Below are 114,237 nucleotides of genomic sequence, written 5' to 3' on the forward strand. Positions count from 1 at the left end.
TCGCTATCTGCTGACACGACGGATAGAACGTGCCAAGACGTTATTGCGCGACACGGACCTGCCGATCACCACGATCGCCTTTCAAACCGGCTGGCGCAGCCTGGGTACGTTCGGACGGATCTTTCGCGAGATCACCGGCGATACGCCGAGCGCCGTTCGCCTACGCGAGCGAGAAGCGGCCAGCGGGCTCGGCCACGTGCCGCTGTGCATCCTGAGCGCCGCACATCGCCCCGATCTGAGGATCGCAGTTTTGGAGAAGCGACGACGTCGCACGACCGATACAAAGAGCGCCCCAACCTAAGGAGTTCTCATGAGCCAGGGAGTTCAGGTCAGTGGTTTGTATGTGCGCGATCAGGATGAAGCGCTTTCGTTCTACGTCGACAAGCTCGGTTTTCGCGTGCACACGGATGTGCGCAACGGCGATTTTCGCTGGTTGACCGTCCAGCATCCGGAGCAGCCGTCGTTCCAGCTCGGCTTGTTCAGGCCAGGGCCGCCGATGCTCGATGCGGACACCGCAAAAGCCCTGTCGGCAATGGTCGCCAAAGGCGCGATGCCGCCGCTGGTGTTGGGGGTCGACAATTGCCGCGCGGCCTATGAGCGCATGCGCGGTCTCGGTGTCGAATTCACGCAGGAACCGGTGGAGCGCTACGGCAGCGTCGACGCCGGCTTCCGCGATCCGTCAGGCAATGGCTGGAAGCTGATCGAAGAGCGACGCTGAGCGGCTTACGCCGTCACGACCAGCGGCGCGGAAGGCGGGATGAATCCCGCCCTACCGTCGGGCGGGGTTCACCCCGTCTTCCGCGCGACGCAATTACGGCTGGCGCTGATCCGCCGTTGCCTCGCGTGTCTTCTTGAACGCGACGCCGGCATTCCACGTCGGCCATTCGCGCGAGTTCGCGAGCTGTTGGCCGATGGCGTAGAACACGTCGATGTCCTGCGCGGCGCCGCGCAGATCCCAGTCCGGCGTCATCGCGTCGCAGGTCTGGTGGTAGCACTTCATGTAGCCGTCCAGCCACTTCTGTCCGTCCGCCTTGCCGCCGCTCACGAGGTCCGGCGCGCCGCCCAGGCCCATGATCAGCAGCGACGGCACACCGCGCATCGCCAGCGACAGATGGTCGGCGCGATAGAACAGGCCTTGTTCGACATAGGTTTCCGGCTCGACCGTGCGGTTCTGTGCGGCGGCGGCCTGCTGCATCAGCGCGTCGAGCGACGAGTTGCCCATGCCGACTTCGACCAGGTTCTTCGCCGGACCGGCGGTCTGCATGATGTCGATGTTGAGATCGGCGACGGTCTTGGCGATCGGGTAGATCGGATGCGTGGCGTAGTACTCGGAACCGAGCAGGCCGCTTTCCTCGGCGGTCCACAGCGCGAACACCACGCTGCGGTCCGGCTGCCGGTGCGTCTGCGTGAACAGCCGCGCCAGTTCGAGCACGGCGGCGGTGCCGAGACCATCGTCGTTGGCGCCGGGGCGCAGCGTGCGGCCCTGGGCGTCCGGCGTGCCGCGGCCGAGCGTGTCCCAGTGCGCGCCGTAGATGACGGTTTCGTCGGGGTGCGTCTTGCCCGGCAGCCTGGCCAGCACGTTCTGGCTCTGCACGGTGCTGGACGTCACCGGCAGATCGGCGCTGAGGCTCAGGCCCTTGAGCACGACCGGATGGAAGGCCGTGGAGCGCGCTTCGACGCGCAGGTGGTCGAGGTCCAGGCCGGCGGCCTTGAACAGCGCATTGGCTTCGTCGTGCTGCAGCCAGCCTTCGACCGGCAGGCCTTCTTCGCCCGGCGCGCGGACGATGTCCGAGCTTTTGCCCTGATGCGCGGACGCCACATTCCAGCCGTAGCCGGCGGCTTTGGGGTCGTGAATGATCAGCGCGGCCGCCGCGCCACGGCGCGCCGCTTCGGCGAACTTGTAGGTCCAGCGGCCGTAGTAGGTCATGCGCTTGCCGCCGAATTTGCCGACCGCGTCGTCGCCGGGCTGCGCCGCGTAGTCGGGATCGTTGACGAGCAGGATCACCACCTTGCCGTGCAGGTCGACACCCTTGAAGTCGTCCCAGCCGATGTCCGGCGCGTCGACGCCGTAGCCGACGAACACCAGCGGCGCGTGGTCGATCTTGATCCTGGGATCGGGGCGGCCGGTGGTCAGCGCGACGGTCTGGCCTTCGGTCAGCGGCAGCGTGGCGCCGGCAGCGGTGGAGACGAACATCGTGCCCTTGCCGATCTGCGTGTTGAGCAGCGGCACCTGCTGCGTGTACTGGCCGTTGGCACCGCCCGGCTGCAGACCCATGGCCTTGAACTGCTGGATCAGGTAGTCGACCGTCACCTTCTCGCCGTCGGTGCCGGGGAAGCGGCCTTCGAAGGCCTCGGACGACAGGGTCTTCACCGTGTCCATCATGCGCTGCGGATCGGCCTTGGCGGCTGCGGCGGTCGGCGCGGTCGGCGCCGGCGCGGCGGCGTGTTGGGCCGGATGCGAACAGCCGGCGGCGAGAATCAGCAGCGGCAGTGCGCCGGAGACGGCGAGCTTCTTGATCATGTTTTCCCTGTCTGCGTGACGTCCGTGCGCAGCGCACGACGGCGAGCGGCATCCGCGCCGCGGATGCTCGACACTAGCCAAGCGTCGTTGACATCCACACCCCGCATCGTTGCGGTGTGCGCAGCATGGGCGACAAAGCGCCGCTGCCAGCACGCGGAAGGCGGGGTGAACCCCGCCCTACTGCAGGCCTGGATTCATCCCGCCGTGCTCCGCGAAACCCGCGACTACTGACGCTGGTCCGCCGTCGCTTCGCGCGTCTTCTTGAACGCGACGCCGTCGTTCCAGGTCGGCCACTCGCGCGAGTTCGCGAGCTTCTTGCCGATGTCGTAGAACACGTCGACGTCCTGCGCGGCGCCGCGCAGATCCCAGTCCTTGCTCCAGGTGTCGCAGGTCTGGTGGTAGCACTTCATGTACGCGTCCAGCCACTTCTGACCGGCCTGCTTGCCGCCGTCGACGAGGTCCGGCGCGCCGCCCAGCGCCATCAGCAGCAGCGACGGTACGCCCTGCTTGGCCAGCGAGAAGTGGTCGGCGCGATAGAACAGACCGCGCTCGACGAAGGTTTCCGGCTCGACGGTGCGGCCCTGCGCTTCGGCGGCCTGCTTCATGTAGCCGTCGAGCGACGAATTGCCCATGCCGACTTCGACGACGTTCTTCGCCGGGCCGGCGGTCTGCAGGATGTCCATCGTCATGTCGGCGACGGTCTTGGCAATCGGGTAGACCGGATGCGTGGCGTAGTACTCGGAACCGAGCAGGCCGCGTTCCTCGGCGGTCCAGATCGCGAAGACCACGGTGCGATCCGGCTGCGGCGCGGCCTTGAACAGGCGCGCCAGCTCGAGCACGCCGGCATCGCCGAGGCCGTCGTCGTTGGCACCGGCGCGGATCGTGCGGCCCTGCGCGTCCGCGGCGCCGACGCCATAGGCATCCCAGTGCGCGCCGTAGAGGATGGTTTCGTCGGGGTGGGTCTTGCCCGGCAGCTTGGCGATGACGTTCTGGCTCTGCACGGTCGTCGACGTCACCGGCAGGTCGGCGGTCAGCGTCATGCCCTTGAGCGCCACCGGCTGGAATTTGGCGGACCGCGCTTCGACGCGCAGCTTGTCGAGGTCCAGACCAGCGGCCTTGAACAGCGCATCCGACTGCTCGTGGCTGAGCCAGCCCTGCAGCGGAATGCCCTCGTCGCCCTTGGCGCGGACGATGTCGGAATTGGCGCCCTGATTGGCGGCGACGGTCTGCCACGGATAACCGGCGGCATCGGTGTCATGCACGATCAGCGCGGCCACCGCGCCGCGGCGCGCGGCCTCGGCGAACTTGTAGGTCCAGCGGCCGTAGTAGGTCATGCGCTTGCCGCCGAACTTGCCGTCCGCGTCGTCGCTCGGCTGCGCCTTGAAGTCCGGGTCGTTGACCAGATAGACAGCGACCTTGCCGTGCAGGTCGACGTTCTTGTAGTCGTTCCAGCCGACGTCCGGCGCGTCGACGCCGTAGCCGACGAACACCATCGGCGCGTTCTTGATGTCGATGTGACTGTCCGGGCGCACGGTGGTGACGCTGACGTTGTCGCCCTGCGTCAACGTGATCGGCTTGGCGCCCCGGTCGTCGATGACCAGCGTGCCCTTGCCGATCTGCGTGTTGATCAGCGGCACTTTCTGCGTGTACTGGCCGTCCGGACCGCCCGGCTCCAGCCCCATGGCCTTGAAGCGCTGAACCAGATAGTCGACCGTCTTGGTCTCGCCCGGCGTGCCCGGCGCGCGGCCTTCGAACGGGTCGGACGCGAGCGTCTTGACCGTGTCCGACATCTGCTGCGGGTCAGCCTGCGTCTTCACGTCGGCCTGGGTGTCCGCCGCTTTTGCCGCGGCGCCGTTGTCGGTCTTGTGCGAGCAGCCGGCGCTGAGCAGCAACAGCGACGCGGCACCGAGAGCAGTGAGGGTTCTGATCATGTTCTGGCCTGCCTGGGATCTGTCCGCGGCCCCGGCGCGAGGCGGGAGCCGGACGTGAATGAATGCGCCGTCGCGGGCCAGCCTGCCGGCGCCGCGCGGTGCGATGGCCGTTACTCTAACGGAGCGCGCCCGCGCATTCGAACCACCACGGCCGTCGCATCACGATGAACGGCCGGCTGCATGCCAACGAAAACATGAACAAACAGGCGATTCTGCGCGACTTCATCGAAACGGTCTGGAATCAAGGAAAGATCGACGCCATCCCCGACTTCATCGCCGCGCAGTACCACATCGAACACGACCCCGGCGATCCCTGGGACGGCCAGCGGCTCGACGTCGCCGGTTTCCAGAACCGCGTGGCGCAATCGCGCGCGCCGGTGCCCGACCAGTGCTTCGACATTCAGGCGCTTTTCGACAGCGACGACAGCGTCTGCATGACCTGGCTGTGGCACGGCACGCACCTCGGCGAGATCGCCGGCATCCCGCCGTCCGGCAAGACCCTGCGCATGTCCGGCGCCACCGTCTACCGCTTCGACGGCCAGCGCATCAGCGGCCACTGGCAGGTCGCCGACCGCCTTGGCGTGTTCCAGCAGCTGCAGGCGAATCGCTGAATCAGGCGGCGAAGCTTTCGCGTGCCACCCACGCACCGTTGGTGCGATCCGGCAGCACGCGGGGCGCAGGGCCGCTGTCCTGGATGCGACGGACCACGCGAGCGGGGTTGCCGGCGACGACGCTCATCGCCGGCACCGAGCGCGTGACGACGCTGCCGGCGGCGACGACGCTGCCGTAGCCGATGCGGACGCCGCGCAGGACGATGGCCTGAGCGCCGATCCAGACGTCGTCCTCGATCTGCACCGGGCGCGGCGTCGGCCGCTCGTGCCGGCGTGACGGCTCCAGGCGGTGCAGATCGCTGTCGAGAATCATGGCGCGATAACCGATGCGGCAGCGTCGGCCGATGCTGATGCGCTTGCTGGCGTTGATGATGACGCCGTGGTTGATCATGCTCGATTCGCCCAGCGTCACTTCGCCGCCCTTGTGGACGTGAATCTCACTGACGCCACTGCCGTGGTGAAAGCAGACCCGCGGCTCGATCTGCAGCACGCCCGGCCCGCGGAACCAGACATTGCCGTAGAGCCGCACACCGGCGCCGACGCGGGCGTGTCGCAAATACAGCTTGGCTCTGAGGATGGCCAGCACCTCGACGGTGACGCGGGCCGCGTGCCTGAGCTTGTTCATGGCGCTTCTCCTGAAGCTGAGGACAAATCCCTGTCCGGTCCCGGAGATCGATTGTGTCGGCAACGCGGCGACGCGCGCACCGGCCATTGGTCGGGCATCGTGCCGATCGCCGGCGCGGATTCAGGACTTTGGTCGCAACTGGCGGTGCAGCACGGCCTTGTCGACCGCCAGTTGCGCGATCAATCGGGTACAGCGCGCCAACGATTGCTGCAACTGGCGGTTCTGGACCTCGAGCTGCCGAAGACGATGCACGCCTTGCGTATCCAGGCCGGCGAATTTTCGACGCCAGGCGCGCAGTGTCGATCTGGAGATGCTCATCTCCCAGCAGACTTCCTTGTCCGGCCGGCCCAGCAGCAGCCGTCCCATCGCGCTCGCGATCTTTTCGTTCGTGTACCGTGCCTTCGTGTTCATCAGCCGTTCCCCGCCACTAGAAACTGTGCGCGATGCCCAGAATCACCTGCGCATAGCCGTGGGTATTGGCATCGAGCAACGGGCTGTCCTGTACATCACCCGGCAACGCCCGATATTCGACGCTGGCAATCAGATTCCAGTTGGACCAGAAGCGGGTTCTGGCGGTGATGCCGATATGCGGCACCAGCGCCGCGCCCGGCCGATATTGCGGAACGCCACGCGCCACTTCCTTGTCGAGCGTGCCGTAGTAGTAGTTGGCGGTTTGCTTCGACAGCGCCGTCACGCCGAGTTCGGGCTCGATTACCCAACGACCGATCGGCAACGGGTACTCATAACTGAGATCGCTTTCGTAGCCGTCGCTGGTACCGGTGATGTCGGCCTTGAAACTCAGTTTCAGGCGACCGAGGTCGGTCAACCACGTGACGGCGGCACCGGCGTCGGCGCTGTCGCGCCGCTTCGACAGCAGCGCGCGATCGATGCCGTGCGCGGCCAGTTCGTCGACGCCGAAATCCTTGGGGTCGACACCGTCGAGCCGCGCCGAGACAAAGCCGTCGACACGAAAGTGCGCGCGCTTGAGCAGGTGATAGCCGAGCGACGTCCCACGCAGATAGACATGCTGGCCCTCGTAGTTGAGCAGCGGAATGACGCGATAGTGATCGCTCTCGCCGGCATAGATGCCGGTGCGTACCGAGCCGCCGACTCCGAGTCCCCATTGCGCGCCGGGACTATCCTGCGACTGTGCGAAGACCGTTGCGGGCAGCAACGCGGTAGACAGCGTGACGCCGACGGCGGCAGCGGGAAACAGGCGCATGGACAGTCCATCGTTTCGGGGGATCACCGCACTCTAGGAACGTGCTTTTAAGACGGTTTTAATGACGTCTCGATAACGTGACCGCATGCACATGAACGGTGGCCAGTGGTGAGCCGGATTCTGCTGATCGAAGACGATCCGATGCTGGGCGACGCCCTCAGCACGGCGCTGACCCAGGACGGCTGGGACATCACGCGCGCCGACGACGCCGACAGCGGTCGCCTGCAACTGCTGGCCGGCGGCTACGCGGCGGTCTTGCTTGATCTCGGCCTGCCGCGCGGCTCCGGGCTGGACCTGCTGCGCGAGATGCGCCGTGCGTCCGATGCGACGCCCGTGCTGATCGTGACCGCGCGCGACCGACTGAGCGATCGCATCCGCGGCCTCGACTTCGGCGCCGACGACTACATCACCAAGCCGTTCGAGGTCGACGAGCTGTGCGCGCGCCTGCGTGCCGCGGTGCGCCGCGGCCAGGGCCGCGTGACGCCGACATTGTCGTTTCTCGACGTGGTACTGGAACCCGATACACGCGCCGTGACGCGGGCGGGCCGTCCGGTGCGGCTCAGCCTGCACGAGTTCCGCACGCTGTTGGCGCTGATGGAACGTCAGGGCCGCATCGTCACGCGAGAAACGCTGGAATCCTGCGTCTACGACGGCGACAGCGCCGTCGAGAGCAACACCATCGCCGTCTACATCCACGCGTTGCGGCGCAAACTCGGCGAGCGCTTCGTCACCACCGTGCACGGCTTCGGCTACCGCGTCGGCGGCGACGAGTGATGACGTTTCCGCCGTCGCTGCGCGCCAAGCTGATCGCGCTGCTGATCAGCACGTTGGTGGTCGGCTGGCTGATCTGGTTCGGCTGGCAGTATCACGAGATGGCCGACCAGCGCAGTGGCGAATGGGATCAATCGCTGCGCGCCACGGCGCAATACATCCTCAAGTCGATGCCGAGCGACGTCGACAGTGTGCTGTCGACGTCGCGGCTGCGCCTGCCGGACGATGCCGGCAAGCCGCCGGTCGGCCGCCCGGCGGTGCACATCGTGTTCCAGGTATGGAGTCTGCCGCGCAACGAGATCTTGATCGCCTCGCCGACGGCGCCGCGGACGCCGCTGGCGGCCGGGTTGAGCCGGGACGGCGCCAGCGACAGCGTGATCGACGGCGAACCGTGGCGCGTCTATTCGGTGACCGACGCCGAAGGCCGCGTCGAGGTGCAAGTCGGCGCGCGCGTCTTGCAACTGCGTGAGGATCTGACCGATGGGGTGCGGCGCAGCCTGACGGCGGCCGCGCTGTTTCTGGTGGGCCTGTCGCTCGCCATCTGGTGGGGCGTCAGCTGGGCACTGCGCCCGATGCACCGCCTCAGCGGCGAGCTGGCGCGCCGTGACGCGCTGAACCTGACGCCGCTGCCGCTGACCGGCGTGCCGCGCGAGGTCCGGCCGTTCGTGGCGTCGTTCAATCAGCTGCTCGCGCGGCTGCAGCAGGCCGTCGACAACGAACGTCAGTTCAACGCCGACGTCGCGCATGAGCTGCGCACGCCGTTGGCGGCGCTGCTGACGCAGGTGCGCGTGGCGAGAACCACGACGCCGCAAGGTCCGATGCAGACGTCGCTGGAAAACATGACGCACGGCATGGAACGCCTGTCGCGCCTCGTGCAGCAGCTGCTCGACTCCGCGCGCGTCAGTGCGTCGCGCGACAGCCCCGAGTATCGGCAGATCGATCTGGCCGACATCGCGGCGATGGTGCCGCATGAATTCGGCACCACAGCCGCGCGCCGTGGGCAGGTAATTGCGGTATCGGCCGAAGCCGGCGCGATCATCCTCGGCAGCCTCGACGATGTCGATATCCTGCTGCGCAATCTGATCGACAACGCGCTGCGTTACGGACGCGATGGCGGCCGGGTTGAGATCTCCTGCAGCGTTGTTCGCGACACCGTCGCGCTGCGTGTCGCCGACGACGGCCCCAGCGTGCCGGAGGCCGAGCGCGAGGACATCTTTCGCCGCTTCTATCGCGGCAGCGGCACGAAGCGCGCACACGGAAGCGGCATCGGCTTGTCGCTGGTGGCGCGCATCACCCAGTCGCATGGCGCGACGATCACGGTCGGACCGGGGTTGGGCGGCACCGGTCTCGGCATCTCCGTCACCTTCCCCGCCGCGGTCGAGATGCGGCTCTGAACGATACGCCGCGCTCAGGCGGCCGCGGCGCGGGTGATGCGATTGCGGCCTTCCGCTTTGCTTCGGTACAGCGCGGCATCGGCCTGCGCAATCAGTTCGTCGACGCCTCGCGAGCCGCCGCCGACGGCGAGGCCGACACTGGTCGTAATGGAGATCATCTGCGACTCGAAGCGTGCCGGGGTGGCCGCCAGCGTCGTCCGCAGGGTCTCGGCCAGCTGCATGGCGTCTTCGGCCGTCGCGCCCGGCAGCGCCAGCACGAATTCTTCGCCGCCATGCCGGCCGAGCAGATGCGGCCGGCCCTCGACGCCGGCACGCATGACGGCCGCGAAGTGGCGCAGCACCGCATCGCCGGCGAGATGGCCGTAGCTGTCGTTGACGTTCTTGAAGTGGTCGAGATCGAAGATCATCAGCGCAAACGGCCGGCGCTGTTCGCGACAACCGGCCAACGCCTGCTGGCACTCGCCGAGCATCGCCACCCGTGTCAGCAGACCGGTCAGGCCGTCGATGCGCGCCATGCGCCGCAGGTCGACCATCAGGCGTTCGACGATCAGCAACAGCAGCGCGAAGCACTGCACCAGCGACAGCAACACACTGATGGTGTGGCTGACGGCGAGCGGCATGCCCAACTGCAGCAGCTGCTGACCGGCCTCGTGCATCGGCAGCACCAGGCGCACGACGTAGTTCAATCCATCGAGCGCAAAGGCCGCGGCGGCGAAGCGACAGCTGAAACGCACGTCGGACGGGCCGTGGCGCAGCAGCGTCCCGACGATCCAGACGTCCCAGACGATGGCGGAAATGGCGTACAGCACGACGCGCGTACTGATGCTCGGCCAGAACACCGTAAAGACGAACAGGCCCAGCAACACCGCGGCCACCAGCAACAGCGGCATCCAGACCGGCCGCGGGCGGCCAACGTGAACGGCGACGCCCTGCAGCAGGAACAACATCGACAGCGTGAAACAACCATTGCCGATGAGGATGGCCGGCAGCTCCGGCAGGTGCCCGCGCAGCGAGAGGATGGCCGCGCCGGCCGGCACCAGCCACAGCGCGTACGACCACAGCCGCGCCACGTCGCGGCGGCGCAGCACCAGCAGAATCAACGAAAATCCCGCCGCGATGCACAGGCTCTGAACGAAGCCGATGAAGACGACAGTGAAGGTATCCAGGTACATCAACGAATCCATGTTCGCGGTACCGGCACGGACCGCGTGCGTGCCCTGAGCGCAAGGCCTCAGTCGCCGCGGCAAGCAGCATCGAGGCCGCGCTCAGGGTAACGGTCCGCGCCGGTGGTGGCGTTCAGGCGCTGCCGTACGGGCATTTCCGGACTACGAACGGCGGGCTTTCCTGAAATGACGGCTGAGCGCGCGCTAGCGCAGCACCGCACTCGCAGCCCACTGCGTCAGGCGCCGGAACAAAGTGCCACGCGTCGCGAACAGGAAGTGACTGTGGCCGGTTTCCGGCAACACCAGCAAGGTGATGTCCGACGCGCCGGTGAACGCGGTCGGCACTTGATGCACGGGGCCGACCATGTCGCGACCGCCGACGCCGAGGAACACCGGCACCGCGATCGACGCCGCTTCCGGCGCGACGTTGCCGGGCACCATCGACAGCGACGCCGGAATCGGCAGCAGGCAGTCGGTGGCGGCTTTCAATGCCGCGACGCCGCGCGGATCAGCGCGCGTGCTGCCGAACAGTTCGCGGTTGCCGGCGCGCGCGGCGTGAATGACCGGATAGGCCTGGCCGCCGTACATCGACTTGGCGACGTCGAGCAGCAAGGGCCGTGCGGCGAGCGGATCGGTGAGGCCCTGCAGTTGCGGCGGCAGGTACTCGGGCAGACCGCGTGTCGAGAAGCCGAGCAGCACGATGCCGGCATGCGGTGCGTGCGCGGCCTGCTGCAGGATCGTCATCATCGCGCCCATCGAATGACCGACGCCGATGCTGACCAGGCCCGGCAGGCCTCTGAGCTGCGGGTGCGCCGTGCCGTCGCGCAACCGCGCCATCAGCGTTTCGTGGACGTGGCGATTGATCGCCGTCAGCGTGTCCGGCGTGCATTGCCAGCCGTCGGTCGGGCGGCTGCTGTCGCCGAGGCCGAGATAGTCGACGGCGGCGACGACATAGCCGTGCGAGGCCATGGTCCGCGCGAAGCTGAATGAGGTGTCGGATTCGATGTGCGCGCTGTCCGCCGCGAGCGCAGAGGTCGCGGCTTGCGCCGCTCCTACAACTGCAGGCGCTCGGGTGACTTCACGTGTCGAATCCGCCGGGGCGTTCCTGTAGGAGCGGCGCAAGCCGCGACCCTCGTCGCCCGCCCCGCCGCTCTCGGCCGGCGGCATCAGATCGTAGTAGCGCCGATTCATGTTGCCGCCCGGCAAACACCACAGCAACGCACGCGGCGTGACGCCGGCCGGCGGCGCGAACAGGTCGACGGCGATCTGCAGCGCGCCCTCGCCGGCCAACGCCACGCCAGCATCGAAGCGCAGCGTGACGGGCGCCATCGGCTGCGGCGCGTTCAAGGCTTCAGGCCTTTTCGAGCACCGCGCCGGCCATGCCGGACGAGATCAGCACGTGCTCGACCGCCTTCTTCTTGATCTGGTTGTACGAGGTGCCGCGGATCTGCCGCACGCCCTCGATCATGCTGTTCATGCCGTGGATGTAGGCCTCGCCGGTGAGGCCGCCGTTGGTGTTGACCGGCAGCTCGCCGTCGAGCGCCATGCCGCCGCCCTTGACGAAATCCTTGCCTTCGCCCGGCTTGCAGAAGCCGAAGGCTTCGAGCTGCAACAACACATGCGGCGTGAACGCGTCGTACAGCGCCGCCATCTGCATGTCGGACGGCTTCAGGCCGGTCATCGCCCACAGGCGCTTGGCGACGCCCTTGGCTTCCGGCATTTCGGTCAGGTCTTCGTGGTAGTAGTTGGAGATCACTTCCACGTTGTACGGAATCGACTGCGTGGCGCCAACGATCTTCACCGGCGGCTGCTTGAGATCGCGCGCGCGTTCGAGGCTGGTGACGAGCACGGCGACGCCGCCATCGCTCTCCTGGCAGCAATCGAGCAGGCGCAGCCACGGCTCCTGGATCCACTTCGAGTTCTGGTGATCTTCGAGCGTGATCGGCTTTTGATAGAACCAGGCGTTGGGATTGTTCGCGGCATACGCGCGCTGCTGCACGCTGATGTAGCCGAGATCGCGATTGGTCACGCCGTACTGGTGCATGTAGCGCGCGGCCTGCAGCGCGCCCCAACTGGCCGGCGTCATCGCGCCATAGGGCACACACCACAGCAACGAGCCGGTGCCGTTGCCCGACTGGTACTGCATCTGCTGCTGTTGCGGATTCTGCCCGAAGCGGTACTGGCTGCGTTCGTTCATCGCGCGCCAGATCAGCACGTTGTTGCACAGGCCGGCATTGACCATGCCCATCGCCTGATAGATGGTCGCCGCCGCCGCGGCACCGCCGCCGGGAATGCGCGTGGTGTAGGCCAGGTCCTTGACGCCGAGACAGCGCGCGAGATTGACCTCGTCGCTGTTGTCGATCGTGAAGGTGATCATGCCGTCGATGTCGTGCGGGCTGATGCCGGCGTCGTCGCAGGCGGCCTTCGCGCATTCGGCGGCGAGCTGCAGCTCGCTGCGGCCGGAGGCCTTGGAGAATTCGGTCTGTCCGATGCCGGCGATCGCCGCATCCGTGAATTTGCGTGCCATTTGGAGTCTTCGTCTTATTTGCTGCGCGGGCGGAACACCGGGACCTTGTGGTCCTTCATCGTCGGCTCGAACGTCACTTCGACCGGCAGGTCCTGTTCCATCGCGTCGGGTGCGATGCCGACCACGTTCGACACCATGCGGATGCCTTCTTCGAGTTCGACGATGGCAACGATCGGCGCTTCCTTGAAGCCGAACGGCGGCGGATGGCGCGGAATCGTCCAGCCGCGGACCACGCCGCGCCCGGACAGCGGCACATGCTGACGCTTGAGACTGAAGCACTGCGGGCACATCGGCCGCGGCGGAAACACGAACAGACCGCAGTCGCCGCATTTCTCGCCGAGCAACTGCTCCTGGTCGGCACCGTCCCAGAAGAACTTGGCGTCGAGCGTGACGATCGGGGGAATACGCGTCGGCTTGTCGGCGGCCGGCGCGGCTTGCGGTTGGTCGGTCATGTCGCCTGCAGAGTCTGAAATGTCGCAGACGACGATAGCCGGCGGCCCCGGCCGCCAGCATGATTCAAACGGGTGACTCGACGTCCGCGGCCCGATGCCGCGACTTTTGCGCTGCGCGGACTTAGGCCGCCACAGCGACGCTATTCGCGTTCACAGGCCCTAGAGACGGGCCGTCAGCTTGAACAGCACGCTCGCGTCGCTGGCGTCGCGCACGTCGGACGGCACGTTGCGGTGCGCGATCGGCGCCGCAGCGGTGACACTGGCGGAGAACATGCGCCATGCCGCGCGCAGCTCGACACCGGCATCGCTGAGCATCGACGAGTGATTGACGCCATCGTCCAGACTTCGCGCGTAGCGCGACAGTCCGTATTCGGCGAACACCCGCGGCGTCAGCTGGACACCCAACGGCGACCAGCCGCCGTACTGCAGGTCGATGGCGCTATAGACGCCGTCGTCGCCAACCGCGACGCCCGGCCGGTATGCGGCGATGTTGTCGACGCCGCCCAGAACCCACTGGCTTTCGATCGGCAGCGTGCCGTCGGCGAGCTGCGCAGCGAGCAGCAAGCCGGTGTTCCAGCGATGGCCGAGTCCGAAGTTCAGGCTGATCGACGGCTGCCACGACAGATAGTCGAGCTTGGCGCCGGTGTCGGCATCCTTGCTGCGCAGGCCCTTACGGAAGGTGCTGCTGAGGTCGACATCCGCGGCGCCGAGCGGCGTGGTGTCGCTGTACGAGTAATGCGCCCCGATCTGCACGCTCGGATATTCCTCGCGCACGCCCAGATCGCCGAGATCGAATTCGCGATTGATGTAGTCGGCACGCACTTCGATCAGCAAACGGCTGCGCAGCGTTGCGGTCAGCGGATACAGCCACGACAGTTGGGCTTCGCGCAGCTGGCCGTCCTGTCCGGCGTCGTTTGCCGAGTAATCGAGCGCCTGCCCGGTCACACCCAGCACGCCGAACGGCGTGGCCCGACTCCAGGTCAGCGCCTCGCTGTTGTAGCGGTCGGTATCGCCGTCGTTGAGCCCGGTCAGCGCGGTCTGCCAGAACAGTTTGAACTGATCGCCAGCGAGATCGCTGTGGCGCAGGTCCAGATCAAAGAAGTGGCTACCGACGAAGCGGTTGCCGGGATTGCCGAAGTCGGCTTGCGCGCTGCTGCGCGCACCGTCTTCATGGTCCGGCGTGACGACATAGGCCACGCCGCCGTCGACCGGCTGCAACGCGCTGTGCGCGCTAAGGCCGGCGCGATCGGCGCGCACATTGGCCAGTGCGCGCTGCGGCTCGAAATCCTCGTCGTTCAACGCTTGGTTCAGCAGCGGTTTGAAGTACGGCACCATCGAGGCCGGCGCGGTGACACGCTTCAGACGCAGGGGCTCGGCCATCACATAAATATCGTCGCCGTCGACGGCATAACGCAGCTGTGTCGACAGCGCGCCGTCGGCGTGCCAGGCCCGCGTCAATGCCTGCATGGCCTCGCCGATGGTGCTGGCGCCGGCCGCCGCGCGACGCGCCGCTTTGGCGTCGATGCGCGAATCCTGTGGCAGATGGACGTGGAAGTTGCCGAGCGTGATGACGCTGGCGCCCGCATGCGCACGCACCTCATTCAGCGGTGCGAGCTGCGGCGACAACGGCGGCGGTAGATCAACGGCCACGGCGATCGCCCCAGACGCTGATGCGCGCGCGGTCGCGACGCTCCCGATCCCTGATCTGATTCATGACACTCCCATGCGTAAGCCGCGGCCCGATCGGACCGCGGCTTACGGTGCCACCGCAATGCTGGAGCGAAGCTTACTGACCGGCGCCGGTGCTGCCGTTCAGCGCGACGTCGGCCGACAGCGAGGCGTTGCCGAACGACGCATTCAGCGACGTGCTGGCAATGGTGTTGTCGCTGCTGTCGGACGACGAGCCGCCGCCGCTGGCGTCGACCGAGACCGATCCGTTGCTGCCGTCAGCGGCGACCGTCGTGCTCTGATCGCTGCTGACGCTGGTATCGGTGCTGGAGTCGCCATCGGTCAGGCTGGTGTCGCTGTCGTCATTCGAGGCGGTGACGGTCTCGATGGCGTCCTGGCGGTTGGCGCGCGCATCTTCGCGGGTCGCCTTGTTGTCGTCACGAATCGACTGGCGATTGTCGACGCTGGCCTGATGCGTGTCCTGCAGAGTCTGCTGAGTCGCCGCCGCATTGTCCTTGGCCAGCTGCGCGCGATCCTGCGCATACGTCTGCGCGGCGTCACGCATATCGCTGCTGTTGTCGGCACTCTTCAGCGCCGCGACGTAGTCTTGCCGCATCTGCTGCGTGGCGCTGCGGTTGGCCATCGCCGTGTCCTGAATCTCGCTCAGGTTGCTCTGTGCCGTGTCTTTACGGCTCTGGCGATTTTCCTGAATCTGCTCGCGGCGGGCTTGCATGTTGTCCTGCCGTGCCTGCTGCAATGCCGCCCGATCGCTGCTCAGCTTGCTCAACAGCGTGCCGTCGGCGGCGTTGGCGACGGACAGGCCCGCGGCAAAGAGGCTCGCGGCAAGAGCGGTACGCGTCAATGTTTTCATTGTGAGGACTCCTTTCCTGAAAAAAGAAAGCAGGCGTCCTGCCTGCAGGAAAAGAGTCTGCTCAGCGAGCCTGAATCCCCGCTCAACCACGCGCGTTTGTACAGACGGCAGTCAGGCTGCGACGCGTGGCGGCTGCGATTCAAGCAAAAAAGACAGGGCCTCAGCCACCGGCAGCGCACATTTGAGGCTCAACAGATCATCGGCGCGCGTGCGACCGAGATTGACGGCGGCCATCGGCTTGCCGGCCTGCGCCGCGGCATTGGCGAAGCGAAAGCCCGACCACACCATCAGCGACGAACCGACGATCAACATCGCGTCGGCCTCGCGCAGCGCCGCGAACGCGGCGTCGACGCGCTCGCGCGGCACGCTTTCGCCGAAGAACACCACGTCGGGCTTGAGCATGCCGCCGCAGGCCGGGCACGGCGGCACGACGAACGAAGCGAAGTCGTCGTGTTCGAGATCGGCGTCGCCGTCCGGCGCCATTTGCGCGTCGAGCGCCGCCCAGGCCGGATTGGCGTCGAGCAGCACGCGCTGGAACTCCTCGCGCGCATAGCGGCGTTCGCAGTCGAGACAGCGCACCAGATCGAGCCGACCGTGCAGATCGATGACGCGTTCGCTGCCGGCCGCCTGATGCAGGCGGTCGACGTTCTGCGTCAGCAGCAGCTCGACGCGTCCGGCGCGCTCGAGCGCCGCCAGCGCCTGATGCGCGTCGTTGGGCCGTGCCAGACCGAAGCCGCGCCAGCCGACCAGGCTGCGCGCCCAATAGCGGCGGCGCGTCGCGTCGCTACCGGTAAAGGCCTGATAGGTGACCGGCTGCGGCCGCTTCCACGCGCCCTCGCCATCCCGGTAATCCGGGATGCCGGAATCGGTGCTGACGCCGGCACCGGTCAGCACGAACAAACGCGGATGCGCGTCAGATGAAGGCCCGCAGGGCTGCGATATCCGTCATGGCGCCAGTATCGCCGATGTGGATCACGAAACGGTGACGTCGCTCCAGCTCAGACCGAAGCGCGCCAGATATTTGCGCAAACGGTCCGAATCATTGGTCGAGCGACGCGTCTGCCGCGACGCCGCGAACAGCGTGCGCCCGGCCTCGGACAGATTGCGGCTGCGCCGGCAGACGGCGACGACATCGCCGAGCTGTGCGCGATCGAAGCGATCCAGTTCGGCGACGCGCTCGCCGAGCAAGGCCTCGAAGTCGACGTCCGCCGCCATCGCCGGCGCATCGGCCGAGCGCCAGAGCCGACGCAGGCGCGCGATCTCCGCGTCGACGCCATCGACCTGGATGCGGCCGGCCACGGCCAGGGTCGCCATGCGCGAGACCGACGCACCGAGATCGCGGAAATTGCCCGGCCACTGCGCGTCCGCCGACATCGCGAAGCGCAGGTAGCGCTCGCGCGCCTCGACATTGAAGCGCACGCGTTGATGCGTGCTGCGTTCGTAGCGCTCCAGTTCGTAGTCGAGATTGGGCTCGATGTCCTCGCGACGCGCCGCGAGGCCCGGCAGCTCGAAGGTCCACAGATTGAGGCGTGCGTACAGATCGTCGCGAAAACCGCCGCTGGCGATTTCGCGGCCCAGATCGCGGTTGGTGCCGGCGATCAGCTGGAAGTCGCTGCACACTTCGCGGTCGCTGCCGACCGGCAGGAAGCGCTTGTCCTCGATCGCGCGCAGCAGCATCGCCTGTTCGTCGGCGCCCAGCTCGCCGATCTCGTCGAGAAACAGCACGCCGCGATCGGCGCTGCGCAGCAGACCGGCACGCTCGGATACCGCGCCGGTGAACGCGCCCTTGCGATGGCCGAACAGCGCACTCATTGCGCCGTCGCCGCGCAGCGTCGCACAGTTGATCTCGACGAACGCGCCGGACACCGTGCCGCGCTGACGCTTCAGCTCGTAGACGCGGCGCGCCAGCTGGCTCTTGCCGGCGCCGGTCGGCCCCATCAGCAGCATCGGCGCCGGCGAGCGGATCGCCACCGTTTCAATCTGCTCGATCATCGTGTTGAACGCGGCGTTGCGCGTGGCGATGCCGCTCTTGAGGAAAGAACGGTCTTCCTGCTGCTGCTGTTCGAAGCGCTGCGCGATGCGATCGTACTTCGACAAGTCGAGGTCGATGATCGAGTACGCGCCGGCCACGTCCTGCCGCGCGCGCGGCGGCGAGGTCTGCAGCAGCCGCCCCGGCAGGTGACGGCTCTCGGTCAGCAGGAACAGGCAGATCTGCGCGACATGCGTGCCGGTGGTGATGTGCGCGTAATAGTCCTCGTGCTCGGGGTCGAAGGACTGCCGCGCGCAGAAGTCGTGCAGCGCGCCGTACATCGATTCGAAATCCCAGGGGTTGGCGATATAGGTGTCGTGCAGGCACACCTCGGTTTCCGGCGACACCTGCGCCAGGTCGGCCGCGATCTGCTTCGCCAGCCGCGCGCCGCGACGCATGTCGATCAGCAACTCCATGCGGTGCACGACGAAGTCCTCATGCATGCCGAGCGCCACCGTCGGCCGCCAGCGCTCCCAGCGTTCGGCGCCGAAACGCGCATCGAGCTGCGTGCCGATGAAGCCGATGACGACGTTCTTTTTCATGACGATCTGATCATATCGTTTACGATAAAAATTTATCTATTTCCTTGACATTCAAATTTCCAAAATTTCGAAAATCATCAATAATTCATTTAAATTCATAGCCATAAAAGAATCACTCGCGATTGGCATCGGCATTGCTCTATAGCCCCGTGGCGACGATCTGCGGAATCCGGGCGTCGTCCAGCGGCCCCCGGCGGGGAGTGAACCCGCCGGGGTGGTGGCGGCCTTCAACGGCACCATCACCCGATCGTCGAGGCCGAGATCAAAAGGGGCCGGTCACGAAGCCCACCCTGAGGCAACACAATGCGCAACATGAACTACGAGGTCATTCACGAAGCCGGCGGCGTGCCGATCAAGATGTGGACGCGCGGCGTGCCGCTCGAAGACGAGGCGCGCACGCAGCTGATCAATATGTCGAAGCTGCCGTTCGTCCACCGCTGGATCGCGGTGATGCCGGACGTGCATCTCGGCAAGGGCGCCACTGTCGGCTCGGTGATTCCGACCGTCGGCGCCATCGTGCCGGCCGCGGTCGGCGTCGATATCGGCTGCGGCATGATCGCCGCGCGCACCACGCTCAAGGCCCGCGACCTGCCCGACAATCTGGCGCCGCTGCGCTCGGCGATCGAGCGTGCGGTACCGCACGGCCGCAGCACGACGCGCGGCGGCCGCGACAAGGGCGCCTGGGCGAATCCGCCACAGGCGACGATCGACGGCTGGTCGACGCTGGCCGAGTCGTTCGGCGCGATCACCGCCAAGTACCCGAAGCTCGCCAAGACCAACAACCTGTCGCATCTCGGCACGCTGGGAACCGGCAACCACTTCGTCGAGGTCTGCCTCGACGAGGCGGATGGCGTGTGGTTCATGCTGCACTCGGGCTCGCGCGGCGTTGGCAATGCGATCGGCTCGCTGTTCATCGAGCTGGCCAAGCAGGACATGCGACGCTGGATGATCAATCTGCCGGATCGCGATCTTGCCTATCTGCCGGAAGGCAGCGAGCACTACGCCGACTACGTGCAGGCCGTCGACTGGGCGCAGCGCTACGCGCGCACCAATCGCGCGATCATGATGCAGCACGTGGTCGATGCCGCACGGCGCGTGATCGACAAGCCGTTCGACGCGACCGGCGAAGCGGTCAACTGCCATCACAACTACGTGAGCCGCGAGCGCCACTACGGCGAGGACGTGCTGGTCACGCGCAAGGGCGCGGTCAGCGCCAGAAAGGGCGAGCTCGGCATCATTCCCGGCAGCATGGGGGCGAAGAGCTTCATCGTTCGCGGCCTCGGCAACGACGAGAGCTTTCACAGCTGCAGCCACGGCGCCGGACGCGTGATGAGCCGCACCGAGGCGCGCAAGCGCATCACGCTCGACGCGCACCGCGACGCGACCGCGCACGTCGAATGCCGCAAGGACGCGGCGGTGGTCGACGAGTCGCCGGCCGCCTACAAGCCGATCGAGGCGGTGATGGCGGCGCAGAACGATCTCGTCGAGATCGTCCACACGCTGCGTCAGGTGGTCTGCGTGAAGGGTTGAACGGCGGGGCGCCCAGCCCCGCCACTTTTTGATTTTCCAGATTCGGGAGGCCGTCGTGCTGGAACTCGACGGCGCCGCCGGCGGTGGCCAACTGCTGCGCAGCGCGCTGACCCTGGCCATGTGTACGGGCCAGGCGTTTCATATTCGCCGCATCCGTAGCGGCCGCTCGAAGCCGGGCTTGATGCGTCAGCATCTGACGGCGGTCGATGCCGCCGCCGCGATCTGCAGCGCGGACGTCGACGGCGCGGCGCCCGGCGCCACTGCGTTGCGCTTCACGCCCGGCACGATCCGCGGCGGCGACTATGCGTTTGCGATCGGCACCGCCGGCTCGACCACGCTGGTGCTGCAGACGGTGCTGCCGGCGCTGCTGTGCGCGAACACGCCATCGACGATCGATCTGCAGGGCGGCACCCACAATCCGCTGGCGCCGCCGGCGGAATTCCTGCGTGACGCCTATCTGCCGCTGTTACAGCGCATGGGCGCCGACGTCGAGCTGGAACTGCAACGCCCCGGTTTCTATCCGGCCGGTGGCGGCGCACTGCGCGCCAGCATTCACCCCTGTCCGCTGCAGCCACTGACGCTGCGCGAGCGCGGCGCGCTGAGCGGACTGCAGGCGCTGGCCTGGACGTCCGGCATCGCACCCAGCGTCGGCGAACGCGAGCTGGCGATCGTGCAGCGCCGGCTCGGTCTCGATGCCGCCGATCTGCAACGGCGCACCGTGCAGCCGCCGAGCGGTCCGGGCAATGCCCTGCTGCTGTTCGCGCGCCACGAGGCGGTTTGCGAGGTGTTCTGCGGCTTCGGCGCGCGGGGCGTCTCCGCCGAAGCCGTCGCCGAACGCACCTGCGAAGCGGTGCGCGACTATCTGTGCGGAAGCGCGGCGGTCGGCGCCTGCCTGGCCGACCAACTGCTGCTGCCGCTGGCGCTGGCCGGCGGCGGCACGTTCACGACCGCCCGCATCACCGATCACCTGCAGAGCAACGCGCGGCTGATCGAAAAGTTTCTGCCGGTCGAAATCGACTGGCACGAAAGCGACGGGTGCTGGCAGGTCGACGTCAGGCGCTGAGCGCTGCGCTGCGGCGCAGCCAGGCGACGAAGTCGTCGCGCACCGCGGCGTCGATGCCGTGGCCGATCGGATAGCGATGGGCTTCGTGCGGCACGCCCAGCTCGGTCAGCCACTGCCGGGCGCGTTCGGCCCAGAAGATCGGCAACTTGTCGTCGACCTCGCCGTGCGCGATATAGCCCTGCAGTTGCGCGAGCGCGGCCGGCGCCGCGAGCTGCGCGCGCAACTCCGGCAGGATGCGGCCGGACAGGACCGCGAAGCCGGCGACGATCTGCGGCGCGGTCAGCGCGACGCTGGCGCTGATGATGCCACCCTGACTGAAGCCGGCGACCACGGTTTGCGCCGGGCGCCGATCATGACGCTGCTGCAGATACTCGACGAAACCGATCAGCGTGCGGCGCGCGGCATCGGCCTGTGCGGCGTCGATCTGCGGCCCCTGCGCGGTGAACGCGACACGGAACCAGCCGTAGTGGCCGGGCGCCAGCGTCAACGGGCCGCGCGCGAGCACGACGAGCGTGTCGGCGTCGACCGCGGCGGCGACAGCGGCGAGGCTCATCTCGTCGGCGCCGACGCCATGGCACAGCACCAGCAACTGCCGGGGCTGCGCCGGCAACGGCAGGCGGTAGCGCCAGCTCAACCCGGCTTCGGCCGCGGTTTCGAGGGCGCCGATGCCGAAACCGGTGTCGAGCGCGGCGCTCATGCGGCCGGCCGCCAGACGTACGAATCCATCGACAGGATGCCGTAGGTGACGCCGCCGTCGACCGGCTGCACGACGTCGTTGGCGGCCGCGGCCCCGGCGGCGACCAGCAGCGGCAGGAAGTGCTCCTCGGTCGGGTGCGCACGTTCGGCCTGTGGCGCGAGCTGGCGATAGTCGGCCAGCGACGCGTCGTCACGGGCGGTCACCGCCTCACGCACCCAGCGCACGAAGTCGAGCACATAAGGCGCCGGCTGCGGATTGCCGCGGAACTCGTAGAGGTTGTGCGTCATGCTGCCGGACGCGACGATCAGCACGCCTTCGTCGCGCAGCGACGACAAGGCCCGGCCGAGCGCGTACGCGCTGCGCGTGTCGAGCTGACGCGGCATCGACACCTGAAACACCGGCAGCCTGGCCTCGGGCAGCAGATACATCATCGGCACCCAGGCACCGTGGTCGCGGCCGCGCTGTGCGTCGATCGACACCGGAAAACCGGCATCGGTCAGGCGCTGAGCGACGGTCTGCGCCAGCTCCGGCGCGCCCGGCGCCGTGTACTGCAAGCGATAAAGCGCATCCGGGAAGCCGCCGAAGTCGTGAATGGTCTCCGGTTGGGCGGCCGCCATCACACGCAGATCGGGCGTCTGCCAATGCGGCGAAACGACCAGCACCGCCCGCACACCGTCCAGCTCGCGGCCGAGCTTCTCGATCTGCGGGCCCAGCTGGCCGGGTTCGATCGCCCAGGTCGGCGCGCCGTGGGAAATGAAGAAGACAGGCGTTCTGCTCATGACGAATCTCCGATTCGTGAATGACGAAAAGCGGGCGCCGATGGCGCCCGCCGTCGTTCAAGGCTTCAGGCCGAGCGCGTCAGCGCGTAGCGACCGCCGCCCAGCAGCGCGGCCAGCACCGCCGCCGCCACCAGGAACAGCGGGTATTCCCAGCCGCCGTTGGCGTTCGAGAACGTGTAGCCGTTGTGGATGTGCACACTCATCGCGCCCAGCAGGATCGGCAAGGTGGCGATGGCGACCCAGCGCGTCTGGAAGCCGACGATCAGCGCCAGACCGCCGAGCGCTTCGGCCGGCGCGACGATGTACGCGGTCCAGCCCGGGAAGCCGACCGACGAAAAGAATGCGGCGGTACCCGGCAGCGTGAAGACGAACAGCTTGATCAAGCCGTGCGTGAGCAAGGTGGCGCCGAGCGTGACGCGCAGCAGCAGCGCGGCGTAGCTGACGAGATCGTGTGCGCCGGCGCGCGATGCGGTGGCGGGGGTGGCGGTGATGGTGTTCATGTGAATGGCCCTGATGTTCGCTAAGCAGAGGATTTCTGCGATGGGTCCACTTTATTGCCAACACGAACTACGATAAATCGCCTATAAGGAGATTTATCGTTCCGATTTTCGAGACAATCTCATGGACAAGGCCCAGCAGATGAGCAGCTTCGCGGCGGTGGTCGACGCCGGCAGCTTCGTCGCCGCGGCCGAGGCGCTGGGCGTTTCGAAGGCGGCGGTCTCGCGCCATGTCGCCGAGCTGGAGCAACGGCTCGGCGTGCGCCTGCTGCACCGGACCACGCGCAAGCTGTCGCTGACCGACGAGGGGCGCCGCTTCTATGCGCGCAGCAAGGAGTTGCTGGCGGCAATCGACGAAGCCGAATCGGAACTGGTGCCGCAGCGCGGCGAGCCGCGCGGACTGGTGCGCGTCAACGCGCCGCTGACCTTCGGCATGCTGCACCTGGCACCGCTCTGGGGCGCGTTCATGGCGCGCCACCCACAGGTCACGCTCGACGTGACGCTGGCCGACCGCACCGTCGATCTGATCGAGGACGGTTACGACCTCGCAGTGCGCATCACGGCGCGCGAGCGGCTCGCCAACGCAATGCTGGTGGCGCGGCCGCTGGCGACGTCGCGCATCGTCGCCTGCGCGTCGCCCGGCTATCTGCGCCAATTCGGCACACCGCAAACGCCGGCCGATCTGGCCGCACATCGCATCATCGCCTACAGCTATTGGGCGAGCGGCGACGAATGGGTGTACCGCGGCCCCGACGGCGACGGCCGCGTCCGCCTGCGGCCGTGCATGCACACCAATAACGGCGACACCTGCCGGCTGGTCGCACTGCAGGATCAGGGCCTGATCCTGCAGCCGGACTTTCTGGTCGGCGACGACCTCAAGCGCGGCCTGCTGGTCGAGGTGCTGGCCGACTACCGCACGCCGGACATCGAAGTCTTCGCGCTGTATCCGACGCGTAAGCACCTGCCGCTGAAAGTGCGGGCGCTGATCGACTTTCTCGCCGAAGCATTCGTGGCACCGACATGGCGTTGAACCGGCGCCGTTCGGTGTGATCACCGCGCGACGACAACATTCAGCGCGAACTCCAGCCCCCACCTCCCCCAACCCCTCCCCCCGCAAGCGGGCGGAGGGGAGTTGCCGCGGTGCGCGCCGGAGGCGGATGCGGCAAACCGGCGCTCGGTGCGCGCTGCACGAAAAAGCCCTCTCCACCGGCGGGGTGGAGAGGGTTGGGTGAGGCGGGGTGCGCGACGCGCAGATAGGCTCGGACGCAGCTGCTGCGGATTCAAAGAAAGCCTCGCAAGTCCGCCGTGGATGCTTCGCGGGCGGCGTGCAAATCATACGTCGGCGCGAACCGCAGCCCCCACCTCCCCCAGCCCCTCCCCCCGCAAGCGGGCGGAGGGGAGTTGCAGCGGTGCGCGCCGGAGGCGGATGCGGCAAACCGGCGCTCGGTGCGCGCTGCACGAAAAAGCCCTCTCCACCGGCGGGGTGGAGCGGGTTGGGTGAGGCGGGGACTCGACGCACAGATACGCTCGGACGCAGCTGCTGCGGATTCAAAGAAAGCCTGGCAGGTCCGCCGTGGATGCTTCGCGGGCGGCGTGCAAATCATGCGTCGGCGCGCGCCGCGGCTCCCACCTCCCCCAGCCCCTCCCCCCGCGGGCGGGCGGAGGGGAGTTGCCGCGGTGCGCGCCGTAGGCGGATGCGGCAAATCCACGCTCGGCGCGCGCTGCACGAAACAGCCCTCTCCACCGGCGGGGTGGAGAGGGTTTGGGTGAGGCGGGGTGCGCGACGCACAGAGACGCTCGGACGTAGCTACTGCGGATTCAGAGAAAGCCTGGCAGGTCCACCGTGGATGCTTCGCGGGCGGCGTGCAAATCATGTGTCGGCGCGCGCCGCGGCTCCCACCTCCCCCATCCCCTCCCCCCGCGGGCGGGCGGAGGGGAGTTGCCGCGGTGCGCGCCGGAGGCGGATGCGGCAAACCCACGCTCGGCGCGCGCTGCACGAAAAAGCCCTCTCCACCGGCGGGGTGGAGAGGGTTGGGTGAGGCGGGGAAACGCGGCAACGGCCGTTGCCGGGAAATGAGGACCGCGCGCGGACGCCTTACTGCTTGGCTTCCTTTTCGAGCAGGCTGGCCATGCCCGGCTTCGGCGCCTGAGCCTGCGTGGCCGCCGGACGCGGCGGCATGCGCGGCATGCCGGCGAAGCCGATCGCGAACTGTTCTTCCATGGTCTTGATCTCGGCCTCGCTGTAACCCATGCCGGCGAGAATGCTCTGCGTGTGCTCACCGACGATCAGCGGCCGTCCCTGAATCACGCCCGGCGTATCCGACAGCGAGAACAGCAGGCCGATCTGGTCGAGCTTGCCAACGTGCGGATGCGGATAGCTCACGACCATCTGCTGCTTCTGGAATTCCGGCACATCGTGCAGCTTGCGCGAGAATTCCGGATCGACGATCTCGACTGGCACGCCGGCACCATCGAGGCTGGCGAATGCGTCCTTGCCGCTCAGGGCCTTGAGCTTGGCGCCGATCGCGGCGGCCAGCGTCGCATCGTCCTGGCTGTCGGCGACGCCCAGTGTCTTCAGTAGTGCGGCGCGTGCCGCAGCGGCCGTGGCGACAACACAGATCCAGCCGTCACTGGTTTCGTAGAGGCGGTGCAGCGCCGAGTAGCCGAGCTGCTGCGCGCCGATGCGCGGACGCGCAAAGCCGCTGCCGTCCGGCTTGGCCACCGCATAGCTGGTGTTGAGCAGCGCGGCGTTGATGATGGACGTGTCGACGAACTGGCCTTCGCCGGTGCGGTCGCGGTGGTAGATGGCGTTGCAGATCGCAATCGCCGACAAAAAGCCGTTGCCGGTGTCGCCGAAGCTGGTGAAGCTCCACAGCGGATGGCCGGTGGCGCCGCCTTCGTCGTGGCTCATGCCGCCGTCCTCGAACTGGATGCCGGACAGGCAGGCACCGGTCTGGTCATTGCCCGGCAGCTTGGCGCGCGCGCCGCGCTCGAAGCCACGCGTGTGGCAGTAGATCAGGTCGGGCTTGATCGCCTTCAGCGATTCGTAATCGATCTTCAAACGCTCGGCGGCGTCGTAGCGCATGTTGTGCTGGATCACGTCGGCCTTCCTGACCAGCTCCAGCAGGATCTTCATCGCCCGCGGGTCTTTCAGGTTCAGCGTGATCGACTGCTTGCCGCGGTTGGCCATGTAGGCGATGTGCACACGGTGCCAGAACAGATCGAACAGACCGTTGATCTTGATGACGGTGGCACCCAGATCGGACAGCAGCTGCGTACCGAACGGACCGGCGATCGCCAGACCGAGATCGAGCACGACGATGCCGTCCAGCGGCGCCTTGCCCGCCTTTCCGGCAGCCGGCTTGCCGCTGGCGACGGCCTGCTGCGCGTCGGCGATGATCTTCGCCGCCTCGGCTTTCACCTCGTCGGTATTCGCGCCCGGTGCCACCGCCGGCGCGCCCGGCTTGCCCGGCGTGGCGCTCATGTTGAAGGCATTGCCGACGGTGCGGATCGTGCCGAGGCCGGGATCGTTCATCTCGGTCACGCAGCCGTCGGCGAGGAACGCCGGATCGGCCAGCGATGCCTCGATGCTGCGCACCGGCTGCATCGTCATCTCCGCCGTCGCCGCCGCCTCGATCCAGTCCTGAACCGGGAACTTGGCAACCGCCTCGGCAAGGATGGGCTGGTAGTGCGACATCACCAGGATTTCTTCCGGGCCGGTGCCGAAGCGGTCCGGGTCGTTCTGCACCGTCAGGTCCGGCGATGCGTTGAGCGTATCGCCCTGCGCCGCCTGCAGGATGAAGCGCGGGTTCGGCACCCAGTTGTGCAGCCAGTGTCCGTCCTTGGCCTGGAAATGGCCCTTCGACGACTTGGAATTGAGAATCCAGGTATCGAAGCCCGGCACGTCGATCTTCTCGGCGCGCTGCCAGACGCCGGCGGCGCCGGCCAGCGCGCCCTGCAGCAAGGAGGTTTCGACCCATTGGCCGCGACCGGTGATTTCGCGCGCGCGCAGCGCCGCGGCGATGCCGAGGCTGGCGTTGAAAAACGCGCCGAGGCTGGGCCATTGCGAGGCGACGAACAACGGGCCTTCGCGCGCCGCGCCCTGCACCCACTCCGGCGGAATCTCCAGATCCGGAAACGGGTCCGGCTCGCCGTTCATGTGATTGAGCGCGCCTTCCGGCCAGCCGCGCTGCTCGAACATCAGGCCGGTGCGCGCCTGCACCAGCGCGTCGATCGCCGGGCGGCCGCTGTGCGGATTGTCGCGACCGTAGCCGGTGATCGAGCAGACGATCAGGCGCGGATTGAGCTTGGACAGGCTCGCGTAGTCGAGGCCGAGCTTGGCCGCCTCGCCGGGCGCACAGGACTCGACGAGGATGTCGGCGCTGCGCGCCAGCGCCAGCAGCACGTCACGATCGTCGGCCTTCGTCAGATCGAGGCAGGCGCTGCGCTTGCCGCGCTGCCAGACCGTATAGCCGAGCTGCTGCGGCCCCGGTTCATGCCGCGCCGGATCGCCGCCGGGCGGTTCGATCTTGATCACGTCGGCGCCGTTGTCACCGAGCAGCATCGTCGTCATCGGCCCGGCCACGCCGGACGTGAGATCGAGAACCTTGAGCTTGTCGAGAACGCCAGCCATCTTGCACCTTTGCATCGTCGATTTCGCTGGCAGGGTATCGCCCGAATCCGCCGCTGCGATCAGCCGGTTGGACGAGGTTTGGCGAATCGGCGCGATGCGCGCGAGCCGTGAGGCGTGTCTCGAGACGGCCCTGCGGGCCGACTCGACATGAACGGTTTTTGGGGGCTGCGAGAGGTCGCGGCTGGCGCCACTCCTACAAAAGCTCGTCCGTTGGAGCTTCGGACTGCGGGGTTGAACGGTCGCGGTTGGCGCGGCGCCTGCAAACGCCCTCCCCCTGCAGGAACGGTGCCAGCCGCGACCGCGCGCGCTCAGCCCAGCCCGAAGGTCTTCAGCGCGTTGCCCGACGTGATCTTGATGCGGTCGGCCTCGGGAATGCCCGCTTCCTTGAACTGGCTGACCACCTGCTGACGCGAGTTCGGCCAGCAGGTCGCCGGATGCGGGAAGTCCGTGGACCAGTACAGGCAGTCCGGACCGAAGTAGCGATAGCAGTCGGCGAGGCCGCGCGGCTCGTACATGAACGTCGCGCCGCACTGCTGGCGGAAGGTTTCCGACGGCGGCCGCTTCACGCCGGGGAATTCGTAGTGCTGATGCATACGCGGATCGAGCAGCGCCTCGAAGAACCACGGCAACCAGCCCAGGCCCGGCTCGACGAACAGCACCTTCATCTTCGGATACTTCTCCAGCGTGCCGGTGAGGATCCACATGCAGATCGTCTCTGCCAGCGGCGCCCACGGCAGCGCGGTGAAGATGCCCTTCTGCGGCGTCGGATCGCGACGGAACACGTCCCACAGCGACGCGCGCAGATCGAGATGATTGAGGATGGTCAGGCCGGTCTCCTCGATCAGCGACCACAGCGGTGCGTAGCGCTCGTGATAGAAGTCCGGCAGGCCGAGATCGGACGGAAACGGCGTCAGCTGCACGCAGCGCGCCTTGCGCTCGCGCGCCAGCCGCTCGACTTCTTTGCATGCGAAGTCGATGTCGTAGAGCGGCAGCTGATAGGCCGTCATCAGGCGCACCGGATCGTGCGCGGCAAAATCGGCCATCGCGTTGTTGTAGCCCTGGAAGACGTCCTTCCAGTCGTCGCCCATCAGCTGCGGATTGATGATCTTGCCGCCGGCCAGTTCCGGGAAGATCACCTCGGCATAAACGCCGTCGCGATCCATGGCCTTGAGCTTGCCTTCGGGATTGAAGTGACCGGGGTCCTTGGACGCCTCGGGGTCGACGAAGTCTTCCAGCTCCAGATTCCTCTGTCCGCCGCGCAGCACCTTGCCGGCGTAGTCCTCGGCCTTGCGGTTGGCGTCGTCCCAGACCGTGTGCAAGGCCTTGGGCAGGCGCGCCTTGACCCACTCGTCCGTGAAGTGGACATGCGAGTCCACCGACACCAGTTTTTCGTTTGCCAGTTCGGTCATCGTGCGCTCCTTCCCCTCGTCGTTTGATCTGCCGTCCGCCGGACGGTCGCGGCAGGCTCGCGCCGCACTGCGGGCCGCGCCTGCTGCAAACGGACGAGCGGCCGACGGACGGTCGCGCATGCGACGGGCGACGATCGGGCATGGCCGCGCACGCGCCAAGCGCCTACGATGGCGGCCATGAACCTGCCCGTGCCCACGTCCGCTACCAGCGACATCGACGCCGTGCTCGAATCGGTGCTCAGCTCGTATCAGCTGCGCGTCGAGATCACCGCCAACGTGCGCTATTGCGGCACCTGGTTCGAGCGCGAGCCGTCGACGCGCTACGGGCAGTTCCACCTGGTCACCGAAGGCGAGTGCTGGGTCGGCGGCGACGCGCTGCACGCACCGGAGCATCTGGTCCGTGGCGACCTCATCGTGTTCCCGACCGGTATTCGTCACTCGCTGTCGTCCGGCCCCGACGCCAGCGCGCCCCGGCCGGAAACCGACGCCGATACGGCGATGCTGTGCGGCGAGCTGGAATTCGTGATGGGCACGCACAACCCGATCTTCAGCGCGCTGCCGTCATGGTTCATCGTCCGCGGCGCCGACAGCAGCGATGCGTTCCGTCAGCTCGCGCAAATGCTGATCGACACCAGCACCGACCAGCGCTGGGGCCGGCAGATGGTGCAGAACAAGCTCGCCGATTCGCTGTTCACGATGGCGATCTGCGAATACGTGCGCAGCGCCGGCGAACCGCGCGGCCTGCTCGCGGCATTGACCGACGTGCGTCTATCGAAGGCGCTGGCGGCGATGCACGAACGGCCCGGCGAGGAATGGACGATCCAGTCGCTGGCGCAGATCGCCGGCATGTCGCGCACGGCGTTCGCCGAGCTGTTCGCGCAAACGGTCGGCCTGCCGCCGATCCAGTACCTCGCGCACTGGCGCGCCACCGAGGCGCGACGGCTGCTGAAGAACCGCCGCTTTTCGGTGGCGGCGATCGCCGAGATGCTCGGCTACCGCAGCGAAGCGGCGTTCCGCCGCTTCTTCAAGCGCGTCGAAGGCGTCGGTCCGGGCAAGGTCCGCGCCGGGCACGAACACGACGACTGACGCCCGCGTGTGAACCCTCGCTAGTCGCGATCCGGCACCGGCAACGGAAAATAGCTTCGGAACGGTCGCGCCTCGTCGACCGCGCGTGCGACCGACGGGCGTGCCAGCAGGCGCTGACGATAGCCGCGCAGCCGTGCGTACTGCGGGGCGATCTCGTAGACCCAATCGGCATAGAACAACGACGGCGCCGCCGCGCAATCGGCCAGTCCAAAAACGTCGCCGCACGCCCACTGGCGACCGCCCAGGGTCCGATCGAGCCAGGCGTAACTGGCCTCCAGCATCTCGCACGCCTTGGCGACGCCGTAGGGGTCGCGCTGATCGGCCGGGCGCAGCGCATTGGCGACCACGGCCTGCATCGGCGTCATCACATAGTTGTCGAAGATGCGATCCAGGGTCCGCACGTCCAGCGCCGCCAGCGGATCGTCCGGAATCATCGGCCGCGGTCCGCCGTGAAAGCGCTGCAGGTGCTCGATGATGACCGTCGCTTCGACGACCGTGCGTCCGGCATCGACCAGTACCGGGAAGCGCCGCAGCGGCCACAGCGCCGCCAGTTCGGCGCCGGCCTGCGGATCGTCGAGCGAGCGGTACTCGAAGGCCGTGTCGTTCTCCCACAACGCGATCAGGGCTTTCTGGCAGTACGACGAAAACGGGTGGGCATAGAGCTTGAGCGTCATCTTGTGTTCCTTTACCGGCCGTCGTAGGCACGTTGCAGCGCTGCCAGATCGAGCTTTTTCATCGGCATCAGCGCTGCCATCACGCGTTCGGCGGCGGCCGCATCGCCGCCGCACAACCACTGCACCATCGCCGACGGCACCACCTGCCAGGTGACGCCATAGCGATCGCGCAGCCAGCCGCAGGACTGCGGCGCACCGCCGGCACCGAGCGCGTCCCAATAGTGGTCGATCTCGGCCTGCGTATCGCAGTCGATCTGCAGCGACACCGCCTCGTTGAACTGAAACTGCGGGCCACCGTTGAGCGCGGTAAAGCGCAGTCCGTCGAGCTCGAACTCGACGGTCAGCACCGTGCCCGGCGCATGGCCGTGAACCTCGCGCCCGGCTTCGCCGTAACGCGCGGTGCCGAGCAGCTTCGAGTTCGGAAAAATGCCGACATAGAACGCGGCGGCGGCCTCGGCCTGGCCGTCGAACCACAGGCAGGGATAGATCCGGGTCTTCCACATGGCGCTGGCTCCTGATTCGCGTGACGGCGTCGCGCCGTCTCGCTGATACGACGAACGAGCGCGGTTCCAATCGACATCCTGCCGGCGAGGCCGACCGCTGGCAGGTCCGCCGGCTCAGTGCCCGCTGCGCACTGCCGCTTCCGGCGTGAACTCGATCGGCGACATGCGCGTGTTCAGCGCCCACCACTGGCGGCTTTCGTTGACCAGATATCCGGCCTCGTAAGTTCCTGCCGTCAGGTCGTGATAGAGCGACACGCCGCGATGCCAGGCCTGCGCCTGCTGCGAGTAGTGGTAGGTGATCATCGCCACCCGCCACAGCTGACCGCGCGCATCGTCGTTGTCGGCCAGAACGGCCAGCCAGGTGTCCTCGTCGGCGTAGATCACGCGCTTGCTGTAGATGTGGCGCAGACCGGGCTTGAGCGTGCCTTCGATAACCCAGACGCGATGCAGCTCATAACGCATGTCGTCCGGATTGACGCTGTGCTTGCCGATCAGGTCGGCGTATTTGATCGACGGATCGTTGATGCGGAAGTTGTCGTAGGGCACGTACAGCTCGCGCTTGCCGACCAGCTTCCAGTCGTAGCGCTCCGGCGAGCCGTTGAAGCCGTAATCGTCGTCGGCGGTGCGGAAACCGGCCGGCGGCACCGGATAGTCGAAACCGACCTCCGGCGCCTGACGCATGCGCCGCGTACCCGGCAGGTACTGCCACGAGCGCGTCGCATCGTCGGCGTAGTCGTTGGGTTGATAGCCGACCGCGACGAAGCCGCGGTCTCGCTCGGGCAGCAGATACTTCACGTAGAAATGCGCGGCGATGCGGTCGCGGTAAGAACGGTCGGCGTGCGGATCGTTGTTCAGCGCCAGCGTCCGGTAATGCTGCCGCCCCCACGCCACCTGACCGCCGGCATAGACGTCGGCGATATCGCAGATCGCATCCTCGGTCCAGACGCGACCGGCATTGGCAACATTCCAGATCGCCTCCAGTCCGTTGTTCGGAATCGGAAACGGCACCGCGCCGGCCTTGCCGCTGACGCCGCGCCCGTCATCGACGAGCTTGGCCGTCAGCGCATTCTGTCTGGCCAGCTTGCAGGTGCGATCCAGCTCGCCGAAGTCGCGATGGCTGGGGTAGACGTTCATGCGAAACGTCTGCGGATAGCGCTTGAGCATCGCCAGCTCGCCGGCGCTGAGTCTGGCGGCATATTGCGCGGCGTTCTGCGCGGTAATCGTGAACAGCGGCGTTTCGTCGGCGTACGGGCCCGGCACATAGCCGGCGTCCTTCTTGACGCCGGGCCAGCTGCCGCGGAAACGGTTGCTGTAGGCCGGAATGCCGTCTTGCGTGCCGGCCACTTCGGCACCGTTACAGGTCAGCGCCGGCCCGCCAAGGCGCGCTGCGGTGTCGGCCGGGACGGCCGCCGCCGCGGAAACCGCGACCATGGCCAAGCCGATGGCCGCGAACACGGTGGCCGCGCCTGACACGGCCGCACGGTTGATCACCATGCGTTTCTCCTTCCGGTCTGCGTGACACGGCGTCGCGTCGCCGGCGACGGACGCGGTCCGTTCGCGTGATCGATCCCGCATATCGCGCGCGCCGCGATTCCGCGCCGCTTCAGCGCTTGAACAGGCCCACGGTCCGCACCACCCGGTCGATGACGCGAACCATGCCGTCCGGCACCGGCTTGCCGTCGAGCAACTGCGTCAGCTGCTTCTTGTACTTGTCGGTCAGCGGCGGAAACATCGTGCGCGGATCGACCACCGGCGGGCCTTCCTCGAACACGGTGCGGGCGTTCGAGCACTCCGCGAAGGTGTTGAAACCGACCAGCCGACCGATGCCGCTGTGATTGACGCCGCCGAACGGCAGGTACGGATTGGTGCCGGACTGTACGACGTTGTGATTGAGCACCATCGAGCCGGACGTGGTGTTGGCCAGAAAATACTCCCAGGCGCTGCGATCCTTGGCGAACACGTAAGCCGCCAGCGGTTTGTCGCGGCGGCGGATGTAGTCGACCACTTCCTCGCGCGTGCGATACGGCTTGATGACGATCGCCGGGCCGAAGATTTCTTCCTGCATGATCTTCATGTCGTCGCTGACGTCGGTGACGATGGTCGGCGCGATGTAGCGATCGGTCGCGTCGTACTCGCCGCCCATGACGAGGGTCGCGCCCTTGCCGCGCGCATCCTCGATCAGGCCCTTGATGCGCTCGAAGTGGCGGGCATTGATGACGCGCGGATATTCCGGATTCTTCGCGAAGCCCTCGCCCTTGGGGTCGTACATCGCGGTGATTTCGCGCTGCAGCGCCTCGGTGTAGCGCTGCGCCACCGACTCGTGCACGAGGACGTAGTCCGGCGCGATGCAGGCCTGGCCGGCGTTGCACATGCGCCCCCACGCGGTCTTCAGCGCTGCGTCCTCGACGTCGGCGCTGGCATCGACGATGGACGGATTCTTGCCGCCCATCTCCAGCGTCACCGACGCGAAGTGCTCGGCAGCGGCGCGCATGATGATGCGGCCGACGGTGTTGTTGCCAATGTAGAAGATGTGGTTGAACGGACACTCGAGCAGGCCCTGCGCCGCTTCGACGCCGCCCTCGACGATCACGACTTCGCCGTTCGGGAAGGCCTCGGCGACGATGTCCGCCATCACTTTCGACGACTGCGGTGCCAGTTCCGACGGCTTGATGATGACGGCATTGCCGGCGGCGATCGCACCGAGCAACGGCAGAAAGCCGATCACGTACGGCGCGTTCCAGCTCGGCAGCACCAGCACCATGCCCTTGGCTTCGTAGTGCAGGTAACACTTCTTGCCGAGCGTCATCAGCGACGGCGGCGCCGGCTTGTCGCTCATCCAGTCGGCGAGGTTCTTCGCGATGTGGTCGGCCTCGAACTTGAGCATCACCAGCTCGCCGTCGACGTCCGGCGGCGTCAAGCCGCGCTCGATCTTGACCGCCTCATAGATCCGCGGCCGCGCCGCCAGCATCACCTCCATCAGCCGGCGGATTCTGGCGATGCGCGTTTCGGCGCTGGTCGCCGCGCAGGCTGGCACGTGCCGCGCCACGCGATCGAAGACGGCGCGCGCGGCGCTGCCGGAAGGAAGATTGATGACCGTGCTCATGGGCGTGCTCGCTGGTGTCCGAAGAATGTCCCGCAATCCAGACGACGATGGTCCGCATTCGGCTTGCCGGGACATCACCCAAAGCGATGAGATCGCAGCGAAACCTCATCTTGCACGGCAGGATGCTTCACTCGCTGCAAAAAGCACGGTCTGCAATAAATTGGCTAATTCGTTGAGGCTGTCTCAAAACGCCGACATATCATTTTCAATTATTTGATTTAACTTGATAAATTATTTTCCCATTAACATTTAATTCAGCATAAATCTTTGATTTCCTACAAGGAAAACCTGATTCAAACAGGCCTCATTTTAAAGCGAGGAGATATAGCCCCTATCTATCGATAAATTGCTTGTCGAAGCGCGCATTCAAGGACGAATGCACGTCGCACTATCCAAAGGAACAGGGAGCGATATGAAACTGCGCATGTCGTCAAACGTTGGCAGCGAAGCCACGGTCGTGGTCACGGGCGGAGCTGGCTTCATCGGCTCGCACACGGTTGAGCTTCTGCTGCAACGCGGCTATCGCGTTCGCGTCCTGGACAATTTTTCGACGGGGCATCGGCACAACCTGCCAAATAGCGAGAACCTCGAGATATTCGCCGACGACATCCGCGATCACGAAGCTTTGCGCACAGCCTTGCGCGGTGCCACCGCCTGCCTGCATCTGGCGGCGCAAGTTTCGGTGCAATGCTCGATCGAAGCGCCGGCCGAATCCGCGACGCATAACGTGGTCGGCCTGATCAATGTGCTCGACGCCGCCGCCGACCAGAAAGTGCCGCGCGTGGTGTACGCCTCGTCGGCCGCCGTCTACGGCGACCCGCAGCAGCTGCCGCTGACCGAGACCGCGGCCACCGTACCGATCTCGCCTTACGGCCTCGACAAGCTTGTCGACGAACAGTACGCGCGGCTGTTCATGCGCCTGCATCCGCTATCGACGATGGGACTGCGCTACTTCAACGTCTACGGACCGCGCCAGGATCCGCGCTCACCGTATTCCGGTGTGATTTCCAAGTTCCTCGACGTCGTCGCACGCGGCGAGTCGCCGAAGATCTATGGCGACGGCCTGCAGACACGCGACTTCGTCTACGTCCAGGACATTGCCGCCGCCAACGTCGCTGCGCTCGAGTCGCGCGAAACGGGCGTGCTCAATGTCGCCAGCGGCAACGCCGTCGACCTGCTGTCGGTGGTCGACACGCTGGCCGCGCTGACCGGCCGGCCGATCACGCCGCGCCACTACCCGCCGCGCGACGGCGATATCCGCGATTCGCGCGCCGACATCACGCAGCTGCGGACGCGACTCGGCATGTGCCCTCAGTGGGCGCTGGCCGACGGGCTGCGACAGCTCCTGCCGCAACCGCTGATCGCCGCGGCATGACGCGCGCACGCCTGCTGGCGTGCTGCTGGCTCCTGCTGCTGATCGTTCCCCTGCCAGGACGGGCGCTCGAGCGCGCCCCCAGCACCGCCTTTTACTACGGGAGCACGCCCCCGACCGCGCTGCTGTCGCAGTTCGATCAGGTCGTGGTCGAGCCGGCGCACATCGATGCAGCCCAACGCGCGGCGCTGACCGCGAGCGGCGCCACCCTGTTCGCCTATCTGAGCGTCGGCGAGATCGACCGTCACGACCAGGCGGCGATGCAGCTCGCGCCGCAGGTGGCACGCGGCCGCAATGCGGCATGGGATTCCTCGGTGGTCGACCTGACGTCGCCGATCTGGCGGCAGTTCATCGTCGATCGTGCCGATCGGCTCTGGCAGCAGGGTTTCCACGCACTGTTTCTCGACACCCTGGACAGCTACCAGCTGATCGCACACGACCCCGCGGCGCGGCAGCAACAGCAAGCGGCGCTGATCGACATCATTCGTGCGATTCACGCCGCGCATCCCGACATCAAGCTGATGCTCAATCGCGGTTTCGAGATCGTGCCGGCCGTACGCGCGCTAATCTGCGGCGTCGCTGCCGAGTCCTTGTTCAGCGAATGGGCCCCGACCCGCAAGCGCTACCAGCCAGTCGCTGACGACGACCGCAAGGCGCTGCTCGAACAACTGCGTCACATCCGAGACGACGATCATCTGCCGGTGGTCGTGATCGACTACGTGGCGCCGAAGGACCGCGACCGGGCCCGCGCGCTGGCCCGCCGCATCGACGCACTCGGCTTCACGCCCTGGGTCAGCAACGGCGACCTCGACGGCATGGGCGTTGGCGCCATCGAGGTGATGCCGCGCAAGGTGCTGATGCTCTACGCCCTGAACGGCAGCGACGACGATCTGGCGTATTCAGCCGTGCACAACTACGCGGCCATGCCACTCGAGTATCTCGGCTACGCCGCGGACTATCGAGACGTTGACGGCCCCTTGCCGGAAGGCGAGCTGCGCGGCCGTTACGCCGGCATCGTCATCTGGCTCAACCGCGCAGTGCCGTCGGCGGGCGTGCGCCAGTGGCTGGCGCGGCAGATCGACGACGGCGTACCGATCGCGGTGCTCGGCGATCCCGGTGTCGCCATCGACAGCCGTCAGCTACAGAAGATGGGACTACGCACGGTCGCCGACATCGATTCGCGTCACGAAACCGTGATCCGTCACGACGCCATGCTCGGCTTCGAGACCTTCCCGGACGTGCCGCCGGCCAGCGACAACGGCTTTCGCGCCACGCGCGACGACGTAAGCGAGCACTTGCTGCTCGAAGACGCACGACACCAGCGCTATTCACCGGTCGTCACCGGCCCCTGGGGCGGTTTCGCGCTGGCGCCGTGGGTCATCGAGGAGGCGCGCAACATCGATCCGCAAAGCGGCGACGACGGCGAATCCAGCGAATGGCGGCAGCGCTGGATCATCGATCCGTTCGCGTTCTTCAAGACAGCGCTGCACCTGCCGACGATGCCGGTGCCGGACGCGACGACCGAGAACGGCAACCGCTACCTGACCGTGCACATCGACGGCGACGGTTTCGCCAATCGTGCGTCGATGCCCGGCACGCCGTACGTCAGCGACGTGATCATGCGCCACGAGCTGCAGCGCCGGCCGCTGCCGACCACGGTGTCGGTGATCGAAGGCGAAGTCGGCCCGTCCGGCCTGTATCCGGATCAGTCGCCGGCGCTGGAAAAGATCGCCCGGCAGATATTCCGGCTGCCGAATGTCGAGATCGCCACGCACACCTTCAGCCATCCTTTCGACTGGCAGCTGCTGCACGATGGCCAGTCGCCCGGCGACAACATGATGCCGATCCCCGGTTATCACTTCTCGATGCAGCGCGAGATCGCCGGCAGCGCCGACTACATCGCCGACCGGCTGGCGCCGCCCGGCAAGCCGGTGAAGATGGTGCTGTGGAGCGGCAACGCCCTGCCCAAGCAGAACGCGCTGGCCGACGCGGCGCAACGCGGCCTGCTCAACATGAATGGCGGCAACACCGACATCAGCCGCGACAACGACACGCTGACGGCGGTCTCGCCGATGACGCGGCCGGTCGGCCCTTACACACAGGTCTACGCGCCCGTCATCAACGAAAACGTCTACACCAACGGCTACAAGGCGCCGCTGTGGGGCTTCCGCCACGCCATCGAAACCTTTGAGCTGACCGACCGGCCGCGACGCCTGAAGCCGATCGGCATCTACTACCACTTCTTCTCCGCCACGCACCTGTCGAGCCTGCACGCGCTGGACGCGGTCTACGACTACGCCGAGTCGCAGCGCACGCTGCCGCTGTACGGCTCGCAGTACGTGAAGGTCGCGCTCGACTTCGCCGATGTCGGCATTGCCCGCCGCCTCGACGGCGACTGGCAGATCAGCGGCGCCACCGATGTCCGCACCCTGCGTCTGCCGGACGACCTCGGCACGCCGGATCTGGCGCGCTCGCCGGGCGTCGCCGGCCTGACAACGCTGCCGCAGGCACGTTATCTGTCACTGAGCGGCGCCGCGCGCATCGATCTTGCCCTGCAGCGCGGCCGGTCGTCGTCCGGCGTGTCGCTACTGCACGCCAACGGCCGCATCGTCGACTGGCTGCGTCATGGTCGCGGCGCCGATCTGCAGCTGCGCGGCAACGTTCCCCTTCATCTCGAACTTGGCGGGCTCGCGCCCGGCTGCCGGATCGACGCGCCACGCGCGACGGTCGATCGTCACGGCGCTACCGCGACGCTGCGCTACACCGGAAAGGATTCTGGTCATGTCTCGGTCGACTGCGACTAGACCGCAACGCCTGGTCGGCATCGGCGCGCTGTTGGCGCTGGCGCTGGCGTTCGCCCTCGCATTCTGGTGGCTGTTTCCCGGCCGCGGCGCGGCCCCGCGCCCGCGCTCGGACGGCGATCAGCAGACCGGTCGACTGGAAGCACTGCACGTGCTGTTGCAGGCCAATCCGGCCGACCGCGGCGCCCGCATCGCGCTGATCCGCCAGCAGATCGCCAGCGGCAATCTCACCGAAGCCGAACGCACCCTCGCGCCGCTGCTCGACGGCCGGCCGCCGCGCGACGTGCTGTGGCTGAAGTTCGACCTCGATCGCGCGAAGCTCGCCGCGGCACCGGCCGGCTCGGCGCCACACCGCCAGCTCGCCGCGCTACCGCCTGCCGACCTCGATCGCCTGCAGTCCGGCACGGTCGCCGACAACGAACTCGAGAAGCTGGCGAAGTACCGGCTCGAGTACAACCAGCCCGGCCAGGCCGCGGCACTATACGAAACGCTGGCGCAGCACCGTCCGGCCGACGCCTACCGCGCCGAGGCCGAAGCGGGCCGCTGGTGGCTGGCGTCGAACCAGCCGGATCGGGCACGGGCGGCCTGGCTGCGCGCGCTCGATGCCGCCGGCTCGCCCGAGCAGGCCGAAACGGCCGCACGCAATAGTCTGCGTGCGGCGCAGATGGCCGGCCCGAACGTCGCCCTCGCCGATGCCAAGGCACTGGTCGCCAAGCGCGGCGACGATGCCCCGACCTTGAACGAGGCGATCGGCATGGCGATGGCCGCCGGCCAGCCAGCCCTGACGCTCGACTGGTCGACGCGTTACCTGAAACTGCGCCCGGACGACGATCAGGCGCTGCGGCGCCACGCCGAAATCGCGCTGGCGATGCGCAAGACCGGCGTCGCCCGCAACGCCTATGCGCGCTATGTCGCGGCGCACCCCGACGATGTCGCGGCACGCCGCCGCCTCGCGCAACTGGCCGAATGGGACGGTCAGCCGCAGCAGGCGCTGGCACAGTACGAAGCATTGGCGAAGGCCCAGGCGTCGCCCGACGACGATCGTCAGATCGTGCGCCTGGCCGGCGCGCTCGACGACACCCCGGCGCTGGCCGCCGCGCTGGACCGGCAAGCCCGGCGACGGCGCCTGAGCGCCGACGAGATGCAGCGCTACGTCGATACGCTCGACGACGAACTCGGCCAAGCGCAGCGCGCCATTGCTGTCCTCCAGCACTGGCTGCGCGATACGCCGGAAGACGAACCCTTGTGGCGCGAGCTGGCCAAGCTGCAGGACGAACTCGGCCAGCACGACGCAGCGCTGCGCACCTGGGACCACATCGCCGCGTATTACGGGCACAGCCTGTCGGAAACCAAGGCGCGCGCGCAGATCGAAATCGAGCAATGGCATCTCGGCGCGGCGCTGCGCACGCTGCTATCGCTGGACTCAGCGCCGGACGACGACGCCGACTACTGGTCGCATGTCGGTGAGCTGGCCTGGCAGCGCAACGACAATCCGACCGTGGCGCGTGCCTACGGCATGATCTTCGACCATCGTCGCGACGCGCTCGACGGCGAAGGCGCCGAACGTCTGGTCCTGAGCAATGTGCATCTCGGCCAACTCGACCGCGCCACCACCGTGGCACTCGACAGCTGGCAGCGCGACGGCGATCCGCAGGTGCTGATCGATGCGCTCAGCGGCGCCGAAGATGCGCGACGCGACGATCTGATCGCGCGCCTGATGAGCGCCGCCGAACAACGCCTCAGCGCCTTCGCCGACGATCCCGGCTTCTGGACGCTGCGCGGCGACATCCTGCTCGATCGCGGCGACACCGATGGCGCCATCGCCGCGCTGCGCCAGGCGCTGACGCTGCAGCCCGACGACGCCGGCACGCGCGCCGCTTATCTGTATGCGCTGATCGCACAAGGTCGCTCGCCGGCGCTGCAAAGCGCGCTGGCCAGCTGGCGCGACGGCGCTGCCGCCAACGACCAGCTCTGGGAGCCGTATGCGATCGGCTACGCGACGCTGGGCCGCCCCGATCTGGCGCTGCCCTGGTTCTCGCATTACGCGGTGCGCCATCCGCAGGACTATCTGTGGCTGCTCAGCTATGCCGACGCGCTCGACGGCGCGCGCCGCTTCGAGAGTGCGCGGCGTCTGCGCATCTACGCGCTGACCCGACTGCGTCCGCGCCTGCTGGCGCAGCTGCACGGCACACAGCTCGATCGCGAAACCCTGCTCGAAACGCTCAGTGCCCAGCATGCGCTGATCGGCAGCGACGACGACCTGGCCTGGCTGCGTCGCGTATTGCTCGCCGAGCGCGGGCACGCGCTGAACAGCGCCGACATGGAGCTGCGCATGGACTGGCACGCGTCGCGCGAGCAACCCGCCTGTGCGCGCTGGTGGCTGCTGCGCGCGCAGATGCAGCGCCTGCGCAGCGCGCCCTACCTGCGCCTGACCCTGGCGCTGGACGCCGACGACCGCCCGGCCATCGCGCACGTACTGGCCGACAGCACGCAGGAAGGCATCACCGACCGCGTCGAGGCGCTGCGCCGCCTGCACCGCGACGACGAAGCCCTGGAGCTGGCGCTCGACCATCTCAACACGCGCGAGCCCTGGTCGCCCGGCCTGGAACCGCTGAAGCGTGACGCCGCCGAGCTGTATCGCGAAATGCCGCGAAATGCCGGCGTCGGCGTCGAGACGCGCAAGACCGGCGGCCTGCACCTGACGTCGATCCTCGGCAGCTACAAGCATTCGGTGCGCGACTGGACCCTCATCGTCAACGCCGGCACCGTGCATCTGCACGACGGACGCTCGGACATCGTGCTCGATGGCCTGCACGACGAGCGCAGGATCGGCGGCCAGCTGATCCGCCGCGAGCGCCGCGGCACCACGACCCTCGAAGCCGCGCGCATCGACACGTCCGACGTCGGCTTCACGCAGCTCGGCATTCACCAGACGCTGCAGATCAGCGAGCGTCTCACCGTCAATGCCTTCGCCCGCCGTCACGAGCAGGTCAGCGACACCGCGGCGCTACGCGCACTCGGCACGCGCAGCACCTTCGGCTTCGGGCTCGACTACATCCTGTCGCCGCGCGACAGCCTGAGCCTGCTCGCGCAGCACTTGCACTACGACACGCGCCGCGGCCACGACCTGGGCCACGGCTATCAGCTCGACGCCGATTTCAGTCACGACCTGATGGTCGGCCGCAACGACGAGCTGCAGGCACATATGCAGTTCAACTACCTGCGCAACGATCCCGTCGGCACCCTGCCGTCGGACCTCATCGGCCGCCTGCCGCTTGGCGCCACGCCGGATGATCTGGTGCCGTCCGAGTTCGGCAGCGTCGGCGCCGGCCTGTCGTTCCGCCATGGCCTGCCGGGCAGCGACTATCCGCTGGTCGCCGGCCTGCACTACATCGCCAATGCCGATCTGGCCTACGTCTGGCCGGAGCGCAGATGGGGCTTGTCGTTCTCGCTCGGCGCCGGCATGCCGCTGTTCGGCAGCGACGAGCTGAGCCTGTCGCTGATGTTCGACCAGACCGGCCAGAACGCCTTGGCTCGCGACCGCAGCGTCGGCCTGCAGTACCGCTGGTTCTTCGGCAAGTGAGGCCGCCATGCACCCTTCGCACCGTTCCTTCCGCTTCCCTCGTTTCATCGACCGGCGAGCCCGCGCTCGCCTGCATCAATGGAGTCCCGCCATGAAAGCAAGACTGTTGTTGCCGGCGCTCGTCGGCCTCGCCACGCTCGCGTTGTCGGCCTGCGCCGTCACCGACGTCCACAAGACCACGCAACTGCCACGCGATGCGACGTGGACGCTGCTGCCGATGGTCAACTACGCCGAAGCGCCGCAGGCCGGCCAGCGCGCCGAGGCGATCGTCGACACGCTGCTGCGCCAGCGCGGCATCAACGATCTCGTCGACTACCCGAGTCAGGACGGCGGCGACGGCCTGCCGGATCTCGACGATCGCCACCGTCTCGACAGCGCGATGCAATGGGCGCGCGGCACGCAGCGCCGTTACGGCGTGCGCGGCGCGGTCTCCGAGTGGGGCTACAAAACCGGACTCGATGGCGAACCGGCGGTCGGCCTGTCGGTCGAGGTAGTCGACCTGAGCACCGGGCAGGTCGTCTGGGCCGCATCGGGTGCCGACTCCGGCTGGGGCTATGACTCGGTCAGCGGCGTCGCGCAGTCGCTGCTGAGCAAGCTGATCGCACGCATGCCGCTGCAGTAAACGGAGCCCCGTCATGCCTCGCAATCTCGCGATCGACGACATCCGCTACGAGCCACCGTCACCCCGCTTGGCCTGGCTGGAAACGGCGGGTCTGACGCTGCTGATTCCGGTCATCGGCCTGCTCTTTCATCGCGCCGACCCGATGTTCGTGCAGGGCCCGTTTCCGTGGCTGATCCTGGCACCGCTCGCGGTCGGCATGCGCTACGGCTTTCTACAGGGTTTCGTCAGCGGCATTGCGACCGTGTTGCTGCTCGCCGCTGGCTGGCGCTTCAGTGCTGTGCATACGCTGCACGACTTCCCGGTCGAATACGCGCTGGCGGCGCTGATCACCGGCGCCATCGCCGGGGAGTTCGCCGACGGCTGGCTGCGACGGCTCGGACGCATGCAGATCCTGCTCGACTATCGCAGTTCGCGGCAGAGCGAATTCACGCGCAGCTATCACCTGCTGAAGGTCTCGCACGATCAGCTCGAGGAGCGCCTTGCCGGCCGCCAGTACAGCTTGCGCAACGCACTGATGGATTTGCGCAGCAGTCTGGTCGCCAGCGACCAACGCAGCCTGCTCGAACACAACGCCCTGCGCATTCTCGAATTCCTCGAAATCCATGGTGACCTGCATCAGGCGGCGCTGTATCCAGTCGACGAGCAGGGCCGCATGCAGACCGGTGCGCTGGCGCGCATCGGCGGCACGATGCCGACGGTGATCCCCAGTCATCCGATGATCGTCGCGGCACTCGACAGCGGCCGCATCGTCAGTGTCCGCGAGCAAAGCTTTCGCCAGGCCGAGGCGCACGAGCAGGACGACATCCTCGCGGTGATTCCGCTGATCGACATCGACGGCCGCATCCGCGCGCTGGTGATTGCCACCGAGATGCCGTTCCTGTCCTATAACGGCGACAACCTCGATCTGCTCGGCGCCCTTGGCGGCAGCATCGGCGACTTCCTCGCCACCGGCGTGCAACGGCTCGAATACGCCGGGCGCGAGGACGACGCCGCATTCGTCAGCCGCTTGCAGCGCTGGAGCGTCTACGCCGATCGCTATCAGCTGCCGTCCAACATCGCCGCCTTCGACTTCGCCGCCGGTCTGTCGAGTCTGCACGGGGGGCTGGGCCTCGAAAACCTGCTGTTCGAACAGCTGCGCGGCCTCGACGAGCCGCTGCTGGTACCGGGCGCCGCCAGCGACACCGTGCTGATCCTGATGCCACTGTCGGACGACCAGGGCGCCGAAGGCTATCGCCGCCGCATGTTCGCGCAGTTCGCCGAACGCCTGGAACGCGAGCTGCAGCCCAGCGACGTCAGCTTCACGTTCGTACCAGTCCTGCCCGGTCGCGATCCGAACACCGTGGTTGCCGACCTGCTCACCGAGGCCCGAAATGCGCGCGCCTAGCGCCCTGAGTCCTTTCGGTCTGCTGTTCATCGCGCTCGGCGCGGTGCTGGAGCTCGCTGCGTGGCTCGCGTGGTTCGGACTCGGCGGCGTGCCGGGCACCGCGGTCTTCCTGGTCCTGCATGCCGCTGCCGCGCTCGGCATCGCCGTCGGCGCCTGGCTGCTGTTGCCGCTGCGGCTGCGCGGCGGCCGCGGCTCGGCCATCGCCTTTTTCTTCAGCGCCGCGTTCTTCACGTCATGGCTCGGCATGGCCGGCATCGTCCTGGCGCTGCTCCCCGGCTTCTATCGCTACGGACTGCGCCGCGAACCGGGTTGGGAGCAGCGCCGCGAACCGGACCTGCCGTTCAAGCCGGTGCAGGTCAATCCCAACGGGGTGTTCATGCGCGTCGGCTTGGCCGCCGTCGTCAAATACTTTCGGGATACCGACCTGCGCCGTCGCGCGGTGATGGCAACCCGGCACCTGAGCGGGCGGCGTGCAGTGCCGATCCTGCGTCAGGCGCTGCGCGACCCCGCAGACGAAGTCCGCCTGCTCGCGTATTCCATGCTGTCCGGCAAGGAGCGCGTCTTCGAGCTGGAAATCCGCCGACTGCAGGCCGAGCTGCGCGAACACGACGGGCGCAGCGGTGACTGGCTCCGCGAACAGATTGCGTCGCTGTACTGGGAGCAATCGTCGCTCGGCCTGGTCGAAGGCGAAGTACAAGCCTTCGTGCTGCAGGAAGCGCTGCTCAACATCGATGCTGCGCTGAGTGGCCGTCCCACCGCCGGCCGCCACTATCTGCGCGGCAAGCTCTGCATGCGGCTCGGCCGCTACAACGACGCCGAGCGCGCCTTGTCCGAAGCGCGGCGCCTCGGCCTCGACGACAACCGCACCGCGCCGTACTTCGCGGAACTGGCGTTCCTGCGCCGCGATTACGCGACCTGCCGCGCCGAGCTGGCACGCGTCGGTCATGAGATACGCAAGCTTCCCCGTCTCGAACCCGTCGTTCAGTACTGGATCTGAACCATGAGCTTTCTCAAAGCCCCCGAAGGCAACGAAGCCATCGACGTCATGCTGCTGCTGGAAGGCACCTACCCCTACGTCCATGGCGGCGTATCGAGCTGGGTGCAGCAGCTGATCCGCGGTCTGCCGTCACTGCGCTTCGGCGTCGTCTTTCTCGGTTCGCGGCGCGCCGACTATCACGACGTGCGTTATGAATTTCCGGCCAATCTGGTCTGTGTCGAAGAACACTTCCTGATGGAGCAATGGCAACACGAACGCGTGCAGCCGGGCCGCGGCAATGCCGAAGCCTTTCAGCAGAGCGACCGTCTGCATCAGGCACTGCGCGAGCCGGACACCGTCGACTTCAAGGCATCGCTGGCCGACTTCGCCAAACTGCTGCGCGACGACGGCGCCGGTTTGTCGCGCGAGGATTTCCTCTACGGCGAGCGCTCGTGGCAACAGATCGGCGACTACTACACGCGCTACTGCAGCGATCCGTCGTTCGTCGATTACTTCTGGACCGTGCGCACCATGCACGCGCCGCTGTTCGATCTGATCGAGATCGCGCGGCACCTGCCGAAGGCGCGCATGCTGCATGCCATCTCGACCGGTTACGCCGGCTTTCTGGGTGCGCTGGCGCATCAGATGCACGGCACGCCGCTGGCGATCACCGAGCACGGCATCTACACCAAGGAGCGTCGCATCGACCTCGCGCAGGCCGAGTGGATACGCGATGCGCGCAATGCACTGGAAAGCAGTCTGCGCCAGGACATCAGCTACGTCCGTCAGCTGTGGATTCGCTTCTTTGAAGGGCTGGGCCGCATGAGCTACCGCTCGGCCACGCAAATCACCGCGCTGTACGACGGCAACCGCGAGCGGCAGATTGCCGACGGCGCACCGGCCGATCGCACGCGTGTCATCCCCAATGGCATCGAGCTGGCACGTTACCGGCCGCTGCGCGCGCAGCGGCCGCCGGAGATTCCGCAGGTCATCGGCCTGATCGGTCGCGTCACGCCGATCAAGGACATCAAGACCTTCATCCGCTCGATGCGCACCGTGCATGCGAACCTGCCGCAGGCTGAAGCCTGGATCGTCGGCCCGACCGACGAGGACGAGCTTTACTACCAGGACTGCGCGTCGCTGGTCGATGATCTTGGCCTTGGCGATTGCGTGAAATTTCTCGGCTATCAGGATGTGCGCGACATCCTGCCAAAGCTGGGCCTGCTGGTCCTGAGTTCGATCAGCGAGGCACAACCGCTGGTCGTGCTCGAAGCCTTTGCCGCCGGCGTGCCGGTGGTCACCACCGACGTCGGCAGCTGTGCGGCGCTGGTGCATGGCGCGGATGACGATGACCGCGCGTCCGGCAGCGCCGGCGCGACGGTGTCGATCGCCAATCCGCAGGCGCTGGCCGACGCGATGATCGGCCTGCTGATCGACGCGCCGCGCTGGCAGGCGGCGCAGGCGGCGGCCATCGCCCGCGTCGAGATGATGTACGGCGAAGACCTGATGCTCGAACGCTATCAGGCGCTGTATGGCGACCTGGTCGCCACCGAAGAGGTGCACTGACATGGCCGGCATTGGCATCGAACTGCGCAAGCTGCTGCGCACGCAGACCTACACCGGGCTGATGCGCGCTTACCTGGACGCCAGCCTGATCAGCTCCGGCCCCTGGGTGCTGTCGATGCTGGTGGTGGCGTTCATCGGCTTCTTCGTCGCCGCCGGCGCGCACGCCAGCGCCGACGTGCAGGCCTTTACCGTGTCGGTCACCCATCTGGTCGCAACATCGCTGATTCTCACCGGGCTGGTGCAGTTGCTGTACACGCGCTTCGTTGCCGACCGTCTGTTCGAGCGCAAGCCGCAACTGGTCCTGTCGAACCTGTTCGGGGTGCTGACCGTGACCAACCTGGTCGGCGGCGTACTGGCGTCGTTGATCGTCATCGCGCTGTTCGGCGACACGCCGCATTTGTACCGGCTGGAGATGATCGTCGGCTTCGTGCTGCTCAGCGATGTCTGGTGCCTGACGGTCTTTCTCACCGGCCTCAAGCAATACCGCATGGTGCTGCGCTGCTTCGCACTGGCGTATGGGTTGATCGTGCTGCTGTCGATGCTGCTGCATCCACATGGCGTCAATGGCCTGCTCGGCGCTTTCGTCGTCGGCCAGGCGGTACTGGTGTTCTCGTTGCTGCTGGTCGTGCTCAAGCACTATCCGAGCGACACCCTGGTGTCCTGGGAGTGGACGCAGCGCAAGCTCACGCATCGGCCGCTGATGCTGATCGGCCTGCTGTTCAACATCGCCATCTTCGTCGACAAATTCCTGTTCTGGTACAACCCGTCGACGTCGATCGCCGTCATCGGGCCGCTGCGCAGTGCGCCGACTTACGACTTCCCGCTGTTTCTCGCCTATCTGTCGATGGTGCCGGGCCTGGCCGTGTTTCTGGTCCGCATGGAAACCGATTTTGCCGAACGCTACGACGTCTATTACGACGCGGTGCGCGGCGGCGACACGCTGCAGCACATCGAGCGCTTGCGCGACAGCCTGATCGAGACCGCACGGCACGGCATCTACGAAATTCTCAAGGTGCAGATCACCACCATCGTGCTGTTGCTGCTGTTCGCGCCGGCCCTGCTGCGCTGGCTGCATATTCCGGCGCCGTATCTGCCGCTGTTCAACATCGACCTGGTCGCTGTCGGCACGCAGGTGCTGCTGGTGGCGGTGCTCAACACGCTGTTCTATCTGGACAAGCTCGGCACCGCGTTGGCGCTTTGCGCGCTGTTCGCGGCCGGCAATGCACTGCTGACCGTCGCCACCCAGCGACTCGGCGTGGCGTTCTACGGCTACGGTTATGCGGCGTCACTGGCACTGGCGACGCTGGTCGGCCTGGCGCTGCTGGCGCGCAAGATGGACAGGCTCAGCTACGAAACCTTCATGTTCCAGCCGGGGCCTGGCGGAGCGGGTGCCCGCGCCAGGCGTCGCCGCCGTCAGTCGGTACGCGACGTGGAAGCGCCGGCCGAATCGTAATGGCCGTTACGCGCAGCGCCGTCGGCATCGGCGCTCGACACACCCGGCATCAGCTGCCCGGTGGCGATGGCACGGACGATGGCCTGCTCGCGTGACGTCACACCGAGCTTTTCGATGCAGCGGTTGAGCAGGTATCGCACCGTGGTCGGCTCGATACCGAGTTCGATGGCGATGCGCTTGACGGTCAGGCCCTGTGCGATGCCGCCGAGCACGCTGCGCTGGCGGTCGGTCAGCACCTCACGGCCAAACGCGTTGGCCGCTGGCCCTGCGGTATCGAGCACGTCCTGAAAGACGTGCGTGGCGGCGAATTGCAGACGTCCCAATTGCGAAGCATCGGTGAACGTTTGCGGCAGGCGCAGCAACGCACGCGCACCCAGCGGTCCGTGCAGCGGAATCTCATCGGGCCCGCGATCACCGTTGCGTGCGGCAGGACCGCGCAGCGGCACCACCGCGGTCTGCGTGCGGGCCGCCCAGCCCGGCTCGGTTGCCGGCGCCAGGCTTGCGGCCCCGGCGTCCTGACGCACGAAAGCGAACTCCAGACCATCGCGCACATCCAGCGACGGCAGCAGGAACAAAAAGGTGAACTGCCGGCAGCCGAGTGCGACCAGGCGGTCCTCACAGTTTTGCGCCGACATCTGCAAAGGGGCTGTCAGCGGGGCCGGCAGGGGCGTACCCCAAGTTTCGACGCTTGTCTCAGCGCGGAACGAATTCATCAATGAATCCTGTGACTTAACTCAAATGGGTCAACGGCCGAGTCGGACCGTTCCTGACTTTAGGGTGACGGGACAAGCTTGCAGATAACTTAATCAAGGACGCTCAAATCGATACAAATCATGAAAATTCAGCGAACATGACGCCAGCGTCGCGAATTATTCTTGTACAGAACTTGCATTGTGCAGAATTGAGTCCGCCTTCGTATCCAGGAGTTCCCCCAGCGCGATGACTGCCACCGACCACTACCGCATTGCCACCGTCGCCACCCTCACCGGTCTGCCGGCGGCGACCATCCGCATGTGGGAGCGGCGTTATGCCGCCGTGGCGCCGCTGCGCTCCAGTGGCGGCTCACGGCTTTATCGCGACAACGATATCGAGCGCCTGCGTCTGCTGGGCGAGTTGGTCCGCCATGGGCATGCCATCGGCACGATCGCGCGCTTGGGCGACGATGAACTGCGTCAGCGACTCAACCGCGCCGGGCTGACGCCGCCCAGCACGGCCGCGGCGCGCCGCCATCGCGTGCTCCTGATCGGCGACGGCATCAACGCACGCGCGGCGTCGGCGTTCGCCGCGCAAGGCTCGGTCGAACTGCGTGCGACGGCGCCGACGCTGGAAGCCGCGTTGCAGACCAGCGGCCCGGTCGACTTCGTCATCGTCGAAGCGCCCACACTGCTGCCCGATCTGGTGGCCGGGCTGCAGCAGCTGCGAGAACAGCTGACCCCGCGTCTGTTGCTCGTCGAATACGCGTTCTCGACGCGCGCCACGCTGCGCCAGCTGCAGCGCCCGGACATCCTGTGTCTGCGCGGCCCCTGTGAAGGCGAGGCGCTCGCACGCATCTGTCTGTTCGCGGCGACCGCGCCGACCGGCACGCCAAGCAAGGGCGATCTGCTGCAGCAGGCCTTGAGCCAGCCGACTCCGCCACCGCGCTACACAAGTGCCGAGCTGCTGGCGCTCGACACCGCGCCGAGCGCGCTGCGCTGCGAGTGCCCACGTCAGCTCGCCGAGCTGATCGGACGTCTGTCGGCTTTCGAGCGCTACAGTGCCGAGTGCCGCAACGCCTCGCCGCGCGACGCGCGCCTGCACGAAATGCTGCGCCTCGCCAGCGGTCATGCGCGCGGCATGATCGAGGACGCGCTGCAGCTGCTGCTCGAAGCCGAGGACGCCATCGCCAGCGGCCGCTGATCCGGGGGATCGCGACGCGGCTGCAACGCCGCTGCAACGAACGGCCGCTACGGTTCGGCGATTTACCGCCGACCGAAGACCGCCCATGAACGATCTCCGCCCCTTGTGGCCCGCCCTCCTGCTGTCCAGCGCCGCACTGCTGCTCGCCGCCTGCGACGACAATCATCACGACGGCAGCGAAAACGGCATCGAGCCGATCCCGGCCACCGCCACCCTGTCGTTCAGCGCGCCGGGCGCCACCTTCGACCTCAACAACTACACGCGCGTCGGCCAGTACGCGCTGCCGGTCGGCACCGATTCGAGCAATCTGCTCGCCGCCGAAGCGTCGGCCGTGACCTACGACAAGGACACCGACTCGCTGTACGTCGTCGGTGACGGCGCCACCTCCGTCGTGCAAGTCAGCAAGCTCGACGGCTCGCTGATCGACTCGATGCCGCTGGCCGCCGGCGACAGCCCGCAGGGCACGGCGTTCTACGACACCGAAGGCATCACCTACGTCGGCGGCGGCCAGTTCGTGCTGGTCGAGGAACGCTATCGTCAAGCCAATCTGTTCACTTACGCCGCCGGCACCACGCTCTACACCAGTGGCGTGCAGACCGTCAAGCTGGGCACGACGATCGGCAACATCGGCCTCGAAGGCGCGTCCTACGATCCGTCGACCAGCGGCTACGTGTTCGTCAAGGAAAAAGACCCCGAAGGCGTGTTCCAGACCACGATCGACTTTGGTGCCGGCAGCGCGTCGAACGGCTCGGCAACCACCGAGAACTCCGACAACCTGTTCGATCCGTCGTTGCTCGCCGTTGCCGATCTCGCCGACGTGTTCGCGGTGTCCAACGTCGTCGACAGCAGCGATGCCGAATACAACGACCTGCTGCTGCTCAGCCAGGAATCCGGTCAGCTGCTGCAGGCCGACCGCAGCGGCAACGTCAAGGCTCGCCTCGACATCGACCTCAATGCCCAGAACGAAGGCGTGACGATGGACGGCGATCACACGCTGTATCTGGTCAACGAACTCGGCGGCGGCGACGGCCATCCGCAACTATGGATCTACAAGGCAGCGGCGACCAGCGACGCGGTCGGCGTCGGCAGCAACCTGTACCTGACCTTCACGCAGGACGTCAGCGCCGGCAGCGGCTACATCGTGCTCGACGACGGCCAGGGCGACACGCGCGCGATCTCGGTCACCGACACCGATCAGGTGACGGTCGACGGCGATACCGTGACGATCAACCCGGAAGACGATCTGGTCTCCGGCCACACCTACACCATGACCGTGCCGGACGGCGCATTCACCACCGCCGACGGCAGCGACATCACCGACATCGGCGACATGGGTTTCACCACCGTCGGCGACATCCTGCCGCCGCTGCTGCTGACCAGCTCGCCGGTCGACGATTCGGTCGCCGTCACCAGCAGCACCATCACGCTGACGTTCAACGAAACCGTGCAGGCCGGCGCCGGCAGCATCGTCATCACCGGCAGCGACGGCGACTCGCGCACGATCGACATCAGCGACAGCTCGCAGGTCACGATCGCCGGCGACACCGTCACGATCACGCCGAGCGAAGACCTGCATACCTCCACTGACTACAACGTGCAGATCGCCAGCGGCGTCATCACCGACAGCGCTGGCAACGCCTACGCCGGCCTGACCACCGACACGGCGCTGAACTTCACGATGGCCGCCGCCAGCGGCCCGACCACGCTCGCCGCCGGCGACCTGCTGTTCGTCGGCGCCAACGCCGACTCGCCGGACGCCATCGCCTTCATCCTGCTCAAGGACATCAACGCCGGCACGCAGATCGGCTTCACCGACAAGGATTACGACGGCACGGCCACTTGGCCGACCAACGAAGCCGCCTACATGTGGACCGCCGATCAGGACTACACGGCCGGCACCATCGTCACCATCCAACCGGACGAAGACCCGATCGTCGTCGACAAGGGCACCGTCAGCGGCTCCGGCGGCGGCATTGGCGCCAGCGGCGAAACCTACTACGCGTTCCAGGGCACCATCACCGACGCCGACACCGGCGACATCACCGTCGACCACTTCCTGGCGACGATCAACGTCGGCGGCAGCGACGCCGGCACCATCCCGCAGGACGTCATCGACGCCGGCGCCGATCTCACCTTCGCCGACGACGACGTCAAGTACACCGCCTCGACCGACGCCTCCGACATCACGACGCTGGCCGCCAACATCAAGGACACGTCGAACTGGAGCACCAGCAACGATACCCCGTTCGAGATCACCGACGGCTCGATGTTCCCGGAAGACACAACGACGCCGACCACGCTGTCGGCCGGTGACGTGCTGTTCGTCGGCGCCAATTCCGACTCGCCGGACGCGCTCGCCTTCATCCTGCTCAAGGACATCAACGCCGGCACGCAGATCGGCTTCACCGACAAGGACTACGACGGCACGGCCACCTGGCCGACCAACGAAGCCGCCTACATGTGGACCGCTGACCAGGCCTACAGCGCCGGCACCATCGTCACCATCCAGCCGGGCACACCGGTCGCCGACAAGGGCACCGTCGAAGGCGAAGGCGGCGGCCTGAGCAACGACGGCGAAACCGTCTACGCCTTCCAGGGCACCATCACCGACGCCAACAACGGCCAGATCACCGTCGACCGCTTCCTGTCGACGATCAACGTCGGCGGCGCCGCGGCCGGCACCATCCCGCAGGAAGTGATCGACGCCAACGCCGACCTCACCTTCAGCGAAGACAACGCCCTCTACGCCGGCTCCACCGACGCCAGCAACGTCTCGACCCTCGCCGCGGACATCGAAAACACCGCAAATTGGGCAACCAGCGACGACACCCCGTACACGCTGACCGACGGCTCGCTGTTCCCGTAAGCCCCCTCGCTGCTGCACAAAAAAGCCCGCCGGCCGATAAGGTCGGCGGGCTTTTTTTGTGCGCCGAGCCGCGAAGTTTCATGCGACATTCGGTGTGCCGTCTCCCTGACGGCCATCAGCACAGTCAATCACTTGCAGCGTCTGTGACGGAGTTATCACACACCCCCACTTTTTTATTGGACACTCTCGTGTCTTCTAAACGGCGTCAGGCATCAGGGATAGACAATGGAAACTCTCCGCATCATTTGGCTTACAACCATTGCTCTGTGCATCGGAGTACAAGTCGTCATGCTGTCCCTTCAAGCTGGCGCTCTGCGTCGTTTTGGACACCGGAGTTTCTGGCTGCTTGGCGCCGGCAGTGCATGTTTCCTTATCTATGGGGTCATCGGCGCCGTTCCTTACTTCCGCCACCTCAGCGCGCGTTCGCTTACCACTCTTCTGAGCATAGGGCTCGCTTTTGCGGTGGCAGGTGCTGTGCTTGGGGTGTGGGGAACCGCAGCGTTGTTCCATCGGTTCGGGCAACTTCAGCGCTTATCGACTGGTGCATCCAGCGAAGCTGCCTAGCCACTCGTTCAAGCTCGGTAGGGCGGGATTCATCCCGCCTGTCGCGAACGGCGCGACCCCATATGCGGGAGGAATCCCGCCCTATTGCATGACATCAGATCGCCGATCAACCAATACTTCAGAAGGGCAGCCGATACTGAACCACCGTCAACACTGCGACCGCGTTGCAAGAAATTCCGCCACCAAGAATTTGAACACTTCAGGTAGAAGAGATGACGGACAAATGGGACTTCTACTTTTGCCGCGTCGACGACCAGCCGGCCTCGATCTTCGTCGATCTTGGCATTGCCGGAGACGCCCCCATGCGCACACTTCCGGTCATGGCCTACGTGCGCGTCTTCATGCGGCGGCCAAGACCTGACGGATTGTCGAGCAACGAAGACTTCGAAGAGTTGAAATCGATCGAGGATTGTCTCGATCAGCAACTGAGTTCGAGCACGAGCGTTTACGTCGGCCGTAATACCTCGAATGCTTGTCGTGACTTCTACTTCTACACGACCGCTACGACGTCCTGGAAAGAAGATGTGTCACTAGCGCTCGCTGCGTTTGCAGATCTTCGGTTCGAGAGCGGCACTCGCGACGATCCGGAGTGGAAAGCGTACCTCGGCTTCCTTCATCCGTCGGAGGAGGAAATGGAGCGCATACAGAACCGGCGCGCTTGTGAAGCCCTGGAAAACGCCGGAGACAAGCTAGCCGCGGAGCGCCCGATCGAGCATTGGGCATATTTCAACCAAAGCACCGATCGCACCGCCTTCATCGAGAAGGCCGAGGCGCTCGGCTATAAGGTCCTGGATACGTGGCCACCGGATGCTGAAAGCGAACGCTTTGGTGTAAATGTCGGCGCATCGGGTATCCCATCCTTACAAAACATCGATGACCTGACGATTCCCCTGTGGAGAGCCGCACGAGAATGCAATGGTGAATACGACGGATGGGAAACGGAGGTTGTGCGGGGATGAGCCTGCGTGGGGAGGAATTTATTCCGCCTGTCGCGATTTAAGTAGCTCCGTAGGGCGGCATTCATCCCGCCTGTCGCGAATGGCGTAGAGCCCTCATCGGCCGTGCGAATCCCCATAGGCGGCGCGAAGACAGCGTTCCAATCGACACCACCCGGATTCATATCTGGGCTATTGTCGGAAAATGGCCTTTTTCAAAGATTTCCCCATCCACCAGACAGCCGTGACGCTGCCGCTGTACCGCATGAGGACGGATATTGATGCGTTGGATCAAATGCTTTGGGCTGGCGACCGCGTGCGTGAGTGCGATGGCTGCGGCAGCGCCGCCTTCTGACACCACGCTCTACAGCGACGCCACCCTCATCGATGGAACCGGCGCGCCGGCACGGACGCATCAGGACATCCTCGTGCGCGGGCAGCGCATCGTCGAAGTCGCTCCGCACGGCACGATCCACGATGCCGAAGGCGCGCGCCGCGTCGATGTTTCCGGACGCTACATCATTCCCGGCCTGATCGACAGCCACGTCCATCTCGAGACGCCGCCGAACAACGCTCGCGCCCGCGCCATCCTGCGTCGCGATCTTTATGGCGGCGTCACGGCGGTGCGCGACATGGCGGACGACCTGCGCCCGGTGGGCGAGCTGACCCGCGAGGCGCTGGTCGGTGAAATCCCCGCGCCGGATATCTATTACGCCGCGCTGATGGCGGGCGATCCCTTCTTCAAGGATCCGCGCGTGCAGTCGGTCAGCGTCGGCGTCACGCCCGGCACCGCGCCGTGGATGCAGGCAATCAACGACCGGACCGATTTGCGCACCGCCGTCACCCTGGCGCGCGGCACCTCGGCGACGGGCATCAAGATTTACGCGGACCTGCCGGCGCATCTGGTCAAGGCGATCACGGCGGAAGCGCACCGCCAGCACTTGCGGGTCTGGACGCACAGCGCGGTGTTTCCGGCACGCCCGGCGGACGTCATCGCCGCCGGTGTCGATACCGTCAGCCATGTCTGCTATCTGGCGTACGAGGTCCAGAAGACGATCCCCGCCGCCTATGAAGATCACACGCCGATCGACGAAACGCTGCTGGCCCCGCACGGCGACGATCCGGTCATGGCGCGGCTCTACCGCGAGATGATCGAGCGCAACATCATCCTCGATGCCACCGGCAGTCTGTTCGTGCGCTACGACGCCGAGCGCAAGACGCATCCCGAGCGCAAGCCGCTGCGCTGCACCGGCCCGACCGTGATCCGGCTGACGCAACAGGCCTGGCGCGCGGGCGTGGCGATCTCCACCGGCACCGATCATGTCATGCGCTACGACCACGCGTGGCCGGAAGTCGATGACGAGCTGTTCTTCCTCGCCCGCGATGTCGGCATGCCACCGCTGGCGGTGATCCATTCGGCGACGATGGTCAGCGCCGCAGCGGCCGGGCAGTCGCGCGACATGGGTTCGGTGGAAGCGGGCAAGCTCGCCAACTTCGTCGTCCTGACCGCCGATCCGCTGGCTGATATCGGCAACATCCGCGCGATCGAGATGACGGTGAAGCGCGGCCGCGCCTATCTGCGCGCCGATTATCAGCCGACGACTCAAGCGGAAATGGGAGACGGCGATGATGATTGATCGACGCGAGCTGTTGACGCTCTCGGCGGCGGCGCTCACCACCGTCGCCGCCGGACCGGCGCGCGCACGAACCAGCAGCGACAATCCGATGGACAACTGGATCATTGTCAACGCACTGGGCGGACTGGGTGATCCCAATCTCCCCGGCGACAGCCTGGTCCCCGATCTCAGCCCGCGCGTGCTGGCCGAAGCGCATGCCTCGGGCCTGACCATGGTCAACATCACGCTTGGCTATGTCTCCGGGCCGGAGGAACCGTTCGAAGCCAGCGTTCGCGACATCGCCGCAACCGATCGCCTGATCCGCGAGCACGCGGCCGAGGTGACCAAGATCCTGAGCGTCGCCGACATCCGCAAGGCCAAGACGGATGGCAAGATCGGCCTGCTCTACGGCTTCCAGAACGGCGCGATGATGGGCAACGACGCGAGCCGCGTCGATGTTTTCGCCAACCTCGGCGTGCGCGTGTTCCAGCTCACCTACAACCCCGCCAACCAGATCGGCGACGGCTCGATGGCGTCGCAGAACCGTGGCCTCACGCCATTCGGGCGCGAGGTCGTGGCGCGCCTGAACGAACAGCGTGTGATGGTCGATCTGTCGCACAGCGGCGAGCAGACCTGCCTCGAAGCAGCGCGGATTTCACGCGCGCCGATCTCGATCAACCACACCGGCTGCCGCGCGCTGGTCGATCTGCCGCGCAACAAGACGGATGCGGAACTGCGGCTGGTTGCCGAGCGCGGCGGCTTCGTCGGCATTTATTTCATGCCGTTCGTCAACAAGACCGGCCACGCCCGCGCCGAAGACGTGGTGGCGCACATCGACCATGCGGTGAAGGTCTGCGGCGAGGATCATGTCGGCATCGGCACCGACGGCGACGTGAGCCAGATCGACGATCTGGATGCCTACCAGGCGGCGCTCGCCAAAGAAGTGGCAGAACGCCGCGCCGCCGGCATCAGCGCCGCCGGTGAGCGGCCCGACACCTATCCCTTCGTCATCGACCTGCGCGGCCCGGACCAGTTCCAAAAGCTCATTCGCCTGCTCCAAGCGAAAGGCTATTCCCAGAACCGGATCGAAAAAATCATGGGCCTCAACTTCCTGCGCTACGCGCAGGACGTCTGGGGCGCATGACCGACGACCCGGCGCCATGCCGCAGAAGGTGATCAACGCCGACGCAGACCGTGGGACTGGCGCGCCCTTTCCATGTGCCAAGCCGCAAAATTTTATGCGGCATTCGGCGTACCGTTTTCCTAACGGCCATCGGCACATTCAATCATTTGCAGCCTCTGTGACGGAGTTATCGGACATGCCGACTTTTTCATCGGACAATCCCGTGTGCTCTAAATGGCATTGGACGTATTCGCATGGCTAGCAAGAAACGACTGCGCAGCGTGTGTCACAGCATTGCTCACCATGCTGTGAGCGGCCTGTCGTACATCCATCCGCATCTGCTTCGTGCTTGTCGCAGCGGAGGTCACGCCAGCATGGAGGTTAGCCTGCTGGAGACGGAGCCATGCCCCGAGCAGTTTCGAGGCATTGACCCATTGCGCGTATCACTAAATAGCGTGAAGGAGAAGTTCGAGAGCATCCTTTCTTCTGAGGGATTTAGCAGCTCCGATATCATCATCGCGACTTTGCGCTTCTCAGCCGATCCTTCCACGCCAGATGATCATTGCAGTGTTTGCCATGCTACCGTTCAAGGTAGAGAAGGTGATCCTGTGGAGTGCACCGTAGATTACCTGGGTAACAAATACGTCCAACAATCAGCTCCAGCGCGACGGACGATTCCTACGGTTTAGTGGACACCCTGAACTAACCCTTCAGGAGTCCTCAAATGCCGATGCCAAGCCCAAGAACAACGTATCGATTTAGTCCGGAATTCAAAGCACAGTAGGGCGGGATTTATCCCGTCAGTCGCGAGCATTCCACAACGCAGGCTGAATCCCGCGCCATAACCGATATAGAGAGGCGGCACGGAAATGGAACCCGAAGATGAACCCGTGATCGATGGCCTTGAAGGCGGTTGCCGCTGCGGCGCAGTTCGTTACACGCTCGCGCTCGAACGCCTGCCTCGAAGCTATGCCTGTCATTGCCATCAGTGCCAGCGTTGGAGCGGAAGCGCGTTCAGTCAGCAGGTCATCGTTCCGGAGCCGGCGTTGAGTGTCCGCGGCAACTTAACGGTCTTCGAACTCACGACCGCGGAGCGGACCAGCATTCAGCGTTATTGCGCGGCTTGTCATGGGCGCATCTACAACACCAACACACGCCGTCCGGGCATGGCGGTCGTACGCGCTGGCACTCTCGATCGCTCCGAGGAACTGGAATGCGTGCTGCACATTTTCGTGGCTTACAAACAGCGCTGGCTCACCCTGCCCGAAGGCGTTCCCGCATATCCTGAAATGGCGCCGCCGGAGGCCATGATGGCGGCGTTGCGCGGCTAATGGCCGTCGTTGCAAATTTCAGCCGCTCGCGACAGGCGGGATGAATCCCGCCCTACGACTGATGAAGATCGGGACACCGGGATTTATTCCGGCAGTCGCAGCCATTTCACAAGGCCAGCCAAGTCCTGTCCGGCGGACTGACAACATGAAGCGCATGAACAAAACCACTTCTACGCGAATCACCACGCTGTGGCTCGCTCTGAACGCTGCCGGAGCCGGGCTGTTTCTCCTTTTTGCCTCCGCGGCGTGGGTTGAACCCGAAATACGTCAGTATCCTGGTGCGGCTGGCGGAGGTGCGGTCATTGCGGTTCTTGGAGGCGCGCCGCTACTGGCGCTGTACACGCTTGCGAACGCTGGTCTCTTTATTTGGGCCGTCGTCGTCCGCATGAGGCGAAGCTATTGGCCTATCAGCGCGTGGTGCTGGGCGTCCCTTCCGATGTGGGTAGGCGTCGTCATTTTCAGTCGATCGCACATGTAGGCGTCGTCGCGACGGGCGGGATGAATCCCGCCCTACGACGTCTCGGGTGATCAATGAGGTCGCGGCTTGCGCCGCTCCTACGGGGGCTTCTGTAGGAGAGTGGCGCGAGCCGCGACCTTGTCTCAGGTCAGGCTTCTGCGACGCGGTGTGGTGCGGGTTTGGGCTGCGGCGCTGCGCGTTCGCGGAACAGCCAGGCGCCGAGGGCGGGAAGCAGGCAGATGGCGCCGAGCATGTTGACGAGGAACATGAAGCTCAGCAGCAGGCCCATGTCGGCCTGGAACTTCAGGGCCGAGAATGTCCAGGTGCCGACGCCGATGGCCATGGTGATGGCGGTGAAGACGGCGGCGGTGCCGCGTTCGAGCATTGCTTCGCGGAAGGCTTCGCCGAACGGCTGGCCGTCGCGCAGGTAGTGCTGGATGCGCTCGAACAAATAGATGCCGTAGTCGACGCCGACGCCGACGCCGAGCGCGACGACCGGGAGCGTGGCGACCTTGAGGCCGATGTCCATGGTCGCCATCAGCGCGTTGCAGAAGATCGAGACCATGGTCAGCGGCACCAGCACGCACAGCGTCGCGCGCCACGATCGGAAGGTCAGCAGACACAGCAGCGCGAGGGCACCGAAGATCGCCAGCAGCATCTTCGCCTCGGCCGATTCGACGGCTTCATTGGTGGCGGCCATGACGCCGACGTTGCCGCTGGCCAGCCGCATGCGCACACCATCCACCGGATGCGCCTTGATGAAGTCCTTCACCTGGTCGACGGCGTGGGCGATGGTCGCGCCCTCGTGGTTCTTCATGAACACCAGCACCTGAATGGCGCGGCAGCTTTCGGTGTTGAGACCCAGCGCCGGGTCGAAGGCCTTGGAGCCGGTCGACAGGCCCACTTCCGAACGCGGTAGCGCACGCCAGCGCGGATTGCCTTCGTTGAACGCGCCGATCACCAGCTTGCCGATGCCGGCGACGCTGGTCACCGAACGCACGCCCTGCACGCCGCGCATGTACAGCTCGAACTGGTCGATCAGGTTCATGACCGGATAGTGCAGGCAGGAGTCGCCGGCAAAGTCCGGCGCTTCGACGATGACGCTGAGCACGTCGGTGCCGATGTTGTAGTGGTTGGCGATCTCGCCGTTGTCGTGGTTGTAGCGCGAGGTCGGGCGCAGCTCAGGCGCACCGGTGCCGGTATCGCCGATCACCAGGCCGCGCGAGGCATGCGTGGTGACGAACAACAGCACCAGGCAGACGGCGAATACGCCTAGCGCGAAGCGTGGCTGTGCGCAGCGGGCCATCTGCTTCCAGATCGCCATCTGCCGTGTCGACGGCGGTTTCAGCGAGTTTTCGCGGCTGCGCTGTTCGAGGCGGATGTGCGTGAGGATGATCGGCAGGATCATCTTGTTGGTGACGATCATCAGCAGCACGCCGAGGCAGGCGGTGATGCCGAGTTCATGGACGATGGGAATGTCGATGAACATGATGACGGCGAAGCCCAGCGCATTGGTCAGCAGCGCGACGGCGCCGGGAATGAACAGTTTGCGGAACGCCGCGCGCGATGCGTCGACGGCCGTCGCGCCGCGCACCACCTCGTGACGCCAGGCATTGGTCATCTGCACGGCATGACTGACGCCGATCGAGAAGATCAGGAACGGCACGAGGATGGACATCGGGTCGATGCCGAAGCCGATCATCGGCAGGATGCCGAGCAGCCACAGCACCGGCAGCAGCGCGACGATCAGCGCCACCAGCGTCAGGCGCAGCGAGCGCGAGTACAGGAACAGCAAGACCATGGTGATGACGAAGGCGACCGCGAAGAACGCGAACACGCCGACCAGACCGTTGATGACATCCCCGAGCAACTGCGCGAAGCCGATGATGTTGACCTCGACATCGGGGTTGTAGTCGGGGTTGGCGACCGCCTTCACGTCAAGCTCGCTGCCCTTGATCTTGATCGGCTCGCCGCCGCCCGGCGGACGCTCGTAGAACGCCTGCATGCCCAGCGACCAGCCGTAGTCGACGTAACCGTGATCGATTTCCTGGCCGGCCTTGAACGGCGGGTGGTCCTGCTTGAGCGTGTAGACGTATTCGTGCGGGCTTTCGAACTGGCCGCGGATGTCGGCCAGGTTGCGGATCACGCGGCGGTAGAAGATTTCCGCCTCGGCGGGATTGCCGGTGTCGACTTCCTGCAGGTCGGCACGAATCAATGCGCTCTTGTAGTCGTTGGAGACCAGCAGGCCGACCTGCCCGGACAGTGACACGTTGTGCCGTACGCGCGCCAGCTGTTCCGGCGTGGCCGAGAAGCGCGCCGGCACCACCGGCTCGCCCTTGAAGCCGTCTTCGGTGATTTCGATGTAGTAGGTGTTGGGCGTGAAGATCGACGACACGCGCGTGCGGTCGACGCCGGGAATCAGGAACACGTCGTCCGTGGCCTTGCGCATGGCCTCGAAGAACGGCTTGTTGTAGATGTCGCCCTTGCCCTTCCAGCGCAAATTGACGAGCAGCGAGTTGGCGCCGGAGAAGTGCTTGATGTGATCCATCATCGTCTGCATGTACGGATGATGGATAGGGATCTGCTTCATGAAGCCGGGGTCGAGCTGGACGCGCGTGGCGCTCCAACCGAACACGACGGTCATCGCCAGGAACAGCACGGCGAGCGCATGACGCCAGCCGATCAAAAAGTCGGAAATGCCGTCGACGCAGGCGCGCAAGGTGGTCTTCATGGCGCGTCTCCGTCGGTTTCGCCGGCACTGACCAGCTGCAGGCCGGCGTCGCCGGCAACCAGCCAGCGGTCGGTCGTGACCGGCAGCACCGCGGCGTAGTCATGCGCAGCGCCGCTGTGTTCGGCACGGAAGGTCTGGCCGTCGTCATCGGACACCATCACCGTGCTACCGGCGCCGACCAGCACTACCTGACCCTTGCGCGTCACCGTGCCGCCGAACAGCGAGGCGTTGCCCGGCACGGTGCTGGCCTGCCAGGTCTGGCCTTTGTCGGTGCTGCGGAAGACATGACCGCGCATGCCGAACACCAGCAGCGTCTTCGACGGCAGCGCCAGCGCACCGAAGAACGATCCGTCGTAGACCTGCGGCAGCACCGTCCAGCTCTGGCCGCTGTCAGTCGAGCGCGCCAGCAGGCCGCGTTCGCCGGCGATCAGCAGCGAACCGTCGGCCGCGCGCAGCATGGCATTGAGATGGTGGTCGCCGATCGTGTCGCTGACGACGTGATGCCAGGTCTTGCCGTCGTCGTCGGAGCGCAGCATCAGGCCGAAGCCGCCGATCGCGAACAGGTGGCCGTCGAACGGCCCGGCGATGCCGAGCAAAGGGTCCGGCAACAGCGGCTGCGCCGCATCGTCGGCAGTGCCACTGTCGTCGGTCGACGGCGGCTCGGGATTCCAGGCCGACGCGCTGCTGCTGTCCGGCGGTTCGGCGCTGGTCGAGGCGTCCGGCGGCGGTTCGGCGGCGGTGCTGTCGGGCGGCTCGGCACTGGTCGACGCGCCGGGCGGCGGTGCGATCAGGCCGCCCGGACCTGCCGGCGCGTCGTCGGCTTGCGGCTTGGTCTTGATGAAGAACGCTTCCTTCCAGGTTTCGCCGCCGTCCGTGCTGCGCAGCACCCAGCCGTCGTGGCCGACGGCGATCGCCACACCGGGACCGACGAAGCGCACCTGTGTCAGCGTCGAGCCGCGCTGCGGTTCGACACTGGCCTGACGCCACGGCCCTTGCAGATCGTCGGCCAGCAGAATTTCGCCCTGCTCGCCGACCGCGATGACGCGCTTGCCCTGCTGCGCGAGGCCGTTGGCGAGAAAGCCGTCGGGGTGAACGAAGGTCGGCGCGAATGGCGGCATCGGCCGCGGCGAGAACGCCCAGGCCGCCGCCGCCGCGACGATCACCGTGAACAGCAGCGCCGGCCAGCTGCCGGTCGCGCGCCGTTGCGCCGCTGCCGGCGCCACGAAAATCGGCTCTGCCTTCATCAACACTTCTCCTCTCTCGTCCGCGGGTGCACAGCCCCGCGCGGATCGCGGCAAGGTGACCACGACACCGGCCTGCGAAGACGCTTGTATGCGGCCGTTCAGTTCGGAATCTCGAACAGGCCGGCGGCGCCCATGCCGCCGCCGATGCACATGGTCACGACGACATAGCGCACGCCGCGCCGCCGCCCCTCGATCAGCGCATGCATGACCATGCGCGCGCCGCTCATGCCGAACGGATGGCCGATCGCGATCGCGCCGCCGTTGACGTTGAGCCGCTCGTTGTCGATGCCGAGCGTGTCGCGGCAGTACAACACCTGGCACGCAAACGCTTCGTTGAGTTCCCACAGGCCGATGTCGCCGACCTTCAGGCCATGACGCGCGAGCAGCTTCGGCACCGCGAACACCGGGCCGATGCCCATCTCGTCCGGCTTGCAGCCGGCGACCGCGAAGCCGCGATAGATACCGAGCGGCGCCAGGCCGCGCGCCCTGGCGTGCTCGCCGCTCATCAGCACCGTGACGGCGGCGCCGTCGGACAGCTGCGAGGCGTTGCCGGCGGTGATGTGCTCACCCTGCGCCACCCACTGGCCGTTCTTCCATACCGGTTTGAGGCCGGAGAGGCTTTCGAGCGTAGTCTGCGGACGGTTGCCCTCGTCCTTGCTCAGTGTCACGCGCTGCTTGCCGGTCGGCTGGCCTTCCTTGTCGAACAACTGCTGGTCGACGTCGATCGGCACGATCTCGTCGTCGAACGCGCCGGCCTGCTGCGCGGCGGCGGTGCGCTGCTGGCTCTGCAGCGCGTAGGCGTCCTGCTGCGCGCGCGTCACGCCGTAGCGCGACGCGACCCGCTCGGCGGTCTCGATCATCGGGATGTAGGCGGTCGGCTCGGCCGCGACCACCGCTTCGGACACGAAGCGATAGGTGTTCTTGTGCTTGTTTTGCACCAGCGAGATCGATTCGAGGCCACCGGCGACGACGATGTCCTGCTCGCCGGCGATGATGTTCTTAGCACCGATGGCAATCGCCTGCAGGCCCGACGAGCACTGCCGGTCCAGCGTCATGCCCGGCACCGTGTCAGGCAAGCCGGCGGTATACGCGCACAGACGGCCGAGGTTGTAGGCCTGCGTGCCCTGCTGCGCGGCACAGCCGACGATGACGTCGTCGATGTCCTTGGCGTCGAGCCCGGCACGGGCGATGGCGGCCTTGATGACATGGCCGCCGAGCACCGGCGCCTCGGTGTCGTTGAACGCGCCGCGATAGGCCTTGCCGATGCCGGTGCGGGCGACGGAAACGATGACGGCTTCGCGGCTCATGTCGTACCCCCGGAGAGGGCGAGGCTCGGCGCCGGCTGCACGCGGTCGCGGCTTGCGCCGCTCCTACGAACGTCTCTCCCCTGTCGCTGCGCGGGGTCACGGCTCGCGCCGCTCCTACAGAAGCGGTCCGTTTGTAGGAGCGGCGCGAGCCGCGACCGCCGTGAATCGATTGCCGTATTCAGTGTCATGTTCGAATCTTGATCGTCGCGACGTCGGTGCCGGCTGGCAGACGCCTCAAAAGTAGTAACGGGAAATGGTGTCGGCGATGCAGGCCGGCTTGGCCTCACCGTCGATCTCGACGGTGACGCGGATCGTTGCCTGCACGGCGCCATCCTTGGTGCGCTCGGCGGCCACCAGCTCGCCCTTGCCGCGAATGCGGCTGCCGACCTTGACCGGCATAGGGAAGCGCACCTTGTCGAGGCCGTAGTTGACGCCCATCTTCATGCGCACATCGACGATGTCCGGCAGGAAGCGCGATGCCAAAGACAAGGTCAGATAGCCATGCGCGATCGGCGCGCCGAACGGACCGGCCCTGGCCTTGTCGACGTCGACGTGAATCCATTGATGGTCGTCGGTGGCGTCGGCGAAAAGATTGACGCGCTCCTGCGTGATCGGCACCCAGTCGCTGCTGCCGAGCGGCTGGCCGATCGCACCGAGCACGTCTTCGGCGGAACTGAAAACCGGCTTGCTCATCGTCTGGCTCCCGCTCACGCGCGCTGGCTGGACGCCGAAATCGTCTCACCGACGAGATACGACGAATAATCGGAGGCGAGGAACACCATGACGTTGGCCACTTCCCAGGCTTCGGCACCGCGGCCGAAGGCCTCGCGGCTGGCCAGCTCGTTGAGCAGTGATTCCGGCGCGCTCTTGCGCAGGTGCTCGTGAAAGACGATGGACGGCGCGACGGCATTGATGCGCACGCCGAATTCGGCGGCTTCCAGCGCGCTGCAGCGCGTCAGCGCCATGACGCCGGCCTTGGCCGCGGCGTAATGCGCCTGTTCCTTCTGCGCGCGCCAGCCGAGCACCGAGGCGTTGTTGACGATGACGCCACGTCCGCGCGGCTGCATGCGGCGCAACATCGCGCGCGTCATGCGGAACGTTCCGTTCAGCGTCACATCGAGCACCTTGTGCCACTCCTCGTCGCTCATGTCGACGACGCGACGGCTGCCGCCGAGTCCGGCGTTGTTGATCAGCACGTCGACGTCACCGAGCTTTTCTTCGGCGTCGGCGATCAGCGCCTGGACGTCGTCTTCCACGGCGACGTTGGCCAGCCGACCGTGGATCTCGCAGTCTGGATGCTGCGCTTTCAGCGCGGCGATTGCCTCGTCCAGACGGCGGGGGTGGATGTCGGAGAGGTACAGCCCGCGCGCGCCTTCTTCAGCGCAGCGCGTGGCGGCGGCAAAGCCGATGCCGCCGCCGGCCGCGGCGGTGATCAGCACGCGCTTGTCGCGCAGCAGGCCGTGGGCGGGAACATAGGGCGGTGCGGGGACGGTGATCATTTGCTCTCGGTTGCCGGTCTGAGCTCGCGCGGCATGCCGAGACCGCGCTCGGCGATGAGGTTGAGCTGGATTTCATTGGCGCCGGCGTAGATGGTGTCGGCGCGCGAAAAGAAGAACAGTTGCTGCAGCGGGCGGATCGCCGGGTCGGCGCTGATCACGTCGGCCTCGGCGCCGAGCACGTCGGCGCCGAGCTTGCCGAGATCGCGATGCCAGTTCGACCAGTAGTATTTGTAGATCAGAGCTTCGCGCTTGAGCCCCAGCGACGCGCCGTCGTCGGCGAGCATGCGCAGCGCGTTGTAGCGCATCACGCGCAGGCCGCTCCAGGCTTGCGCGACGCGTTGACGCAGGGCTGCATCGCAGCCGCGACCACGGGCGCGCAGCGCGTCGATCACCGCCTGCAATTCATGCGCGAAGTGCATCTGCTGGCCCAGCGTCGAAACGCCACGCTCGGCTTCGAGCAGACCCATCGCCACCTTCCAGCCTTCGCCCGGCTTGCCGACCACGTGTTCGGCAGCAGCCACGGCCTGATCGAAGAACACTTCGTTGAATTCGCAGCCGCCGCCGAGCTGGCGGATTGGACGCACCTCGATACCGGGCTGGTTCAGCGGCAACAGCAAGAACACCAGACCCTTGTTGCCTCTGGAGCCGGGCTCGCAGCGTGCGAGCACGAAAATCCAGTCCGACTCGTGCGCCAGCGACGTCCAGATCTTCTGGCCGCTGACCTGCCAACTGCCATCGGCCAGGCGTTCGGCGCGCGTCTGCACGTTGGCCAGATCGGAGCCGGCGTTCGGCTCCGAATAGCCCTGTGCCCAGAACTCGCTGCCGTCGACGATCTTCGGCAGGAAGCGCTTTTTCTGCGCGTCCGTGCCGAACGCGATCAGCGTCGGCCCGATCAGGCCCTCGCCGATGTGGCCCATGCGGCCGGGGCCGCCGGCGCGCGCGTATTCCTCGTGAAAGATCACCTGCCGCGCGATCGACAGGCCGCGACCGCCGGCCGAGCGCGGCCAGCCGACGCAGGTCCAGCCGCCGGCCGCCAGCTCGCGCTCCCATTCCTTGCGCAGCGCCGGGTCGGCTTCCTCGTCGCCGGGGCCGCCACGGTGCCGCAGGCTGGCGTAGCGTCCGCCGAGGTGCTCGCGCATCCAGCCGGCGATCTCGGCGCGGAACTGCGCGTCGCCGGCATCGCGATCGTTGGCGGCGCTTTCGATCGCCGCGCCCGCGTCGATCAGCGATGCGGCGATCTGTTCGCGCAGCGCCTCGGCGGTGCCCAGCCAGTGCGAGGCCGCCTGCGCGCGCTTGAAGTACAGCTGCACGTCGTATTCCCAGGTGAAGCCGACCCCGCCGTGCAACTGCAGCGCTTCCTGCGCGCATTCGAACAAGGTGTCGCACGCGAGCTGCCGGGCCGCCGCGCATTCGCGCGCGAGTGCGTCGGTGGGCGCCGCCTCGGCGGCCAGCGCGGCAGCGCCGCCGACCATCGAGCGCAGGGCTTCGAGCTTGACCATCATCGTCGCGCAGCGATGCTTGACGGCCTGGAACGACGCCAAGGTGCGACCGAACTGCTTGCGCTGCGCGGTGTACTCGACGGTCAGATCGAGACAGCGCTGCGCGGCGCCCAGGCATTCGGCAGCCAGATACAGGCGCGCCAGGGCCAGCGCGCGCGCAAAGCCCGCCGCGCGCCCCGGATCGTCGACACGCTCGGCCGCGGCATCGTCGAGCTGCACGGACGCGAAGCGCCGCGTCGCATCCCAGGTCTGCAGGGATTCGATCTTCATCCCGACGCTGTCGCGCGGCAGCGCAAACAGACCCAAACCGCCGTCGCAGCGCGCAATCAGCAGCAGCACGTCGGCGCTGCCGCCGTCGACGACACGCGCCGCCGTGCCCTGCAACCGCCAATCGTCGTCGCGGCGCGTGGCCGTCAACGAAGCCGCGGCGTCGGACCAGTCGCCATCCGGCATCACCGTGCCGAAGCGCACGCGACCTTCGGCAATCGCTCGCAGGGGACCGCCCTGCGCGGCGACGGCGCCGGTCTCCTGGATCAGCGTCGCGGCCAGACAGACCGTCGAGAAATACGGGGAACAGAACAGGCGCCGGCCCATGGCTTCGAGCAACAGCGTCATTTCGACCGCGCCAAGCCCGAGGCCGCCATGTGCCTCGGCCAGCGGAATCGCGCACCAGCCCAGCTCGCCGGCCAGGCGCTGCCAGATCGTCAGGTCATAGCCGTCATCGGCAGCGGCATGGGCACGAACGGCGGCGGCTTCGCCGACATCGACGAGGAAACTCTCGGCGGCGTCGCGAATCAGCAACTGGTCTTCGCTGAGGGACAGGCTCATGGCGGCAATCGTTGAATCCGACCGCCATTATTCGGGGCGCCGCCGCGCCGCTCTTCATCCGTCCTGATGAGAGCGCGTCGATCGTCAGTTGGTCGACAGCGCGCGCAACTTTTCGAGCTTGGATGCGTAGATCTGCCGGTCGCTCAAATTGGGACTGAGCACCGCTGCCGATGCCAGGAATTGGCCGGCCTCGGTCAAACGATCGAGCCGTGCCGCGGCCACCGCCATCGCATAGTGCACGTCGGCGTTGTACGGCATGCGCTGCAACTCCTCGCGGAAGTAGTGCATCGCCAGCTTGGCGTCGCCGGCCGCCAGCGCCGCGTTGCCGGCATCGAGATACGCATACGGCCGCACCGGCTCGATACGCGCCAGGGTCTGGCGCAGCGGATCGGCCTCGGTCTCGCGGCCCTGCGCGGTCAGCAGGCCGATCAGGTTCGACAGCACCACAGCGTTGTCGGGCCTAATCGTCAATGCCATGCGAAAGCTCCGCTCCGCCAACTGCAGCTCACCACGCTGGCGGTGAATCACTCCGAGGGTGTTGTAGGGATCGCTGAACGACGGATCCTTGTCCAGCGCCGCTCGCGCCCACCAATACGCCGCATCAACATCACCATCGGCAAAGTTCTCGCCTGCGCGATTACTCATGTACATCGCCAGAATGCGGCGCTCGCTAATCTCGACCGTTCTCAGGCCTTCCAGATCCACAGAGGGCAAAAAATCGACAATCAGCGCAGAACCAAAACTACGGCCATCGACCGTGGTTTTGCGTGAATCCAAGGCGATGTTGACGTGTCCATTACGGAAGATCACCCCGTCGAACCGCGTCCAGCTACCTTCGCCGGGCACGTATTGAAAATGCACAGCGACTCCGGCGTCTCGTGCGAGCGCTGCGGTCAGAATCACTAGCGACAAGCAATTACCACTGCGCGTAATGAAGGTCTGCGCCGCTGGCCGCGTCGTCGATGCGTCATAGTCGATATGAAGCTGCGTGCGAATCGCGGCATATAAGCCTCGGCTATCGCCGTGCAAACGCATCTGCTTCGCCACTTCTCGCGCGACGAACTGGTGCATTGCCGGACTGATGGCGAATAGATTGAGCTGTTGGAGCTCGTCCGGCGGCTGGCCGTAGGCTGCATCATCGAGCAGGCTGTCGGTTTGCTGCCGCGTCGGCACGGTCGTGCAGGCCGCCAGGCACAGGCAGGCCAGAACAAACAGCGTACGCATGATCTCCCCCTGCGGCCCCCGCGGCCGAGATCGACGAACAGCCTTACTGTACGCAGGCCCGCGGCCGCTGCGGCACGCGGGCCACGGCGGGCAGACGAACGGTCGCCATCGCTACATGTAACGCGTCAGGATCGTCTTTTCTTCGCCGGTCAACGGCGTGCTGCCGCGCGCTTCACGGTCCCAGCGCACCATCGTCGTCAGGGCGTTGGCGACACAGGTACCGCCCTCGAAGATGTCGATGCCGAGCAGGAACGAGCGCGTGCCGATATTGAGCACGCGCAGGCCGATGCGCAGCACCGCCGGATAGCGGACTTCGCGCAGATAATCCATCTCGAAGCGTGCGACGACGTTCTGGCGAGGACCACCCAGCTGCAGCAGGCCAACCTCGTGAAAGAAAGCGGTACGGACCGATTCGGCGTAGATGTTGAACGCCGTGTTGTTCACGTGGCCCTGCAGATCGAGATCGGTGAAGCGGACACGCTCTTCGATCCAGAAGGCGTGGGTATCGGTCGACGATGCGGCGGACTTGGCAGGCATAGGCCTTCGGCAATGGCACGAATTTGTCGGCCAGTGTAGCAACAGCACCGCCCGGCTCGTTGGCCATGGCGCCGTTGCCGGCGGCCGCAAGGTCGGTGCGGCGCATCGAACCGTGGCACAGCATTTGCTCCCTCGCGCAGGCACTCCCCCGAAGCGGGCAAAGCGATCACATGGACCTGACACGTCGAAGTTTTTTCAGACAGACGGGCAGCGCGGCGCTGGCCGGTGCGCTGTTCGGCGCGACGCCGGCGCAGGCCGCCGAACCCGAAGCGGCCGGCGACGCCACACTGCCGGTACGAGCGGCGTTCCCCGGCATCACCGGCCGCGTCTACCTGAACAGCGCCGCCGAACATCCATGGAGTCGTGCGGCGACCGACGCACTCAAACATTATGCCGACGACAAGCTGTCGCTGACGTGGGAGGCGTCGACGGCGGCGGCAACGTTCGCGAGGCTGATCCATGCCGACGCCGACGAAATCGCCTACGTGCCGTCGACGTCGATGGGCGAATACCTCGTCACGCGCGCGCTGGGGCTGCCACAGTCCGGCGGCCGCGTCGTCACCGACGCGCTGCACTTCATCGGCTCGTTCTATATGTACGAGCAGTATCGTCAACAGGGTCTCGACGTCGTCACGGTGGCGATGGACGCGACGCGACGCATCGCGCTCGCCGACCTCGACCGCGCGATCACACCGGGCACCAAGCTCGTCGCCATCTCGCACGTGTCGATGTACAACGGTTTCACGCATGACGTGAAGGCGGTCTGCGAGATTGCGCATGCACGCGGCGCCAAGGTCTATGTCGACCTGATCCAGTCGGCCGGCGCGATGGCTGTCGACGTCAAGGCGATGGGCGTCGACTTCGCCGGCTGCGGCACCTACAAGTGGCTGATGGGTGACTTCGGCTTCGCCTTTCTCTACGTCCGCAAAGACCTGCTGCCGCAGTTACAGCGGCCGTGGTACGGCTACCGGCAGACGCGCAACTTCGCCGCGCCGATCACGCATATCTATCCACTCGACGCGCCCGGCAAGCTGCCGTACGTAAGCGAGCCCATCGACAGCGTGTCCGGCTATTTTGCCGGCGCGTTTCCGGCGCGCGCGCTCGACGCCGCGTGCACGGCCTCGATGAACTGGATCATGCGGATCGGCGTGAACGCGATAGCCGCGTATCGCCAACCGCTGCTGCAGGCGCTGCACGAGGGCCTGCAGCGCAAGGGCTTCGACGTGGTCACGCCGCGCGACAGCCGCTCACCGATCGTCGCGTTCGCCTACGAAGACGCGGCGCGATTGGCCCCGCGCCTGGAACCGGCCAAGGTCGAAATCACCCTGCGCCACAATCAGGCGCGTATCTCGCCGTCGCTGTTCAACGACCTCGACGACATCCAGCTGTTTCTCGACGCCATCGGCAAACCCTGATCCCGCACCGCATCCGAACCATGACCGACACCACGCCCCGCTACCTCAACTCCGGCAAGGTTTTGCCGGCGACGTTGCCGTTCTCCGAAGCCGTGCAGCTCGGCAATCTGCTGATCCTGTCCGGCCAGCTCGGCAACCTGCCCGGCACGCTGACGCTGGCGCCCGGCGGCATCGCCGCCGAAACGAAGCAGATGATGGAGAACATCAAGACCACACTCGAGGCGCACGGCTATTCGATGGCCAACGTCATCAAGTGCACGGCCATGCTGGCCGACATGGCCGAGTGGCCGGCGTTCAACGCCGTCTACGAAACCTACTTCGACCCCAGCCGCAAGCCGGCGCGCAGCGCCTTCGGCACGTCCGGCCTCGCGGTCGGGGCACGCATCGAGATGGAGTGCATGGCGGCCAAATAGCCGCCCCGCTCAGGTGCCGTAGACCTTCTGCGGCACCGGCGCGTCGGCGACCAGGGCCTCGACCACTTCGGTCAGCTCGGCCGGCTGCCAGCGCGCACCCTTGTCGCGGATCGTCCCGGTGCGCCAGCCGTCGGCGACCGACAGCTTGCCGCCCTCGACCTCGAACACGCGGCCGCTGACCCTGGCCGACAGCGGGCTGCACAGCCAGACCACCAGCGGCGCGACATTGGCCGGATCGTAGTAGTCGAAGCTGCCGTCGTCGGGCTTTTTCATCATCGCGCCGAACGGCCCTTCGGTCATTCCGGTGCGCGCGGCCGGCGCCAGCGCGTTGGCGGTGATGCCGTAACGGCGCAGCTCGGCGGCCTGTACCAGCGTCAGCGACGCGATGCCGCCTTTCGCCGCCGCGTAGTTGCTCTGCCCGACCGAGCCCTGCAGGCCGGCGCCGGAGCTGGTGTTGACGATACGCGCGTCGACCGCCTGCCCGGCCTTGCTCTGCTCGCGCCAGCGCTGCACGAGCTTGCTGGCGATGCAGAAATGCCCTTTCAAATGCACCTTGATGACGAGATCCCAGTCGTCCTCACCGAGTGACGCGAACATGCGGTCACGCACCACGCCGGCGTTGTTGACGACGCCGTGCACGTCGCCGAACGCATCGACGCCAGCGGCGACGATCGCCTCGGCGCCGTCCATGCTGGTGATGTCCGCACAAGCCGTCACCGCCTTGCCGCCCGCCGCCGCGATCTCGGCCACGACGGCATCGGCCATCTCGCGCTTGATGTCGTTGACCACCACGTTCGCGCCCTCGGCGGCGAGCGCCAGCGCGTACTGACGGCCGAGACCCGAGCCCGAACCGGTGACGATGATGGTGCGGTTGGTGCAGATAGCCATGGTGTGAAACCTTGTTTTTACGGTTTATTCGGCTTGATTTGATCGTGCGGACCGATGTGATGCATCGTCCGATTGCGTCATTCTCCGTAGGCGTCAGCCTTCTCGGTATCGCACTGGAACAGGATCCCGATCGTGATCGGCGTACGGTCGGCGGAGAAACCGCCTGGTCTTCACCGCGTCGTCCTTGCGCTGCCTTTCATGTGCACGACGCGCGCGGACCGGCGGACGCAGCGGGCTGACGAGGCCTTCCGCAACGGTTCGGCCGAAATCGCCACCTGCGCAGAAGTGTTTCGTTTATTTCGTTTGCTCAGTAAACTGACACGGCCAACCAATCAAGGAGGCAAGGTCATGGCAACGGAGAATGACCCGCTCATGCTTCCATCGGAGCACGATCAGGAACAGGCCAAGCTCGTACAACGGCATCTGGCGCATCTGCAGCAGTCGGATCGCTGCCAGCTACGACTGCAGGCCCCCAGCGGGGAGGAAACCGTGGAGCTGCCGTACGCCGTGGTGGCATTGCTCAACCGTATCCTCACCGAGATGGCTGACGGCAACGCGGTGACGCTGGTCCCGGTGCATGCGGAGCTAACGACTTCGCAGGCAGCCGATCTGCTTAATATCTCGCGCCCGCATTTCGTAAAGCTGCTCGAATCGCGTGCGATTCCGTTCACCAAGGTCGGCAGTCATCGCCGGATCAAGGCGGAGGACGTGTTGCGCTACCGGCAGCAACGGCTGGAGCGGCGCGGGCAGGTGCTGGAGGAGCTGACACAAGAGGCGGAATACCTCGGCCTGGGCTACTGATCGGGCCGTCATGAACGGATTCCGGGTCGTGCTTGATGCCTGTGTGCTGTACCCGGCACCGCTACGCGACCTGCTGATGGAGCTGGCGCTGGTCGGCATGTACAAGTCGCATTGGACGGCCCGATCTCGTGGCGGACAATCTGCTGCGCACACGCGAGCTGATGGATCGGCACGCCGAAGATGCGCTGGTCATTGGATACGAGCCACTGATCGACGGGCTCACGCTACCGGATGCGAAGGACCGTCATGTGCTCGCCGCGGCGATCCATGCGCACGCGGACGCCATCGTCACGTTCAATCTCAAGGATTTTCCCGATACGGTGCTCGGACCGCTGGGCATTGAGGCAATCCATCCGGACGATTTCATCACCTATCAGTTCGATCTGAACGTGCCGCGTGTCTGCGCGGCGGCCAAACGCATCCGGCAGCGCCTGAAAAATCCGCCACGCTGCGCGGAGGAATACGTCGATCGATTGAGAATCGTTGGCTTGCCGAGAACAGCCGAGCGTTATCGCGAATGCCTGGCACTCATCTGATGCGAAGAAGGCGGGGCTTTCTGCCTCGACACGCACGCTTCAAAACACACGACCTATCGCCCCTGCGGGCGTGGCCTGCTCCTGCAGTCACCTGTAGCAGCGGGGCCACGTCTGCGGCGGACGGTCAAAGTCGCTCGATGATCGTCACATTCGCCACGCCGCCGCCTTCGCACATCGTCTGCAATCCATAGCGTCCCTTCGTCCGCTCCAGCTCGTGCAACAGCGTCGTCATCAGCTTGACGCCGGTGGCGCCGAGCGGATGCGCCAGCGCGATCGCGCCGCCGTTGACGTTGGTCTTCTCGTGCGGATAGCCGATGTCCTTGAACCACGACAGCACCACCGGCGCGAACGCTTCGTTGATCTCGACCAGGTCGATGTCGTCGAGCTTCATGCCGGACTTCTTCAGCGCCTGCTGCGTCGCCGGAATCGGCGCGGTCAGCATGAAGATCGGATCGTCGCTGTAGACGCTCATGTGGTGGATGCGCGCGCGCGGCTTGAGGCCGTATTGCTTCAGCGCCTTTTCCGAAACGATCAGCATCGCCGACGACGCGTCACCGGTCTGGCTCGACACGCCGGCGGTGATGGTGCCGCCCGGTGCCAGCGGTTCGAGCGTGGCCATCTGTTCGAGCGAGGTGTTGCGCACCGTCTCGTCCATCTTCAGACCTTCGGTTTCGATCAGCTCGCGATCGAAGCGGCCTTCGGCCTGCGCCTGCCGCGCACGGCGATGCGATTCGAGCGCGAACACTTCCATGTCTTCGCGCGAGATCTTCCATTTGTCGGCGATCATCTGCGCGCCGACGAATTGCGACACCGGCTGATTGCCGAAGCGCGCGACCCAGCCCTTGGAGCCGGAGAATGGATCGGCGAAACCGAGCGGCTTGGCCGCCAGCATCGACGACGAGATCGGAATCTGCGTCATGGTCTGCACGCCGCCGGCGACGACCACGTCCTGCGTGCCGCTCATCACCGCCTGCGCGGCGAAGTGCACGGCCTGCTGGCTGGACCCGCACTGACGGTCGATGGTCACGCCCGGCACATGCAGCGGCAGGCCGGCGGCCAGCCAGCAGGTGCGCGCGATATTGCCGGCCAACGGCCCGATGGTGTCGAGGCAGCCGAAGATCACGTCGTCGTAGTCTTCGGCGGGAATCGCGTTGCGGGCGACCAGCGCCTGCAGCGCGTGTGCGCCGAGATCGGCACCGTGCAGGTGCGCCAGACTGCCCTTGCGCTTGCCGGTGGGCGTGCGCAGCGCGTCGACGATATAGGCCTCTGCCATGTTCAAGCTCTCCTCGATGAGAATGTGCAACCGGGTCCGATCGCCGCGGCCTGGTCCAACACGGCGGCGTCGATGCGGGATTTGTGGAAGATGTTATCGCCCCACGCCGAATCGAGCGCCCAGGCGCGCTTCAGGTACATCTGCAGATCGGCCTCCCAGGTATAGCCCATCGCGCCGTGCGCCTGGATGCTCTTGCGCCCGGCCAGGCGCGCGGCGTCGCCGGCGGCGAGCTTGGCGTGCGAAACATGGACGGCGCGCTGCGGGTCGTTGTCGGCCAGCGCGCAGGCGGCGCGATGCACGATCGGTTCGGCAAACTCGATCTTCACCGCGACGTCGGCGAGGTGATGCTTGACCGCCTGGAATGAACCGACCGGCTTGCCGAACTGCTTGCGCTGCGCGGCGTGGTCGACACCGAGGTCGAGCATGCGCTGCGCCAGGCCCAAGAGCTGCGCGCTGGCGGCAAGCGCCGCGCGATCGAGCACGTCGGCCCACAGCGTGCGGCCGAGCTTGGCCGGGCAGATGCGTGTCGCCGGCGACGCGCTCCATTCCACGGCGTACAAGCGCCGCGACAGATCGATGCTCGGATTGAACGTCAGCTTGACCTGATCGCGCGTGACGGCGTGCACTTCGTCGTCGCGCCACAGCAGCAGCAGATCGGCAAGCGCCGCGTCGGCGACCAGCGGATTGACCGGATGCCCGACCGCGATGCGTGCCTTGCCGGCCGCCAGACGCGGCAGCCATTCGCGCTTCAGGGTCACATCGGCCGGCAATTGATTGAGCAGATGCGCGGCAAGATAGGCACTGTCGGTCAGCGAATCGGGAATCGCGAAATAGCCAAGCTCTTGTTGCACCAGCACCCAATCGAGATCACCGACGCCGATGCCGCCGAATTCCTCGGGCACCGACAGCGCGGTCAAACCCTGATCGGCGAGCTTGGCACGCAGCTCCGCGGAGCGGCCACTGGCGGTGGTCTCCCAGATCTCGCGCAGCATCTCCGGCGCCGCCTCGACCATCAGGAATTTGTGGATGGCGTCGCGAAACGCGAGCTGCTGGTCGTCGAAAGTAAAGTCCATGGCGAATCTCTAGGCGAGGGGCCGCTGACGAACGAGCGCGGCTTGCGGGCGGTCGATCGTCATGAGCGCGGCAGCCCCAGCATGCGTTCGGCAATGATGTTGCGCTGAATCTCGTTGGTGCCGGCGTAGATCGGCCCGGCCTGCGCAAACAGAAAACCGTCGAGCCAGTGATCCGAATACGGCGACGCCGACGCCTCCGGCATCAGCTCGCCGTACGGGCCGAGGATGCGCATCGCGGTTTCGTGCATCAGCAGATCGAGTTCCGACCAGAAGATCTTGTTGGTGCTGGCCTCGGCGCCAATCTTCGCGCCCTTGCCGAGCCGGCAGGCGGTGCGATACGTGGCCAGCGTGTAGGCCTCGGCGTCCATCCAGCTTTTCAGCACCGCCTCGCGGATACCGGGGTCGGCGTCGACGCGATCGCGATGCTGCTGATAGAGGGCGACGAGGTTGCGCGCGGTCTGCTGGAAGCGTGCCGGCGAACGCAGCATCAGACCGCGTTCGAAGCCGGCCGTGGCCATCGCCACGCTCCAGCCTGCGCCTTCGTCGCCGAGCCGGTTGACGACCGGCACACGGACATTGTCGAAGAAAATCTCGGCGAAGCCCGGCAGGCCGTTGAGCTGCTTGATCGGCCGGATCGTGATGCCCGGCAGGTTCAATGGCAGCAGGATGAAGGTCAGGCCGTGATGGCGGCTCGATGTCGGATCGGTGCGGAACATGCCGAACAGCCAGTCGGCCCAGACCGCGCGCGTCGACCAGGTCTTCTGGCCGTTGATGACGTAGTGGTCGCCGTCGCGCACCGCCTTGCTGCGGATCGCCGCCATGTCCGAACCGGCGCCCGGCTCCGACCAGCCCTGCGCCCAGATGTCCTGGCCGGCCGCCATGCGCGGCAGAAAGCGCGCCTTCTGCTCGTCGCTGCCGTATTCCATCAGCGTCGGCGCCAGCAGGAACACGCCGTTCTGATTGACGCGCAGCGGCGCGCCGGCACGCCAGTATTCCTCCTCGAAGATCAGCCACTCGATGAGGTCACAGCCGCGGCCACCGTATTCGCGCGGCCAGGTGACGGCGCTCCAGCGCCCTTCCGACAGCGTCGCTTCCCAGCGACGGTGCGCCTCGAAACCTTGCTCGGTGTCGAAGCTCGGCAGGGTCTCGGACGGCACGTTGGCCGCCAGCCACGAGCGGATCTCCTCGCGAAACTGTTTCTGGCGCTCGGTGTAGTCGAGTCTCATGGTTTTTCGTTCTCGAACTTGGCGTCGCGCTTTTCGACGAAGGCGCGGCGCGTCTCGGCGGAGTCCTTTTCGCTGTAGGCCTGCAGCGTGAAGCCCTGCTCCCAGCGGTATTTGTCTTCAAGGTTGCCGTCCTCGATGCCGTTCAAGGATTCCTTGGCGAGGCGGATCATCGCGGTCGACTTGGCGGCGATGGTGCGCGCGATAGCGAGCGCCGCCTCGCGCAGTTCGCCGCGCGGCACGACTTTTTCGACCGCCCCGAGTCGATGGGCTTCGGCGGCGGTGATCGGCTCGCCGGTGAAATACATCATCCGCACCTTCTGCACCGGGAACAGACGCTGCAGATGCGCGCCACCGCCCATCGCGCCGCGATCGACCTCGGGCACGCCGAACGTTGCGTCGTCGGCGGCGACCACGATGTCGGCGGCGCCGGTCAGGCCGATACCGCCGCCAAGGACGAAACCGTGCACGGCGACGATGACCGGCAGCGGATTGCGATGCACGGCGCGAAAGCTGCGGTAGTTGCCGGCGTTGACGGAGACGATGCGCTCGGGATGACGGTCCAGCTCCTTGATGTCGACGCCAGCGCAGAAGCCGCGGCCTTCGGCGCGCAAGACGATGACGCGCGCGGCCGGGTCGTGACCGAGACGCTCGATCTGGTCGGCGAGTGCGTGCCAGCCGGCGTCGTCGAGGGCGTTGACCGGCGGCCGGTCGAGCACGAGTTCGGCAATGCCGTCGACGATCGTCGTCTGAAATCCGTGAGTCATGGTGGTGGCGGGCAGGTTCATGCGGCGGCCCCCTGCGGGGGTGCGGCAGACAAGGTGGAAACCGCGGCGAGGCGCGTCTCGGCCTCGGCGACGATGGCGGCGATCAGCTCGGCGACCGGCGGCAGGCTGTCGAGCACCGCGGCGACCTGGCCGCTCGGCAGCACGCCTTCGTCGGGGCGACCCTCGACCATCGCGCGCTGGATCAGCACCGGTGCGTTGGCGGCCATCATCGTTTGAATGGCGGCGTCGCCTTCGCGCATCGCGGCGAAGAAGGTGCGCAGCATGTGCGCGACCGACATGCCGGTCTGCGCACGCCAGTGCCAGGCGCTGGCCAGCGCCACCGACAGGCGCCGCAGCAGGCCGCCGTTTTCGAGGCGCAACAGGAACGGGTTGTCGATCATGCGCTGCGGCATGCCGTCGACGGCGGTCGACGCACGAATCTTCGCCGGATCGCGAATCGCGACGTAGCGCGCCAGGGTCTCGCGCGGCACCGGCGATTCGGCCGTCATCAGAAAGCGCGTGCCCATCGCGATGCCGGCGGCACCAAAGGCCAGCGCGCCGGCCAGACCACGGCCGTTGTGAAAACCGCCGGCCGCGACCACCGGCACCTTCACCGCGTCGAGCACCTGCGGCAACAGCAGCGTGGTCGGCACCGAGCCGGTGTGACCGCCGCCTTCGCCGCCTTGCACGGTGACGATGTCGGCGCCGAGTTCGACCGCCTTGGTCGCGTGCTTGAGCGCACCGACCGTCGGCATGCACAGCACGCCGGCGTCCTTGAAGCGGCCAATGGTCTTCGCGTCCGGACCGCGGCCGTAGCTGACCGCGCGCACGCGGTCGGCGTTGTCCAGCACCAGCTCGATGACCTCGCGCGCATTGGGCTGGAACATGTGGAAGTTGACGCCGAAGCGGCCATCGGTGGCCGCACGCACGGCGGCGATCTCGCGGCGCAAGGTGTCGGTCGACATCGTCGCCGCGGCGAGAAAGCCGAATGCCCCGGCATGGGTCGTCGCACTGACCAGCGTGCTGTCGGCCACCCAGCCCATCGCCGTCTGCACGATGGGATAGCGGCAGCCCAGCGCCGCCGTCAGCGGTGTCGACAGACGCGCCGTCACGCCTTGTCGTCCCGGTTCGACGCGGCTATCGCCTTGGCGTCGAGCCCGCCGAGGTTGTTGCCGGTCAGCAGCGAGTTGTGCGCATGCGCGAAGTGATGCCAGCCGAAGGCCGCGTCCATCGCCGTGCGCTTGCCGCGCAGATCCTCGACGTGATTGATCGCCTGCTTGGCCAGCGCCAGGCCCATGCGCGGCTGCGTCGCCAGCTTGGCGGCGATCGCACGCACCTCGCCGGCCAGCGCTTCGCGCGTCGTGACGCGATTGACCATGCCCATCTGATACGCGCGCTCGGCACTCATCTTCTCGCCGAGGAACAGGAATTCCTTGGCGATGCGCGGATGCAGCTCGAACGCGTGCGCGAAGTATTCGACGCCCGGAATGCCCATCTGCAGCACCGGGTCGCGAAAGTGTGCATCGTCGCTGGCAACGATGAGATCGCAGACCCAGGCGAGCATCAGGCCGCCAGCGATGCAGGCACCCTGCACCTGGGCGATGGTCGGCTTCGGAATCTCGCGCCAGCGCCGACACATGCCGAGATAGACCTCCTGCTCGCGCACGTACTGGAATTCGCCGCCCGGCTTGCCGACGTGGTCGTACCACAGATGCGCGCGCGCAAAGCTCTCGTTGACGTCGCGGCCCGGCGTGCCGATGTCGTGTCCGGCCGAGAAGTTCTTGCCGGCGCCGGCGAGGACGATGACCTTGACCTCGTCGTCGTCGACCGCGCAGCGGAACGCCGCGTCCAGCGCATAGGTCATCTTCGAGTTCTGCGCGTTGTGATAGCGCGGCCGGTTCATCGTCACCGTGGCGACGCCGTCGGCGGACTCGTAGCTCACCACGGGTTCGTTTTCGATCTCGGAAGGATTCGCGGTTGTCATCGTCGTCTGCCTCACGCCGCCTTGCGCACGCCCGGCGGGTTGTCCTTGAGCTGGCGGCTGCGGATGTCCTTGGGATCGAGCTGGCGAATCACCGCCAACTGCTCGGCGCTCGGATGCGCGGTTTCGGCCAAACCATCGGCTCGCAGCAGCGGGAAACTGGTCGCCGCCTGCACCTGATCGAAGCTCACGCCCGGATGCAGACTGACGACGCGGATCGCATGATCGGGACCGCCGAAATCCATCACGCACAGATCGGTGACGATGCGATGGATGCGCATGTAGTCGTGCTTGACGCCGGCCGGCCAGCGTTCCTTGCGGTAGCCGACCGAGCAGACCACGTCGACTTCGCCGTCGACGAACACGCGCTTGCTGTGGTTCGGCACGAACATCGAGTTCGTGTGGTTGATGCTGTTGCCGGGAAAGCCGCGCAGACCGAGCAGCTGGCGCTTAGGGCTGGCGAAGTCGCCGATGCACGAGATGTTGGCCTGTCCCCAGCGATCGACCTGCACCGGGCCGACCAGCGCATGGCGGCGCCCGCCCCAGACGTTGTCGAACACGCGCGAGTACGGCATCCAGCCGCCGTAGCGGCGACCTTCCTGATTCTTCGCGCCGATCGTCACCGGCGTTTCGGTCAGATACGCCTCGCCGTCGGTGATCATCAGCTCCGGGCTGTGCGTCAGCTTCGCCAGGCCCTGCGCCAGACGCGGAATGATGCCGATGCCGGTGGCGAGCACTTCGCCGTCGTCGCGCCAGACGTCGGCGCAGGTGCAGATCAGCAGTTCGGCGAGGGAGAAATCGGGCATCGTGGTCGCTACGCTCATGATCAGAACACCTGGCGCGGCAGATTGACGATCGCGTCACGACCGCCGACCGCGCGCTGGTAGGCCGCTTCGTCGCCGCCGAGAAATTCGTCGGCGTACTTCGCCCAGCCGCCGTCTTCGTCGGCCGCGGCGCAGTAACGCTTCAGATGCGCGGCATCCCAGCCGTAACCGTCGCCATGCGTCGAGACGTTCGACGTCGGATGTGCGCCACCGCGCGCGGCGACGACGCCGCTGACGAGGTTGCGCTCGAACGGATTGCACTTGGCGTCGGTCTCGTCGCTGTCGAGGCGGTCGACGAGTTCCTCGCAACTGACGTAGCAGCGCTGCGCGGCGCGCGCGAACTGCTCGTCGAAGAACGGGTCGGGCGCGTACAGCCGCGTATTGCCGAGACGGTCGGCCTTGTGCACGTGCAGCAGTGCGACGTCGAGCGGGATCGCCGGCATCGCCAGCAGCACCTCGCCGTCTTCATACGGCGAGGTGACGGTGCGCAGCTGCGGCATGATCTTGCTTGGCTGATCGGTCGCCAGGCCGATGCGCGTCGGCAGGAACGGCAGCCGCATCGCCGCCGCGCGCAGGCCCCAGTGCAGTTGCCCTTCGTCGAGTTCCATCGCCTCGATCTGGCGCGCCTCGCGGGCCTTGCGGAAGAACGGTTCGAGCGGGATGAAATCGAGCGAGACGAAGCCGTAGATCAGCTTCTTCACTTTGCCGGCCGCGCACAGCATGCCCATGTCGGTGCCGCCGTAGCCGACGACGGTCAGATCCTTGAGATCCGAGCGCAGGATTTCGCGGACGATCGCCATCGGCTTGCGCCGCGGCCCCCAGCCGCCGATGCCGATCGTCATGCCGTCACGCAACTGCGCGACGACCTCGGCCACCGTCATTTCCTTGTTCAGCACGGGGCAGCCTCCATGCATGCACGACACGGACGAGCAGTGCGACGCGCATCCACGTTCTGTCTATTTGCGAAATCTGCGTAATCTGCGGTTAAAGCGCTTTTCACTGGAACCCCACCGAGAAGTCGTGGCCCCAGATCGACACCTGCGAGGTCTGCGTCGTCTCCCAGACGCCGGGCTCGACGCTGATGCCGCCGTAGCCGTATTCGAGCGCGAAGTTGCCGGGCGTCATCATGTAGAACGAGGTCATGCGGTCGTTCTCGTGCTCGCCGAGCGTCGCCATCAGCTTCACGCCTTCGGCCTTGAGCCGGTCGTACGCGCGACCAACGTCTGTGAGCCGGTCCACCTCAACCATCACGTGCACGCAACCCGCCGGGTTCGGCATCTCGGCCAGCGCCAGGCTGTGATGCCGGCCCGACGCCGCATGCAGAAAGTAGATGCGAATGTTCGGCGCATCCGGCGCCGGCTTGAAGTTGAAGACGTCCGACAGGCCCATGCCCAGCGTGTCGTGGAACAGCTTCAGCGTCGGCTCGAAAGGGATCGCCGGCAACACGGTGTGGCCCATGCCCTGCGCGCCGGTCTTGAAGCCGTGCACGCCGATCGGTGAGACGAACGGTGTGCTGCCGCCGGTATCGCCGCAGACCAGCTCGTGGCGGTTGCCGGCCGGATCGGTGAAGAACGCGATGCGCTCGACCTTGCGGCTCGCCGCCAGGGCCGCGTCGCCCGGCGTCACCTCGATGCCGGCGCCGCGCAGCTCGGCGATCGTCACGTCGAGTGCGGAGCCGTCCGGCAATTGCCAACCGGACGCGAAATAGCGATCGGCGTCGCCGTCGACGACGAGGATGCGAAAGTCGCGCGCGTCCATCTTCAGGCCGAGCCCGTCGTCGGTCGCAACCGCCTGCATGCCGAGCATGCGCTCACCGAACACGCGCCATTTTTCCCGGTCGCGGGTCTCGGCCACGATGTAGGCCAATGCCTCGATTTTCAACATGATGAATGCTTTCCGCCGTCGTACTGGTCGTCGTGCGGAAATTATCGAGATGCCCCTGCGCGGCAGCTTCACCCGATGGGATGAGCCGGGCTCACCGAAACCGCCGTCTACGCTCATCCCATTGGACGAAGCTCGCGCGGCCGCGATCGAAATAATGCTGGAGCGATCCGCGCATCCTGCGCGTCACCGACGGTGCCACGGCCGCATGTCCAAAGCCCCTCACTCCGAAGCCGGCGGCAATCTGCCCATCGACGCGCCGCTGCACGCCGATGCGCAGACCGCGTGGGCGCTCGAATGCGATGTGCTGGTGGTCGGTTACGGCGCGGCCGGTGCCAGCGCCGCGATCGCCGCCGCCGAAGCCGGGGCGCAGACCCTGATCGTCGAGCGCTTCGACGGCGGCGGCGCCACTGCCAAGAGCGGCGGCATCGTCTATGCGGGCGGCGGCACGCGCCAGCAACGCCTGGCCGGCTACGACGATACGGCCGAGGCGATGTATCGCTATCTGCGCATCGAATGCGGTCTGGCCGACGGCGATGGCGCGGTCGGCGACGCGACGCTGCGCCGTTTCTGCGACGACAGCACGGCGATGATCGAGTGGCTGGAAAGCATCGGCGTGAACTTCGATTCCGATCCGCAGTATCTGCGCACGCAGCCGAAGACCTCGTACCCGCGCGACGGCATTTATCTTTACTACTCCGGCAACGAAGCGGTGAAGGAATACGCGGCGGTCGCCGCGCCGGCGCCGCGCGGCCATCGCGTGCGCGGCAGCTTCCTGTCCGGACGCACACTGTTCGAAACGCTGCGCGCGCGCGTCGACGCGCTCGGTGTGCGCACGCTACGACAGAGCGCCGTGCGCCGCCTCGTGGTCAATGCCGACGGCGCGGTCGTCGGCGCCGAGCTGCAGCGTCTGCGGCCGGATTCGCCGGCGGCCAAGCGTCACGCCAGACTGATGCGCCGCGCCGAGGCGCTGCACAACGTCGCGCCGGGCTGGGCCGATCGCCTGCGCGCGCAAGCGCTGGCGATCGAGAGCGCCGAAGGCGAACGTGTGCTGGTTCGCGCGCGCGGCGGCGTCATCCTCAGCGCCGGCGGCTTCATCTTCAATCGCGCGATGGTCGCCGAGCATGCCGCGAAGTTCGCGATGACCATGCGCCTCGGCGCCACCGGCTGCGACGGCAGCGGCATTCGCCTGGGTCTATCGGTCGGCGGCGCCGCGGCGCGCCTCGACAAGGTTTCGGCCTGGCGCTTCATCAATCCGCCCAGCGTCTGGCCGCAGGGCATCGTCGTCGACGCGCAGGGGCAGCGCTTCTGCAACGAGCAGGTCTACGGCGCCAAGCTCGGCGTCGCGATGTGCGAAGGGCACGGTGGCCGTGCCTGGCTGATCGTCGACAAACGCCTGCGCCGCGCGGCGATCCGCGAAGCATTGTTCGGCCGGCTGTGGGCGTTCCAGAGCATTCCGGCGCTGATCCTGATGCTGTTCGCGCCGCGCGCACGCAGCGCGGCGGCATTGGCGGCGCGCATCGGCATGCCCGGCGAGGCGCTGACGCGCAGCCTGACCGATTACAACAACGGCGTGCGCCGCGGCGACGACGTGCTCGGCAAGAGCCCGGCGTTCAGCGCTGAACTGACGCAGCCGCCGTACTACGCGCTCGATGTGTCCGCGCACAGCAAGACCTTCCCGTGCCCGGCGATCACGCTCGGCGGCTTGCGCGTCAACGAGGACAGCGGCGCGGTCCGCGACGACGCCGGCGGCGACATCGCCGGCCTCTACGCGGCTGGGCGCACGGCGATCGGCATCGCCTCGAATCACTACATCAGCGGCTTGTCGCTCGCCGACTGCCTGTGGTCCGGCCGTCGCGCCGGCCGCGCCGCTGCGCAGCACCGCCATCACAACGAAGATCGAGAGGAGCAGGCAGCATGACAGGACGGGTCTCGGGCAAGGTCGCGATCATCACCGGCGCCGCCAGCGGCGTCGGCAAGGAAGACGCGCTGCTGCTGGCGCGCGAGGGCGCGCGCGTGGTGCTGACCGACATCAACGAAGACGACGGCCGCGCGCTGGCGGCGCAGATCGGCGATGCCGCGCTGTTCGTCCGTCACGACATTTCGTCGGAGGACGACTGGAAGCAGGTCATCAAGACCACGCAGGACACGTTCGGCGGCGTCGACATCCTCGTCAACAATGCCGCGATCCTCGCGCAGGGCACGATCGAGTCGACGACGCTGGCACTGTGGCAGAAGATCCAGAAGATCAATTCCGACGGCTATTTCCTCGGCTGCCACTACGGCCTCGAAGCGATGAAATCGCGGCCGAGCGGCTCCATCGTCAACATGTCGTCGATGGCCGGCATCGGCGGTCAGTCGTCGTTCTGCGCGTACAGCGCGTCGAAGGCGGCGGTCGCCGGCCTGACGCGCAGCGTCGCCGCGCACTGCCGCGCGCAGCTGTACAAGATCCGCTGCAACTCGATTCATCCGGACGGCATCGCCACGCCGATGGTCTTCAACCTGCACAAGGACAAAAGCGCCGGCCCCGGCTATATCCGCGAGAAGGATCCGAAGCAGTTGCAGGCGCGCTTCGCGCAGCCGCAGGACATCGCCAATCTGGTGTTGTTCCTCGCCTGCGACGAATCGAAGTTCATCAACGGCGCCGAGATGCGCATCGACAACGGGTATCTCATGTGGGCGGATTGAGCGCCGTGCGCTCAATCCGCGCCTGTACGTCCTGTACAAGCCCGGGCCGTCCGTGGCCCGGACATTCAAATTGCAGCATTTCGCCCCTGCATGCCGAAGATGATTGAAACCGCACCACAGGCCTTCGCAGCGGCGGTCGCGCGGTATCGCGAGCGCACCGCCGTGGTCGCCGAGAATGGCGCAACGCTGACTTATGCCGCGCTCGATGCCTTGCGCCGCCAAGCGGCCAAAGCGCTGATCGCGCTCGGCGTGCAGCACGGCGAGCGCATCGCGATCTGGGCGCCGAACAGCGTCGAGTGGGTCGTCGCCGGCCTCGCGACGCAGGCGATCGGCGCAGCCATCGTGCCGATCAACACGCGCATGCGCGGCAATGAAGCGGCCTATGTGCTGCAACGTAGCGGTGCGCGCCTGCTGTTTTCGGTCGGCCGCTTTCTCGGCCAGCACTATCCGACGTTGGTCGCCCCGCAACGACCGGACACACTGGCGCAGATCGTCGTCGTCGAACATGCCGAGGCCGGCGATCTCGACTGGAACGCGTTCCTCGCGCACGGCGAGTCCATAGCCGACGCGACGCTGGACGCCCGCATCGCCGCGGTCGGGCCCGATGACACCCTCGACATCCTGTTCACGTCCGGCACCACCGGTCTGCCGAAGGGCGTGGTCACCACGCACGCGCAGAACCTGCGCGCGATTCGTGCGTGGTCGGCCTGCGTCGAACTGAGCGCCGACGACCGCTACCTGATCGTCAATCCGTTCTTTCATTCGTTCGGCTACAAGGTCGGCTGGCTGGCCGGTCTGATCGCCGGCGCCACAGTGCTGCCGCACGCGGTGTTCGACGCGCGCGCGATCCTGCAACGCATCGAGGCCGAACGCATTTCGGTGCTGCCAGGCCCGCCGACGCTGTTCATCAGCCTGCTCGATGATCCGCAGCGCGCGCAAACCGATCTGTCGTCGCTGCGCGCGACGATCACCGGCGCAGCAACGATCGCGCCGGCGTTGATCGAACGCATTCGTCGTGACCTGGGCTTTCGCATCGTGCTGACCGGCTACGGGCTGACCGAGACCTGCGGCATCGCGACGCTGTGCAATGCGCACGACGCCGCCGAGACCATCGCGCTGACGTCCGGCAAGGCGATTCCCGGCATCGAGCTGCGCTGCGTCGACGCCGACGGGCAAGCGGTCGCCACCGGCGAATCGGGCGAGATCGTGATTCGCGGCTACAACGTCATGCAGGGCTATCTCGACGATCCGCAGGCGACACGTGAGACCATCGCCGCCGACGGCTGGCTGCATACCGGCGATGTCGGCCATCTCGACGCGCGCGGCTATCTGCGCATCACCGATCGCGTCAAGGACATGTACATCAGCGGCGGTTTCAACTGCTATCCGGCCGAGATCGAGCGCATGCTCGCCGCACACCCGGCGATCGCACAGAGCGCCGTGGTCGGCGTGCCCGATGCGCGCCTGGGTGAAGTCGGCAAGGCCTACGTGGTGCTGCGCCCCGGGCAGGCGCTCGATGCGCCGACGCTGATCGCGTGGTGCCGCGAGCAGATGGCCAACTACAAGGTGCCGCGCCAGGTCGCCTTCGCCGACACGCTGCCGACCAATGCGTCCGGCAAGGTCATGAAGTTCCAACTGCGCGCGCGCGCGGACGCAGCGCCAGCGCCAGCAACGCCGCCGCACTGAATACCGCGCCGGCGACGAAGGTGTCGCGCGGCCCGAGCAGATCCCAGAGCAGGCCGGCGACGAGACTGGCGATCAGCGTGGCGATGCCGGCGGCAAGGTTGAAGAAGCCGAATGCGGTGCCGCGCAGCGCCGGCGGCGCGGCGTCGGCGACCAGGCGCGCGAACAAGCCCTGGGTCATGCCCATGTGCAGCCCCCACAACAGCACGCCGATCCACAGCCGTGCGCGACCGCCGCTGGCCAGCAACAGATCGGCGGCGATCAGCACCGCGATCCCGGCCGCCAGCAGCGTGCCGTGGTGGCCACGATCGGACAGCTTGCCGAACGGGTAGGCGGAGAGCATGTAGGCCGCGTTCATCGCCACCAGCACCAGCGGCACCTGCGCCGTCATCATGCCGTCCTTGCTGAGGCGCAGCACCAGAAAGCCCTCGGAGAATCGCGCCAGCGTGAACACCGCGCCGATCGCGACGATGCTCCAGTACGCCACGCCAAACTGGCGCAGGCTGGCGCCGCGCAGCGGATTGACGCGGGCCGGCCCGCCGGCCGCCGGCGGCTCGCGCAGGCCGAAGCCGAGCAGCAGCACGGCGAGCAGACCGGGCACGATGGCGACGCCGAATACGCTGCGGATGTCGCCGGACCAGGCCAGCATCAGCACGACGCCGAGCAGCGGCCCGGCAAAGGCACCGACGGTATCGAGCGTCTGGCGCAAACCGAAGGCCGCGCCACGCATCGCCGGCGGCGTCAGCTCGGCCACCATCGCATCGCGCGGCGCACCGCGAATGCCCTTGCCGACACGGTCGACGAGCCGCGCGGTCAACACCCAGCCGGCGCTCGACGCCAGCGCGAACAGCGGCTTCGACAGCGCGCCCAGGCCATAGCCGATCACCGCCAGCGACTTGCGACGGCCGAGCCAGTCGGAGAAGGCCCCGGAGAAGATCTTGACGATCATGGCGGTGGCCTCACCGGCGCCTTCGATGAGGCCGAAGGTCAAGGCGCTGGCACCCAATGTGCCGACCAGGAACACCGGCAGCAGGCTGTGAATCAGCTCCGACGACACGTCCATCAACAGGCTGACGAAGCCGAGCACCCAGACGCCGGTGGGAATGCGCGATGTGCTTGCAGGAAGCGCCATGTTGGGGCCGATCTCGGAGTCCTTGTGCACTGCACTGTAGTCGCGCCGTCATGTCGCAGCCAGGGCGCCTCAACCCCGAGGGCCGCACGTGGAACGCCGCGCGGCGCAGCGCGCATTGACCTTCAGCAATTTTGCCGCGCGTTACCCAGACAATACTGCCGGCTCCCCCGCTTTCCCGGAGCCCGTGATGCCGCTCGCCGATACTCTGTCCACACGTGCCGCACCGCGCAGCGTCGCGACGCCCGCACCGCTGATCGTCTGGACGCCGGAACTCAGCGTCGGCATCGACGAAATCGACGCACAGCACAAGCTGCTGGTCGATCTGCTCAACCAGCTGCATGTCGCGATTCTCACGCAGCACGGCAGCGCCGAGGCCATGCACGTACTGCACGAACTGATCGACTACACGCGCATTCACTTCGCCGTCGAGGAGAGCCTGATGCGCGTGCTCGGCTATCCGGACTACGAGGCGCACAAGGCCAGCCACGAGCAATTGCTCGAGCAGGTGCTGAACCTGCAGCGCCGGCTGATCGACGAGGGCCAGGGCATCACCTTCGAGCTGTTGCACTTCCTCAAGCGCTGGCTGTCGGTGCACATCATGGAGACCGACCGCTCGTACACGCCGCACTTTCTCGCGCGCGGCATCCAGGCGCGCTACGAAAAGCCGTCGCTGCTGCGCCGTCTGTGGTCGCGCGCCGCGCCCGGCGCGCCCCGCTGAAACCGCCGCTCGGCGGCGTTCGCTCGTTCGGACGAGGCCCGGCCCAAGCGCCTCCGGCACGCTGGGCGCTGGAGGAGAACGAGCATGAACACCAACAAACCACTGCGCGACGTCGTTGCCGTCGTCACCGGCGCCTCACGCGGTGCCGGCAAGGGCATCGCCCTCGCACTCGGCGCACAGGGCGCCACCGTCTACGTCACGGGTCGGTCGCTGCAGGAAGGCGACGCGCCGTTGCCGGGCACCATCGCCGGCACCGCCGAGGCGGTGACCCAGGCCGGTGGCCGCGGCATCGCCGTGGCCTGCGATCACGCCAGGGACGCCGACGTGCAAGCGCTGTTCGAACGCGTCAAGGCCGAACAGGGCAAGCTCGACATCCTCGTCAACAACGCGACCTTCCTGCACGACAAGCTGACCGACAAGGGCGGCTTCTGGACCAAGCCGCTGGCGCTGGTCGACATCCTCGACGTCGGCCTGCGTTCGGCCTATGTCGCCAGCTGGTACGCGGCACCGCTGATGGTCGAGCAGCAGAACGGCCTGATCGCGTTCACGTCGTCGTTCGGCGCCAGCTGCTACATGCACGGCCCGGCCTACGGCGCGCAGAAGGTCGGCGTCGACAAGTTCGCCAAGGACATGGCCGTCGATCTCAAGGCGCACAACGTGGCCGCGGTCTCGATCTGGATGGGCATGCTGCGCACCGAGCGCACGCGGCGCGTGATGGACGCCGAACCGGACAAGTACGCGGGCTTCTGGGAAATCGCCGAAACACCCGAGTTCACCGGCCACCTGATCGGCAGGCTGTACCGCGACGACGCGCGCGCGGAGAAGTCCGGACAGGTGCTGATCGGCGCCGAACTGGCGCAAGAATACGGCCTCAGTGACGAGGGCCGCCAGCCGCCGTCGCACCGGCCGATGCTGGGCAGCCCGGCACAGGCGCATCCGGCCATCGTCGAGTAGCGGCGCAGCGTCAGCTGACACCGGCATGAAAGCGCGTTCATCGAGTCTGGGGGTTGTCCCCCCTGCGTCATCGGGCCATCGTCGGTAGAGTGCGGAGGTTGCGCGTCGGCGTCATCGACGCCGCCGATAACTAGACAGGCCCAAGCCCGGAATACTCGAAAGATGATGAAATCCCGCACGCTCGTGTTCGCGTCCGCCGTCGCCCTGACGGCGTGTGCGCAGACTCCGACCCAGCCGATCGCGGCCCCCGCCGCGATGCCCGCCCCGGCCACTGCCACGCCACCGGCGTCGCTGGCCGGCAATCCGTTCATGACCGAAAGCACGCTGCCGTTCCAGGCGCCGCCGTTCGACAAAATCAAGGAAAGTGACTACGGCCCGGCGATCGAGGAAGGCATGCGCGAAAGCCTCGTCGAGATCGACAAGATCGCCAACGATCCGGCGCCGCCGACGTTCGAGAACACTTACGTCGCGATGGAAAAATCCGGCGAGCTGCTGAACCGCGTGATGCCAGTGTTCGATGCCGTGACCAGCGCCAACACCTCGCCGGCGCTGCAGCAGCTGCAGGAAGAGCTGGCGCCGAAGCTCGCGGCCTATCAGGACGCGATCACGATGAACGAGCGCCTGTTCGCGCGCATCCAGGCCGTCTACAACGAGCGCAGCACGCTGCATCTGGATCCGGAAAGCCTGCGCCTCGTCGAGGTCGTCTATCGCCAGTTCGTGCTCGGCGGCGCCAAGCTGTCGGCCGACGACAAGGCCCAGCTGAAGAAACTCAATGCCGAGGTGTCGACGCTGTCGTCGCAGTTCGTCAACCGCCTGGTCACGGCGACCAAGGACGGCGCGGTGGTGATCGACGACAAGTCGAAGCTGGCCGGCATGTCGGACGGCGACATCGCCGCCGCCGCGCAGGCCGCCAAGGACCGCGGCCTCGACGGCAAGTGGGTGCTGACGCTGCAGAACACCACGCAGCAGCCGCTGTTGCAGGATCTGGACGATCGCGCCACCCGCGAGGAGCTGTTCAACGCATCGTGGACGCGCGCCGAGAAGGGCGACGACAACGACACGCGCAAGATCATCGAGAAGATGGCCAAGCTGCGTGCCGAACAGGCCAAGCTGCTCGGCTTCCCGAACTACGCGGCGTGGAAGCTGCAAAGCCAGATGGCGCGTGATCCGCAGACCGCGCTGGCCTTCATGCGCAAGCTGGCGCCGGCGGCCGTAGCCCGCGCCGAACGCGAAGCCGCCGATATCCAGGACGCCATCAACCGCGACGGCAAGCACTTCAAGCTCGCCGCCTGGGACTGGCAGAAGTACTCCGCGCAGGTGCGCAAGGAGAAGTACGATCTCGACGAGTCGCAGATCAAGCCGTACTTCGAACTCAACCGCGTGCTCGAGGACGGCGTGTTCTACGCCGCCAACCAGCTCTACGGCCTGACGTTCAAGGAGCGCAAGGACATCCCGGTCTATCAGACGGACGTGCGCGTGTTCGAGGTCTTCGACAAGAACGGCAAGTCGCTTGCGCTGTTCTATTGCGATTACTTCAAGCGCGACAACAAGAGCGGCGGCGCGTGGATGAGCAACTTCGTCGGCCAGTCGAAGCTGCTCGGCACCAAGCCGGTGATCTACAACGTCGCCAACTTCACGAAGCCGGCACCGGGCCAGCCGGCGCTGCTGTCGTACGACGACGTCGTGACCATGTTCCACGAGTTTGGCCATGCGCTGCACGGCATGTTCGCCGACCAGGAATACCCGACGCTGTCCGGCACCGCGACGGCGCGCGACTTCGTCGAGTTCCCGTCGCAGTTCAACGAGCACTGGGCCGACGATCCGAAGATCTTCGCGCACTACGCCCGTCACTATAAGACCGGCGCGCCGATGCCGGCCGCGCTGGTGGCCAAGCTCAACAAGTCCAAGCTGTTCAACAAGGGCTATGACATGACCGAGCTGGTCGCCGCGGCGCTGCTCGACATGGATTGGCACACGCTCGGTGCCGATGCGCCGCTGCAGGACGCCGACCAGTTCGAAGCCGCGGCGCTCAAGCACGAGCACATCGACCTGTCGTACGTGCCGCCGCGTTATCGCTCGAGCTACTTCCTGCACATCTGGGGCAACGGCTATGCGGCCGGCTACTACGCCTACCTGTGGACGGAAATGCTCGCCGACGATGCCTTCGAGTGGTTCAAGGAGAACGGCGGCCTGACCGCCGCCAACGGTCAGCGCTTCCGCGACATGGTGTTGTCGCGCGGCAACAGCGAAGACCTGGCGACGATGTACCGCGCCTTCCGCGGGCAGGATCCGAGCATCGAGCCGATGCTCGAAGACCGCGGCCTGAAGGCCATGCCGACCAAGCCCTGAGCTGATCGGCCGAGTATTGAAAAAGCCCGCCTCGCGCGGGCTTTTTCATGTCCGACAGTCAGCTGCGCTTCAGTTAAACGGGCCGTTCGTCATGTCAGTGCCACAAGTGCGATGGGTTCTCTATGCTATGCACGGGACAGGGAATCGGGCATGGCGCCCGAGAACCTCAAGACTAGAAACCTCGGTTGGGCTGCACGGGCACGCTGCGGCGTGTCTGCCATAACAATCAAACTGCGGAGAGGGATATGTCGAAGTTCAAGCTTGCATCCATAGGCGGCGGTCTGGCCGTCATGACCGGCGCTGCGCTGCCATGGGCCGCACATGCCGCCACCGGCCCGTACATCGGTCTCGAAGGCGGACTGAATCTGCTGGACAACCAGACGATACGCGACAGCGCGACGGGCAACGATTACGCGAAGATCGAATTCAAGAACGGCTGGATGGCGGGCGGCGTCGCCGGCTTCAGCTTCGCCAACGGTCTGCGACCCGAGCTCGAATATTCGTATCGCCGCAACTCGCTGCAGCGCTTCGAAATGCCGGCGGGCGGCATCCTCAGCCCGGCGGTCGATACCACCAATGTCAAAGGCCACCAGTCGGCCGACACGGCGATGTTCAACGTCTGGTATGACCTGAAGTGGTTCGCGCCGTTCCGGCCTTACCTCGGCGCCGGTATCGGTGCGTCGCGCGTCTCGATCAACAATTTCAATGTTGATGGCACCGCATTGCGCAGCGACAACAACTGGGTGCTTGCGTGGCAGGCTGGTGCCGGCGTCGCGTTCGATTTCAACGAGCATTTCTCGACGTCGATCGACTACCGCTTCCTGCGTACCGCCTTCGACGACTACGCGGTCGGCAGCGCGGGTGCCGAGTACCGCACCAACTACCAGTCGAACTCGATCATGCTCGGCATGCAGTACCACTTCGGCAAGAAGGAGGCGCCGCCCCCGCCGCCCGCACCGGAACCGGTTGCCGTCGTGCCACCGGCGGAACCACCGGCTCCGCCGCCGCCGCCACCGCCGCCGCCGCCCTGCGAGGTCCAGCCGGGTGCCGCGCACGTCGACTTCTCGGGTTGCAAGGCCGGAGACACGGTGCTGCTGCGCGGCGTCAACTTCGAGTTCGACAAGGCCAAGCTGACGCTCAATGCCAAGACCCTGCTCGATCCGGTGGCCGATGCGCTGGTCGCGCGCCCGGACATCACGGTCGAGATCGACGGTTACACCGACAGCAAGGGCTCCGACGCGTACAACCTGAAGCTGTCCGACGCGCGCTCCAAGTCGGTGATGGACTATCTGGCCGCGCACGGCGTCGATGCCAGCCGCATGACGACGAAGGGTTACGGCGAAGCCGATCCGATCGGCGACAACAGCACCGACGAAGGCCGCGAGCAGAACCGCCGCGTGCAGCTCAAGGTGACGGCTGCCGACGATCCGGGCTCGGTCAGCGTCGCGCCGCCGGCCGGGACTGAAGCACCGCCGGCGCCGGCTGAACCCGCCGCACCGGCAGCACCGGAAGCGCCGGCCGCACCGTCCAGCGACAGTGCGACGACGCCCGACGTACCGCCGGGCACCGAGGTGGAGACGTTGCCGGAACCGAGTCCGTCGAACAGCAACTGAGCTGACGGGCTGTTGAGACGAAGCCCCGGCCGCTGAAGGCCGGGGCTTTTTTCATGCGCGCTGCTGCGGGCAGTGCGCAGCGATGGCGCGCAACACGCCGATCATGCGCGTGAGGATGGTCGGCGCCATCGACTTGCCGGTGTTGAGCAGGGCCACCGACAGATCGCGCGACGGATCGGCCCAGCACAGCACGCTGACGAAGCCGAGATGACCGAACGCGTCGCCGCTGCGCGGACCGAACAGTCCGGCCGGATTCTGGCCGAGCATGAAGCCCGGCGAATAGCGCAGCGGCACCAGCAGCGTGCGGTCGAACTGCACGCCGCCGATCGGCCGGATCGCGTCGGCGACCGTTTCCGGACGCAGGATGCGCACACCGTCCAGCTCGCCGCCGTTGAGCAGCATCTGAAAGATGCGGCTGACGTCGTCGGCCGATGCATAGATGTTGCCGGCCGGCACCACGCTCGACAGGAAGGCTTCGTCATTCGACGCGCGCACGGCGGCATCGAACGGCACGCCGACCACGTGCTTGACGTAGGTCGTGACCGGCCAGAACGGATGCGGCCCGGTCATCGCATTGGTCGGCGCCAGATGCCGCAGTTCGGGCTTGAGGCCGTAAGTCGTGTAGCGCAGCTTCAGCGGCCGCGCGATCCACTCGTCGAGCAGCGCCGGCAATTCGCGGCCACTGGCGCGACGCACGACTTCGCCGACGATGAAGCCGGCCGACAGGGCGTGATAAGCCTGCTTGCCGAAGTCCGGATCGAAGGGCTGGGCCGCGCAGAGCATGGCGATGATGCGGTCCCAGTCGTGCAGCATCTCCGGCCGCGGATCGAGCTCCGGCACATCGGGAATGCCGGCGCGGTGCGCGAGCAAGCCGCGGATCGTCACGCGGTCCTTGCCGTGCGCGCCGAACTCGGGCACGTAGTCGACAACACGATCGTCGAGCGACAGCACGCCATCATCGACCAGCTTGTGCACCAGCAGCGCGCTGATCGCCTTCGATGCCGAAAACAGGCTGACCGGCGAGTCGGGGCGCATGACCACCGGCACCTCGTCGTCGTCGGCGAGATTGCCGCGCACGCAGCCGACCGAGCGCTTGAGCACGACCTGCCCCCGGCGGCGCAGCACGACGGTGATGGCCGGATGGATGGCGCCACGGAACAGGTGTTCGACCGACGACCAGATCGCCTCACGGCCTTCGACGCTCATGCCGGCGAGACGCGGATCGACCTCGGCCTCGCGGTCGATGCGCACCACGGCGGTCAGATCATCCGGGACGCGGACGCGGTGCCAGAGTTTGCGGCCCACGGCCCCCGCCAGTTGTCGTGCCTGCATCGACATGACCGGCCTTCAGAACTGGCGCGCCGGCATGCGCACGACCAAACCGTCGAGTGCATCGCTGAGCTGAATCTGGCAGCCGAGACGGCTACCAGTCTGCGGATCGATCACGCCTTCAAGCATGGCCTGTTCCATCTCGTCGGCCGGTACCAGCTTCGCGGCCCAGGCATCATCGACATAGACGTGGCAGGTCGCGCACGAGCAGCAGCCGCCACAGTCACCGACGATGCCGGAGACCAAGTGATTGGTGGCGATGTCCATCAGGTTCTGGCCGGCATCGGCGTCGATGCTGCGGCTGACGCCGTCCGGCTGGATGAAAACGATCTTGGGCATACGCGGGCGTCGGTCTCGGTCATCGGGCGGCCGGCGCTCCACTGGCCTGCCCCCACAGGTTATGTCGGCACATCATCGCCCGAACCCGACGCCGCTTGCAGTCCGGCCCTACCGGCCTATTCGCCGCGATAGGTCGCCCAGTTCTTCTCGGTCTCGTGCAGCGTCAGCTCGTACAGCAACTCGCCGAAGCGCGGCTTCAGGGCATTCCAGAACACGACGACCAGATTCTCGACGGTCGGGTTGATGCCGGCACACAGCGGCGAGTCGACATTGAGATTGCGATGATCGACATGGTCGAGCACCTGCGCCTGCAGCGCATCCCGCATTTCGGTGAGATTGACGACGACGCCGGTCCTGGGGTCGATGCCGCCACGCAGCGTCAGTTCGATCACATAGTTGTGGCCGTGACCGTGTGGCCTGGCACAGGGCCCGAACAAGGTTTCGTTTTCGTCGGCGCTCAGTTCGTCCGACCACAACCGGTGCGCGGCGGCGAACGTCGCGCGCCGCGTCAGATAAACCACCGGCCGCGCCGCCGGCCCGGTTTCAGTCGTCATTGCAATGCACCTCGACAATGGTGCCGGTGATCGGTGCCGAGCGCGCGCGATCGAGCAGAAAGGCCACGGTCGGCGCGATGTCGTCGGGCAGTGTCTTGGCCTCAACGCCGAGGCCGTCGAGCATCGCTGTCTTCATCGTGCCCGGCGCCACGGCGTTGACGCGGATGCCGTGCGGCTTGCCTTCCAGCGCCAGCGCTTCGGTGAGGCCGACGACGGCGTGCTTGGACGTCGCATAGGCACCAAAGCCGCTGAAGCGCTGCATGCCACGCAGGCCGCCGAGCGACGAGATGTTGACGATGTCGCCCTTGATGCCGGCCGCACGCCAGCGGCGCATCGCCGCACGGCAGGCGTTGAATGTGCCGCCGACGTTGATCGCCATGACCTCGGCGAAACGCTCGGGCGTCAACGCGTCCCAGATGTCGCCACGGCCGAGGATCGCGGCACTGCAGACCAACGCATCGGGAGAGAAGTCGCTGATCGCGCCTTCCACTTCCGCCGCATCACGCACGTCGAGCACATAGGTTTCGACCGGGTGACCGGCGTCGCGCAGCTCGTGCGCCAGCGCCTGCAAGGGATCAATGCGGCGGCCCGCCAGCGCCACGCGCCAGCCGTCGGCAGCCAGCGCGCGCGCCACAGCGCCGCCGAGCCCGGTACCGCCGCCGGTGATGAAGACTGATCTGGGTTTTGCGTCCATGCCGACGATTGTCGCATGCCCGCGTGACGGGTCGTCAGGCCCCTGGACGCCACATGTAGGAGCGTTGCGCGTCACTGACCGAGAAGTAGTCGGCCGGACCGCCGCCGCGCAGCAGCGGTTCGGCGAGCACCGTGTCGTAGACGCCGTCGACCAGCATCGCCTTGTCGATGTGCACGGCGACCACCTCACCGAGCACCAGCCAGGTCTGCAGCGGCGCGTCGTGCTGGTCGCGCAGTTGCAAGATCTGTGTCAGTCGGCATTCGAACGACACCGGGCTGGCGGCGACGCGCGGCGCCCGCACAAGGCGCGACGGCGCCTTGTCGAGACCGGCGCGCTCGAACTCGTCGACGCCGTGCGCAAACGGCGCGCAGGTCTCGTTCATCGCCTCGCCGAGCGTCTGCGTTGCCAGGTTCCAGACGAATTCGCGGGTCTGTGCGATGTTGCGAACGCTGTCTTTGTAGCCGATCGACGCAAAGCCGATCACCGGCGGCTGGTAATTGAACGCGTTGAAAAAACTGTACGGGGCGAGATTGCAGCAGCCGTCACCGTCGCACGACGAAATCCAGCCGATCGGGCGCGGCGCGATGATGCTGTTGAGCGGGTCGTGGGCGAGGCGGTGGCCGCGAGCCGGTTCGTAATAGTGAAAGTCGGTCATGATGTCCGCAAAATAGCGGCACCCTGTGCCGCTGCTCGGCGCGCCGCTGCGGCGGCGCAGGAATTCACCCACGCATTGTCGCCGTTTTGAGCGGCTTTGCATGCTCCGCCGTCAACGAGATCTGCCATGTCCTCGCTTCGTTACGCCACGCTCGCTCCCCTCGCCCTGTCGCTGATCGCGCTGACCGGCAACGCCCAGGCGGCCGGCAACGGCTCCGTCGCCGACGGCTATGTGCGCATCAAGCTCGGCGGCTTCACCGTCATCGCCTTGTCCGACGGCACCATGCAGATGCCGGCCGGCAAGCTGCTGATTCCCGATCCCGCACATCCGGACGAGGTCCGCGATCTGCTCGGCAAGGCCTTCGACGGTACGGTGCCGACCAGCGACAACGCATTTCTGATCGACACCGGCAGCCAGCGCGTGCTGATCGATGCCGGCGGCGGCCAGAACCTCGGGCCCGGCATGGGGCAGGTCGTGACGCATCTGCGCGCCGCCGGTTACACGCCGGAGCAGATCGACAGGGTGCTGATCACGCATCTGCATCCCGATCACGTCGGCGGCATCGTCCACGACGGCAAGGCGGTGTTCCCGAACGCCGTGATCGGCATGAGCGCCGACGAAGCGGCAGCGTGGACAACGCCGCAGGCCGCGGCGAATCCGCAGACCAAGGACGTCGCGGCCAAGGCGATCGCCGCACTGGCACCGTATCGCGCCACCGGCCACATCGAGACCTTCAAGTCTGGCGCGACCATCGTGCCGGGCATCACCGCCGAGGAGCGGGCCGGTCACACGCCGGGCCACACCACCTACCGCGTGCAGAGCGGCGGCAAGACCTTGCTGGCCTGGGGCGATGTCGTGCATGTCGCCGCCGTGCAGTTCCCGGACCCCAAGGTGACGATCCACTACGACAGCGTGCCGGCCGAAGCCGAAGCGGCGCGCGCGGCGCTCTTTGCGCAGGCATCGACCGACGGCGAGTGGATCGCCGCTGCGCATATCGCCTTCCCCGGCATCGGTCATATTGCCGCCGGGCACGACGGCGCCTACGTCTGGCAAGCGCTCAAGCCGTAAGCGGCCCGCGCGTCGTCGCCTCAGGCCGGCGGTGACGTGCGCGGCGCCAGCGTCGCGGCGATCTCGTCGAGCACGCGCGGCTCGTCGATGGTGGCCGGCATCGCATACGGCTGACCGTCGGCGATCGAGCGCATCGTCGCGCGCAGCACCTTGCCGGAGCGCGTCTTCGGCAGCCGCGCGACGACGTGCACCTGCTTGAACGCGGCGACCGCGCCGATCTGCTCGCGCACCGCCGCGACCAGCTCGCGGCTGATGTCGTCGGCGCTCTTGGCAACGCCGGACTTGAGCACCACCAGCCCCACCGGAATCTGGCCTTTCAGCGCGTCGGCGGCACCGATCACCGCGCATTCGGCGACGTCCGGATGGCTGGCCAGCACCTGCTCCATCTCGCCGGTCGACAGGCGATGGCCGGCGACGTTGATGATGTCGTCGATACGCGACATCACCCACAGATAGCCGTCCTCGTCGACCATGCCGGCGTCGCCGGCCAGGTAGTAGCCGGGATAGCGCGCCAGGTAGTTGTCGCGATAGCCCTGCTCGTTGTTCCACATCGTCAGCAGCGTGCCCGGCGGCAGCGGCAGCTTGATGACGACGTTGCCGATCTCGTTCGGCTTGGCGCGCGCACCGTGCTCATCGAGCACCTGCACGTCGTAACCGGGAACCGGCAGCGCCGCCGAGCCGGGCTTGACCGGCACCGCTTCGATGCCGAGCGGATTGGCGATCGCCGGCCAGCCGAGTTCGGTCTGCCACCAGTTGTCGATCACCGGTCGCTGCAGCAACGCGCCGGCCCAGGCGATGGTGTCCGGGTCGCAGCGTTCGCCGGCCAGGTACAGCGTGCGAAACGCCGACAGGTCATAGCCCTCGAGCAGCTCGCCCTTCGGATCTTCCTTCTTGATCGCGCGAAACGCGGTCGGCGCGGTGAAGAAGGCCTTGACCTTGTGCTGCGAGATCACGCGCCAGAACGCACCGGCATCCGGCGTACCGACCGGCTTGCCTTCGTAGAGGATGGTCGTGCAGCCGGACAGCAGCGGCCCGTAGACGATGTACGAGTGGCCGACCGCCCAGCCGATGTCCGACGCCGCCCAGAACGTATCGCCGACGCCGCAGCCGTAGACGGCCTGCATCGAGTAGCGCATCGCCACCGCATGGCCGCCGTTGTCGCGGACCACGCCCTTGGGCTTGCCGGTGGTGCCGGACGTGTACAGCACGTAGAGCGGATCGGTGGCCGCCAGCGGCACGCAGTCGGCCGGCGTCGCGGCGGCGACGGCATCCTGCCAGTCGACATCGCGACCCGCCGTCATCATCGCCAGCGCCTGCGGCCGCTGCAGGACAATGGTGCGCGGCACCTTGTGCGCGGCGATCGCGATCGCCTGATCGAGCAGCGGCTTGTATTCGACGATGCGGCCGGGCTCGATACCGCAGGACGCGGACACCACCAGCACCGGCTCGGCGGCATCGATGCGCTTGGCCAACTCCGGCGCGGCGAAACCGCCGAACACCACCGAGTGCACGGCGCCGATGCGCGCACAGGCCAGCATCGCGATCACCGCCTCCGGCACCATCGGCATGTAGATGACGACGCGGTCGCCACGTCCGACGCCGTTGTCGCGCAGCGCGCCGGCAAAGGTCGCCACGCGGTCGCGCAGCTCGCGGAACGTGAAGCTTGCGACGGTGCCGGTCACCGGACTGTCGTAGACCAGCGCCGGCACGTCGCCGCGGCCTTCGTCGATCCAACGGTCGAGCGCGTTGTCGCAGGTATTCAGTTCACCACCGCTGAACCAGCGGTACATCGGCGCAGCGCTGTCATCGAGCACGCGCGTCCACGGCCGGGTCCAGCGCAGCCCCGCAGCCTGCTCGGCCCAGAACGCTTCGGGCGCTTCGATCGAACGACGGAAGGTTTCGGCATAGGCAGCGGCGGACATGCGGATCTCCTCTTGTATGGCCCGGCCGCACGCCGGGCAACTCCCGGCAGTGTAACGGTCGTGCCGGCCCGCACATCATGCATTCCGCCGAGCCCGCGCCGCTTGATCCGCATCAACGCGCCGTCAGCGCCCGATCGCCAGCGTGCCATCGGTGCCGACATGCTGGTGCGGCGGCGCATACGGCTCGATCATCCACAGCGCCGTGGCCAACAGCAGGCCAGCCATCGTCACCGAGAACAGTAGACGCACCCGAGGCCGCGCCAGATGGCGGCGCAACTGCGCGCCGAGCAGCGCCCAACTGAAGATGCACGGCAGATTGATCGCGCCGAACACCACGACCAACAACGCGGTGCGCGGCACGATCGACCATTCGAGTTGCGCCATCAAGGTCGCGCCCGACGCGGCCATCGACCAGGCCTTGGGGTTGACCCACTGGAACAGCACCGCGTCGACGAAGCGCATCGGCCGCAACCGGGCGTCCGGCGCCGCCGCGGTCGGCGGCGGTTCGAGCATGCGCACCGCCAGCCACAGCAGATACAGCGCGCAGGCGGCCGATGCGATCGCCGCGGCCGCCGGCCAGGCGGCGATCAGCGCACCGAGGCCGAGCGCGGCGGCGGCGAGCAGGATGCAGAAACCGATGGACACACCGGCCAGATGTGCCGCCGTGCGGCGCAGACCGAATCGCACGCCGGAATTCATCAGCATGATGTTGTTCGGACCCGGCGTGATCGAACTGACGAAGGCCAGCGACATCAGGGCCGGCAGCAGACTGAGCACGGTCTGCATGACACCACTCCAGCTTCAAGGGGAGCCGCAGCATAGGTATCGACGGCCAACCGTAACAGATACACTCGACGCCAATTTCACCTGTAACAGTTAGAGCGCAGGCGATGGACGATCTGCATGACGGCGGCATCGAGGCGCCGCTCTACATCCGCATTGCCGACGAGCTCGCCGGGCGCATCGCCAGCGGTCAGCTCGCCGTCGGCGAGCGCGTGCCGTCGGTGCGCACGCTGGCCCAACAGAAGCGACTGAGCCCGACCACGGCGCTAGCGGCGCTACGCCACCTCGAACAGCGCGGCGACATCGAGGCACGACCCCAGTCCGGCTACTACGTGCGCCAGCGGCCGCAGGCGCTGCCGGCACCGGACATGAGCCGCACCGCGCGGCGACCGCGCTATGTCGCCGTCAACGAATTGTTCGCTCGACTGATCCACGCGTCGGCGCGCGCCGACATCGTGCCGCTCGGCTCGGCGGTCCCGGAACACGACTGGTATCCGGCGCAAACCCTGCAGCGCGCGCTGTCCGCCGCCGTGCGGCGGCGCCCGCAGTGGATGACCGAATACGGGCACTACTTCGGCGTCGACGCGCTGCGCCACGAGATCGCGCGGATGTACGCCGGCATGGGCTGCAGCATCGACCCCGATGAGGTGCTGATCACCAACGGCTGTATGGAAGCCTTGAATCTGGCACTGCGCGCGATCGCCGCGCCGGGCGATGTCATCGCCGTCGAGTCACCGACCTTCTTCGGCTTTCTGCAGATCATCGAGAACCTCGGTATGAAGGCGGTCGAGATCGCCACCGATCCGCACGAGGGCATCTCGCTCGATGCGCTGCGCGGCGTGCTCGAACGCGACGGCACACCGGTGCGCGCGCTGCTGCTGTCGCCGACCGTCGGCAATCCGCTCGGCACGACGATGCCGGAGGCGCGACAACGCGAGCTGCTGGCGCTCTGTGCGCGGCATCAGGTCGAGATCATCGAAGACGACGTCTACGGCGATCTGCATTTCGGCAGCGCGCGGCCGCCGCCGCTGAAGGCGCTCGACACACAGGGCATCGTCACGCTCTGTGCGTCGTTCTCGAAGACGCTGGCGCCCGGCATGCGCATCGGCTGGATCCTCGGCGGCGCCCGCACGGACGCCTTGCGCCTCGACAAGTTCGTCAGTTCGGTGGCGACACCGGCGATGCTGCAACAGAGCGTCGCCGACTTCCTGCAGCAGCGCGCCTATCTGCGTCACCTGAGCGGCCTGCGCCGCGCGTGCCGGCAGCAGATCGATCGTTTCAGCGACGCCGTCGAGCGTCACTTCCCGGCCGGCACGCGGCTCAGTCGGCCGCAGGGCGGTTTCGTGCTGTGGCTGGAACTGCCGCCGCCCTGCGACAGCCTCGCGTTGCACGATCGCGCACTTGAACACGGCATCAGCTTTGCGCCGGGGCCGCTGTTTTCGAGCAGCGGCCAATACCGCAACGCGCTACGTCTGAATTGTGGCCGCGAGTTGAGCCACACCGTCGAAGCGGCGCTGCGCACGCTCGGCGGGCTGGCCAAGCACATGATCTGAGCGCGCTACTTCAGATACGAGCGCAACACGCGCACGACGTTCTCGACCTCGTCGGCGTCGGCGCCGGGTGCCGGCACCAGATGCTCGCGCAAATGCCCTTGCAGCACCTCCGACATCAGGCCGTTGACGCCGCCGCGTACTGCGGCGATCTGTTGCAGCACCGCGCCACATTCGCTTTCGCCTTCGATCGCCGCCCGCAGGCTTTCGAGCTGACCCTGCAGGCGGCGGACGCGGTTGAGCAGCGGTTTCCTGTCGCGAATCGTGTGCGCCATCAACGTTCCTCATATACTCCCCCTGAGTATATAGGCGATATCCGGACATGACGCATTCACACGCCTTCAACGACGGCAACCCCCTGGCCGAGCGACGCACCGCCTGGGCCACGACGCTAACCGCGGTGATGATGGTGATCGAGATCACCGGCGGCTGGCTGTCGAACTCGATGGCCCTGCTCGCCGACGGCTGGCATATGAGCTCGCACACGCTGGCACTGGGCCTGGCGCTGTTCGCGTACATGATGGCGCGGCGCTTTGCTCATGACCGCCGCTTCGCGTTCGGCACCTGGAAGATGGAAGTGCTGGGCGGCTACACCAGCGCGATCCTGCTGCTGCTCGTCGCCGCGACCATGGCCTGGGAATCGATCGCTCGACTGCTGGCACCGACAGCGATCCACTACGACGAGGCGATCGCCATTGCCATCGTCGGTCTCGCCGTCAATCTCGGCTGCGCGGCACTGCTGCATGGCGGCCACGCGCATCATCACCACGGCCACGATCACGGGCGCGGCGGGCATCACCACCACGATCGTCATGACCACCATGACCATGCGCATGCCGACCTGAACCTGCGCGCCGCCTATCTGCATGTGGTCGCCGACGCGGCGACCTCGGTGCTGGCCATCGTCGCCTTATTGGGTGGCCGCTGGTTCGGCGCCGCCTGGCTGGACCCGATGATGGGCATCGTCGGTGCCGTGCTGGTCGCGGTCTGGGCGGCCGGCCTGCTGCGCTCGACGTCCAAGGTGCTGCTCGACGCCGAAATGGACGCACCGGTGGTCGACGAAATCCGCGAGGTGCTGGCCGCCAGCCAGCCGCCGGTGGCGCTGCAGGACCTGCACGTCTGGCGCGTCGCGCAGCACAAGTACGCCTGCATCGTCGGCGTCGAAAGCGGCGACAGCCGGGCGCCCGACGACTATCGCCAAGCGCTGTCCGTGCACGAGGAACTCGTGCACATCACGGTCGAAATCAACCGCCCCCCCGCGGCCTGATCGCGGCGGGCCGGCCGCGGTCAGATGTGCGTGAGCACCCGCTCGGCCGACAGCCGCGACTTCGGTAGCCTGGCGTTGAAGTCGCTGGCACTACGGCGCCCCAGGGCCAGCAGCACGACGCTGGCATAGCCCTGCTCGCCAAGCCCCAGCGCCGCATCGATCGCATCATGGTCGATACCTTCCATCGGCGCCGCGTCGATACCGGCTGCCGCCGCCGCGTAGAGCAGCGAGCCGAGCGCCAGATAAACCTGCTTTTCCATCCAGTGGCGCAGATCACCGCGGGTCTTGCGATGCAGGTCGACGTACATCAGCCGCGACTTGGCCTGTCCGGCGCGCGCCGCATCGTCGGCAAAGCGACCAGCCGCCTGATCCTGCGCCAGCAAGGTGTCGAGATAGGCGTCGTCGATGCCGGTGCGCACGCATAGCGCGATGACATGCGAGGCGTTCTTCACTTTCGCGGCGTTGTAGGCGTAGCCGTCTTCGAGGGTCGCGGCGATGCGCGCCTTGCCGTCGTCGCTGGTGGCAACGACGAAGTGCCAGGGCTGCGAATTCACCGACGACGCGCTCAGGCGCAGCGTTTCCAGCAACGCGTCGATCGTGGCGTCGTCGATGCGGAAGGCCGGATCGAAGGCCTTGGTGGTATAGCGCGAGCGCGCCACGTCGACGAGCTGTTCGGGGGACAAAGGCATTGGCCTTTCCTTGCTTTTGCTTGGGGGATGAGGATAGCCAGCTTCAGGCGAAGCCTTCGAGTACCAGCTTGCCGCGTGCACGATGGCTTTCGATCAGTGCATGCGCCCGGCGTAGATTCTCAGCACTGATTGTGCCGAAATGCGCACCCAGCGTGCTGCGCAGAGTGCCACTGTCAATCAGTTCGGCGACACGCGTCAGCAGCTGGTGCTGACGGATCATATCCGCGGTCTCGAACAGCGAGCGCGTGAACATCAGCTCCCAGCGCAGCGACAGGCTCTTGCGCTTCAGCGGTACGGCATCAAGCGCTTCCGGATCATCGATCAGCGCCAGCCGGCCCTGTGGCGCCAGCGCCTCGATGATCTGCGCATAGTGCGCGTCGGTATGCGTGAGGCTGGCGACGTGCTCGACGGCCGGTACGCCGATACGGTGCAACCCGTCGACCAGCGGCTGGCGGTGATCGATCACCTGATGCGCGCCGAGTTCGCGAATCCACTGCTGAGTCTCGGGTCGCGATGCGGTACCGATCACCGTCAGTTCCGTCAGCTGCCGTGCAAGCTGCACGAGCATCGAGCCGACACCGCCGGCGGCGCCGATGATCAGCAGATGCTCGCCGGCGCCGCCACCCTCGGCGATCTGCAGACGATCGAACAGCAGCTCCCAGGCGGTGATCGCCGTCAGCGGCAGCGCCGCCGCCTGCGCGTCGCCGAGCGTCTTCGGCTTCGGGCCAACGATGCGCTCGTCGACGAGCTGATATTCGGCATTCGAGCCAGGGCGCGCGATCGAGCCGGCGTAGTACACCGCATCGCCGGGACGGAAGAGCGTCACATCGCGGCCGATGGCGTCGACGACGCCGCAGGCGTCCCAGCCGAGCACACGCGGTGCATCGACGGCGGAGCCTGCGCGGACCTTGGCATCGACCGGGTTGACGGAAACGGCCCGCACGCGCACCAGCAGGTCACGCGGCCCCGGTACCGGCTTGGGCAACTCGACCTCCACCAGCGACAGCGGATCGTCGGGTGGCAAGCCATGTTGGAGATAGGCGATCGCTTTCATAAGGCTTTCTCGAAGCAGAATGAGATACGCATCATCGATGTCGCCATACCGGTTAAAAAGACGGATAATCAGTTAGCACTTTCACCATATTCGTGAAAATGATCCGCTTCGACGACCTGCAGCTGTTTGTGCGCACTGCGGCGTTGGGCAGTTTTTCGGCGGCCGCACGAGAGGCCGATTTGCTGCCTGGCCAAGCCAGCGCGGCGATCAAACGGCTTGAGCGCGAGCTCGATACCCGCTTGTTCGCGCGTTCGACACGCAGCCTGCGGCTGACGGCGGCCGGCGAGCAATACCTGCCGCATGCACGCGAAGCGCTGGCCGCACTGCATGAAGGTCGCGAACGCCTGCTGAGCGACGGCGGGAGGCTGCGCGGTCTGTTGCAGATCGCAGCCCCATCGGACCTCGGCCGCAACCTGCTGCTGCCGTGGATCGGCGATTTCCGCCGCGCGCATCCGCAACTGCAGGTGCGTCTACGTCTGTCGGATCACGTCACCGACGTGTTCCGCGATCCCGTCGACGTGGCGATCCGCTATGGCCGCATCGACGATGCGAGCTTCGTCGCGCTGCCACTGGCGCCCGACAACCGCCGCGTGCTGGTCGCTGCGCCAGCGTATCTACGCGACCGCGGCCGGCCGACGACGGTCGACGAACTAGCCGCGCATGACGCCCTGCTGTATCAACTCGGTGGCCGGCCTTACGACCGCTGGGCATTCACGATCGGCGGCCAGCGTCACGTCGTGCGCATGCGCGGCACGTTGACCAGTGACGACGCCGACGTGGTGCGCCGCTGGGCCGTCGCCGGTGAGGGCATCGCTTACAAATCCTGGCTCGATGTACAGGCCGACGTCGACGCCGGCCGGCTCGAACTGCTGCTGCCCGGCGCCATCGGCGAGTCAACGCCGCTGAGCCTGATCTGCCCACATCGCCGCCAGTTCTCACCAGCCGTGCGTCTGCTGCACCACCTGCTGCGCGAACATTGCGCCGCCTTGCCGGCGGCGCCCCCGTCGAAACGCAGCGGGCACTAACAGCTGCCACGCGTCGTATAGTCACGACGCATGGATGCCGTTCTCAGTCAGCTTGCCGAATCCGTTGCCAGCGCCCGTGATCTGGAGACGCTGACGCGGCCCTTGCTCGAGCTGCTGGAGTCAGTCACGGGCATGGAGAGCACCTATCTGACGTCGATCGACGCCGAGGCCGACGCCCAGCAGGTGCTGTACGCCTACAACACGCAGACCCTACAGATTCCCGAGGGCCTGACCGTGACCTGGAGCGATACGCTGTGCAAGCGCGCGCTCGAGGAAGACCACCCGTACGCCGACGATGTCGAAACCCGCTGGCGCGATTCGGCGGCGGCGCGCGCCCTGGGCATCAAGACCTATGTCAGCCAGCCGGTGCGCAATCTCGACGGCAGCGTTTGCGGCACCTTGTGCGCGGCCAGTGATCGGCGCGTCGAGCTGGCGCCACGAACGCTCAAGCTGCTGACCATGTTCGCGACCTTGATCGCGCATCAGATCGAGCGCGAGCGCCTGCTCGAGCGCCTGCAGCGCGAGAATCAGGAGCTGAGCTCACACGCCCTGATCGATCCGCTGACCGGCATCGCCAACCGCCGCGCGCTGCAGCAGGAGCTACGGCGCATGCTGGCACGCGCCGCGCGAGACGGCGGCAACGTGCAGCTGGCCTTCATCGATCTCGACGGCTTCAAGGCGATCAACGATCGCTACGGCCACGAGATTGGCGATCGGTTCCTGATGTTCATCGCCGGCAAGCTGGTGGCCGGCACCCGGGTCGGCGATATCGTCGCGCGCCTCGGCGGCGATGAGTTCGTGGTGGCCGCATCGAGCGGCGATGCCGACAATCTGCGCGAGCGCGTCGAGGCGCTGACCGCCGGCCGCTTCCACGTCGACGACATCATCATCGACTATCGCGGCGCCAGTGTCGGCCTTGCCGTCTCGGTGCCAGGCGAGAGCGAACCGGACGCCCTGCTGATGCGCGGCGACGCCGCCATGTACGCGATCAAGCACGCCCGCCACGCCGCACGCGCCTGAGCAAGAGACGCGGCGGCAATCCGCCCGCCGCAGGATCAGACCTGCAACACGATGCGCTCCGAAGACGGCTGCTTCCACGCCGCCTCGACGTCGGCGAGCGGTACCGCGCGCGCGTCGATCTTCAAACCGGCCGATGCCATTTCCGCGAACATTTTGCCGATGACCTGCACGAGACCGGCATACGAGACGCTGCCGAGACCGCTGCCCATCAGCTCCAGACCGGAGCTGCGCAGCGTACCGGCCGGCAACGGCAGCGTCGGCCCGGCCAGGTTGCCGATATTGACGAAGCGCACGCGCGGCTGCGCGGCCGCCGAACCATGGCCGGATGCCGCTTCGAGCAGGCAAGCCGCCGGAGCGCCCCACAGGTAGTCGAGCACGACGTCGATGCCGTTGCCGTACAACTCGTCGCGAAACGCCGCCGTCAGCTTGTCCGGTGATTGATCGAGGCCAATGAAGTGATCGGCACCGAGCGCGCGCAGCTCGTCGGCCACGTCCGGCTTGCGCGCGGTGGCGACGATGCGCGACGCACCGAGGTGCTTGGCGATCTGGATCGCCAGGCGTCCGGACGTACCGGCGGCACCGTTGACCAGCACCGTCTCGCCGGCCCGGAACTGCGCGCGCGCTTCAAGCGCCGCCCACGACGACATGCCGGGATTGGCGATGGCCGCGGCGGTCACGTTGTCGACGTGTTCGGGCAGTGCCACGCACTGCGTCGCGGCGACCGCCACGGTCTCGGCCATCGCACCGATCGGCGCGCGCGGAAATGCGAAGTAGACGCGCGTCCCGTCCGCGAGCCGGCCGACGCCATCGGCGCCGGGCACGAACGGCAGCGTCTTGCCGCTGCTGTAATGCTTGCCGGCCGCCTGTGCGCGCACCAACTGACTGATCGCCGCGGCCGTCGTCGACACCAAGACATCGCCTTCTTGCGCCTGCGGCGCGTCGATCTCGCCATAGACCGGCACATGATCAAACGAGCGGACAATCGCAGCTTTCATCGGCAACTCCGTGGCGGTGGCAAAGCCGCGATGGTACGCGACTGCGTTGCACGATCGCGCAACGGACTCGGCGTATCGTGTTATCGATTGTGGCGCCGGCATGCGTACAGTGATCAGCTCCCCGCTTCCGCACCAAGGATCCCCACATGAGCATCCGCACGCGCAAACTCGGCAACCAAGGCCTCGAAGTCCCGGCGATCGGCCTGGGCTGCATGGGCATGAGCCAGTCCTATGGCCCAGCCGATGAAACCGAATCGATCGCCACCGTGCATCGCGCACTCGAACTCGGCTGCAATTTCCTCGATACCGCCGAGGTCTACGGCCCGCTGCACAACGAGGAACTGCTGGGCCGCGCATTGGCCGGCCGCCGCCACGAGGCGATCGTCGCCACCAAGTTCGGCTTCGTCATCCAGGACGGCAAGCCGGTGCCGGGCCAGGTCAACAGCCGCCCCGAACACATCCGCGAGGCGGTAGAAGGCTCGCTCAAGCGGCTGCGCACCGACTACATCGACCTGCTCTATCAACATCGCGTCGACCGCAGTGTGCCGATCGAGGATGTCGCCGGCGCGGTCGGCGATCTGGTCAAGGCCGGCAAGGTTCGCTACTTCGGTCTGTCCGAAGCCGGCGCCGACAACATTCGCCGCGCCCACGCCGTGCATCCGCTCAGCGCGCTGCAGAGCGAGTACTCGCTGTGGGAGCGCAATCTCGAACCGCAATTGATCCCGCTGCTGCGCGAACTGGGCATCGGTCTGGTGCCGTTCTCGCCGCTCGGTCGCGGCTTTCTGACCGGCGACGTGCAGCGCGCCGAGGATTACCCGCAAGGCGATTTCCGTCGCAACGATCCGCGCTACCAGGGCGAAAACTTCGACGCCAACGTCAAGGCCGCGCAGATCGTCCGCGACATCGCCGCCGCGCACGGGGCCAAGCCCGGGCAGATCGCCATCGCCTGGCTGCTACAGCGTGGCGACGACATCGTGCCGATCCCCGGCACCAAGCGCCGCAAATATCTCGAGGAGAACGTCGCGGCGACGACGATCGCACTCGATGCGACTCAGCTGCAGGCGCTCGACACCGCCCTGTCGCCGGACAAGGTGCGTGGCGAGCGCTACGCACCGGCGGCAATGGCCGGCATCGATCGCTGATCGACGCGCCATCGGCGCCATCCGGTCGCGGCGCGTGCGCCGCGACCGGCAGCCGTGATCAGGCCGCGAGCGGCGGATCGGCCAGCATCGTCGCCAGGCGCTGACGCAGACCGTCCGTGGCCGCGTGCATCGGCGCACGGCAGCGCGCGTCGATCCAGCCCTGCGCCGCCAACGCGGCCTTGATGCCGGCCGGATTCGGTTCGTCGAACAGGGTGCGGATCAGCGGCCACAGCGCATGGAAATGGCGCTGTGCGTCGGCGAGCCTGCCGTCCTGCATCGCCGCGTGGACGGCCGCGAAACGCTGCGGATGCAAATGCGCGGACGCCGCGATCGCGCCGCTGCCGCCAAGCGCCAGCGTCGCCAGCAGATGGCCGTCCTCGCCAGCCAGCACGGCAAGCGGCGTGTGCGTGATCAGTTCCAGCGTCAGCGTTGGGTCGCCGCCGCAGTCCTTGACCGCGCGGATATTCGGATGTCGCGCGATCGCCGCGAACGCTTCGAACGACAGCGCCACGCCGGTCCGATACGGAATGTTGTAGACGACGATGGGCCACGGCGACGCGTCGGCCAACGCCAGGTAGTAGTCGATCAGCGCCGCCTGCGACGGTCGCACGTAGTACGGCGGCGTCACCAGCAGCGCGTCGAGCCGGCGCGTGCGCAACGCCGCGATCGTGTCATGCAGATGCCCGAGATGCGGCCCGCCGAGCCCGAACATCAGCCGAGTATCCGGGGCCGCGGCCCGCACGCTGTCGAGCACCGCCAGTTGTTCGCCGTCGTCGAGTGCATGCGCCTCGCCGGTCGACCCACAAACGACAAGACCGGCGACATGTGGCGCCAGATGCTGCGCCAGGCGCCGCAGCGCGTCGTGATCGACCGCGCCGTCAGCCGCAAACGGCGTGACCAGCGGCACCCAGATGCCCGAAAAAAGTCCTGTTTGAGATTCCATGATGTATCCCGCATGACGAAAGATTCCGACCGGTGAACGGTCAGGCTCGCGTGCGGAACATTGGGATCGAATCGAGAAGCATCTTGAACACCACTCCGCCAGCTTGCCTGACGGAGCCCACGCCCCGGTCAGGTAGGCGTGAGTTTTTTCTGCAACGCACAGCACGACAGCCCGGCTTGGCGACCGGTGCCGAAACAAAGCTGCGCGCGGCGAATATCGAACATGGGCGGATTATCCAGAGCGGGCCGCGCGCACGTCAACGCGGCCCGGCTGCCAACCTCGTCCGGGGCGACGATTGCACGACGCCCGACGCTGGCGCATCATCGCGCCGCCGCGACGTCCTGCGCCGCGGCTCTCGGGGCGGGGTGAAATTCCCCACCGGCGGTGATGGCGAGCGATCGCACAAGCCCGCGGGCGCCCGGTCCTGACGGACCGGGGACGAGCAGATTTCGGTGAGATTCCGAAGCCGACGGTAGAGTCCGGTTACGAGAATGCTGATGTCGTAGCAGCCGTGCGGCTGCGCGGCGCGCGTGTGCCCCGGGGTCCTCTATGCGAACCACGGAGCCCCGATGAATCAAGCCGTTTTTCCCGACGCCGTTTCGAGCCCGACCGCCGGCGATGCGCCGCGTCGCGTCGCCTTCATCCAGAGCTGCTGGCACCGCGAGATCGTCGATCGCGCGCATGCCGGCTTCGTCGAGCAGATGATGCAGGCCAGCTGGTCGGCCGACGCCATCGAGCATTTCACGGTGCCCGGCGCCTACGAGCTGCCCTTGCAAGCGCGCCTGCTGGCCAAGAGCGGCCGCTACGCGGCGGTGGTCGCCGCCGGGCTGGTCGTCGACGGCGGCATCTACCGCCACGACTTCGTCGCCCACGCGGTCATCGACGGCCTGATGCGTGTCCAGCTCGATCTCGAAGTGCCGGTGCTGTCGGTGGTGCTGACGCCGCATCATTTCCACGAGCACGATTTTCATCGTCAGCTGTTCCACGGTCACTTCTTCGAAAAGGGCCGCGAGGCGGCGCAGGCCTGTGTCGGTGCGATCGCTGCAACCGAGCGCGCACGCGCGCTGCAGCCCGCCTGAAGACCCGGCGGCGCCCGCCACCGGCCTCCACGCTGGACAGCGAGCCTCGTCGCAGGTCATCGTCGGCAGCACGAAGAACGACCGGACCGTCCGGAAGGAGAGGCGTACTTGAAGGCACACCGGCAATGCGCGCTCGGCATTCGTCTGCTGCTGTTGGGGTTCGCTGTCGCATTTGCCGCGCCGCTGCTGGCGCAACCGGCACCGCTGGCCACCGCCGAACAGCACGCGGTCGATGCCTCGCGAGACCAGCTGCGCAACGAGATCGCCGATCTGCAGCGCCTGCTCGACGGTGAGCTGCCAGCACACAACGAGCTGGCGGCGCTGTTCGAGATCGATCTCGACGACAGTGCCGCCGTTGCCCAGCGCGCCGCCACGCTGCGCCAGCGCCTCGCCGATCTGCCACCGGCGCCGGCCGCGGCGGTCACAGCCGATGATGCGAAACCCGCTGCGGACGCAACCGCCGACGCCGGTGGCGGCGACGATGACGCCCTGCGCATCGAACGTGACCGACTGCGCCTGGCCTTCCTCAGCCTGCCCGCCGACCGCCGTCAGGCTCTGCTCGAAGCTGACCGCCTGCGCCGGCAGCAGCAAAGCGCCGCCGCCGAGCAACAAGCATCCGCCGCGGCGCTGGCCGCCACCGAGCAGGCCCGCAACCAGGCGCTGGCCGCCGCCAGCAACGCGACCAGCGATGCACAGCGCGCATTCGCGACCCAGCAGGCCCGCCTGCTGGCCTATGCCAGCGAGCTGACGACGCTACGTCAGACCTGGGCGCAGACCCAGCAAAGCCAGCTCGCACAGCGCCGCGAACTGCTCGAACGCTACGCAGCGGTCATCGATGCAACGCCGCTGGCACCGGCGCGGGCCGATGCGCTCTACAGCAGCATCCGCACCGACCTGGCGCAATTGCGAATCGCCGCCGACGACGCGCTGAACGCGCTCAACGCACCGTCGGATGTCGCACCACTGCCCGACGACCTTGGCAGTGTCGGGCTCGACGCGGCGGATGCCGACAAGCTGCGCGCATTACACGCACGCCTCGATGGCGAGCGCGCCGACATGGGCCAGCGCGAAGCGCAGCAGCGCTACGAAACCGCCGACGCGCTGATGGATACGCTGAGCACGCTGCAAAAGCGCCGCGTCGCACTGCTGCCAATGCTGTCGCCGGCCAAGCGCGCCGAGGTCACCGGCTTTACGCGCGATGGTTTCGAACGCCTCGTCAGCGAGGTCGATCATCTGCGCCTGATGGCGCGCTGGTATCCGATCCAGCGCCTACATCGCGTCCGCAGTCTCGCGGGCTTGCTGCACAACCTGTTCGACGCCGGTCGCGTCGGCGTCGAATTCACGACGCTGATCATTCTGCTCGGCGGCTTGTGGTTCGTCCGTCGCCGCAGCCGGCCGTGGCTGCGACGCGCACAGCACTGGCTGTCGGCGCACGTCCAGCCGCGCACGCTGATGCTGCGCGTCGACAATCTGATGCAGATGCTGGTCGCCGTCGCGCAGGAGCTGGTCGTGCTGTGCGGCGTCTATCTGGTCTTCGACGGCCTGCTGCACGGCGCTCAGGGTGCGGCCGAGCTGGCGACGATTCGCAAGCTCGCCTACGCCTACGCGTTCTACGCGCTGGCCCTGGCCTTCATTCATCGCGTGCTGCTGACAGCGGTCTCGCGCTATCGCACGGTCGACCCGGCGCTCAACGAGAAGATCCGGCGCTCGGTACGGCTGGTGGCACGACTGGCGCTGCTGGTCAGCGTCTATCTGATCGTGGCGCAGGTGCTGCTCGGCCGCGGCGCGTTGTACGGCATTGCCAAGGACGTTGCGACGGTCGGCGCCTTCATCGTGTTCTGGCGCCTGATTCATGCCTGGCGCGTCGAAATCACTCGTGCCTATCTGCAGATTTCGCCGACGGGACGGCTCGCCGAACTGGTCCGCCTCAGCCAGAAGCGTCGCTACGGCCTGGTCGTCAGCGTCGCCGCATTCGCGTTCGTCGCCGCACGCGGCCTGTGGACCTGGCTGCGCGATCTGGCGCTGGGCTTTCAGCAGACGCGCAAGGCACTCGCGTATCTGTTCCGCCGCCAGCTCGAACGACAATCGAAGAACCAGGCGGCGGCGCCCGACCCGAGCCTGCTGCCGGCCGATCTGCAGGCGGCGCTGACCGAAGAGCCGGCGCCGGCCGAATTGAGCATCGACCACTATCCGCAGCTCGCC

96 protein-coding genes, 2 pseudogenes and 1 riboswitch (2 of these 99 running past the window's edge) are annotated in these 114,237 nt (G+C 66.7%); of the genes and pseudogenes, 43 read left to right on the forward strand and 55 right to left on the reverse strand.

Annotated features, from left to right (window positions below; genetic code table 11):
• Positions 1 to 301, forward strand: partial view of a helix-turn-helix domain-containing protein gene (locus G7Y82_RS01030; protein ID WP_168146140.1) — the 3' portion only. Its footprint begins 179 nt before the window's first position; 301 of the gene's 480 nt are visible here — the last part of the coding sequence; the start codon falls outside the window, past its left edge; it ends in the stop codon at positions 299 to 301.
• 9 nt (positions 302 to 310) lie between these two features.
• Positions 311 to 718, forward strand: a complete 408-nt coding sequence (locus G7Y82_RS01035) for a VOC family protein (RefSeq protein WP_168146141.1) — start codon at positions 311 to 313, stop codon at positions 716 to 718.
• 93 nt (positions 719 to 811) lie between these two features.
• Here G7Y82_RS01035 and G7Y82_RS01040 read toward each other — a convergent pair whose 3' ends face one another.
• Both G7Y82_RS01040 and G7Y82_RS01045 read right to left on the reverse strand, forming a co-directional pair.
• Positions 812 to 2,521: a M20/M25/M40 family metallo-hydrolase gene (locus G7Y82_RS01040; RefSeq protein WP_168146142.1), complete on the reverse strand. Its 1,710-nt coding sequence runs from the start codon at positions 2,519 to 2,521 to the stop codon at positions 812 to 814.
• Positions 2,522 to 2,745: 224 nt separating this feature from the next.
• Positions 2,746 to 4,452 (reverse strand): M28 family peptidase, encoded by a 1,707-nt coding sequence (locus G7Y82_RS01045; RefSeq protein ID WP_168146143.1) that lies wholly within the window; start codon positions 4,450 to 4,452, stop codon positions 2,746 to 2,748.
• Between the two features lie 164 nt (positions 4,453 to 4,616).
• Between G7Y82_RS01045 and G7Y82_RS01050 the strand changes: the two genes are divergently transcribed.
• Positions 4,617 to 5,063, forward strand: a complete 447-nt coding sequence (locus G7Y82_RS01050; protein ID WP_206370190.1) for an ester cyclase — start codon at positions 4,617 to 4,619, stop codon at positions 5,061 to 5,063.
• A gap of 1 nt (position 5,064) precedes the next feature.
• On the opposite strand, the gene G7Y82_RS21635 is transcribed toward G7Y82_RS01050, so the two are convergent.
• From G7Y82_RS21635 to G7Y82_RS01065, 3 genes are all read right to left on the reverse strand, one after another.
• The gene (locus G7Y82_RS21635) at positions 5,065 to 5,688 is read right to left on the reverse strand and encodes an acyltransferase (RefSeq protein ID WP_168146144.1); all 624 of its coding nucleotides are present in this window, start codon (positions 5,686 to 5,688) and stop codon (positions 5,065 to 5,067) included.
• Between the two features lie 120 nt (positions 5,689 to 5,808).
• On the reverse strand, positions 5,809 to 6,099 hold the full coding sequence (locus G7Y82_RS01060) for a transposase (RefSeq protein ID WP_168146145.1): 291 nt from the start codon (positions 6,097 to 6,099) through the stop codon (positions 5,809 to 5,811).
• Positions 6,100 to 6,115: 16 nt separating this feature from the next.
• On the reverse strand, positions 6,116 to 6,910 hold the full coding sequence (locus G7Y82_RS01065; protein ID WP_168146146.1) for a MipA/OmpV family protein: 795 nt from the start codon (positions 6,908 to 6,910) through the stop codon (positions 6,116 to 6,118).
• Between the two features lie 108 nt (positions 6,911 to 7,018).
• Between G7Y82_RS01065 and G7Y82_RS01070 the strand changes: the two genes are divergently transcribed.
• Positions 7,019 to 7,684 carry a response regulator transcription factor gene (locus tag G7Y82_RS01070; RefSeq protein ID WP_168146147.1) on the forward strand — a complete coding sequence of 222 codons (666 nt, stop codon included), beginning with the start codon at positions 7,019 to 7,021 and terminating at the stop codon, positions 7,682 to 7,684.
• Positions 7,684 to 9,075 (forward strand): ATP-binding protein, encoded by a 1,392-nt coding sequence (locus G7Y82_RS01075; protein WP_168146148.1) that lies wholly within the window; start codon positions 7,684 to 7,686, stop codon positions 9,073 to 9,075. The genes G7Y82_RS01070 and G7Y82_RS01075 overlap by 1 nt, the downstream gene beginning before the upstream one ends.
• A gap of 14 nt (positions 9,076 to 9,089) precedes the next feature.
• Here the strand turns inward: G7Y82_RS01075 and G7Y82_RS01080 are convergent, their stop codons facing one another.
• The 8 genes from G7Y82_RS01080 to rtcR all read right to left on the reverse strand — a co-directional run bounded on the left by G7Y82_RS01080 (position 9,090) and on the right by rtcR (position 18,327).
• Positions 9,090 to 10,259: a GGDEF domain-containing protein gene (locus G7Y82_RS01080; protein ID WP_168146149.1), complete on the reverse strand. Its 1,170-nt coding sequence runs from the start codon at positions 10,257 to 10,259 to the stop codon at positions 9,090 to 9,092.
• A gap of 183 nt (positions 10,260 to 10,442) precedes the next feature.
• Entirely contained in the window at positions 10,443 to 11,567 is a 1,125-nt protein-coding gene (locus G7Y82_RS01085) for an alpha/beta fold hydrolase (RefSeq protein ID WP_168146150.1), read from the reverse strand.
• 22 nt (positions 11,568 to 11,589) lie between these two features.
• A complete protein-coding gene (locus G7Y82_RS01090; RefSeq protein ID WP_168146151.1) occupies positions 11,590 to 12,765 on the reverse strand; it encodes a thiolase C-terminal domain-containing protein in 1,176 nt (391 codons plus the stop codon).
• 14 nt (positions 12,766 to 12,779) lie between these two features.
• Positions 12,780 to 13,217: a Zn-ribbon domain-containing OB-fold protein gene (locus tag G7Y82_RS01095; protein ID WP_168146152.1), complete on the reverse strand. Its 438-nt coding sequence runs from the start codon at positions 13,215 to 13,217 to the stop codon at positions 12,780 to 12,782.
• 159 nt (positions 13,218 to 13,376) lie between these two features.
• The gene (locus tag G7Y82_RS01100; protein WP_168146153.1) at positions 13,377 to 14,867 is read right to left on the reverse strand and encodes a ShlB/FhaC/HecB family hemolysin secretion/activation protein; all 1,491 of its coding nucleotides are present in this window, start codon (positions 14,865 to 14,867) and stop codon (positions 13,377 to 13,379) included.
• Positions 14,868 to 15,003: 136 nt separating this feature from the next.
• Positions 15,004 to 15,756 (reverse strand): hypothetical protein, encoded by a 753-nt coding sequence (locus tag G7Y82_RS01105; protein ID WP_168146154.1) that lies wholly within the window; start codon positions 15,754 to 15,756, stop codon positions 15,004 to 15,006.
• Between the two features lie 111 nt (positions 15,757 to 15,867).
• On the reverse strand, positions 15,868 to 16,698 hold the full coding sequence (locus tag G7Y82_RS01110; RefSeq protein ID WP_168146551.1) for an NAD-dependent protein deacetylase: 831 nt from the start codon (positions 16,696 to 16,698) through the stop codon (positions 15,868 to 15,870).
• Between the two features lie 30 nt (positions 16,699 to 16,728).
• Positions 16,729 to 18,327, reverse strand: coding sequence for an RNA repair transcriptional activator RtcR (gene rtcR / locus G7Y82_RS01115; protein WP_168146155.1), 1,599 nt, complete (start codon positions 18,325 to 18,327; stop codon positions 16,729 to 16,731).
• Between the two features lie 303 nt (positions 18,328 to 18,630).
• Between rtcR and G7Y82_RS01120 the strand changes: the two genes are divergently transcribed.
• A complete protein-coding gene (locus G7Y82_RS01120) occupies positions 18,631 to 19,857 on the forward strand; it encodes an RtcB family protein (protein ID WP_366515587.1) in 1,227 nt (408 codons plus the stop codon).
• A gap of 55 nt (positions 19,858 to 19,912) precedes the next feature.
• On the forward strand, positions 19,913 to 20,920 hold the full coding sequence (rtcA, locus tag G7Y82_RS01125; RefSeq protein ID WP_168146157.1) for an RNA 3'-terminal phosphate cyclase: 1,008 nt from the start codon (positions 19,913 to 19,915) through the stop codon (positions 20,918 to 20,920).
• Here rtcA and G7Y82_RS01130 read toward each other — a convergent pair.
• The 3 genes from G7Y82_RS01130 to G7Y82_RS01140 all read right to left on the reverse strand — a co-directional run bounded on the left by G7Y82_RS01130 (position 20,910) and on the right by G7Y82_RS01140 (position 22,896).
• Complete coding sequence (locus tag G7Y82_RS01130) at positions 20,910 to 21,617, reverse strand: alpha/beta hydrolase (RefSeq protein WP_168146158.1); 708 nt, start codon at positions 21,615 to 21,617, stop codon at positions 20,910 to 20,912. The genes rtcA and G7Y82_RS01130 overlap by 11 nt on opposite strands.
• Positions 21,614 to 22,396: a dioxygenase family protein gene (locus tag G7Y82_RS01135; RefSeq protein ID WP_168146159.1), complete on the reverse strand. Its 783-nt coding sequence runs from the start codon at positions 22,394 to 22,396 to the stop codon at positions 21,614 to 21,616. Before G7Y82_RS01135 ends, G7Y82_RS01130 begins: the two co-directional genes overlap by 4 nt.
• A 65-nt stretch (positions 22,397 to 22,461) precedes the next feature.
• Complete coding sequence (locus tag G7Y82_RS01140) at positions 22,462 to 22,896, reverse strand: DoxX family protein (protein WP_168146160.1); 435 nt, start codon at positions 22,894 to 22,896, stop codon at positions 22,462 to 22,464.
• A gap of 121 nt (positions 22,897 to 23,017) precedes the next feature.
• Here G7Y82_RS01140 and G7Y82_RS01145 point away from each other — a divergent pair, with 121 nt between their 5' ends.
• On the forward strand, positions 23,018 to 23,923 hold the full coding sequence (locus G7Y82_RS01145; protein ID WP_168146161.1) for a LysR family transcriptional regulator: 906 nt from the start codon (positions 23,018 to 23,020) through the stop codon (positions 23,921 to 23,923).
• A gap of 1,065 nt (positions 23,924 to 24,988) precedes the next feature.
• Here G7Y82_RS01145 and G7Y82_RS01150 read toward each other — a convergent pair.
• Both G7Y82_RS01150 and G7Y82_RS01155 read right to left on the reverse strand, forming a co-directional pair.
• Positions 24,989 to 27,526: a CaiB/BaiF CoA transferase family protein gene (locus tag G7Y82_RS01150; RefSeq protein ID WP_168146162.1), complete on the reverse strand. Its 2,538-nt coding sequence runs from the start codon at positions 27,524 to 27,526 to the stop codon at positions 24,989 to 24,991.
• A 308-nt stretch (positions 27,527 to 27,834) separates the two neighbouring features.
• The gene (locus G7Y82_RS01155; RefSeq protein ID WP_168146163.1) at positions 27,835 to 28,935 is read right to left on the reverse strand and encodes an amidohydrolase family protein; all 1,101 of its coding nucleotides are present in this window, start codon (positions 28,933 to 28,935) and stop codon (positions 27,835 to 27,837) included.
• Between the two features lie 177 nt (positions 28,936 to 29,112).
• On the opposite strand from G7Y82_RS01155, the gene G7Y82_RS01160 reads away from it, so the two are divergent.
• Entirely contained in the window at positions 29,113 to 30,021 is a 909-nt protein-coding gene (locus G7Y82_RS01160) for an AraC family transcriptional regulator (protein ID WP_168146164.1), read from the forward strand.
• A gap of 20 nt (positions 30,022 to 30,041) precedes the next feature.
• Here the strand turns inward: G7Y82_RS01160 and G7Y82_RS01165 are convergent, their stop codons facing one another.
• From G7Y82_RS01165 to G7Y82_RS01180, 4 genes are all read right to left on the reverse strand, one after another.
• Positions 30,042 to 30,695 carry a glutathione S-transferase family protein gene (locus G7Y82_RS01165; RefSeq protein WP_168146165.1) on the reverse strand — a complete coding sequence of 218 codons (654 nt, stop codon included), beginning with the start codon at positions 30,693 to 30,695 and terminating at the stop codon, positions 30,042 to 30,044.
• An 11-nt stretch (positions 30,696 to 30,706) separates the two neighbouring features.
• The gene (locus G7Y82_RS01170) at positions 30,707 to 31,198 is read right to left on the reverse strand and encodes a VOC family protein (RefSeq protein WP_168146166.1); all 492 of its coding nucleotides are present in this window, start codon (positions 31,196 to 31,198) and stop codon (positions 30,707 to 30,709) included.
• Between the two features lie 114 nt (positions 31,199 to 31,312).
• A complete protein-coding gene (locus G7Y82_RS01175) occupies positions 31,313 to 32,692 on the reverse strand; it encodes a DUF1329 domain-containing protein (protein ID WP_240954001.1) in 1,380 nt (459 codons plus the stop codon).
• Between the two features lie 109 nt (positions 32,693 to 32,801).
• Positions 32,802 to 34,301: an aldehyde dehydrogenase family protein gene (locus tag G7Y82_RS01180; RefSeq protein WP_168146167.1), complete on the reverse strand. Its 1,500-nt coding sequence runs from the start codon at positions 34,299 to 34,301 to the stop codon at positions 32,802 to 32,804.
• Between G7Y82_RS01180 and G7Y82_RS01185 the strand changes: the two genes are divergently transcribed.
• The 9 genes from G7Y82_RS01185 to pelG all read left to right on the forward strand — a co-directional run bounded on the left by G7Y82_RS01185 (position 34,288) and on the right by pelG (position 48,058).
• Complete coding sequence (locus tag G7Y82_RS01185; RefSeq protein ID WP_168146168.1) at positions 34,288 to 34,518, forward strand: hypothetical protein; 231 nt, start codon at positions 34,288 to 34,290, stop codon at positions 34,516 to 34,518. The genes G7Y82_RS01180 and G7Y82_RS01185 overlap by 14 nt on opposite strands.
• A 207-nt stretch (positions 34,519 to 34,725) precedes the next feature.
• Entirely contained in the window at positions 34,726 to 35,676 is a 951-nt protein-coding gene (locus tag G7Y82_RS01190) for an NAD-dependent epimerase/dehydratase family protein (protein ID WP_168146169.1), read from the forward strand.
• On the forward strand, positions 35,673 to 38,477 hold the full coding sequence (locus tag G7Y82_RS01195; RefSeq protein WP_168146170.1) for a bifunctional glycoside hydrolase/polysaccharide deacetylase family protein: 2,805 nt from the start codon (positions 35,673 to 35,675) through the stop codon (positions 38,475 to 38,477). Before G7Y82_RS01190 ends, G7Y82_RS01195 begins: the two co-directional genes overlap by 4 nt.
• Positions 38,455 to 42,057, forward strand: coding sequence for a tetratricopeptide repeat protein (locus G7Y82_RS01200; RefSeq protein ID WP_168146171.1), 3,603 nt, complete (start codon positions 38,455 to 38,457; stop codon positions 42,055 to 42,057). Before G7Y82_RS01195 ends, G7Y82_RS01200 begins: the two co-directional genes overlap by 23 nt.
• Before the next feature lie 91 nt (positions 42,058 to 42,148).
• Complete coding sequence (locus tag G7Y82_RS01205; protein WP_168146172.1) at positions 42,149 to 42,679, forward strand: DUF4136 domain-containing protein; 531 nt, start codon at positions 42,149 to 42,151, stop codon at positions 42,677 to 42,679.
• A gap of 13 nt (positions 42,680 to 42,692) precedes the next feature.
• Positions 42,693 to 44,063: a PelD GGDEF domain-containing protein gene (locus tag G7Y82_RS01210; protein ID WP_168146173.1), complete on the forward strand. Its 1,371-nt coding sequence runs from the start codon at positions 42,693 to 42,695 to the stop codon at positions 44,061 to 44,063.
• On the forward strand, positions 44,050 to 45,060 hold the full coding sequence (locus tag G7Y82_RS01215; RefSeq protein WP_168146174.1) for a HEAT repeat domain-containing protein: 1,011 nt from the start codon (positions 44,050 to 44,052) through the stop codon (positions 45,058 to 45,060). The genes G7Y82_RS01210 and G7Y82_RS01215 overlap by 14 nt, the downstream gene beginning before the upstream one ends.
• A gap of 3 nt (positions 45,061 to 45,063) precedes the next feature.
• Positions 45,064 to 46,605: a GT4 family glycosyltransferase PelF gene (gene pelF, locus G7Y82_RS21155; protein WP_206370192.1), complete on the forward strand. Its 1,542-nt coding sequence runs from the start codon at positions 45,064 to 45,066 to the stop codon at positions 46,603 to 46,605.
• Position 46,606: 1 nt separating this feature from the next.
• The gene (pelG, locus tag G7Y82_RS21160) at positions 46,607 to 48,058 is read left to right on the forward strand and encodes an exopolysaccharide Pel transporter PelG (RefSeq protein ID WP_206370194.1); all 1,452 of its coding nucleotides are present in this window, start codon (positions 46,607 to 46,609) and stop codon (positions 48,056 to 48,058) included.
• Here the strand turns inward: pelG and G7Y82_RS21165 are convergent.
• Positions 48,019 to 48,771 (reverse strand): helix-turn-helix transcriptional regulator, encoded by a 753-nt coding sequence (locus tag G7Y82_RS21165; protein WP_206370196.1) that lies wholly within the window; start codon positions 48,769 to 48,771, stop codon positions 48,019 to 48,021. The genes pelG and G7Y82_RS21165 overlap by 40 nt on opposite strands.
• Before the next feature lie 226 nt (positions 48,772 to 48,997).
• Between G7Y82_RS21165 and G7Y82_RS01225 the strand changes: the two genes are divergently transcribed.
• From G7Y82_RS01225 to G7Y82_RS01250, 6 genes are all read left to right on the forward strand, one after another.
• Complete coding sequence (locus tag G7Y82_RS01225; protein WP_168146175.1) at positions 48,998 to 49,954, forward strand: MerR family transcriptional regulator; 957 nt, start codon at positions 48,998 to 49,000, stop codon at positions 49,952 to 49,954.
• 85 nt (positions 49,955 to 50,039) lie between these two features.
• The gene (locus tag G7Y82_RS01230) at positions 50,040 to 52,820 is read left to right on the forward strand and encodes an SdiA-regulated domain-containing protein (RefSeq protein WP_168146176.1); all 2,781 of its coding nucleotides are present in this window, start codon (positions 50,040 to 50,042) and stop codon (positions 52,818 to 52,820) included.
• 776 nt (positions 52,821 to 53,596) lie between these two features.
• Entirely contained in the window at positions 53,597 to 54,343 is a 747-nt protein-coding gene (locus tag G7Y82_RS01235) for a DUF695 domain-containing protein (RefSeq protein WP_168146177.1), read from the forward strand.
• A 305-nt stretch (positions 54,344 to 54,648) separates the two neighbouring features.
• Entirely contained in the window at positions 54,649 to 55,956 is a 1,308-nt protein-coding gene (locus G7Y82_RS01240) for an amidohydrolase family protein (protein WP_240954031.1), read from the forward strand.
• Complete coding sequence (locus G7Y82_RS01245) at positions 55,946 to 57,079, forward strand: dipeptidase (protein WP_168146179.1); 1,134 nt, start codon at positions 55,946 to 55,948, stop codon at positions 57,077 to 57,079. Before G7Y82_RS01240 ends, G7Y82_RS01245 begins: the two co-directional genes overlap by 11 nt.
• Before the next feature lie 848 nt (positions 57,080 to 57,927).
• Positions 57,928 to 58,389: a GFA family protein gene (locus tag G7Y82_RS01250; RefSeq protein ID WP_206370200.1), complete on the forward strand. Its 462-nt coding sequence runs from the start codon at positions 57,928 to 57,930 to the stop codon at positions 58,387 to 58,389.
• Between the two features lie 605 nt (positions 58,390 to 58,994).
• Here G7Y82_RS01250 and G7Y82_RS01255 read toward each other — a convergent pair.
• From G7Y82_RS01255 to G7Y82_RS01290, 9 genes and pseudogenes are all read right to left on the reverse strand, one after another.
• The gene (locus tag G7Y82_RS01255) at positions 58,995 to 61,577 is read right to left on the reverse strand and encodes an efflux RND transporter permease subunit (RefSeq protein WP_168146180.1); all 2,583 of its coding nucleotides are present in this window, start codon (positions 61,575 to 61,577) and stop codon (positions 58,995 to 58,997) included.
• A complete protein-coding gene (locus G7Y82_RS01260) occupies positions 61,574 to 62,821 on the reverse strand; it encodes a WD40/YVTN/BNR-like repeat-containing protein (protein ID WP_168146181.1) in 1,248 nt (415 codons plus the stop codon). Before G7Y82_RS01260 ends, G7Y82_RS01255 begins: the two co-directional genes overlap by 4 nt.
• A gap of 98 nt (positions 62,822 to 62,919) precedes the next feature.
• Positions 62,920 to 64,128 (reverse strand): acetyl-CoA C-acyltransferase, encoded by a 1,209-nt coding sequence (locus tag G7Y82_RS01265; RefSeq protein WP_168146182.1) that lies wholly within the window; start codon positions 64,126 to 64,128, stop codon positions 62,920 to 62,922.
• Between the two features lie 234 nt (positions 64,129 to 64,362).
• Complete coding sequence (locus G7Y82_RS01270) at positions 64,363 to 64,821, reverse strand: MaoC family dehydratase (protein ID WP_168146183.1); 459 nt, start codon at positions 64,819 to 64,821, stop codon at positions 64,363 to 64,365.
• A 14-nt stretch (positions 64,822 to 64,835) separates the two neighbouring features.
• Positions 64,836 to 65,627, reverse strand: coding sequence for an SDR family oxidoreductase (locus tag G7Y82_RS01275; RefSeq protein WP_168146184.1), 792 nt, complete (start codon positions 65,625 to 65,627; stop codon positions 64,836 to 64,838).
• The gene (locus G7Y82_RS21805) at positions 65,624 to 66,766 is read right to left on the reverse strand and encodes an acyl-CoA dehydrogenase family protein (RefSeq protein WP_366515601.1); all 1,143 of its coding nucleotides are present in this window, start codon (positions 66,764 to 66,766) and stop codon (positions 65,624 to 65,626) included. Before G7Y82_RS21805 ends, G7Y82_RS01275 begins: the two co-directional genes overlap by 4 nt.
• 96 nt (positions 66,767 to 66,862) lie before the next feature.
• A pseudogene (locus G7Y82_RS21810) lies at positions 66,863 to 67,954 on the reverse strand (acyl-CoA dehydrogenase family protein); the annotation flags it as partial.
• A gap of 84 nt (positions 67,955 to 68,038) precedes the next feature.
• Positions 68,039 to 69,178, reverse strand: a complete 1,140-nt coding sequence (locus tag G7Y82_RS01285) for a tetratricopeptide repeat protein (protein ID WP_168146186.1) — start codon at positions 69,176 to 69,178, stop codon at positions 68,039 to 68,041.
• 111 nt (positions 69,179 to 69,289) lie between these two features.
• Positions 69,290 to 69,715, reverse strand: a complete 426-nt coding sequence (locus G7Y82_RS01290) for an acyl-CoA thioesterase (RefSeq protein ID WP_168146187.1) — start codon at positions 69,713 to 69,715, stop codon at positions 69,290 to 69,292.
• Between the two features lie 170 nt (positions 69,716 to 69,885).
• Here G7Y82_RS01290 and G7Y82_RS01295 point away from each other — a divergent pair, with 170 nt between their 5' ends.
• On the forward strand, positions 69,886 to 71,130 hold the full coding sequence (locus G7Y82_RS01295; protein ID WP_168146188.1) for an aminotransferase class V-fold PLP-dependent enzyme: 1,245 nt from the start codon (positions 69,886 to 69,888) through the stop codon (positions 71,128 to 71,130).
• A gap of 20 nt (positions 71,131 to 71,150) precedes the next feature.
• The gene (locus tag G7Y82_RS01300) at positions 71,151 to 71,543 is read left to right on the forward strand and encodes a RidA family protein (RefSeq protein WP_168146189.1); all 393 of its coding nucleotides are present in this window, start codon (positions 71,151 to 71,153) and stop codon (positions 71,541 to 71,543) included.
• 9 nt (positions 71,544 to 71,552) lie between these two features.
• Here the strand turns inward: G7Y82_RS01300 and G7Y82_RS01305 are convergent, their stop codons facing one another.
• Positions 71,553 to 72,431, reverse strand: coding sequence for an SDR family oxidoreductase (locus G7Y82_RS01305; protein ID WP_168146190.1), 879 nt, complete (start codon positions 72,429 to 72,431; stop codon positions 71,553 to 71,555).
• 132 nt (positions 72,432 to 72,563) lie between these two features.
• Here G7Y82_RS01305 and G7Y82_RS21815 point away from each other — a divergent pair, with 132 nt between their 5' ends.
• Positions 72,564 to 73,232: a helix-turn-helix domain-containing protein gene (locus tag G7Y82_RS21815; protein ID WP_168146191.1), complete on the forward strand. Its 669-nt coding sequence runs from the start codon at positions 72,564 to 72,566 to the stop codon at positions 73,230 to 73,232.
• A gap of 10 nt (positions 73,233 to 73,242) precedes the next feature.
• Positions 73,243 to 73,768, forward strand: a pseudogene (locus tag G7Y82_RS01315) (VapC50 family PIN domain-containing toxin).
• Positions 73,769 to 73,892: 124 nt separating this feature from the next.
• On the opposite strand, the gene G7Y82_RS01320 reads toward G7Y82_RS01315, so the two are convergent.
• From G7Y82_RS01320 to G7Y82_RS01360, 9 genes are all read right to left on the reverse strand, one after another.
• A complete protein-coding gene (locus tag G7Y82_RS01320) occupies positions 73,893 to 75,041 on the reverse strand; it encodes an acetyl-CoA C-acetyltransferase (protein ID WP_168146192.1) in 1,149 nt (382 codons plus the stop codon).
• Between the two features lie 2 nt (positions 75,042 to 75,043).
• On the reverse strand, positions 75,044 to 76,114 hold the full coding sequence (locus G7Y82_RS01325; protein ID WP_168146193.1) for an acyl-CoA dehydrogenase family protein: 1,071 nt from the start codon (positions 76,112 to 76,114) through the stop codon (positions 75,044 to 75,046).
• Positions 76,115 to 76,173: 59 nt separating this feature from the next.
• Positions 76,174 to 77,340, reverse strand: a complete 1,167-nt coding sequence (locus tag G7Y82_RS01330; RefSeq protein WP_168146194.1) for an acyl-CoA dehydrogenase family protein — start codon at positions 77,338 to 77,340, stop codon at positions 76,174 to 76,176.
• Complete coding sequence (locus G7Y82_RS01335) at positions 77,337 to 78,104, reverse strand: enoyl-CoA hydratase family protein (RefSeq protein ID WP_168146554.1); 768 nt, start codon at positions 78,102 to 78,104, stop codon at positions 77,337 to 77,339. The genes G7Y82_RS01330 and G7Y82_RS01335 overlap by 4 nt, the downstream gene beginning before the upstream one ends.
• 17 nt (positions 78,105 to 78,121) lie before the next feature.
• On the reverse strand, positions 78,122 to 79,216 hold the full coding sequence (locus G7Y82_RS01340; RefSeq protein WP_168146195.1) for an NAD(P)H-dependent flavin oxidoreductase: 1,095 nt from the start codon (positions 79,214 to 79,216) through the stop codon (positions 78,122 to 78,124).
• The gene (locus G7Y82_RS01345) at positions 79,213 to 80,088 is read right to left on the reverse strand and encodes an enoyl-CoA hydratase (RefSeq protein WP_168146196.1); all 876 of its coding nucleotides are present in this window, start codon (positions 80,086 to 80,088) and stop codon (positions 79,213 to 79,215) included. The genes G7Y82_RS01340 and G7Y82_RS01345 overlap by 4 nt, the downstream gene beginning before the upstream one ends.
• Before the next feature lie 11 nt (positions 80,089 to 80,099).
• Complete coding sequence (locus G7Y82_RS01350) at positions 80,100 to 80,909, reverse strand: CoA-transferase subunit beta (RefSeq protein WP_206370202.1); 810 nt, start codon at positions 80,907 to 80,909, stop codon at positions 80,100 to 80,102.
• Positions 80,910 to 80,911: 2 nt separating this feature from the next.
• The gene (locus G7Y82_RS01355) at positions 80,912 to 81,802 is read right to left on the reverse strand and encodes a CoA transferase subunit A (RefSeq protein ID WP_168146556.1); all 891 of its coding nucleotides are present in this window, start codon (positions 81,800 to 81,802) and stop codon (positions 80,912 to 80,914) included.
• A gap of 103 nt (positions 81,803 to 81,905) precedes the next feature.
• A complete protein-coding gene (locus G7Y82_RS01360) occupies positions 81,906 to 82,793 on the reverse strand; it encodes a VOC family protein (RefSeq protein ID WP_168146197.1) in 888 nt (295 codons plus the stop codon).
• Between the two features lie 205 nt (positions 82,794 to 82,998).
• On the opposite strand from G7Y82_RS01360, the gene G7Y82_RS01365 reads away from it, so the two are divergent.
• The 3 genes from G7Y82_RS01365 to G7Y82_RS01375 all read left to right on the forward strand — a co-directional run bounded on the left by G7Y82_RS01365 (position 82,999) and on the right by G7Y82_RS01375 (position 87,164).
• Entirely contained in the window at positions 82,999 to 84,711 is a 1,713-nt protein-coding gene (locus tag G7Y82_RS01365; protein ID WP_168146198.1) for an FAD-binding protein, read from the forward strand.
• Positions 84,708 to 85,478, forward strand: a complete 771-nt coding sequence (locus tag G7Y82_RS01370; protein WP_168146199.1) for an SDR family oxidoreductase — start codon at positions 84,708 to 84,710, stop codon at positions 85,476 to 85,478. The genes G7Y82_RS01365 and G7Y82_RS01370 overlap by 4 nt, the downstream gene beginning before the upstream one ends.
• Before the next feature lie 99 nt (positions 85,479 to 85,577).
• Complete coding sequence (locus tag G7Y82_RS01375) at positions 85,578 to 87,164, forward strand: FadD3 family acyl-CoA ligase (RefSeq protein WP_168146557.1); 1,587 nt, start codon at positions 85,578 to 85,580, stop codon at positions 87,162 to 87,164.
• On the opposite strand, the gene G7Y82_RS01380 is transcribed toward G7Y82_RS01375, so the two are convergent.
• Positions 87,100 to 88,293 (reverse strand): MFS transporter, encoded by a 1,194-nt coding sequence (locus G7Y82_RS01380; RefSeq protein WP_168146200.1) that lies wholly within the window; start codon positions 88,291 to 88,293, stop codon positions 87,100 to 87,102. The two genes, G7Y82_RS01375 and G7Y82_RS01380, sit on opposite strands and share 65 nt — an antisense overlap.
• A 187-nt stretch (positions 88,294 to 88,480) precedes the next feature.
• Here G7Y82_RS01380 and G7Y82_RS01385 point away from each other — a divergent pair, with 187 nt between their 5' ends.
• From G7Y82_RS01385 to G7Y82_RS01400, 4 genes are all read left to right on the forward strand, one after another.
• Entirely contained in the window at positions 88,481 to 89,011 is a 531-nt protein-coding gene (locus G7Y82_RS01385) for a bacteriohemerythrin (RefSeq protein WP_168146201.1), read from the forward strand.
• Positions 89,012 to 89,095: 84 nt separating this feature from the next.
• Complete coding sequence (locus G7Y82_RS01390; protein ID WP_168146202.1) at positions 89,096 to 89,965, forward strand: SDR family NAD(P)-dependent oxidoreductase; 870 nt, start codon at positions 89,096 to 89,098, stop codon at positions 89,963 to 89,965.
• A 162-nt stretch (positions 89,966 to 90,127) separates the two neighbouring features.
• Positions 90,128 to 92,314 (forward strand): peptidyl-dipeptidase Dcp, encoded by a 2,187-nt coding sequence (dcp, locus tag G7Y82_RS01395; RefSeq protein WP_168146203.1) that lies wholly within the window; start codon positions 90,128 to 90,130, stop codon positions 92,312 to 92,314.
• Positions 92,315 to 92,559: 245 nt separating this feature from the next.
• The gene (locus G7Y82_RS01400) at positions 92,560 to 93,927 is read left to right on the forward strand and encodes an OmpA family protein (RefSeq protein ID WP_168146204.1); all 1,368 of its coding nucleotides are present in this window, start codon (positions 92,560 to 92,562) and stop codon (positions 93,925 to 93,927) included.
• A gap of 51 nt (positions 93,928 to 93,978) precedes the next feature.
• Here G7Y82_RS01400 and G7Y82_RS01405 read toward each other — a convergent pair whose 3' ends face one another.
• From G7Y82_RS01405 to G7Y82_RS01425, 5 genes are all read right to left on the reverse strand, one after another.
• Entirely contained in the window at positions 93,979 to 95,232 is a 1,254-nt protein-coding gene (locus tag G7Y82_RS01405) for a serine hydrolase domain-containing protein (RefSeq protein ID WP_168146205.1), read from the reverse strand.
• Positions 95,233 to 95,274: 42 nt separating this feature from the next.
• On the reverse strand, positions 95,275 to 95,595 hold the full coding sequence (locus G7Y82_RS01410) for a 2Fe-2S iron-sulfur cluster-binding protein (protein ID WP_168146206.1): 321 nt from the start codon (positions 95,593 to 95,595) through the stop codon (positions 95,275 to 95,277).
• A 116-nt stretch (positions 95,596 to 95,711) separates the two neighbouring features.
• Complete coding sequence (locus G7Y82_RS01415) at positions 95,712 to 96,149, reverse strand: 6-carboxytetrahydropterin synthase (RefSeq protein ID WP_168146207.1); 438 nt, start codon at positions 96,147 to 96,149, stop codon at positions 95,712 to 95,714.
• Entirely contained in the window at positions 96,139 to 96,843 is a 705-nt protein-coding gene (locus tag G7Y82_RS01420; RefSeq protein WP_168146208.1) for an SDR family NAD(P)-dependent oxidoreductase, read from the reverse strand. Before G7Y82_RS01420 ends, G7Y82_RS01415 begins: the two co-directional genes overlap by 11 nt.
• 34 nt (positions 96,844 to 96,877) lie before the next feature.
• Complete coding sequence (locus G7Y82_RS01425; RefSeq protein WP_168146558.1) at positions 96,878 to 97,498, reverse strand: flavin reductase family protein; 621 nt, start codon at positions 97,496 to 97,498, stop codon at positions 96,878 to 96,880.
• Positions 97,499 to 97,624: 126 nt separating this feature from the next.
• Here G7Y82_RS01425 and G7Y82_RS01430 point away from each other — a divergent pair, with 126 nt between their 5' ends.
• Complete coding sequence (locus G7Y82_RS01430; RefSeq protein ID WP_168146209.1) at positions 97,625 to 98,566, forward strand: MBL fold metallo-hydrolase; 942 nt, start codon at positions 97,625 to 97,627, stop codon at positions 98,564 to 98,566.
• 20 nt (positions 98,567 to 98,586) lie between these two features.
• Here G7Y82_RS01430 and G7Y82_RS01435 read toward each other — a convergent pair whose 3' ends face one another.
• Positions 98,587 to 100,488, reverse strand: coding sequence for a propionyl-CoA synthetase (locus tag G7Y82_RS01435; RefSeq protein ID WP_168146210.1), 1,902 nt, complete (start codon positions 100,486 to 100,488; stop codon positions 98,587 to 98,589).
• Between the two features lie 123 nt (positions 100,489 to 100,611).
• Positions 100,612 to 101,274 carry a LysE family translocator gene (locus tag G7Y82_RS01440; protein ID WP_168146211.1) on the reverse strand — a complete coding sequence of 221 codons (663 nt, stop codon included), beginning with the start codon at positions 101,272 to 101,274 and terminating at the stop codon, positions 100,612 to 100,614.
• 104 nt (positions 101,275 to 101,378) lie between these two features.
• On the opposite strand from G7Y82_RS01440, the gene G7Y82_RS01445 reads away from it, so the two are divergent.
• The gene (locus tag G7Y82_RS01445; RefSeq protein WP_168146212.1) at positions 101,379 to 102,824 is read left to right on the forward strand and encodes an aminotransferase-like domain-containing protein; all 1,446 of its coding nucleotides are present in this window, start codon (positions 101,379 to 101,381) and stop codon (positions 102,822 to 102,824) included.
• 5 nt (positions 102,825 to 102,829) lie between these two features.
• Here G7Y82_RS01445 and G7Y82_RS01450 read toward each other — a convergent pair whose 3' ends face one another.
• Positions 102,830 to 103,096: a metal/formaldehyde-sensitive transcriptional repressor gene (locus G7Y82_RS01450; protein WP_168146213.1), complete on the reverse strand. Its 267-nt coding sequence runs from the start codon at positions 103,094 to 103,096 to the stop codon at positions 102,830 to 102,832.
• 47 nt (positions 103,097 to 103,143) lie between these two features.
• Here G7Y82_RS01450 and dmeF point away from each other — a divergent pair, with 47 nt between their 5' ends.
• The gene (gene dmeF, locus G7Y82_RS01455) at positions 103,144 to 104,088 is read left to right on the forward strand and encodes a CDF family Co(II)/Ni(II) efflux transporter DmeF (protein ID WP_168146214.1); all 945 of its coding nucleotides are present in this window, start codon (positions 103,144 to 103,146) and stop codon (positions 104,086 to 104,088) included.
• 20 nt (positions 104,089 to 104,108) lie between these two features.
• Here the strand turns inward: dmeF and nfsB are convergent, their stop codons facing one another.
• Together nfsB and G7Y82_RS01465 are read right to left on the reverse strand one after the other, a co-directional pair.
• A complete protein-coding gene (nfsB, locus tag G7Y82_RS01460) occupies positions 104,109 to 104,777 on the reverse strand; it encodes an oxygen-insensitive NAD(P)H nitroreductase (RefSeq protein WP_168146215.1) in 669 nt (222 codons plus the stop codon).
• 43 nt (positions 104,778 to 104,820) lie between these two features.
• On the reverse strand, positions 104,821 to 105,831 hold the full coding sequence (locus G7Y82_RS01465; protein WP_168146216.1) for a zinc-binding alcohol dehydrogenase family protein: 1,011 nt from the start codon (positions 105,829 to 105,831) through the stop codon (positions 104,821 to 104,823).
• A 98-nt stretch (positions 105,832 to 105,929) separates the two neighbouring features.
• On the opposite strand from G7Y82_RS01465, the gene G7Y82_RS01470 reads away from it, so the two are divergent.
• Both G7Y82_RS01470 and G7Y82_RS01475 read left to right on the forward strand, forming a co-directional pair.
• On the forward strand, positions 105,930 to 106,856 hold the full coding sequence (locus tag G7Y82_RS01470; protein WP_168146559.1) for a LysR family transcriptional regulator: 927 nt from the start codon (positions 105,930 to 105,932) through the stop codon (positions 106,854 to 106,856).
• Between the two features lie 30 nt (positions 106,857 to 106,886).
• The gene (locus tag G7Y82_RS01475) at positions 106,887 to 107,876 is read left to right on the forward strand and encodes a sensor domain-containing diguanylate cyclase (RefSeq protein WP_168146217.1); all 990 of its coding nucleotides are present in this window, start codon (positions 106,887 to 106,889) and stop codon (positions 107,874 to 107,876) included.
• Between the two features lie 35 nt (positions 107,877 to 107,911).
• Here G7Y82_RS01475 and G7Y82_RS01480 read toward each other — a convergent pair whose 3' ends face one another.
• Positions 107,912 to 108,871 carry a quinone oxidoreductase family protein gene (locus G7Y82_RS01480; RefSeq protein ID WP_168146218.1) on the reverse strand — a complete coding sequence of 320 codons (960 nt, stop codon included), beginning with the start codon at positions 108,869 to 108,871 and terminating at the stop codon, positions 107,912 to 107,914.
• A gap of 146 nt (positions 108,872 to 109,017) precedes the next feature.
• On the opposite strand from G7Y82_RS01480, the gene G7Y82_RS01485 reads away from it, so the two are divergent.
• Positions 109,018 to 110,013 (forward strand): aldo/keto reductase, encoded by a 996-nt coding sequence (locus G7Y82_RS01485; protein WP_168146219.1) that lies wholly within the window; start codon positions 109,018 to 109,020, stop codon positions 110,011 to 110,013.
• Positions 110,014 to 110,071: 58 nt separating this feature from the next.
• Here G7Y82_RS01485 and G7Y82_RS01490 read toward each other — a convergent pair whose 3' ends face one another.
• Positions 110,072 to 110,956: a 4-hydroxy-tetrahydrodipicolinate synthase family protein gene (locus G7Y82_RS01490; RefSeq protein ID WP_168146220.1), complete on the reverse strand. Its 885-nt coding sequence runs from the start codon at positions 110,954 to 110,956 to the stop codon at positions 110,072 to 110,074.
• Between the two features lie 347 nt (positions 110,957 to 111,303).
• A riboswitch (FMN riboswitch) is annotated at positions 111,304 to 111,455 on the forward strand.
• Positions 111,456 to 111,525: 70 nt separating this feature from the next.
• On the opposite strand from G7Y82_RS01490, the gene G7Y82_RS01495 reads away from it, so the two are divergent.
• On the forward strand, positions 111,526 to 112,035 hold the full coding sequence (locus G7Y82_RS01495; protein WP_168146221.1) for a 6,7-dimethyl-8-ribityllumazine synthase: 510 nt from the start codon (positions 111,526 to 111,528) through the stop codon (positions 112,033 to 112,035).
• Between the two features lie 108 nt (positions 112,036 to 112,143).
• Positions 112,144 to 114,237, forward strand: partial view of an ATP-binding protein gene (locus G7Y82_RS01500; protein ID WP_168146222.1) — the 5' portion only. The gene runs 999 nt beyond the window's last position; 2,094 of the gene's 3,093 nt are visible here — the first part of the coding sequence; it begins with the start codon at positions 112,144 to 112,146; the stop codon falls past the right edge of the window.

The organism is Solimonas marina, from assembly GCF_012241385.1.
GTDB lineage: Bacteria > Pseudomonadota > Gammaproteobacteria > Nevskiales > Nevskiaceae > Solimonas > Solimonas marina.

Excerpts from the sequence above, each read along its gene's own strand:
- G7Y82_RS01490 (WP_168146220.1), bottom strand. The coding sequence starts at position 110,956 with ATGGAATCTCAAACAGGACTTTTTTCGGGCATCTGGGTGCCGCTGGTC.
- G7Y82_RS01140 (WP_168146160.1), bottom strand. The coding sequence starts at position 22,896 with ATGAACACCATCACCGCCACCCCCGCCACCGCATCGCGCGCCGGCGCA.
- G7Y82_RS01415 (WP_168146207.1), bottom strand. The coding sequence starts at position 96,149 with ATGACGACTGAAACCGGGCCGGCGGCGCGGCCGGTGGTTTATCTGACG.
- G7Y82_RS01205 (WP_168146172.1), top strand. The coding sequence starts at position 42,149 with ATGAAAGCAAGACTGTTGTTGCCGGCGCTCGTCGGCCTCGCCACGCTC.
- G7Y82_RS01230 (WP_168146176.1), top strand. The coding sequence starts at position 50,040 with ATGAACGATCTCCGCCCCTTGTGGCCCGCCCTCCTGCTGTCCAGCGCC.
- G7Y82_RS01195 (WP_168146170.1), top strand. The coding sequence starts at position 35,673 with ATGACGCGCGCACGCCTGCTGGCGTGCTGCTGGCTCCTGCTGCTGATC.
- G7Y82_RS01410 (WP_168146206.1), bottom strand. The coding sequence starts at position 95,595 with ATGCCCAAGATCGTTTTCATCCAGCCGGACGGCGTCAGCCGCAGCATC.
- G7Y82_RS01180 (WP_168146167.1), bottom strand. The coding sequence starts at position 34,301 with ATGAGCACGGTCATCAATCTTCCTTCCGGCAGCGCCGCGCGCGCCGTC.
- nfsB (WP_168146215.1), bottom strand. The coding sequence starts at position 104,777 with ATGCCTTTGTCCCCCGAACAGCTCGTCGACGTGGCGCGCTCGCGCTAT.
- G7Y82_RS01275 (WP_168146184.1), bottom strand. The coding sequence starts at position 65,627 with ATGATCACCGTCCCCGCACCGCCCTATGTTCCCGCCCACGGCCTGCTG.
- G7Y82_RS01400 (WP_168146204.1), top strand. The coding sequence starts at position 92,560 with ATGTCGAAGTTCAAGCTTGCATCCATAGGCGGCGGTCTGGCCGTCATG.
- G7Y82_RS01210 (WP_168146173.1), top strand. The coding sequence starts at position 42,693 with ATGCCTCGCAATCTCGCGATCGACGACATCCGCTACGAGCCACCGTCA.
- G7Y82_RS01370 (WP_168146199.1), top strand. The coding sequence starts at position 84,708 with ATGACAGGACGGGTCTCGGGCAAGGTCGCGATCATCACCGGCGCCGCC.
- G7Y82_RS21805 (WP_366515601.1), bottom strand. The coding sequence starts at position 66,766 with ATGCGCGAGCACCTCGGCGGACGCTACGCCAGCCTGCGGCACCGTGGC.
- G7Y82_RS01465 (WP_168146216.1), bottom strand. The coding sequence starts at position 105,831 with ATGAAAGCGATCGCCTATCTCCAACATGGCTTGCCACCCGACGATCCG.
- G7Y82_RS01105 (WP_168146154.1), bottom strand. The coding sequence starts at position 15,756 with ATGAAAACATTGACGCGTACCGCTCTTGCCGCGAGCCTCTTTGCCGCG.
- G7Y82_RS01090 (WP_168146151.1), bottom strand. The coding sequence starts at position 12,765 with ATGGCACGCAAATTCACGGATGCGGCGATCGCCGGCATCGGACAGACC.
- G7Y82_RS01215 (WP_168146174.1), top strand. The coding sequence starts at position 44,050 with ATGCGCGCGCCTAGCGCCCTGAGTCCTTTCGGTCTGCTGTTCATCGCG.
- G7Y82_RS01445 (WP_168146212.1), top strand. The coding sequence starts at position 101,379 with ATGGACGATCTGCATGACGGCGGCATCGAGGCGCCGCTCTACATCCGC.
- G7Y82_RS01170 (WP_168146166.1), bottom strand. The coding sequence starts at position 31,198 with ATGTGGAAGACCCGGATCTATCCCTGCCTGTGGTTCGACGGCCAGGCC.
- G7Y82_RS01265 (WP_168146182.1), bottom strand. The coding sequence starts at position 64,128 with ATGAGCCGCGAAGCCGTCATCGTTTCCGTCGCCCGCACCGGCATCGGC.
- G7Y82_RS01130 (WP_168146158.1), bottom strand. The coding sequence starts at position 21,617 with ATGAGCGCCGCGCTCGACACCGGTTTCGGCATCGGCGCCCTCGAAACC.
- G7Y82_RS01390 (WP_168146202.1), top strand. The coding sequence starts at position 89,096 with ATGAACACCAACAAACCACTGCGCGACGTCGTTGCCGTCGTCACCGGC.
- G7Y82_RS01060 (WP_168146145.1), bottom strand. The coding sequence starts at position 6,099 with ATGAACACGAAGGCACGGTACACGAACGAAAAGATCGCGAGCGCGATG.
- G7Y82_RS01190 (WP_168146169.1), top strand. The coding sequence starts at position 34,726 with ATGTCGTCAAACGTTGGCAGCGAAGCCACGGTCGTGGTCACGGGCGGA.
- G7Y82_RS01050 (WP_206370190.1), top strand. The coding sequence starts at position 4,617 with ATGAACGGCCGGCTGCATGCCAACGAAAACATGAACAAACAGGCGATT.
- G7Y82_RS01225 (WP_168146175.1), top strand. The coding sequence starts at position 48,998 with ATGACTGCCACCGACCACTACCGCATTGCCACCGTCGCCACCCTCACC.
- G7Y82_RS01450 (WP_168146213.1), bottom strand. The coding sequence starts at position 103,096 with ATGGCGCACACGATTCGCGACAGGAAACCGCTGCTCAACCGCGTCCGC.
- G7Y82_RS01260 (WP_168146181.1), bottom strand. The coding sequence starts at position 62,821 with ATGAAGGCAGAGCCGATTTTCGTGGCGCCGGCAGCGGCGCAACGGCGC.
- G7Y82_RS01380 (WP_168146200.1), bottom strand. The coding sequence starts at position 88,293 with ATGGCGCTTCCTGCAAGCACATCGCGCATTCCCACCGGCGTCTGGGTG.
- G7Y82_RS01420 (WP_168146208.1), bottom strand. The coding sequence starts at position 96,843 with ATGGACGCAAAACCCAGATCAGTCTTCATCACCGGCGGCGGTACCGGG.
- G7Y82_RS01135 (WP_168146159.1), bottom strand. The coding sequence starts at position 22,396 with ATGAGCAGAACGCCTGTCTTCTTCATTTCCCACGGCGCGCCGACCTGG.
- G7Y82_RS01385 (WP_168146201.1), top strand. The coding sequence starts at position 88,481 with ATGCCGCTCGCCGATACTCTGTCCACACGTGCCGCACCGCGCAGCGTC.
- G7Y82_RS01320 (WP_168146192.1), bottom strand. The coding sequence starts at position 75,041 with ATGGCAGAGGCCTATATCGTCGACGCGCTGCGCACGCCCACCGGCAAG.
- G7Y82_RS01040 (WP_168146142.1), bottom strand. The coding sequence starts at position 2,521 with ATGATCAAGAAGCTCGCCGTCTCCGGCGCACTGCCGCTGCTGATTCTC.
- G7Y82_RS01255 (WP_168146180.1), bottom strand. The coding sequence starts at position 61,577 with ATGAAGACCACCTTGCGCGCCTGCGTCGACGGCATTTCCGACTTTTTG.
- dmeF (WP_168146214.1), top strand. The coding sequence starts at position 103,144 with ATGACGCATTCACACGCCTTCAACGACGGCAACCCCCTGGCCGAGCGA.
- G7Y82_RS21635 (WP_168146144.1), bottom strand. The coding sequence starts at position 5,688 with ATGAACAAGCTCAGGCACGCGGCCCGCGTCACCGTCGAGGTGCTGGCC.
- G7Y82_RS01470 (WP_168146559.1), top strand. The coding sequence starts at position 105,930 with ATGATCCGCTTCGACGACCTGCAGCTGTTTGTGCGCACTGCGGCGTTG.
- G7Y82_RS01270 (WP_168146183.1), bottom strand. The coding sequence starts at position 64,821 with ATGAGCAAGCCGGTTTTCAGTTCCGCCGAAGACGTGCTCGGTGCGATC.
- G7Y82_RS01175 (WP_240954001.1), bottom strand. The coding sequence starts at position 32,692 with ATGGTGATCAACCGTGCGGCCGTGTCAGGCGCGGCCACCGTGTTCGCG.
- G7Y82_RS01080 (WP_168146149.1), bottom strand. The coding sequence starts at position 10,259 with ATGGATTCGTTGATGTACCTGGATACCTTCACTGTCGTCTTCATCGGC.
- pelF (WP_206370192.1), top strand. The coding sequence starts at position 45,064 with ATGAGCTTTCTCAAAGCCCCCGAAGGCAACGAAGCCATCGACGTCATG.
- pelG (WP_206370194.1), top strand. The coding sequence starts at position 46,607 with ATGGCCGGCATTGGCATCGAACTGCGCAAGCTGCTGCGCACGCAGACC.
- G7Y82_RS01350 (WP_206370202.1), bottom strand. The coding sequence starts at position 80,909 with ATGAGCGTAGCGACCACGATGCCCGATTTCTCCCTCGCCGAACTGCTG.
- G7Y82_RS01290 (WP_168146187.1), bottom strand. The coding sequence starts at position 69,715 with ATGCCTGCCAAGTCCGCCGCATCGTCGACCGATACCCACGCCTTCTGG.
- G7Y82_RS01300 (WP_168146189.1), top strand. The coding sequence starts at position 71,151 with ATGACCGACACCACGCCCCGCTACCTCAACTCCGGCAAGGTTTTGCCG.
- G7Y82_RS01160 (WP_168146164.1), top strand. The coding sequence starts at position 29,113 with ATGAACCTGCCCGTGCCCACGTCCGCTACCAGCGACATCGACGCCGTG.
- G7Y82_RS01035 (WP_168146141.1), top strand. The coding sequence starts at position 311 with ATGAGCCAGGGAGTTCAGGTCAGTGGTTTGTATGTGCGCGATCAGGAT.
- G7Y82_RS01365 (WP_168146198.1), top strand. The coding sequence starts at position 82,999 with ATGTCCAAAGCCCCTCACTCCGAAGCCGGCGGCAATCTGCCCATCGAC.
- G7Y82_RS01045 (WP_168146143.1), bottom strand. The coding sequence starts at position 4,452 with ATGATCAGAACCCTCACTGCTCTCGGTGCCGCGTCGCTGTTGCTGCTC.
- G7Y82_RS01430 (WP_168146209.1), top strand. The coding sequence starts at position 97,625 with ATGTCCTCGCTTCGTTACGCCACGCTCGCTCCCCTCGCCCTGTCGCTG.
- G7Y82_RS01200 (WP_168146171.1), top strand. The coding sequence starts at position 38,455 with ATGTCTCGGTCGACTGCGACTAGACCGCAACGCCTGGTCGGCATCGGC.
- dcp (WP_168146203.1), top strand. The coding sequence starts at position 90,128 with ATGATGAAATCCCGCACGCTCGTGTTCGCGTCCGCCGTCGCCCTGACG.
- G7Y82_RS01165 (WP_168146165.1), bottom strand. The coding sequence starts at position 30,695 with ATGACGCTCAAGCTCTATGCCCACCCGTTTTCGTCGTACTGCCAGAAA.
- G7Y82_RS01095 (WP_168146152.1), bottom strand. The coding sequence starts at position 13,217 with ATGACCGACCAACCGCAAGCCGCGCCGGCCGCCGACAAGCCGACGCGT.
- G7Y82_RS01250 (WP_206370200.1), top strand. The coding sequence starts at position 57,928 with ATGGAACCCGAAGATGAACCCGTGATCGATGGCCTTGAAGGCGGTTGC.
- G7Y82_RS01235 (WP_168146177.1), top strand. The coding sequence starts at position 53,597 with ATGACGGACAAATGGGACTTCTACTTTTGCCGCGTCGACGACCAGCCG.
- G7Y82_RS01120 (WP_366515587.1), top strand. The coding sequence starts at position 18,631 with ATGCGCAACATGAACTACGAGGTCATTCACGAAGCCGGCGGCGTGCCG.
- G7Y82_RS21165 (WP_206370196.1), bottom strand. The coding sequence starts at position 48,771 with ATGAATTCGTTCCGCGCTGAGACAAGCGTCGAAACTTGGGGTACGCCC.
- G7Y82_RS01440 (WP_168146211.1), bottom strand. The coding sequence starts at position 101,274 with ATGCAGACCGTGCTCAGTCTGCTGCCGGCCCTGATGTCGCTGGCCTTC.
- G7Y82_RS01245 (WP_168146179.1), top strand. The coding sequence starts at position 55,946 with ATGATGATTGATCGACGCGAGCTGTTGACGCTCTCGGCGGCGGCGCTC.
- G7Y82_RS01185 (WP_168146168.1), top strand. The coding sequence starts at position 34,288 with ATGACCGTGCTCATGGGCGTGCTCGCTGGTGTCCGAAGAATGTCCCGC.
- G7Y82_RS01335 (WP_168146554.1), bottom strand. The coding sequence starts at position 78,104 with ATGACTCACGGATTTCAGACGACGATCGTCGACGGCATTGCCGAACTC.
- G7Y82_RS01425 (WP_168146558.1), bottom strand. The coding sequence starts at position 97,498 with ATGACCGACTTTCACTATTACGAACCGGCTCGCGGCCACCGCCTCGCC.
- G7Y82_RS01325 (WP_168146193.1), bottom strand. The coding sequence starts at position 76,114 with ATGGACTTTACTTTCGACGACCAGCAGCTCGCGTTTCGCGACGCCATC.
- G7Y82_RS01480 (WP_168146218.1), bottom strand. The coding sequence starts at position 108,871 with ATGAAAGCTGCGATTGTCCGCTCGTTTGATCATGTGCCGGTCTATGGC.
- G7Y82_RS01285 (WP_168146186.1), bottom strand. The coding sequence starts at position 69,178 with ATGCGTACGCTGTTTGTTCTGGCCTGCCTGTGCCTGGCGGCCTGCACG.
- G7Y82_RS01345 (WP_168146196.1), bottom strand. The coding sequence starts at position 80,088 with ATGACAACCGCGAATCCTTCCGAGATCGAAAACGAACCCGTGGTGAGC.
- G7Y82_RS01155 (WP_168146163.1), bottom strand. The coding sequence starts at position 28,935 with ATGACCGAACTGGCAAACGAAAAACTGGTGTCGGTGGACTCGCATGTC.
- G7Y82_RS01330 (WP_168146194.1), bottom strand. The coding sequence starts at position 77,340 with ATGAGACTCGACTACACCGAGCGCCAGAAACAGTTTCGCGAGGAGATC.
- G7Y82_RS01435 (WP_168146210.1), bottom strand. The coding sequence starts at position 100,488 with ATGTCCGCCGCTGCCTATGCCGAAACCTTCCGTCGTTCGATCGAAGCG.
- G7Y82_RS01075 (WP_168146148.1), top strand. The coding sequence starts at position 7,684 with ATGACGTTTCCGCCGTCGCTGCGCGCCAAGCTGATCGCGCTGCTGATC.
- G7Y82_RS01240 (WP_240954031.1), top strand. The coding sequence starts at position 54,649 with ATGGCTGCGGCAGCGCCGCCTTCTGACACCACGCTCTACAGCGACGCC.
- G7Y82_RS01375 (WP_168146557.1), top strand. The coding sequence starts at position 85,578 with ATGATTGAAACCGCACCACAGGCCTTCGCAGCGGCGGTCGCGCGGTAT.
- G7Y82_RS01145 (WP_168146161.1), top strand. The coding sequence starts at position 23,018 with ATGGACAAGGCCCAGCAGATGAGCAGCTTCGCGGCGGTGGTCGACGCC.
- G7Y82_RS01150 (WP_168146162.1), bottom strand. The coding sequence starts at position 27,526 with ATGGCTGGCGTTCTCGACAAGCTCAAGGTTCTCGATCTCACGTCCGGC.
- G7Y82_RS01305 (WP_168146190.1), bottom strand. The coding sequence starts at position 72,431 with ATGGCTATCTGCACCAACCGCACCATCATCGTCACCGGTTCGGGCTCG.
- rtcR (WP_168146155.1), bottom strand. The coding sequence starts at position 18,327 with ATGAAAAAGAACGTCGTCATCGGCTTCATCGGCACGCAGCTCGATGCG.
- G7Y82_RS01085 (WP_168146150.1), bottom strand. The coding sequence starts at position 11,567 with ATGGCGCCCGTCACGCTGCGCTTCGATGCTGGCGTGGCGTTGGCCGGC.
- G7Y82_RS01360 (WP_168146197.1), bottom strand. The coding sequence starts at position 82,793 with ATGTTGAAAATCGAGGCATTGGCCTACATCGTGGCCGAGACCCGCGAC.
- G7Y82_RS01475 (WP_168146217.1), top strand. The coding sequence starts at position 106,887 with ATGGATGCCGTTCTCAGTCAGCTTGCCGAATCCGTTGCCAGCGCCCGT.
- G7Y82_RS01295 (WP_168146188.1), top strand. The coding sequence starts at position 69,886 with ATGGACCTGACACGTCGAAGTTTTTTCAGACAGACGGGCAGCGCGGCG.
- G7Y82_RS01065 (WP_168146146.1), bottom strand. The coding sequence starts at position 6,910 with ATGCGCCTGTTTCCCGCTGCCGCCGTCGGCGTCACGCTGTCTACCGCG.
- G7Y82_RS01495 (WP_168146221.1), top strand. The coding sequence starts at position 111,526 with ATGAATCAAGCCGTTTTTCCCGACGCCGTTTCGAGCCCGACCGCCGGC.
- G7Y82_RS01485 (WP_168146219.1), top strand. The coding sequence starts at position 109,018 with ATGAGCATCCGCACGCGCAAACTCGGCAACCAAGGCCTCGAAGTCCCG.